This is a genomic window from Pedobacter sp. ASV1-7 (genome assembly GCF_040203335.1).
Taxonomy (GTDB): Bacteria; Bacteroidota; Bacteroidia; order Sphingobacteriales; family Sphingobacteriaceae; genus Pedobacter.
Map to the genome: position 1 here is coordinate 461,372 of NZ_JBEHBV010000002.1, position 115,343 is coordinate 576,714.

At 36.6% G+C, this 115,343-nt stretch carries 79 protein-coding genes (1 of these 79 cut by a window edge); 27 read left to right on the top strand and 52 right to left on the bottom strand.

Translation table 11 applies throughout. The features are described 5' to 3' along the window. Positions 1 to 11: 11 nt before the first annotated feature. From ABDJ41_RS06950 to ABDJ41_RS06975, 6 genes are all read right to left on the bottom strand, one after another. Positions 12 to 1,274 carry an O-antigen ligase family protein gene (locus tag ABDJ41_RS06950; protein ID WP_349785146.1) on the bottom strand — a complete coding sequence of 421 codons (1,263 nt, stop codon included), beginning with the start codon at positions 1,272 to 1,274 and terminating at the stop codon, positions 12 to 14. Between the two features lie 27 nt (positions 1,275 to 1,301). Continuing rightward, a complete protein-coding gene (locus ABDJ41_RS06955; RefSeq protein ID WP_349785147.1) occupies positions 1,302 to 3,476 on the bottom strand; it encodes an exopolysaccharide transport family protein in 2,175 nt (724 codons plus the stop codon). 24 nt (positions 3,477 to 3,500) lie between these two features. Beyond that, positions 3,501 to 4,181: a TolC family protein gene (locus ABDJ41_RS06960; protein WP_349785148.1), complete on the bottom strand. Its 681-nt coding sequence runs from the start codon at positions 4,179 to 4,181 to the stop codon at positions 3,501 to 3,503. Positions 4,182 to 4,257: 76 nt separating this feature from the next. After that, positions 4,258 to 5,343: a sugar transferase gene (locus ABDJ41_RS06965; RefSeq protein ID WP_349785149.1), complete on the bottom strand. Its 1,086-nt coding sequence runs from the start codon at positions 5,341 to 5,343 to the stop codon at positions 4,258 to 4,260. Beyond that, positions 5,340 to 5,723, bottom strand: a complete 384-nt coding sequence (locus tag ABDJ41_RS06970) for a response regulator (RefSeq protein WP_349785150.1) — start codon at positions 5,721 to 5,723, stop codon at positions 5,340 to 5,342. Before ABDJ41_RS06970 ends, ABDJ41_RS06965 begins: the two co-directional genes overlap by 4 nt. A gap of 224 nt (positions 5,724 to 5,947) precedes the next feature. After that, complete coding sequence (locus tag ABDJ41_RS06975; RefSeq protein WP_349785151.1) at positions 5,948 to 6,316, bottom strand: hypothetical protein; 369 nt, start codon at positions 6,314 to 6,316, stop codon at positions 5,948 to 5,950. A 401-nt stretch (positions 6,317 to 6,717) separates the two neighbouring features. On the opposite strand from ABDJ41_RS06975, the gene ABDJ41_RS06980 reads away from it, so the two are divergent. Further along, positions 6,718 to 10,254 (top strand): response regulator, encoded by a 3,537-nt coding sequence (locus ABDJ41_RS06980; RefSeq protein WP_349785152.1) that lies wholly within the window; start codon positions 6,718 to 6,720, stop codon positions 10,252 to 10,254. A 7-nt stretch (positions 10,255 to 10,261) separates the two neighbouring features. Here the strand turns inward: ABDJ41_RS06980 and ABDJ41_RS06985 are convergent, their stop codons facing one another. Further along, positions 10,262 to 10,732 carry a YMGG-like glycine zipper-containing protein gene (locus ABDJ41_RS06985; protein ID WP_349785154.1) on the bottom strand — a complete coding sequence of 157 codons (471 nt, stop codon included), beginning with the start codon at positions 10,730 to 10,732 and terminating at the stop codon, positions 10,262 to 10,264. A 225-nt stretch (positions 10,733 to 10,957) separates the two neighbouring features. On the opposite strand from ABDJ41_RS06985, the gene ABDJ41_RS06990 reads away from it, so the two are divergent. The 3 genes from ABDJ41_RS06990 (at position 10,958) to ABDJ41_RS07000 (ending at position 14,792) form a co-directional block, all read left to right on the top strand. Further along, positions 10,958 to 11,797: an SDR family oxidoreductase gene (locus tag ABDJ41_RS06990; protein WP_349785155.1), complete on the top strand. Its 840-nt coding sequence runs from the start codon at positions 10,958 to 10,960 to the stop codon at positions 11,795 to 11,797. Positions 11,798 to 11,858: 61 nt separating this feature from the next. Then, positions 11,859 to 13,244, top strand: a complete 1,386-nt coding sequence (locus ABDJ41_RS06995; RefSeq protein ID WP_349785156.1) for an MBL fold metallo-hydrolase — start codon at positions 11,859 to 11,861, stop codon at positions 13,242 to 13,244. Positions 13,245 to 13,469: 225 nt separating this feature from the next. Further along, positions 13,470 to 14,792 carry an OmpA family protein gene (locus tag ABDJ41_RS07000; RefSeq protein WP_349785157.1) on the top strand — a complete coding sequence of 441 codons (1,323 nt, stop codon included), beginning with the start codon at positions 13,470 to 13,472 and terminating at the stop codon, positions 14,790 to 14,792. 130 nt (positions 14,793 to 14,922) lie between these two features. On the opposite strand, the gene ABDJ41_RS07005 is transcribed toward ABDJ41_RS07000, so the two are convergent. From ABDJ41_RS07005 to ABDJ41_RS07030, 6 genes are all read right to left on the bottom strand, one after another. Then, the gene (locus tag ABDJ41_RS07005) at positions 14,923 to 15,822 is read right to left on the bottom strand and encodes a PorP/SprF family type IX secretion system membrane protein (protein WP_349785158.1); all 900 of its coding nucleotides are present in this window, start codon (positions 15,820 to 15,822) and stop codon (positions 14,923 to 14,925) included. Positions 15,823 to 15,865: 43 nt separating this feature from the next. Then, positions 15,866 to 16,624, bottom strand: coding sequence for a T9SS type B sorting domain-containing protein (locus ABDJ41_RS07010; protein WP_349785160.1), 759 nt, complete (start codon positions 16,622 to 16,624; stop codon positions 15,866 to 15,868). A gap of 44 nt (positions 16,625 to 16,668) precedes the next feature. Then, a complete protein-coding gene (locus ABDJ41_RS07015) occupies positions 16,669 to 18,090 on the bottom strand; it encodes a TlpA family protein disulfide reductase (RefSeq protein WP_349785161.1) in 1,422 nt (473 codons plus the stop codon). Positions 18,091 to 18,175: 85 nt separating this feature from the next. Further along, positions 18,176 to 30,274: a hypothetical protein gene (locus tag ABDJ41_RS07020; protein ID WP_349785162.1), complete on the bottom strand. Its 12,099-nt coding sequence runs from the start codon at positions 30,272 to 30,274 to the stop codon at positions 18,176 to 18,178. Between the two features lie 7 nt (positions 30,275 to 30,281). Further along, positions 30,282 to 33,560 (bottom strand): tail fiber domain-containing protein, encoded by a 3,279-nt coding sequence (locus ABDJ41_RS07025; protein ID WP_349785163.1) that lies wholly within the window; start codon positions 33,558 to 33,560, stop codon positions 30,282 to 30,284. Between the two features lie 6 nt (positions 33,561 to 33,566). Next, complete coding sequence (locus ABDJ41_RS07030) at positions 33,567 to 37,991, bottom strand: beta strand repeat-containing protein (RefSeq protein WP_349785165.1); 4,425 nt, start codon at positions 37,989 to 37,991, stop codon at positions 33,567 to 33,569. A 531-nt stretch (positions 37,992 to 38,522) separates the two neighbouring features. On the opposite strand from ABDJ41_RS07030, the gene punC reads away from it, so the two are divergent. The 8 genes from punC to ABDJ41_RS07070 all read left to right on the top strand — a co-directional run bounded on the left by punC (position 38,523) and on the right by ABDJ41_RS07070 (position 45,695). Beyond that, positions 38,523 to 39,707: a purine nucleoside transporter PunC gene (gene punC / locus ABDJ41_RS07035; RefSeq protein WP_349785166.1), complete on the top strand. Its 1,185-nt coding sequence runs from the start codon at positions 38,523 to 38,525 to the stop codon at positions 39,705 to 39,707. A 91-nt stretch (positions 39,708 to 39,798) separates the two neighbouring features. Next, positions 39,799 to 41,199, top strand: coding sequence for a PAS domain-containing protein (locus tag ABDJ41_RS07040; RefSeq protein ID WP_349785167.1), 1,401 nt, complete (start codon positions 39,799 to 39,801; stop codon positions 41,197 to 41,199). Positions 41,200 to 41,238: 39 nt separating this feature from the next. Next, complete coding sequence (locus ABDJ41_RS07045; protein ID WP_349785168.1) at positions 41,239 to 41,883, top strand: Crp/Fnr family transcriptional regulator; 645 nt, start codon at positions 41,239 to 41,241, stop codon at positions 41,881 to 41,883. 70 nt (positions 41,884 to 41,953) lie between these two features. Further along, positions 41,954 to 42,748 (top strand): sulfite exporter TauE/SafE family protein, encoded by a 795-nt coding sequence (locus ABDJ41_RS07050; RefSeq protein ID WP_349785169.1) that lies wholly within the window; start codon positions 41,954 to 41,956, stop codon positions 42,746 to 42,748. A gap of 91 nt (positions 42,749 to 42,839) precedes the next feature. Continuing rightward, positions 42,840 to 44,261, top strand: a complete 1,422-nt coding sequence (locus ABDJ41_RS07055; protein WP_349785171.1) for an MBL fold metallo-hydrolase — start codon at positions 42,840 to 42,842, stop codon at positions 44,259 to 44,261. A 7-nt stretch (positions 44,262 to 44,268) separates the two neighbouring features. Then, a complete protein-coding gene (locus ABDJ41_RS07060) occupies positions 44,269 to 44,826 on the top strand; it encodes a YeeE/YedE family protein (protein ID WP_349785173.1) in 558 nt (185 codons plus the stop codon). Positions 44,827 to 44,828: 2 nt separating this feature from the next. Beyond that, positions 44,829 to 45,242 (top strand): DUF6691 family protein, encoded by a 414-nt coding sequence (locus tag ABDJ41_RS07065; RefSeq protein ID WP_349785174.1) that lies wholly within the window; start codon positions 44,829 to 44,831, stop codon positions 45,240 to 45,242. A 39-nt stretch (positions 45,243 to 45,281) separates the two neighbouring features. Continuing rightward, positions 45,282 to 45,695 carry a rhodanese-like domain-containing protein gene (locus ABDJ41_RS07070; protein ID WP_349785175.1) on the top strand — a complete coding sequence of 138 codons (414 nt, stop codon included), beginning with the start codon at positions 45,282 to 45,284 and terminating at the stop codon, positions 45,693 to 45,695. 16 nt (positions 45,696 to 45,711) lie between these two features. On the opposite strand, the gene ABDJ41_RS07075 is transcribed toward ABDJ41_RS07070, so the two are convergent. From ABDJ41_RS07075 to ABDJ41_RS07100, 6 genes are all read right to left on the bottom strand, one after another. Continuing rightward, positions 45,712 to 46,176, bottom strand: a complete 465-nt coding sequence (locus ABDJ41_RS07075; RefSeq protein WP_349785176.1) for a hypothetical protein — start codon at positions 46,174 to 46,176, stop codon at positions 45,712 to 45,714. A gap of 100 nt (positions 46,177 to 46,276) precedes the next feature. Further along, complete coding sequence (locus ABDJ41_RS07080) at positions 46,277 to 47,461, bottom strand: glycoside hydrolase family 88 protein (protein ID WP_349785178.1); 1,185 nt, start codon at positions 47,459 to 47,461, stop codon at positions 46,277 to 46,279. Between the two features lie 21 nt (positions 47,462 to 47,482). Then, positions 47,483 to 49,501: a polysaccharide lyase family 8 super-sandwich domain-containing protein gene (locus ABDJ41_RS07085; protein WP_349785179.1), complete on the bottom strand. Its 2,019-nt coding sequence runs from the start codon at positions 49,499 to 49,501 to the stop codon at positions 47,483 to 47,485. Further along, positions 49,501 to 50,424: a DUF5017 domain-containing protein gene (locus ABDJ41_RS07090; protein WP_349785180.1), complete on the bottom strand. Its 924-nt coding sequence runs from the start codon at positions 50,422 to 50,424 to the stop codon at positions 49,501 to 49,503. The genes ABDJ41_RS07085 and ABDJ41_RS07090 overlap by 1 nt, the downstream gene beginning before the upstream one ends. Positions 50,425 to 50,446: 22 nt before the next feature. Beyond that, positions 50,447 to 52,339: a RagB/SusD family nutrient uptake outer membrane protein gene (locus ABDJ41_RS07095; RefSeq protein ID WP_349785181.1), complete on the bottom strand. Its 1,893-nt coding sequence runs from the start codon at positions 52,337 to 52,339 to the stop codon at positions 50,447 to 50,449. Positions 52,340 to 52,360: 21 nt separating this feature from the next. Then, positions 52,361 to 55,573, bottom strand: coding sequence for a SusC/RagA family TonB-linked outer membrane protein (locus ABDJ41_RS07100; RefSeq protein ID WP_349785182.1), 3,213 nt, complete (start codon positions 55,571 to 55,573; stop codon positions 52,361 to 52,363). 176 nt (positions 55,574 to 55,749) lie between these two features. Here ABDJ41_RS07100 and ABDJ41_RS07105 point away from each other — a divergent pair, with 176 nt between their 5' ends. Continuing rightward, entirely contained in the window at positions 55,750 to 59,808 is a 4,059-nt protein-coding gene (locus tag ABDJ41_RS07105; protein ID WP_349785184.1) for a hybrid sensor histidine kinase/response regulator transcription factor, read from the top strand. Between the two features lie 356 nt (positions 59,809 to 60,164). Further along, entirely contained in the window at positions 60,165 to 60,713 is a 549-nt protein-coding gene (locus ABDJ41_RS07110; RefSeq protein WP_349785185.1) for a hypothetical protein, read from the top strand. A gap of 174 nt (positions 60,714 to 60,887) precedes the next feature. Here the strand turns inward: ABDJ41_RS07110 and ABDJ41_RS07115 are convergent, their stop codons facing one another. The 16 genes from ABDJ41_RS07115 to ABDJ41_RS07190 all read right to left on the bottom strand — a co-directional run bounded on the left by ABDJ41_RS07115 (position 60,888) and on the right by ABDJ41_RS07190 (position 86,229). Further along, positions 60,888 to 61,802 carry a phosphodiester glycosidase family protein gene (locus ABDJ41_RS07115; protein ID WP_349785186.1) on the bottom strand — a complete coding sequence of 305 codons (915 nt, stop codon included), beginning with the start codon at positions 61,800 to 61,802 and terminating at the stop codon, positions 60,888 to 60,890. 6 nt (positions 61,803 to 61,808) lie between these two features. Beyond that, positions 61,809 to 62,894: an SGNH/GDSL hydrolase family protein gene (locus tag ABDJ41_RS07120; RefSeq protein WP_349785188.1), complete on the bottom strand. Its 1,086-nt coding sequence runs from the start codon at positions 62,892 to 62,894 to the stop codon at positions 61,809 to 61,811. Between the two features lie 92 nt (positions 62,895 to 62,986). Next, positions 62,987 to 64,669, bottom strand: coding sequence for a BACON domain-containing protein (locus tag ABDJ41_RS07125; RefSeq protein WP_349785189.1), 1,683 nt, complete (start codon positions 64,667 to 64,669; stop codon positions 62,987 to 62,989). Between the two features lie 13 nt (positions 64,670 to 64,682). Continuing rightward, complete coding sequence (locus ABDJ41_RS07130; RefSeq protein ID WP_349785190.1) at positions 64,683 to 65,621, bottom strand: phosphodiester glycosidase family protein; 939 nt, start codon at positions 65,619 to 65,621, stop codon at positions 64,683 to 64,685. Between the two features lie 9 nt (positions 65,622 to 65,630). Continuing rightward, positions 65,631 to 66,905 (bottom strand): RagB/SusD family nutrient uptake outer membrane protein, encoded by a 1,275-nt coding sequence (locus tag ABDJ41_RS07135; RefSeq protein WP_349785191.1) that lies wholly within the window; start codon positions 66,903 to 66,905, stop codon positions 65,631 to 65,633. 29 nt (positions 66,906 to 66,934) lie between these two features. After that, positions 66,935 to 70,243 (bottom strand): SusC/RagA family TonB-linked outer membrane protein, encoded by a 3,309-nt coding sequence (locus ABDJ41_RS07140; protein ID WP_349785192.1) that lies wholly within the window; start codon positions 70,241 to 70,243, stop codon positions 66,935 to 66,937. Positions 70,244 to 70,507: 264 nt separating this feature from the next. Continuing rightward, complete coding sequence (locus tag ABDJ41_RS07145) at positions 70,508 to 71,668, bottom strand: FecR family protein (RefSeq protein WP_349785193.1); 1,161 nt, start codon at positions 71,666 to 71,668, stop codon at positions 70,508 to 70,510. Between the two features lie 136 nt (positions 71,669 to 71,804). Then, on the bottom strand, positions 71,805 to 72,395 hold the full coding sequence (locus ABDJ41_RS07150; RefSeq protein ID WP_349785194.1) for an RNA polymerase sigma factor: 591 nt from the start codon (positions 72,393 to 72,395) through the stop codon (positions 71,805 to 71,807). 130 nt (positions 72,396 to 72,525) lie between these two features. Then, complete coding sequence (locus ABDJ41_RS07155; protein WP_349785195.1) at positions 72,526 to 73,515, bottom strand: inorganic phosphate transporter; 990 nt, start codon at positions 73,513 to 73,515, stop codon at positions 72,526 to 72,528. Between the two features lie 74 nt (positions 73,516 to 73,589). Then, entirely contained in the window at positions 73,590 to 74,351 is a 762-nt protein-coding gene (locus tag ABDJ41_RS07160) for an SGNH/GDSL hydrolase family protein (protein ID WP_349785196.1), read from the bottom strand. Between the two features lie 17 nt (positions 74,352 to 74,368). Further along, a complete protein-coding gene (locus tag ABDJ41_RS07165; RefSeq protein ID WP_349785197.1) occupies positions 74,369 to 75,688 on the bottom strand; it encodes an acetylxylan esterase in 1,320 nt (439 codons plus the stop codon). 28 nt (positions 75,689 to 75,716) lie between these two features. Next, positions 75,717 to 77,714 (bottom strand): hypothetical protein, encoded by a 1,998-nt coding sequence (locus ABDJ41_RS07170; protein ID WP_349785198.1) that lies wholly within the window; start codon positions 77,712 to 77,714, stop codon positions 75,717 to 75,719. Continuing rightward, positions 77,701 to 79,683 (bottom strand): NHL repeat-containing protein, encoded by a 1,983-nt coding sequence (locus tag ABDJ41_RS07175; RefSeq protein ID WP_349785199.1) that lies wholly within the window; start codon positions 79,681 to 79,683, stop codon positions 77,701 to 77,703. The genes ABDJ41_RS07170 and ABDJ41_RS07175 overlap by 14 nt, the downstream gene beginning before the upstream one ends. 18 nt (positions 79,684 to 79,701) lie before the next feature. Beyond that, a complete protein-coding gene (locus tag ABDJ41_RS07180) occupies positions 79,702 to 81,534 on the bottom strand; it encodes a RagB/SusD family nutrient uptake outer membrane protein (protein WP_349785200.1) in 1,833 nt (610 codons plus the stop codon). A 10-nt stretch (positions 81,535 to 81,544) separates the two neighbouring features. Then, on the bottom strand, positions 81,545 to 84,928 hold the full coding sequence (locus ABDJ41_RS07185) for a SusC/RagA family TonB-linked outer membrane protein (RefSeq protein WP_349785201.1): 3,384 nt from the start codon (positions 84,926 to 84,928) through the stop codon (positions 81,545 to 81,547). 185 nt (positions 84,929 to 85,113) lie between these two features. Continuing rightward, positions 85,114 to 86,229, bottom strand: a complete 1,116-nt coding sequence (locus ABDJ41_RS07190) for a FecR family protein (protein WP_349785202.1) — start codon at positions 86,227 to 86,229, stop codon at positions 85,114 to 85,116. Between the two features lie 133 nt (positions 86,230 to 86,362). Between ABDJ41_RS07190 and ABDJ41_RS07195 the strand changes: the two genes are divergently transcribed. Further along, on the top strand, positions 86,363 to 86,932 hold the full coding sequence (locus ABDJ41_RS07195; RefSeq protein WP_349785203.1) for a sigma-70 family RNA polymerase sigma factor: 570 nt from the start codon (positions 86,363 to 86,365) through the stop codon (positions 86,930 to 86,932). Positions 86,933 to 87,115: 183 nt separating this feature from the next. Further along, positions 87,116 to 87,565 carry an SRPBCC family protein gene (locus ABDJ41_RS07200; protein WP_349785204.1) on the top strand — a complete coding sequence of 150 codons (450 nt, stop codon included), beginning with the start codon at positions 87,116 to 87,118 and terminating at the stop codon, positions 87,563 to 87,565. Positions 87,566 to 87,640: 75 nt separating this feature from the next. Here ABDJ41_RS07200 and ABDJ41_RS07205 read toward each other — a convergent pair whose 3' ends face one another. Further along, positions 87,641 to 88,606: a transporter gene (locus ABDJ41_RS07205; RefSeq protein WP_349785205.1), complete on the bottom strand. Its 966-nt coding sequence runs from the start codon at positions 88,604 to 88,606 to the stop codon at positions 87,641 to 87,643. Between the two features lie 6 nt (positions 88,607 to 88,612). Then, the gene (locus tag ABDJ41_RS07210; RefSeq protein ID WP_349785206.1) at positions 88,613 to 90,352 is read right to left on the bottom strand and encodes an amidohydrolase; all 1,740 of its coding nucleotides are present in this window, start codon (positions 90,350 to 90,352) and stop codon (positions 88,613 to 88,615) included. A 194-nt stretch (positions 90,353 to 90,546) separates the two neighbouring features. Between ABDJ41_RS07210 and ABDJ41_RS07215 the strand changes: the two genes are divergently transcribed. After that, positions 90,547 to 91,116 (top strand): PAS domain-containing protein, encoded by a 570-nt coding sequence (locus tag ABDJ41_RS07215; RefSeq protein WP_349785207.1) that lies wholly within the window; start codon positions 90,547 to 90,549, stop codon positions 91,114 to 91,116. On the opposite strand, the gene ABDJ41_RS07220 is transcribed toward ABDJ41_RS07215, so the two are convergent. Further along, the gene (locus ABDJ41_RS07220) at positions 91,117 to 92,271 is read right to left on the bottom strand and encodes a hypothetical protein (protein ID WP_349785208.1); all 1,155 of its coding nucleotides are present in this window, start codon (positions 92,269 to 92,271) and stop codon (positions 91,117 to 91,119) included. It lies immediately after the preceding gene. A gap of 139 nt (positions 92,272 to 92,410) precedes the next feature. Here ABDJ41_RS07220 and ABDJ41_RS07225 point away from each other — a divergent pair, with 139 nt between their 5' ends. Then, positions 92,411 to 94,810 carry a TonB-dependent receptor gene (locus ABDJ41_RS07225; protein ID WP_349785209.1) on the top strand — a complete coding sequence of 800 codons (2,400 nt, stop codon included), beginning with the start codon at positions 92,411 to 92,413 and terminating at the stop codon, positions 94,808 to 94,810. Positions 94,811 to 94,878: 68 nt separating this feature from the next. On the opposite strand, the gene ABDJ41_RS07230 is transcribed toward ABDJ41_RS07225, so the two are convergent. From ABDJ41_RS07230 to ABDJ41_RS07250, 5 genes are all read right to left on the bottom strand, one after another. Further along, positions 94,879 to 96,513: an ABC-F family ATP-binding cassette domain-containing protein gene (locus tag ABDJ41_RS07230; protein ID WP_349785210.1), complete on the bottom strand. Its 1,635-nt coding sequence runs from the start codon at positions 96,511 to 96,513 to the stop codon at positions 94,879 to 94,881. 123 nt (positions 96,514 to 96,636) lie between these two features. Next, positions 96,637 to 98,856, bottom strand: a complete 2,220-nt coding sequence (locus ABDJ41_RS07235; protein ID WP_349785211.1) for a PVC-type heme-binding CxxCH protein — start codon at positions 98,854 to 98,856, stop codon at positions 96,637 to 96,639. Positions 98,857 to 98,887: 31 nt separating this feature from the next. After that, positions 98,888 to 99,427: a discoidin domain-containing protein gene (locus ABDJ41_RS07240; protein ID WP_349785212.1), complete on the bottom strand. Its 540-nt coding sequence runs from the start codon at positions 99,425 to 99,427 to the stop codon at positions 98,888 to 98,890. Positions 99,428 to 99,667: 240 nt separating this feature from the next. After that, a complete protein-coding gene (locus tag ABDJ41_RS07245; RefSeq protein WP_349785213.1) occupies positions 99,668 to 100,183 on the bottom strand; it encodes a hypothetical protein in 516 nt (171 codons plus the stop codon). A gap of 158 nt (positions 100,184 to 100,341) precedes the next feature. After that, positions 100,342 to 101,379: a DNA topoisomerase IB gene (locus ABDJ41_RS07250; RefSeq protein ID WP_349785214.1), complete on the bottom strand. Its 1,038-nt coding sequence runs from the start codon at positions 101,377 to 101,379 to the stop codon at positions 100,342 to 100,344. A gap of 175 nt (positions 101,380 to 101,554) precedes the next feature. Between ABDJ41_RS07250 and ABDJ41_RS07255 the strand changes: the two genes are divergently transcribed. The 8 genes from ABDJ41_RS07255 (at position 101,555) to ABDJ41_RS07290 (ending at position 107,700) form a co-directional block, all read left to right on the top strand. Beyond that, positions 101,555 to 101,707 carry a lmo0937 family membrane protein gene (locus ABDJ41_RS07255; protein WP_349785215.1) on the top strand — a complete coding sequence of 51 codons (153 nt, stop codon included), beginning with the start codon at positions 101,555 to 101,557 and terminating at the stop codon, positions 101,705 to 101,707. A 222-nt stretch (positions 101,708 to 101,929) separates the two neighbouring features. After that, entirely contained in the window at positions 101,930 to 102,406 is a 477-nt protein-coding gene (locus tag ABDJ41_RS07260; protein WP_349785216.1) for a cupin domain-containing protein, read from the top strand. Positions 102,407 to 102,439: 33 nt separating this feature from the next. Further along, positions 102,440 to 103,441 (top strand): sensor histidine kinase, encoded by a 1,002-nt coding sequence (locus ABDJ41_RS07265; RefSeq protein ID WP_349785217.1) that lies wholly within the window; start codon positions 102,440 to 102,442, stop codon positions 103,439 to 103,441. Between the two features lie 5 nt (positions 103,442 to 103,446). Beyond that, a complete protein-coding gene (locus tag ABDJ41_RS07270; RefSeq protein ID WP_349785218.1) occupies positions 103,447 to 104,199 on the top strand; it encodes a LytR/AlgR family response regulator transcription factor in 753 nt (250 codons plus the stop codon). Positions 104,200 to 104,318: 119 nt separating this feature from the next. Next, positions 104,319 to 105,404 carry an alpha/beta hydrolase gene (locus ABDJ41_RS07275; RefSeq protein WP_349785219.1) on the top strand — a complete coding sequence of 362 codons (1,086 nt, stop codon included), beginning with the start codon at positions 104,319 to 104,321 and terminating at the stop codon, positions 105,402 to 105,404. Positions 105,405 to 105,427: 23 nt separating this feature from the next. Further along, entirely contained in the window at positions 105,428 to 106,138 is a 711-nt protein-coding gene (locus ABDJ41_RS07280; protein WP_349785220.1) for a carboxymuconolactone decarboxylase family protein, read from the top strand. A gap of 2 nt (positions 106,139 to 106,140) precedes the next feature. Beyond that, positions 106,141 to 107,202, top strand: coding sequence for an alpha/beta hydrolase (locus ABDJ41_RS07285; RefSeq protein WP_349785221.1), 1,062 nt, complete (start codon positions 106,141 to 106,143; stop codon positions 107,200 to 107,202). A 9-nt stretch (positions 107,203 to 107,211) separates the two neighbouring features. After that, complete coding sequence (locus ABDJ41_RS07290; protein ID WP_349785222.1) at positions 107,212 to 107,700, top strand: cupin domain-containing protein; 489 nt, start codon at positions 107,212 to 107,214, stop codon at positions 107,698 to 107,700. A gap of 2 nt (positions 107,701 to 107,702) precedes the next feature. Here the strand turns inward: ABDJ41_RS07290 and ABDJ41_RS07295 are convergent, their stop codons facing one another. The 8 genes from ABDJ41_RS07295 to ABDJ41_RS07330 all read right to left on the bottom strand — a co-directional run bounded on the left by ABDJ41_RS07295 (position 107,703) and on the right by ABDJ41_RS07330 (position 113,566). After that, positions 107,703 to 108,485 (bottom strand): TspO-related membrane protein, encoded by a 783-nt coding sequence (locus tag ABDJ41_RS07295; protein WP_349785223.1) that lies wholly within the window; start codon positions 108,483 to 108,485, stop codon positions 107,703 to 107,705. A 1-nt stretch (position 108,486) separates the two neighbouring features. Further along, positions 108,487 to 108,954 carry an SRPBCC family protein gene (locus ABDJ41_RS07300; RefSeq protein WP_349785224.1) on the bottom strand — a complete coding sequence of 156 codons (468 nt, stop codon included), beginning with the start codon at positions 108,952 to 108,954 and terminating at the stop codon, positions 108,487 to 108,489. Further along, on the bottom strand, positions 108,944 to 109,642 hold the full coding sequence (locus ABDJ41_RS07305; protein WP_349785225.1) for a lycopene cyclase domain-containing protein: 699 nt from the start codon (positions 109,640 to 109,642) through the stop codon (positions 108,944 to 108,946). The genes ABDJ41_RS07300 and ABDJ41_RS07305 overlap by 11 nt, the downstream gene beginning before the upstream one ends. Continuing rightward, the gene (locus ABDJ41_RS07310) at positions 109,642 to 110,097 is read right to left on the bottom strand and encodes a sterol desaturase family protein (RefSeq protein ID WP_349785226.1); all 456 of its coding nucleotides are present in this window, start codon (positions 110,095 to 110,097) and stop codon (positions 109,642 to 109,644) included. The genes ABDJ41_RS07305 and ABDJ41_RS07310 overlap by 1 nt, the downstream gene beginning before the upstream one ends. An 8-nt stretch (positions 110,098 to 110,105) precedes the next feature. After that, positions 110,106 to 110,495, bottom strand: coding sequence for a hypothetical protein (locus ABDJ41_RS07315; RefSeq protein ID WP_349785227.1), 390 nt, complete (start codon positions 110,493 to 110,495; stop codon positions 110,106 to 110,108). Between the two features lie 62 nt (positions 110,496 to 110,557). Then, positions 110,558 to 111,394: a phytoene/squalene synthase family protein gene (locus ABDJ41_RS07320; RefSeq protein WP_349785228.1), complete on the bottom strand. Its 837-nt coding sequence runs from the start codon at positions 111,392 to 111,394 to the stop codon at positions 110,558 to 110,560. A 7-nt stretch (positions 111,395 to 111,401) separates the two neighbouring features. Further along, a complete protein-coding gene (gene crtID, locus ABDJ41_RS07325; RefSeq protein ID WP_349785229.1) occupies positions 111,402 to 112,886 on the bottom strand; it encodes a bifunctional phytoene desaturase/3,4-desaturase in 1,485 nt (494 codons plus the stop codon). Positions 112,887 to 112,900: 14 nt separating this feature from the next. Next, on the bottom strand, positions 112,901 to 113,566 hold the full coding sequence (locus ABDJ41_RS07330) for a MarR family winged helix-turn-helix transcriptional regulator (protein ID WP_349785230.1): 666 nt from the start codon (positions 113,564 to 113,566) through the stop codon (positions 112,901 to 112,903). A 136-nt stretch (positions 113,567 to 113,702) separates the two neighbouring features. On the opposite strand from ABDJ41_RS07330, the gene ABDJ41_RS07335 reads away from it, so the two are divergent. Then, the gene (locus ABDJ41_RS07335) at positions 113,703 to 114,824 is read left to right on the top strand and encodes a hypothetical protein (RefSeq protein ID WP_349785231.1); all 1,122 of its coding nucleotides are present in this window, start codon (positions 113,703 to 113,705) and stop codon (positions 114,822 to 114,824) included. A gap of 2 nt (positions 114,825 to 114,826) precedes the next feature. On the opposite strand, the gene ABDJ41_RS07340 is transcribed toward ABDJ41_RS07335, so the two are convergent. Then, on the bottom strand, positions 114,827 to 115,343 hold the 3' portion of the coding sequence (locus tag ABDJ41_RS07340) for a DUF4198 domain-containing protein (RefSeq protein WP_349785232.1). It continues 197 nt past the right edge of the window; the window shows 517 of its 714 coding nt (coding positions 198-714); its start codon lies off the right edge, out of view; the stop codon is at positions 114,827 to 114,829.

The following is a 115,343-nucleotide window of genomic DNA, read 5'->3' on the forward strand; positions in this document are numbered from 1 at the left end:
GGCATAATCTACTAACTTAATAATGTACTTTTTTCCATTTTCTCGAGTTTAGGACTTATCATAATAAATACCCATGATAAGTATATCACAATTGATGTAGGCATATTATTGATTACTTCATTTCCATAACTGCAAATCAAAACACCTGCAAAACCAGAAGTTAAAGCAATCATTTTAGTTTTCAAACCAGGGTCTTCAATCCGCCATACAATACCACAACACTTTCCAAGAAAAAACATCATGATGCAAATCCATATAGTTAGTCCAACCACTCCATACATTGCCCACAACTTAACAAAATAGCTATCCGGTTGTACCGTCGACAAATACTTATCTTCGTTATATAGCGTACCATTATAACCGATAACACCTAAACCTCCTCCAAAAGGGCGTGAAGACATATACTCTTTCAGTTTCTGTTGTGTAACAAACCTTACGTTTAAAGAAGGATCTTCCGGATTTAATGCAGTTCTTAACCTGTAAATCTGATAATTACCATCACCCAAATGAGTAAATTTAAGCACCATCAGACAACATGTAGCAATAAAACCTCCAATAATTACAACCTTAAAGTTTTTACTTAGAAATATAGCAAGAAAAACTCCGGGAATTAATGCAAATAGCGCCCCTCTCGTGCCAGAAATAAGCATGCCATAAAAATTGAGCGCTGCACATACAAATAATAATACTTTTTTCCATTTTTTCATGGGTCCTAAAGCCAATACTAATGCAATTAAGGCAATATGCGCTTGAGAAGCACCAAATTGTCCCGCTCCTGTATAAAAAGAAAAGACCCTTAGTCGCCCCCATAACAAATGAGTACTGGCATTTGCTGTAACAAACTCTTGCTCGCCAGGAGTTAAACCAATAAATAGCTGTTTTATACCATTTAATGATGCTAATGTAGAAAGGGCAATCACTAATATTAGAAATACATCCAGGGATCTATTAGTTTTAAAAATCAGAAAGCCTAAAGCAAGGATCATAAAAGGGTAAAAGGCAGTAGTCCTAATCTCAGCTACCCATGCTAAAGTATTTGATCCTGGATTCAATACTTCTAAAATACTAACTAAAAGCCATAATAATAATAAATAGAAAAAGCTGTTATTTAAAGCTTTCCATTCCTCCTTATCAGTTTTAAATATTGCCGCAATCATGGTGATAAATATTACACCTTCAATCACCACCCCGAATGGAAAGCCACCTATCTCTCTTCCAAGAATAATAAACGTAAAACAATAGAATATAAGAAAGTAAAGAAGGAAAGATCGCATTCTAAAATCGAAATAAAATTTATTTATCTAACTTAATCCTTTATCTAAAGTACTAAACCCCGTCTGTTTAATTTGCATTTTATTTAAAACCCATCCCAAAAATCCTGGTAAATTTTTAATATAATCCGTTAACTCCTTATCTCCCTCATTAACAGTCGTTCCATATTCAAATATTGCGATGTTTTTTTCTGTAAACAATAACCATTCTTTAGCAAGATTAATATCATGTAAACTGTTCACATCTACAATAATCAAATCAAACTCTTCCCTGAGCATCTCAAAACCAGCCTTTAGACTCTTCACACTCTGGATCTCCAGCAATGAAGTTCTAGCGGTATTTTTATTCATAATAGTAATAAGATCTTCAGTATGGAATTCCTTCTTGATTAAGAAAGTTTGAAAATTCTGTTTTGTTGTTAATGCTTTTTCACTATCAGTCTTTACGTATGGTGCTTCATCTGCAATAAGTAAAATCTTCTTGCCTGTCATAGCAAAAGCATAAGCCAAGCTATGTGCAACAAATGTTTTTCCTTCATTAGCATTAAGACTAGTTATTCCGAGAATTTTGCTATTATCAGCATCCATTTTCGAACTGATTTCAAACCTGATTGCGCGTAACATTTCACGATACATCTCATAATTCGGATTACCAGATTTATCATTCCAAATCTCCCTAACACTTCTCTCGTTACTGACAATTCTATTTAAGACTCCAATAGTATTCGCATTTGTAGCAAGAGCAAGTTGAGATGTTGTCCTGATGGTCCTATCCAAGATAAATACTACAAAAATATAACCAAGACACAAAAATAAACTTCCAAAACCAGACCCTGCCAGATAAATAATTTTCTTAGACGGCTCAGGATTTCCAGGTAAACCAATTTGTTCAATATTTAAACGAAGTCCCATATTTTTCTCCGTTCTGGTTTGATTATAACGGTCCAATGCTGCCATATAATCTTTAGTTGCTAAATCCGCATCACGTTCATAATTGTGTATGTCGGCATCGTAAGGAACCATACTTGCATACTTTCCCCTTAGCGATTTTAATTCGCCATCCATTGATCTAACAACACTTTTAGCCTGCTGCACACCAACTTCTAAGTTGATCTTCTGTTGAACCAACCCTTGTTTAGAAGCTCTGGGGTCCATCACGTTTTCATCAGCATTTTTAGTACTTCTAGCCTGGATTATCTGCGATAATGAATCAATTTTCTTTTGATCAGAAGCCTTAAATCCTCCATCAATCCATGCAGCATTTGCCGCTTCCAATTTTCTTTTAAGACTTACAATCTCCAGGTTATCAGATCTGCTGCTACCACTTATATAAGCATCGCTACCTCCTAACTTACTTTCAATTGCCGAAATGGCGGCTATGTTTGATTGAATAGTTTTTAGCGCATCAGCTCTTTGAGCTTCATATTGTGTTATTTGTGCATAAACAGTGGCAGACTGTTCATTAAGATTTAAAACGCCTTTATTTCGCTTAAATGAGGAAAGAGCTGAATTCTTATCATTCATTAATGCTTCCTTATTTTTAAGCAAAGAATCTAACAGAACTATATTATTGTTCTGATTTATATTTACATCATAACTATAAATATTTATAAACTCAGTTGCCAAGGTATTTACTATAAAAGCTGAAAGATCAGGATCTTCTGAAACGAATTCAATATTAATAAAGTCGCTATTATCCTGATGTGTGATATCAAGTTTTTCTCTCAATCCTTCTTCATCATATCCCATTGAGCCAACAATGTCATATAATTTATATTTACCTTTATTATCACTAAGCGCAAGAATGGATTTATTTGCTAGCTTTTGTTTAAAGCTATTAATTACTTCCGCTTTGTCTTCTTTAGAAAGTGAATCAATTTTTTCACTATATTTTCTAAAACTTTTATTTGGATTTTCTAAGTCATGTAAAATCAGATTATAAGATAAAAGATTTATCACCTTTTTCATTTTTATCTTCTCCATGATGCCATTAAACTGTTGACTTATGCTGAAGAAATCTACATTTTGCTCAGAAATCACCTTTTTTGAAGGATCCAGTAATCCCGTTGAAATTTGCACATCAGAAGCATATTCTTTTGGCAAATTTTGAACTAAAAAATAAGTGATGCTAACTACAACAATTGGGGTGATAATCAGTAGCCATTTATATCTAAGTAATGTATTCAGGAATGATTTTATGTCCATTTATTAATATCAATTGCGCTGTAATTACTTAATTTCAGCAAGTTTTTCACCTATAATTTCCTCAAGTGCATCTTTCGCTTTAAGATATTCAATTTCCACTTGAATTTTAGCCGCACTTGAAGCAGATACAGCAATACGGGATTGATTATAAGCATCTATAGTTATTTCACCTCTTTCAAATCTTGATCTTAAATTTTCGGCAACCCCCTTATTATCCTGAGCAGTTTGAGTATTGATTTTTAATTTACTTATCTGTAGAATATAATCATAATATCTTGTTTTAACTTCCCTTTCCAACTCCAGCTCATACTCATCTGCCTGGAACTGGGCTACTTTATATTCAGCTTTAGCTTTCTTTACTTGAAATGGCTTTTGAAGATAATTCCCCAGGTTAAAATTAATGCTAAACTGGAAACCATTTACATTGTATGGATTGATTGGATCAAGTACAGCTCTATCTTCCGGTCTATAAAAATAATTTGCATTGAACATGTCGAGGTAAGATACCTGTGCCATTGGAATTCCTGCTTTTGAAGCCTCTTTTTGAGCTTCCCACATTTTTTTTCTAGGAAAATTCTTCTTAGCCAAATTGACGTATTTTTGAAGATCCGCATAGTTTATTTCAGAAATAATAGATTCCTGAGCTACTGCATCTAAGCTTAAAAACATCAGTGATGCAAGAACCATATTTAATAACTTTTTCATGTCTTATTTGTTTTTGTAGGTTAATTTTTCAATTCGATGTATATTTCAATAACATTTTTTATTCTGGGTAAGGCAACTAAACGCTTTCTTTTTGTATGAGTGCCGGGATTGTTTTTAAAATAATTTTCATATCTAATAAAATAGAGTAATTAGCTGCATAATAATTGTCAAGCTCTTTTCTTTCTGTTTCAGACATATCTGCTTTTCCTCTTTTACTAATTTGCCATAAACCAGTCAAACCTGCTGGCCCCAGAAACCTGGTTGACCATTCATTAGTAGTCAACTGTTCTGCTTCATACAAAGGCAAAGGTCTGTTACCAACTAAAGACATATCTCCTATAAAGACATTAATCAGTTGTGGCAATTCATCAATACTTGTCCTCCTTAAAAAAGCTCCGAGCTTGGTTATTCTAGGATCATTTTTAAATTTAACAAATGCTGCTTTACCATTCTTACTATTTGATTCATTAGAATACTGATTAAGGTCGGCAATAGATCCAATCATCTGATCAGCTCCACTCTTCATCGATCTGAACTTAAAGAAATCAAAAATCTTATAGCCGGCACCAACCCTTTTACTCTTATAGATAACTGCCCCTTTAGATTCTAATCTGATTAAAATAGCTACTATAATAAATAGTGGCATTAAACAAAGTAATGCACAACCAGACGCCACTACATCAAATACCCTCTTTGTTAAGGGAGTCTGATACTCCACATCCATCTGTTTTGCAAGCTCGAGTAACTTTGGTTTAATCAATTTAAACTTTATTAGAAAATTAAGGCGTTCATAAAAGTCTTCAATAGGAAAAGGATATGTATAATAATCATTGACTTTTAGTTTAAGAGCCCTACTCCTCCATTCTCTATCTTCCTTAATACCTAATAAAACAATAATTAACCCATGAAGTAAGGGATTATTTTTAATATAACTGATCTGCTCAAAACAGTCTTTATTGTCATCTACTTCTATTAGAATAATATCAGGCAGGCTTAACAACGACCGGCTATCCAAATAATTCTTAAATTCATCCGGATTATCCAAATGTTCTATATTAAAACTATTGCCATAATCTTCAAAAACTGCACTTTTCAACAATTTGCCGAAATACACAATTTTTGCATTTACATCGGGGCGATTAATAGTAGTTGTAATCATCATGCAAGAAGTTCTGTAATATGAGATTTCAAAGTATTAGGATTAAATGGCTTCTCAATAAAACGATCTATTTTAAAAGGCATCTCTTTTACTTTCTCTTCAAGGTCCTCTGCACCAGATAGCATAATAACAGGCGTATTTCGATAAAAACCACTTATTTTAAGATTCCTGATCATAGAGCTACCGTCAAAATAAGGCATCATCAAATCAGAAATAATCAAATCAGGATCATTTCCCTCTTCCAGCCAGGCAATAGCTTCAATACCGCTCGTCTTAATAATCAATGTATATTCAGCGGATAAAATAAAATTCAATAACTTAAGTATACTCGGCTCATCGTCAACAATTAATATTTCTTTTTTCCTACCTTCCTTACTCTCCATGGTATTAAGCGTTTAAATATTGTTTTAAGATAGATTTAATTCAAACTTAAACAAATAATTTCTCAACTACTTCTTTATTAAAAGAATTTTTCTTTATCTGATTACTAATCAAAGTTTATTTCCCATTCTTTCCGAACAAATTTCAAATAGTTTATCAGTATTTTTCACATAACATTCCCATTACAACTGCATAAATGCCGTTGTCTAAAAATATATTTTAAAAATCATTTAGTTTTAATCCTGAAAGATCCTTCCCTTACTTCCCCCTGTAAACAAGAGTTCAACTCATTAGACACTACCCGCCCATACGAATCAATAATCATTAGTCTGATTCCCTGATTTTCCAGCGACTTAAGTTGCGTTTTCAGGTTAAAATCTGTCACATAGAAAAAAGGGATATCTTTACTTCCATCTTTTACAGATACATTAAAATCTTTGTTTTGAACGGAATAACTGATTTGACAATCGTTGCATTCGACACGTAAAACTCCTTTATTGTTAAGGACAACATTCGATAAATCGTTTGTTAATGATTCCTTTTTGCAACTGCAAAAAGACAAAATGAGAAGAATCAATAGGGTTGAGATTTTCATTTTTATTACTTTTTCATCAAACTAATTGAAAAAATCAGGCCATTACCGCATTTTATACTTATCAATATTGAACATTCTCATTAAATCACTGTAAAAGAAGTCAGTTACGGCCTAAAATACTAACTATTAATGCTAGTTTAACAATCAAAATCCCCAAAAAAAACTTCCACACTTCTTTAAAAATTCCCCGTATCGGGGATTTTTATCAACAGTTACTCATTTAAACTCTTGCATAAATAGCCAAATTAGGCCGCCGAATCTAGTAATAAAACTTTAAAATACTTGCTTAACGCTACGTTAGAGCCATTATTGATTTTTTATAGCTTTTACTTAGGCTCATAATGTATAAATAACTATTTTTACCTTGTCGTTAAGTAGATACACTTGACTACCATTTTCTTATGAAATATACGCCGCTTCCCGAAAATGAAAAAGAACGATTAAAAGTGTTAAACAATTCAAAGACATTTGACGCCATATTCGAAGCCCAACTCGAACGTATTACAGAACTAGCTTCATCAACCTGTGATACGAACATTGCTTTTGTTACTTTAATTGATCAGGATAAAAAGTGGTATCGATCAAACAAACTTTTCACTCCAGAGGAAATAGCAATAGAGAATGATCTTTATAGACAAACAATAAAAGGTTCACACTTATTAGAAATATTGAACCTATCTATTAATGAACAATCTAAACCAAACCCTGTCCAGCAATATCTTAAAATTAAATATTACGCAGGTATACGCTTAACAGATGCAGATGGAGTTGTTATTGGAACATTGTCTGTTTTTGACACTAATCCCAGAAAAGAGCTCACATCAAAACAAAAAAGAATTATAGAGCTTTTAGCATCCGAAATCATTTCATTGGTAGAACAGGCTAAAAGTAAAAAAGAATTAAGTCACTTTTTAAGACTATACAAGCTATCCAGTGACCTCATTTGTGAAATGGATATAAATGGAGTATTACATAGAGTAAATCCTGCATTTACCAGCATATTAGGTTGGGCTGAAGATGATTTGCTAAATAAATCATTTTTTAGCTTCCTTCATCCCTACGATTTACAACCTACAAATGATGAATTCAAAAAATTAAATACAGGTAAAAGCACTATAAATTTCAGCAATCGTTTTAAAACCAAAAAAGGAGAATATAAAACATTGCAATGGAATGCTACTACAGAGCCCCAAACACTTAAGGTACTCGCAATAAGCAGGGATATAACTAAAGAAAGAAATGTTCAGCATAAGATTTTAAACAATGAAAATAAATTAAAATCACAACTGGAAAATAGTCCGGGGTTTATGTTTACACATGATCTGTCTGGCAATTTCATTTTCCTTAACAACAATTGTCCCCAGCGATTAGGTTATACTAAAAATGAAATGCTAGGCATGAAGTTATTTGACTTTGTACCTAAAGAGCATCGTCCTGCTGTTGACAATTACCTAAACGAATTAAAAACCACTGGTAAATCAAATGGTTTAATGATCATTAACCACTTAAAAGGTGAACATGTTATTTTGGCATTTGACAGTGTAATTGAAGTTGCTCATACAAATAAGCCATATGTACTAGTTAATTCAATAGATATAACAGAAAGGTATAAGCTTACTAAAGAGCTGAAAAAGCAAAACAAAAAGCTTGAACTAGCCAACACCATTGCAAGACTTGGAAACTGGGATTTAGATTTATCTGCACAGAAGCTCGTATGGTCTGCTGTTGCAAGAGAAATATTTGAAGTCGATACAGATTTTGAGCCCAATCCGGAAAACGAACTGTTGTTTTATAAATCGGGAAAAAGTAGGGATAGTCGTTTTAATGCTTTAAACAACGCTGTACTAAATGGAACCAATTGGGACCTTGAGTTACAACTTACAACTGGAAAGGGTAATAACATATGGATTAGGTCAATAGGTATTCCTTATTTTGCTGATGGCAGATGTATTAATATCAGAGGAACAGTTCAGGATATTACCAAAATAAAAAATATGGAAGCCAATCTAATTGCTGCGAAAGAAGATGCAGAGTTGGCTAACAAAGCAAAATCGGAGTTTCTGGCAAATATGAGCCACGAAATACGTACTCCTCTTAATGGTATTATTGGATTTACAGATTTGTTATTAAAAACTCATTTAAACGAGACGCAACAGCAATACCTCTCCATAGTTACTCAATCTGGAAATGCTTTATTAAATACCATTAATGATATTTTAGATTTTTCTAAAATTGAAGCCGGAAAACTAGAAATGAGTCGGTCAAAATTTAACCTTTATGAACTGGCAGAAGAATCTGCAGATGTAATTAAATATCAAGTACAAAGTAAAGGTTTGGAAATGTTGCTCAATATCTCATCTGATTTACCAAAATACATTTGGGCTGATGAACTGCGCCTCAAACAAATTCTTATTAACTTATTAGGTAACGCTGTAAAGTTTACTGAAAAAGGAGAGATAGAGCTAAAGGTAGAAGCATTAACAGATCCACAATTAAGTGAAATAAAATATAGGATTTCTGTTAGAGATACAGGAATTGGCATTAATCCAGATAAAAAACTAAAAATATTTGATGCTTTTTCACAGGAAGATGCATCAACTACTAAAAAATACGGCGGTACAGGCCTAGGACTTACTATTTCCAATAAACTGCTAGGCTTAATGAACAGCAGGTTACAGGTAGAAAGTACACTGGGAAAAGGGAGTACCTTTTATTTCGAAATTGTCCTTCAATCAGAAGTTGGGGAATCTATTGAAGTACAGAATTTAGATTCAATTAAAAGAGTTCTCGTTGTTGATGATAACACAAACAACAGACTTATTATTAATAAAATGCTTTCTTTGAAAGATATTCAATCATGTGAAGCTAATAATGGACAAGACGCGATCAAATTGATCTCAAATGGAGAAAAATACGATGTTATTTTGATGGATTATCACATGCCAAACCTTGATGGACTCGAAACCATAAAGCGCATAAGAGAAATTCAAAAAGACACTAACAATGAGCAACCTATTGTTTTATTACATAGTTCTTCCGACGAATCAATCATAAAAGCATGTGAAGCACTCAATGTTAAGAACAGATTGTTAAAGCCAATAAAATTAAAGGACATGTACAACTCTTTGTTCAAGGTTATTTCAAAAAAACCTGAGACAAGTAGTTCGATACTTCAGGAACCTGAACGTATGGATGATCATATCCAGGTTTTAATTGCAGAAGATAACGCTGTCAACATGTTACTGGCAAAAACAATTGTTAGAAGAATTGCACCCAATGCCACTATATTTGAAGCTAAAAATGGACTTGAAGCCTTTGAACTTTATAAGACCACTAAAATTGACATCATTTTAATGGATATCCAAATGCCAGAAATGAATGGCTATGAAGCTACTAAAAAAATTAGAGCTGTTAAACAGAATATGCATATTCCTATTATAGCACTAACTGCGGGAAATGTTAAAGGTGAAAAAGAAAAATGCTTTGCTGCTGGAATGGATGATTTCATTTCAAAACCAGTGGTTGCACATACAATTGCATTGTCATTGAAACGATGGCTGAAAGATCAAAAAGAAGATCTTCCAGGTGATTTATCAAATTCATATGAAGACCCAACTTACCATTTTAATATTGAGTTGCTTAAAGAGTACGTTGGAGATGATGCAAGTGTATTGACAAAAGTACTTTCTTTACTCAGAACAGAATTAATGAACTTTTCCAAAGAGTTTAAAGAGTATGCCACAAATAAAGATTTGAGCAAAATTCAGGAATTGGGTCATAAAATGTATGACACTTCAATAGTTTCCGGCCTACCTGCATTAGCAAAGATAGCAAAGAAAACAGGTTCAATTTTAAGCTATAATGAACATGAAATTAACAGCCTGTTATCTTTAACAAGACAAGAAATAAAAACGATAATAAGTCTGATTGTAAAATAACTCCGACCTAATTTTTGGGCTGTACCCTACCCGATTTTCGGTCTTGATCTCTTCCGATTAAGTAACCGGCACCAGCACCTATAACGCCACCAATTGCTGCACCTCTCCCATCTTTTTTATCAACTATAACTCCACCTAAAGCACCTGCGCCAGCACCAATAACAGCACCCTTTGCAGCCTGGCTCCATCCTTTTTTCTTAGCGGGAGCAGGAGCTTCATTATTACTTGCAGATCTGGCTGCAGCTTCATTTTTTTCTGATAATAAAAGTATACGTTGCTCTTCCTTAACTTGAGCTAAACGCTTCTCCTCTTTCTCTTTTTCTTTAGCCACTACTTCAGCTTTTTTAAAACTATCTAGTTTTAAACTATCTTTTATTGCAGCTATAGCTTGTTGTTTTATAAGCGCCTCTTGCTTAGCATTATTTGAACAAGCTGATAATATTATCCCAGATATTACAACAAAAAAAAACTTTTTCATAATCTTATATTTTTAAACTAACCATAGAACATAACGGTTATGTTACAGAAATAGTGCCAAAGGTTTATAATTGATATTCTACCTATGATGATCTTTACCTAAAACTAGCGATATCCTTAACATTCTGTTTTGTAGTTTTGATTTTAAGGTCCATTTGGCTATTTTCATCAAAAAATCGTCTCTGCAAATTAAATAAAGTACAGTAGAGACCAATAAATCCATTAAATGAGTAATCCTATACCAATCAATAAAAAGACAATAAGTATTCTGGGGTGTGGATGGTTTGGGTTAGCATTGGCAAAAAACCTTGTACAAAAAGGATATAATGTAAAAGGTTCAAGCACAACTTTAGAAAAGCTTAATCTTCTTTCCAGTCATAAAATTCAACCATTCTTAGTCGACTTTAAAAAAGACAATGCTCACTATGATGCTAATTTTTTTAAAACTGACTTCCTATTTATTTGTATCCCGCCAAAAAGAAGTACATCGGAGCAATCTGATTTTTATTTTAAAATAGAACAGATTGTAAATGCTGCAATTAAGAACCAGATTAAGCAAGTCCTGTTCATCAGCTCAACGGCTGTTTATGGAGATACAAATGAGGTGGTAACAGAGTTAAGTATTCCAAAACCCGAAACCGCATCAGGAAAAGTGATGCTTCAAACAGAAAAATTACTCAATGCTCAAAAAGCCTTTACCAGTACCATCATCCGCTTCGCTGGTCTGGTTGGTCCTCAACGTCACCCGGGTAGATTCTTCGCTGGAAAAACGAATATCCCTAATGGTAAAGCACCTATTAATCTCATTCATTTAGATGACTGTATTGGTTTGAGCATTGCTATTCTTGAAAACGAAAACTATGGACATACTTTCAATGCCTGTGCTCCTGACCATCCAGATAAACAAGAATTTTATACTCTGGCAAGTATAAAAGCAGAGCTCAGTCCACCATTATTTATAGATGAATTGTTAAACTGGAAAAAAGTATCTACTATCCATACCGATCTGTTAAATTACAATTACCTTGTTAACAACTGGATAAATTGGCTCAATGAAGATAAATAAAATGAACAGCATACATACCTGTTAAAAAATGATAAATTGCCCTACTCAAGGATAGTAAAAAATGAAATTGACAATTTTAGGTGCGGCGGAACAAGTAACCGGAAGCATGCATCTGTTACAGATAAACGACTATAACATCTTAATTGATTGCGGTCTTGATTATGAAAAGGGTACTTTTCAAAATGAAAACTTACATTTCATATTTGATCCTGCCAGTATTGATGTAGTCATATTAACCCACGCTCATATAGATCACTCTGGTAATTTACCCACTTTAGTAAGAATGGGCTTTCATGGACAGATACTTTGTACACCCCCCACTGCAGAACTTACTGAAGTACTACTTTTAGATTCTGTAAATGTATTTTTAAGCAAACAGAATAAACGCTCCCGCTCCAGAAGATTTAAATCAGGACCAGCCCCTCTATATCTATATAAGCATGTAACTGAAACGGTTGATCGCTTTGTGACCATTAACTTTAATAAGGAATTCCCAATAAATGAAAATATATCTTTAAACTTTATCCCTGTCGGACATTTATTAGGTGCAGCAGCTGTAGTTTTAACCGTAAAGGAAAAGGAAGAGATAAAAAAGATAGCTTTCACAGGAGATATCGGTAGAAAAAACTATCCATTACTCATAGATCCTCAACCATTACCTCAGGTAGATTATCTGGTATCAGAATCAACATATGGAGGCAGATTACACAGCACAGGAGCTACATTAGAACAAAAACTGATTGAAACAATCACCGAAACCTGTATCAAATATCCCGGCCGCTTAATCATTCCGGCCTTTAGCATTGGAAGAACACAGTCTCTTGCTTATACTTTAAACAAAATATTCAATGAAAAGAAGTTACCTTTTGTAAAGGTTTTTATTGATAGTCCGTTAGCAGGTGCAGCTACAGAAATCTATCAGAAGTATGAAGACTACCTTAATCCTGAAGCTCAGGAATTTTATAAAAATCAAAAACTTCATTATGATTTTAAAGAGCTTTCCTATGTTAATGATAAACGGGAAAGTATGTCTGTAAGTAATTATCATGAGCCTTGCATCATCATATCTTCTGCAGGAATGCTTGAAGGAGGTCGTATACAAGATCATCTTTATTACAACATACAAAATTATTATTGTACCATATTGTTTATTGGTTATTGTGCTAAAGGCACATTGGGAGACAGACTTTTAAGAGGCGATCCTATTATCAAATTAAGAAACCGAGACCTTATGGTTTATGCTACCATTAAGCAAACGGACCTACTAAGTGGTCATGGTGATCATAACGATCTTGTAAATACAGTTAAACAACAAGATCCAAATACTTTAAAAAAAGTATTCCTGGTTCATGGGGAAATAGATAGTATGAATAATTTATCAGAAGCGTTAAGACGAGAAAGCTATCAGGTAATTTTACCGAAAAGGAATGAAAGTTATGAACTCTAAGTCTCATCCTTTATTATTTTGTAGTAAATACTATACACATTTTTTGATTCGTTAACTATGCTTATCATTTTATAAAGCAATACAACAATCAAACTAATAAACTGAACATCAATTATTTAAAAATTAATAACTAAGAAAAATAGCTTTGGCAAGGTTATTACAAGTAGAGTAGATAATTGTTCGTTAAAAAATTAAAAAGAACAGAAACATTTAATAATTATAAATATGACGTCTAAAATTACAAAAACAGCTCTAGTGCTATCCCTGGTGGGGTTATCATCTTCAGTCTTCGCTCAAAGTCAGTCAGCAGGTAGATTCTCAGAACAACCATTCCGTACCTGGTCTGTTGGTATTCACGGTGGGATATTAAGTCAGAACACAATATTCAATGGAAAAGAACGTGATTTCCAATCGGCTAACGAAGGTAAATCTATTGGTTACGGTGCTTACATTAAAAAACAACTTTTACCATCTTTAGGTTTACAAGTTGATTTCCTTAGAGGTAAAATGGAAGGTCTTAGAGCTAATGATGGCGCAGGCTCATACATTGGTGGTTCTAGCTACGAAACTAAAATTGAATGGTCTGGATCATTAACAGCTGTTTACAACATTGCAAACATCAGCATCAATCAGGAAAATGCTGTGTTAATCCCTTACGCTAAAGCGGGTGTTGGTTATGGTGTTGCTGGTGCAACTACTACTAATGTTCCAGCTGCTGCTAATGAAGGTTACAAAGAGAGAGTATTTATTCCTGTTGGAGTAGGTTTCAAGTTAGGCTTGTCTAAAGGTATTAACTTAGACTTCGGTTATGATGTAAACTTTGTAAAATCTGATAAGTTTGATGGATTTGTATCAGGTTCAAAAAATGACAGATTCTCTTACGGTCACGTAGGTTTAGAATTTGCATTGGGAAGCAAAGAGAAACCTCAATTACAAAACTACAGCGCTTTAGCTAATCTGCGTAAGCAATCTAAAGAAGAGTCTGATGAGTTAAGAAGAGCATTATCTACTGCTGAGCAAAATGCTGAAAGAGACAGAGCTCAATATGCGAAAGATATGGGTGATGACGATAATGATGGTGTTGCTAACAAATTCGACAAATGTCCAGGTACTCCAACTGGTACAGTTGTAGATGGTTCAGGTTGCCCAATCAAAGTTCAACGTGAAATCATTAAAGAAACTAAAGTTGTTGTAACTGAAGCTGACCGTAAAGTTGTTGATGAAGCCATCAAAAACTTAGAGTTTGATTTAGGTAAATCGACAATCCGTTCTACTTCTTATGCTACATTAAACAAAGTTGCTGAACTATTGATCGCTAAAAACTTTAGCTTGAAATTAGCTGGTCATACAGACAACACTGGTTCAATGGCTTTAAACTTACGTTTATCGAAAGAAAGAGCTGAAGCAATCAAAGCTTATCTAGTATCTCAAGGAGCAAACGCTTCACGTATCGAAGCAACTGGTTACGGACCAAACCAACCTATAGCATCTAACAAAACTGCTGAAGGTCGTCAGAAAAACCGTAGAGTTGAGTTTACATTGTTTTAATCTATAAAACACAAGAATGAAAAAAGAGTGACTATTGGTCACTCTTTTTTCATTTATTAGATTTTCTTTCCTACTTACTCCTATTCTTTGCTTCAAAATCCCCGCTTGACAATCAATGTTTACAAAACTGTTATTCCTTTTTAAAAAGGTTAATCTTTAAGTTGATCTCAAAGTCCCCACCAGTCCTCATTCGATCACCAGCCAACTGATTGGTATAAAAACACTGGATAAAGTACTTATCATAATTTACACCAACCCCGAAAACCGAACTTTTATCACTGCGAAACATTCCCATGAAAGATAGGACATTGTTTTCCAGCTTCAGGTTTGTTCCCAGATCCCAAATACCTTCAATGTCTTTTGCCCCTCTAAAACTAATTTTAGGCTCAATAGATACAACATCCAAACTAGTGCCTATCTTATAAGACATTGCTGCAAAATAAGTTGCCCCATCAACCATATTCAATTCATCCTTTTGCAAAAACTTGGACAAATTTGGTAAAGCACCCTGAATTGTAAATCTTTCATTGGTATAAGCAATACCAAAATCACCATCAATAAAAGCACCACGCTGGTTAAAACGCTGCGCTAAAATATCATCTGGAGCTGCAATAATCTTTTCATTATTCAGACTCTCTTTCATCATCCCTAATGAAAGACCAAAGTGTAAATGCTTATTTTCACCATTCAAAGGCAAATGATAGGCATAACTTCCCATTACTCGCGTACGACCAATTATACCGGCCTTATCATTGTATACGGTAAGTCCTACCCCAACCTTTTCAAAGCGATAATCTCCACTAAAAGCCATAGTAACCGGAGCCCCCTCAACGGTCCTCCATTGGTTGCGATAAGCTAGATTAATATTTAAACCATTATTCATTCCCGCAAAAGCCGGATTACTGATGTACTGATTTTCGTAATACTGTGTTCCTAACGGTCTTATTTGTCCAGAAACGGAAAGTGCAACAGTTAAATTCAGTAACAATCCTGCAGCAACAAACAACCTCCTATTTCTTATATTCTTCATAATCAAAATTTCCTTCATTCTATTCAACAAATCCTTCTTTCTATTATTCCCTTACAATAGAAATAAATCCAGTCTTTTTACCTTTGCCAGAATCTAAAAACAACACATAGTAATAAGTATCTTCAGGTAGTGGATTACCATTAAACAAGCCACCCCAGGTATTATTGTAGCCAAAAGTTTCATAAACCAATCTACCTTCCCTATCGTAGATCTTCAATTCATTATTTGGATATAAGTGAATGTTTTTAACAATCCAGGTGTCGTTCACACCGTCACCATTAGGTGTAATCATATTATTTGCAATCAGATCTGTATATGGAGCAATTCCAGGGATATCTGAACTAACTGCGGTTAAATCAGACAGCATAATGTTATTTGTAAAAAGCTGTCCAATTGACCGCTCTTCGTCATTCACTACGCTTTCCTTAACCAGTAAAAAGTCTTTAAAGTTATTGCTCGTCGTTTTGGAATAAGCTAATAATAGATTTTTCGCCTCATTACCGTTCAATTCAAGATTCTCATAGTTAATTGCCAATTCACCTTGAAAAGTAGCAGGCCTACTGAATCTGTACATACGTTGAATGCTGTTATACTTCGGCCAGATCACCGTATTATTATGTTTAGTAAGACTAAAGTTATTCATTCTCCAATCGCTGTATGGCACCATGGTTAAACCCTCGGTATGAAATACCGTACCTTCCAGAACAAAAACACCTTCTGATCCTACCTTTAACTGAGCCTGAACATCAGCATTCACAGAAAGTAAAAAGCCAATAAATACAGATGTAATTTGTTTTTTCATTTTCTAATATTTTAATTTCTTAATCTCCGTTAATCTATTGCCCATTATTTGATTGCAGCTTCCAGCTGTTCAACCGTATCTGGTAATGCTACAATCTTGTTGGTACTTGTTTCTACCAACACCATCATTGGAGTAGACAACACAAAATAAGCCACAGCTTCAGGACTTCTGATCCCCTCAGCTGCACGTTTATGTTTAAAAGCAGTGAGTGTAATTTTTGCTTTTTCCCAGGCAGGGATTTCCGTTTCTGTTTCATCAAGGCTAATGGCAAAAACATCCATCGTTTCCCTTATGGAGGCAGACTGATACCATGGGTGCAACTTGTCAACCAATTCCTTACAATGCTGACAGTCGGCCGACCAAAACAGCACCAGTTTGTATTTCGCTTCAGTTTTAAACTGCTGAAATTTTACTGTAGCACCTGAAGCTAGTTTCCAGTCAAAATCAGGTGCGATTGAGCCAATGACTAAGCTTTCCAAGCCTTTTAACCTTACCTCAATCGCTTTCCTCCGGCTTGTTAAACAGCGTGGGTCATTCAGATAAGGTTCTAGCATTTTAATCCCTGCAGCCATGTTAAAGCTTTCAAAACCGGTATAGAAATAATCAACCATCCAACCATAGACTAATGGATCTCCCAAACGAGCTTTCTCAATCGCCCTTTTGCCTGCAAGCGTAAATAATGAATCACGTAGTTCAATGGTGGTCGACATAGCTCCATAAATATTTACATACTTATTCATCCAGTCTTTCATTTCAGTAGTTTTAATGATTATCGGATTTTTAAAATCCATACCATCAAAGTAATTTTCAATAACACTATTCATCCTGTCTTTTTCCGTGCCTTTCCAAATATTTGGACCTATGTGCTGAAAAACAAAAGTGCTACCCACAAAAGTCTTTTTATGTAGTATAGTTTGAGTATTAATCCATTTGTTATACGCCAAACGTCTACGTTCATATTCTTCCGTTCCAGCTAAAAAAAACTTCGATTCCGGCTGGTCGTATCCCATTAAAAAATTCTGCAACAACCCAAGCTGTTCTCGTCTTTTTAGGTTGTCGCCAACAAAAGCTGCACTCACATTATTCTCAATTTCCCCTTTTTGAAAATAGGTGCTATCTGGATGATATAAAGCTTTAGGCCGTGCCCAAAGTTCCAGGTTCTGCATATTGACAATGATGCGTTTTTCGGCAGGATAAGGATTACTGCTTTCCTTTTCCTGATAATCAAAACGCAATACAAACTCACCAGGCAATTGTTCTTTTGGAATATTCAACACAGCTGCCTCCCCATTATTAACAGATGGATTTTCGGCAATTGTTTTTATCGAAGCTCCTGTTAAAGAAAGTAATGTAATCTTGCTCTTAGCTACACCAGACAAATGTATTTTTAAGCTGATGTCTTTACTCTGCCCATTCGCATTTAACCCCAACAAACCAACAAAAGCAGCTGACAGTATCGTTTGCATTAATCTTTTTCCTATCATCTTTATATTTATTATTCTATTCAATTCTCAATATTTTAAAATCACCCCAGGTTCCTAACACTCCTTTTTAATCTTTAATACATCTAACAGGCATTGCAATTGCTCTATTGGAAGTAGTTGCAGCAGTTCCATTAAAAGAGTGCGCATTACCGCCATTGGCGATGTAAAGGTTAGCCCAGAAAGTCAGTGCCGTACCTCTTTCTTTAGGCATACCATCTTCTTTTGCCAGGTATCCTGCAGCATGTAATTTCAATTCCGATCTAAAAGGATCTCCAAAATTTCTCCAGAATTGAGGTGGTGCAGCAGCAGCAGCCCATTCTGTTTGCGATGGGATTCTCCATCCCCCACCCAACAACTGAGTACAAGGATCTAAAGCAGCAGCCCAACCTGCATTTCCACTTAGTGATGTCACCCAGGTAATGGCCGGGCTACGACTTAATCCATCATGTTTATATCCTTGCAAACGATTAAACTGCCAGTACCAACCCGCAGAAGCCTCAGTAGCATCATCCGCAGTACTAGCTATCCTATCCGAACCCAGGTTTTGGGTAATCCAGCATTTAGCCGCACCACTTACATTACTGCTTATGGTTTGATAAGTAACCGTTTTATCAACCGCAGCGCCATTTACACCAGCAACATGCGTTACTGTAAATGGGTTACATATTTTAAAGCTGCTAACCACCGGGCTATACGCTGTGCCCACACTGTTAGTTGCAAAAGCACGGACGTAATAAGTAGGCCCCTCAGTAAGTCCAGCAATTACAGCAGATATATCGCCAGTTCCTGTAGCATCATTAAGTACGTTATTAGCAGTTGTTGGAATACCCGAAGTACCCCAAACAAAACCTCTTGCTGTAACCGGTGCCCCACCATCATTCGTTACAGTAGCAAAACCTTTGGCAGAGTTACTGGTCATATGAGCTGTACGCATATCAGCATTCGTAACTGAAGGAATACTTTTGGTAACCGCATCACGTAAGCATCTAATAGACATGGCAATTGCTCTGTCAGCAGTATATGAAGCCATACCATTAAAGGCATGTGCAGTAATGCCATTGGCTATGTAAAGATTGCTCCAGAAATTACTCACAGTACCTCTGCCATTTAATGAACCATCGGCCTTAGCCAGGTTACCAGCAGCATGCAGTTTAAGTTCCGATTTAAAACCATCCACAATGCTCTTCCAATTTTGCGGTGGCGCAGCCGCCGCAGACCATTCTGTTGGCGTTGGAATACGCCATCCGCCTCCAAGCAACTGAATACAAGGATCTAATGCCGCATCCCAGCCGCCATTACCACTTAGCGAGGTTACCCAAGGAGTGTAAGCCACATTAGGTGTACGATCGGTACCATCATGCTGATAAGCCTGTAGCCGGTTAAACTGCCAGTACCAACCTGCCGCAGCATCGCTGGTATCATCAGCAGCATCAGCTCCCCTATCGGCTCCCAGATTCTGAGTAATCCAACATCTTGCAGCACCGCTCACATTACTGCTCACCGTTTGATAGGTAACAGTTTTATCAACCGCGGCACCATTCATACCAGCTCTGTGAATTACCGTAACCGGATTACAAATTTTAAAGCTACTTACCGTCGGACTATAAGCCGTTCCTAAACTGTTTGTAGCAAAAGCGCGAACATAGTAAGTTGGTCCTTCAATCAAACTTACAACTAATCCTGAAATATCACCAGTGCCATTACCATCCGCAATTAGATTGTCTGCAATAGTAGGTGTCCCAGTAGTATTCCACACAAAACCTCTGGTCGTTACTTTAGCACCACCATCATTCGTTACAGTAGCAAAACCTTTGGCAGAATGATGAGTCATTTCTGCAACAGGCACATTCACATCAGTTACTGATGGAATGCGTTGTGTAACGTTATCTCGCAAACATCTGATCGGCATAGCAATTGCCCTATCCATTAGACTAATTGTAAAGCCATTATTTAATGAAGTAGAATTGCCGGTATTAGCTGTGTAATCACTACCCCAATAATTAAATGCAGTTCCACGTCCGTTTAATGAACCATTAGCTTTAGTCAGGTTACCAGCAGCATGTAATTTAAGTTCAGAATTAAAAGCATCAGCAATGCTCTTCCAGTTCTGTGGCGGATCAACTACAGCTCTCCATTCGGTAGACGTTGGTATTCTCCATCCTCCGCCTAATAACTGCACGCAGGGATCAACAGCTGCAGCCCATGGCGAGTTCTCAGTAATCGAAGTCACCCATGGGATATAAGCAATATCAGGTGTACGGTTAGTACCATCATGCTGATAGGCCTGTAATCGATTAAATTGCCAATACCAGCCCGCAGCAGTTTCGCTCACATCATCCATAGCATTGGCTCCTCTGTCAGCACCCAGATTTTGGGTAATCCAACATTTAGCGGTACCACTCACATTACTACTTACTGTTTGGTAAACTACTGTTTTGTCGACAGCAGCTCCATTCATACCAGCCTTGTGAATAATTGTTACTGGGTTACAAATTTTAAAGCTACTCACAATCGGACTATAAGCTGTCCCTTGACTGTTAGTAGCAAAAGCGCGTACGTAATAAGTAGGGCCTTCAATCAGATTTGCAATTACCCCAGATATATTGCCAGTACCAATACCATCAGCAACCACATTGTCAGCAACGGTAGGCAGACCAGTAGTATTCCAAACAAAACCTCTTGCCGTTACTTTAGCGCCGCCATCATTCGTTACAGTAGCAAAAGTCTTAGCTGAGTCCTTCGTCATTTCTGAAACTGGAATAGTAGCTGTGGTTACAGATGGAATACTTTGCGTAACTGCATCACGTAAACATCTGATCGGCATAGCAATCGCCCTATCCATCGTACTAACGGTAAATCCATTGTTCAATGAAGTCGAATTGCCAGTATTAGCTGTATAATCACTACTCCAATAATTAAATATTGTCCCTCTTCCATTTAAGGAACCATTAGCTTTAGTCAGATGACCTGCCGCATGTAATTTAAGTTCAGAATCATAAGCGTCTGCCATACTCTTCCAGTTTTGAGGAGGAGCAACAACAGCACGCCATTCCGTAGATGTTGGAATCCTCCAGCCACCACCCAATAACTGTACACATGGGTCAACTGCCGCTGCCCAAGGTGAGTTCTCGGTAATGGATGTAATCCACGGGATGTAAGCAATATCCGGTGTACGAACTGTACCATCATGTTTATAACCTTGTAAGCGGTTAAACTGCCAATACCAGCCAGCATTGGCTTCAGAATTATCGTTCAATGCATCAGCTGTTGCAGATGCACCCAGGTTTTGTGTAATCCAGCATTTAGCCGTACCACTAACACTACTGCTTACCGTTTGGTAAGTCACAGTTTTATCGACAGCAGCACCATTCATTCCTGCTTTATGAATAATTGTTACCGGGTTACAAATTTTAAAGCTGGTAGTCACCAAACTATAGGCAGTACCTATACTATTTGTTGCATAAGCTCTAACATAATAAGTTGGTCCTTCTTCCAGATTGGCCATCATTCCTTCCATGATACCGGTACCTGTCCCTAGTTTAATCACATGATGAGCAGTAGTTGGTGCACCAGTCGTATTCCAAACAAAACCACGTTCCGTTACTTTAGCACCACCATTATTAGTTACTGTTGCCGTACCAGTAGCAGAATCTTCAGTCATACCCGACACAGGGAAAAGAACTTCACTAACAGAAGGAATGCTCTTCGTCACTGCGTCACGGATACACCTGATCGGCATCGCAATTGCCCTGTCCATAGTACTTACTGTAAAGCCATTATTAAGTGAGGCGGACACTCCCGTGTTAGGTGTATAATCGCTACCCCAATAGTTAAAGGCTGTTCCACGATCTGTTAAATCACCTTTCAGTTTACTCAAGGTACCAGCTGCATGCAGGTTAAGTTCAGAAGCAAAAGCATCGTTCACATTCTTCCAGTTTTGAGGTGGAGCAACTACCGCACGCCATTCCGTAGAAGTTGGTATTCTCCAACCTCCACCTAGTAACTGCACACAAGGATCAACTGCCGCTGCCCAAGGTGAGTTCTCACCAATAGATGTAATCCATGGCACATAGTCCAGGTTTGGTGTGCGCTCAACGCCATCATGTTTGTAACCTTGCAAGCGGTTGAATTGCCAATACCAACCAGCAGACTCTTCCGTGTTATCATTTACTGCATCTGGCATATGGCCTGCACCTAAATTCTGAGCCAGCCAGCAAGCTGCTGCACCAGTAACACTACTACTAATGGTTTTATACGTAACCGTTTTATCAACAGCAGCCCCTTTTAAACCACCTTTATGAATTACTGTAACCGGGTTACAAATTTTAAAGCTGGTGGTAAGCGGACTATAAGCAGTACCTTCGCTATTGGTAGCGAAAGCACGAACAAAGTAAGTATCTCCCTCTTCCAGATCAGCTAACAAACCTTGCATGATACCAGTTCCTGTTCCCAGAGGAATAACATTATGAGCAGTAGTAGGCGTACCTGTTGTATTCCATACAAAGCCTCGGACAGTTACTTTTGCACCACCATCTTTGGTTACTGTAGCCGACCCGGTAGCCGTTTCTTCTGTCATTTCCGAAACAGGGAAGCTCACATTACTTACAGAAGGGATACTTTTCAATACACCATCACGAATACAACGAATTGGCATTGCAATCGCCCTATCAGTAGTACTTACCAGATGGCCATTGCTAAAGAAATTCGATATACCAGTATTCGCACGGTAATCGCTACTCCAATAATTATGATCAACACCTCTACCAACTAAATTGCCATCAACTTTAGCGAGGTTACCCGCTGCATGAAGTTTCAATACAGAGGCATAACCATCAGCAGCACTGGTCCAGTTTTGCGGAGTAGCAGCAGCAGCCGTCCATTCTACAGCTGTAGGCACATGCCATCCGCCACCTAATAACTGTACACAAGGGTCTGTTGCAGCCGACCAACCAGAGTTTTCGCCAATAGAGGTAATCCAAGGTACATAATCCAGATTTGGTGTACGAGTTGTCCCATCATGTTTATAACCTTGCAGCCTATTAAACTGCCAATACCAACCCGATGCATATTCACTGGCATCATTTAATGAAGTTGCTTCCTGACTAGCTCCAAGGTTGCTGGTAATCCAGCATTTAGGTGCACCAGCCATTGATAAGCTGACCGCCTGATAAGTAACTGTTTTATCAACCGGAGCACCAGCCAAACCAGCAGTATGAATTACACTAACAGGGTTACAAATTTTAAAGCTTTGCATTTCCTTACTATAAGCTGTACCTGCACTATTGGTCGCATAAGCACGCATATAATAAGTTGGCCCATCTTCCAGATCAGCAGCAAGGCCCGTAAAATCACCTATTCCGGCACCACTTGCTATGGTACTATCGGCTAAGGTAGGGTTCGTTTTAAAGCTCCATACAAAACCTCTTGAAGTGACTTCAGCTCCACCGTCATCCGTGACTTCTGCCAAAGCTGTAACACTATTTAGTGTCATATCACCTAGCTTCGTAAATACCACAGTAGGCAACACAGCCATAGAGGTAAAAGTTTCCTGCTGACCATAAGCTGTACCTGCTGTATTGGTAGCATATGCACGAACATAATATTTAGTGGCCACAGACAAAGGAGATAAATTGCTAGAAAATATTCCTTTACCCGAACCGTTAGCTGTTTTAGAAGTTAAATCAATAGTTGGCTCTTCTGCTGTATCCCACACCACTCCTCTTGCAGTTACCCCCCCCCCACCATCGCTGGTAATTTCACCACCTCCAATAGCCGAGGTACTTAAAATATTGGCTACAGGAGAAGTAGTCAATACAGGAATATCAATAGTTCTTAAGCTATCAATAAGACCATAACCAGTACCCATAGCATTGGTAGCATAAGCTCTGAAATAATAAGTTGTTCCTTTAACAAGATCAGTAATTGCACTGGTAAAACCACCGTTTCCAGTGCCATTTACTGTCTTCGCAGAAGTGTCAATACCTAAGTCTTTAGTCGTACTCCAGATTACCCCTCTTGCAGTCACCACCACACCTCCATTATTGGTTACATTACCTCCTGCATTGGCTCCGGTAGCAGTGATTCCACTGGCTTTAGTGGTAATTACAGTTGGAACATCAGGAGTAGTTAAACTCACTGATTTCAGACTATAACCTGAACCAATAGCATTGGATGCATATGCCCAAACAAAATATTTAGTAGCAGGAAGGAGATCTGGAATAGTCCCTAAAATATCAGTTCCGGTGTTACCTGTAGATAAATGCTGATCAGGTGCCAAAGGAATAAAATCTAAAGTATTCCAGGCAAAACCAAAATCCGTAATAGCAGAACCACCATCAAACACTACATTCGCTTTTGCATCTACAGTTTTCAAAGTAGCATTACTTAGTAAAACGTTACTCAGGCCTGGCACCACGGCCGAAGTCACAAAACTTACCTCATTTCCATAAGCTGTACCTACACTATTGGTTGCAAAAGCACGAACATAATAAGTTGTTCCAGGGATTAATCCTGCAAACACATTTTCAAATATGCCATTACCTGCTGTTCCATTCACAATCTTGGTAGGTAAATCTATTGTTGGATTAGAGTTAAGGCTCCACACCACACCTCTTGTTACTACCGGCATCCCTCCATCATCTGTCACATCACCACCTGCTTTTGCAGAATAGCCTTCTATATCGGTAACAGGAGAAGTGGTTAAAGTAGGTAACATCACCACATTTGATTTAAAGAAGGTTTCACTACCGTAATTTGTTCCGACACTATTCGTTGCATAAGCACGAACGTAATAAGTAGTATTAGGCGTCAGTTTGTTCATACTAGCTGTAAAACTACCAATGCCTTGCGTTACGTAATCAGTCGTTTTAGTACTCAAAGCAATAGTCGGATTACTGTAAGTACTCCAAACAATACCACGGTTAGTAATTGGTGTACGACCGTCATCAGTAATTTCACCACCACTTGTAGCGGTGGTAGCCCTGATATTAATTACAGGATCTGTGGCTGTCAAAGTAGGCAAAGCCAGGGTAATGAAAGACTCTTCCAAACCATAGGCCACACCAATACCATTAATGGCATAAGCCCGTACATAATATTGGGTATTAGGCAGCAACCCTGTCATGCGACTCACAAATTTACCTTCTCCTAAATCCAGGTCACTTGTTTTAGTGCTCAGGTTAATTGTAGGATTCTGATCGGTACTCCAGCAAATACCACGTTTGGTAACCAGTGCGCCTCCATCATTGGTAATTTCGCCACCGCTTGTAGCAGTAGTCCCTGCAATATCCGTCACCTTATTGGTAATCAATATCGGCGAAGTAGCAAAAATGGCTATCGTTAATTGGTTACCATAAGCTGTACCTGCACTGTTTACTGCATAAGCACGATAATAATAAGTTCTGCTTTTCTCTAAGCCATACAGTTCTGAAATAAAAGTTCCCATTCCCTGTCCATCTGAAGTCCTGAAAACAGCGTCCTTAGCGGGATCAAAGTTTGCTTTCGGACTAAACACGATACCACGTTCTGTAATTGCAGCGCCACCATCTTTCGTAATCGTACCGCCTGCACTTGCTGTAGTATTCGAGGTAATGACCGCATCACTACTGGTTAAAGTAGGTACAATTGGCGTTGTGGTAAAGCTAATCTCATTACCATAAGCTGTACCAATCGCATTTGTTGCATAAGCACGTACATAATATGTGGTTATGGGTAACAAGCCTGATAGCTTACTTGTAAATATTCCGGAACCAATATCACTGGTTTTGGTAGCCAATCCAATAGTAGGATTTGGACTGGTGCTCCATACAACTCCCTGTGTCGTTACCGGAGCATCTCCATCACTGCTGATTACCCCACCACTCATTGCAGTGGTTCCATTGTTAGCCGTAATATTAATGGTAGTTAAGATTGGCAAAGACTGTGTGGTAAAGCTCAACTCATTTCCATAAGCTGTACCAACACGGTTACTGGCATAAGCACGTACATAATAAGTTGTACCCTCAGTCAATCCTGTCAGCTGACTAGGAAAAGTTCCTTTACCCTCACCTGTCTGGGTAGTTTTTTGAATACCCGGATCAGTAATCTTAAAATGAGGTACTGTACTCCAGTAAACACCTCTGGTTTCGGCAGTAACCCCACCCTCATCAGAAATGGCACCACCACTATAGGCTCTCACACCTGTAATTCTGTTTGGAACAACTGTGGTTAGTACTGGTAAAGTTGGTGGATAAGTGGTAATACCTATCTGCTGACCATAAGATGTACCTGCAATGGTTATTGCATAAGCTCTTATATAATATTTTGTATCAGGGATCAGATCTTCCAATAAACTGTTATAACTACCTATTCCACTTCCGTTATTTGTTCTTTTCAATGATGTAGAAGTAGGATCAAAATTCTCAACTGTACTCCATATTACCCCTCTACGGGTTACCGGAGATCCACCGGAATCAGTTACCGTACCACCAATTGCAACAGTGGTATTGGTAACCAGGTTTGGTGAATTGGTTACTACCACTGCCATATTTGGCGTAGTAAAGCTCAATTCTTCACCATATGAAGTACCAGCGATGCTCACTGCATAAGCACGTACATAGTAAGTCGTACCTGGGGTTAAGCCTTTCATCTGACTATAAAAAATACCTTTTTCATAGCCCGTTTCAGCAGTTCTTTCATTGGTCACCGTTGCCGGGTCAAAGCCTTGATTGGTACTCCATACCAATCCTCTGGTACTGACTAATGCCCCACCATTACTGGTAATATTCCCACCACTATTTGCCGTAGTACCAGTCACATCTGTTATTTTAAGGGTAATGACAGTAGAGGGTACAGGCGGAGGAGTTGTAAAATGCTCTTGCTGACCATATGCTGTGCCTGCAAAATTGGTAGCAAAAGCACGTATATAATAAGTTGTAGAACCAAATAAATCAGTTGCATTTGCAGTAAAATTACCTGAGCCAGAACCTGCAACCATATGTTTATCTGCTGTTGTTGGATTTTCAGCTGTACTCCAGCAAATACCATTACTGCGGATATAAGAACCTCCGTTACTGATGATGGTACCACCACTAGTTGCAGAAACACTTGTGATAGAACCAGGAATAGGTTTAAGCGTAGTTAGTACCGCCAGACTTGCTGTTTTAAAAACTACTTCTTGTCCAAATACCAAACCTACAGCATTCTCTGCATAAGCACGCACATAATAGACCGTACCAGGTGTTAGTCCAGTAATGTTACTTGAAAAATTACCTTGTCCACTTTGTGTTGTTTTATTTGGAGAAGAAAGGTCTGGAGTAAAGCCAGAAACCCTGCTCCATACTACTCCGATTTTCGACAATAAAGCTCCACCATTACTTAACAATACTCCACCACTAAGTGCAGTACTTCCGGTAATATCTGTAGCATCAACAGTTTTCAAACTAGGTGCTATAGGTGGGCCAGTAATAAAACTCACTTCATTCCCATAGGCAGTCCCTGCCCTGTTGGTTGCATATGCACGCACATAATAAGTGGTGCTTCCTAATAGTCCACCAATGTTATGTATAAACGATCCAATCCCTGTTCCGCCCTGCGTTTTAGTATTTAAGGCAATAGTTGGATTTTTTGAGGTGCTCCAAACAATGCCACTACTGGTTACTTTATCACCACCATCACTAAATATATCACCACCACTTACAGCTCCGGTACTGTTCACCTGACTAGCAGCAGTTGTGATTAACGAAGCTATGGTATAGGTTTTAAAAACAACCTCTTCACCAAATTCAACACCAACGCTATTTATAGCATACGCCCTAACATAATAGGTTTTGTTGGGTGACAAACCAGTAATCGGACTAGTAAAATTCCCTGTTCCACCTGCTACCTGCGACTTATTCTGGCTGTTTAAATCAGGTGTAAAACCTGGCGTTAAACTCCATACTACCCCTCTTGCAGTTACCTCTGCACCGCCATGACTGGTCACTTCACCACCACCAGTAGTACTAGTACCTGCTGTTCCATTAACTGCGGCAGTAATTACGCTCGGTTTTACAGGTGCCGCTGTGGTTACTTCTACAACATTTCCATAATTTGTCCCTACATAATTGGTTGCATATGCACGTATGTAATACGTAGTACTACCCATCAGATTTTTCAATATCGCCTCAAAGCTGGTCCCATTAACCGAAACATTAACATGCGGATCAGTTATATCCGGATTGTTTGTCGTATTCCAGCATATACCCTGAGTATTTATAGGCATTCGTCCATTGTCAACAATATCTCCACCACTGGTAATGTTTGTACTACTCACATCTTTTCCCGGTTTGGTAATCAGATCTGGCAGCTGTGGTGTTGTAAAAACCATTTCATCACCATATGCAGTACCAAAACTGTTAATGGCATAGGCGCGAACATAATAAGTTGTACCCGGCGTTAAGGAAGTCAGGTAACTGTGAAAAGTTCCCGTTCCGCTTCCTGTAACTTTTATTTCTGTCTTAGTGCTTAAACTTACATCCGGATTCGGAGAAGTGCTCCAGCAAATCCCTTTTTTGGTAATCAATGATACCCCATTACTGGTAATGTCTCCTCCACTTAAAGCAAGCGTCCCATTATAACCAGCAAACCAGCCATCACGATGACTCGCTGCATCATAGTTATAAGGCTTTATTGTGGTTAATGTAGGTAAAGATGTCGTAATGAAACTAGATTCACTGCTATAACTCGTTCCAATAATGTTTTTTGCATAAGCCTTTACATAATAAAGTGTACCGGGTTTTAAACCAGTAATATTGCATACAAAAGTTCCAATATCGGTGGGGTTAACTTGTGTCGACGGACCATGTATTACATTTATCCGATCTGTACTCCAACTCATTCCTCGTTCCAGAACGGGCTCACCACCGTTATTGATAATGGTTACTTCGCTGACCGCTGATACATCGGTAATGTCTACAATCTTAATGTTAGGCGAACTCATTACCGGTGCGGTTGCACTTGGGGTAGTAAATATGATCAGATTTCCATAAGCCTTCCCCATTACGTTTACCGCATAAGCACGAACATAATAGGTTGTATTTCTCAAAAGATCTGTCAACCTGCTCGGGAAAGTTCCAACTCCAGAACCGTCTGAAGTAATTACAGCGTTAGGATCTAACTCCGGGTCGCCAACGGTGCTCCAGGTTATCCCCCTTGCGGTAATTGGGGCACCGCCATCACTGCTGATAAAACCACCACTATTGGCACTTACAGGAGTGAAATCACTGATATCAAGAGTAATGATGGTTGGTGCGGAGGCTAAGGCACTGGTAAAGGTATACTCATCACCATAGACAATACCAGAATCATTTATGGCATAAGCACGAACATAATAAACTGTATTGGCTTTTAAGCCAGAGATAATACTTGGAAAAATACCTGTGTCCGGTCCAACAACCGGATATTCAGTCTTTGTACTTAAACTAATGTCTGGGTTTGATGACGTGCCCCAGCATATCCCCTGAGTAGTTACAGTCGAACCACCATTATCCTTAACGTCAGCCCCACTATGTGCTGCAGTATTGGTTATTTTATGAGGAGGAATAGTTGCTATGATAGGTAAGCAAGTAATATCCTGCCATCCGATTCCATCGTAATATCGTATAGATTTACTAACAGCATTGATGTATATAGCGCCAGCAGATAAGCCCAGCGGAATTGGATTATCACTTAATACAGGCAGCCTCGAGATCCGCAGACCATTATTGGTCGAGAAATCACTGTGGATAGTAAAGCTACCTTTACCATATAATTTAGCAACTGATGTCCAATCGTTCCCATTATACACCATCATGGTGTTATCAGTTTTCGAGTAATAAATACCTCCTGAAGGAACATTCCCTGTAGGTTGATCGGTTAAGGAAGATAGATAAGGTATACCTGTTTTTACTTCCAGATAATTTTTAACAGTTGATGAATTGACGTTACTACTACATAATGTTTCCCAACCTGCCCCACCATAAATCATTGGCTGCCTATCTGTATTGCTATAGATGAGCATTCCTTGAATTGGTGATAAAATAGCTGTTGGGTCTATCGACGGAAGATGAGGAATACCGCCAATGACCCTAAAATAATCTTGTGCCGTAGCTGTAAACCCGGTAAAGATTAAAAGAAATATGAATTTATAAAAGTGTAAACGTCCCTTCAAAATATTATTATTTCATTTTTTTAAGGATGCTGTTGATTTGTTCCTGCTGTTGATCTAAGCGGTTTTTCAAGGCATCAATTTCTTTTTGCTGTTCTTTTACAGCTTGTATCAATATTCCGGTTAACTGTGTATAATCTACTTTCAAATAACCATCCGCACCTTTGGTTACCATTGCAGGGTATACTTCTTTCAGTTCTTGTGCAATTACCCCTATTTTAATACCTGTGGCATATTTGCGCTGATCTTTGTAAACAAAGCTTACTCCCCTGATCTGGTTGATTTTTTGCAATACACTTGTTAATGTTTCGATCTGTGTTTTTAAGTTTCTGTCTGATGGCGTATTGAAGTTTCCATTTACAGTAACATCTTGTCCAAAACTGGCATTACCCTGTGTATCAAAACTTAAACCTTCTCCATCTCCACCTTTGTTACTTACAGAAAATACGGATAGCTTCAGGTTTTCTGTTGCCATGTGATTACCTAGATTATCTTTTCCAACAGGTAATGAAGATGTTGCAGCTGTAATGCTGGCATCTACATATTTCTTAGTTGCGGCATCCTGATCTGCGGTAGGTTCATTCAAATTGATTAATTTAAAGTTCCCCATAGCCACATCAGCCTGTGCAGAACCAAATCCACTTAAGGGAACATTATTTTTAGCTGTCGAAACTGCTATGCCTTCCGGGCTACCCACATACAAGTGTCCATCTGAAAGCTTATTGTCAACCGGTACCCATTCCTTACCATTAAATACGTATAAACGGTTATCATTCGTATTGTAAAAAGTATCACCGGGTTTTGCGGTTGAACTATCTGGGGGTGTCGGCCCAGTTGGTGTTTTTGATGATTTTGAATCTACATATTTCTTGGTTGCAGCATCCTGATCTGCTACCGGGTCTGTCAGATTGCTGATTTTAAAATTAGCCGTTCCGTCGCCCATTTGCACATCCGCATTTGCAGCAGCAAAATCACTGAATGGTATAGCATTTTTTGCGATAGCTTTAGCTTTATTAGCGACATCACCAACCAGAATATGGTCAGTTGGTAAATCCAAAGAACCAGGAGTCGATGTTTTTGAATCCACATAGTTTTTTGTAGCTGCATCCTGCTCAAATACCGGGTCGGCAAGTTCTGAAATATTAAAACGCTGTGCTGCATCACCCATATAAATATTGTCCATTGCTTTAGCAAAACCGCTGATGGCGATGTTCTTTTTTGGTGTTGCAATTGCTTTCCCATTTGTATCTCCTAAAAACATATTGTCTTTCGCTAATGAGAGTAAATCAGATGGTGTTTTAAACAAGTCATCTACATACTTTTTAGTTGAGGCATCAGTATCGGCAATAGGATTTCCGAGGTCATTTAGTAAAAAACCACCCATAGAAATATTTGCTACCGCAGCAGCAAATCCACTCATCGGAATCGTGTTTTTTTGTACATCCGCAGCTTTACCATTAGCATCACCTATAAATAAATTTCCAGTGGTCAGACTAAGGTTTGCCGGACTAATGATCTTTTCATCTACGTATTTCTTGTTGGCAGCATCATGATCTGCTGTTGGTGCAGCAAGATGGTTTAGCTTAAATGTCCCCATCGATACATCTGCCACTGCGGCCCCAAATCCACTTAATGGAATCATATTTTTAGCCGTTACAACTGCAGTATTCAGATCTCCACCTACAAACATACTTCCTTTAGTCAAGCTTAATGTGGTTGGACTAATCACTCTGGTATCTACATAATTCTTTGTAGCGGCATCCTGAGCTTGTGTAGGATCTGCCATATGGGTGATTTTAAAATTGCCTCCTGCAGCTCCAGTACCCATAGCAACATGTGCCATCGCTTTGCTGAATCCACTAATAGGAATCATATTCTTATTGACTGCTACAGCTTTGTTTGAGGCGTTCCCCACAAACATATGCTCATTTGATAGTGCCAATAAGGATGGATTCGTTAATAATGCATCTACATAGCCTTTAGTTGCTGCATCAGAACTTATTGACGGACTACCCAGATTTACTATTTTAAAATTTGTTGTTCCATCTCCCATCGAAATATTGTCCATAGGATTTCCAAATCCGCTTAAAGGGATGTTGGATTTGTCTAATTTTTCATCGGTAATTGCAAGATCTTTTATCGTTAGTTTACCTGTAGCGGAGATCGTAGCATCACCAGATAGTGGTACAGATACCGCAATGTTGGAAGTATTTCCGACAAAGATATGTCCATTTTTAAGCGTATTTTCTACAGGAACCCAATTTGTTCCATTGAAAACAAAAAGCCTGTGCTCTGAGGTATTGTAAAATAGGCTACCTTCTCTTATTGTAATGGCCATCGGATCAGGGTTTACCGGCCCTTTTGGTACCGATCCATTGATAGACACTTCTATCCACTGTCCAGAATTATCATATACGTACAATACATTCTCAACTGTATTGAAAAACATATCTCCTGGTTTTGCCTGACCAGGTAATTCAACTCCTGGACCACCAGGTATAGATGCACTGCTGATTTGCGTCCATTTCCCATCATCGCTCATCATGTACAATTTCTTTTCCCCTGTAACGAAAAAAACATCACCAAACTTTGCAGAAGTTGGCAATGCTGATATAGTAGTTGGGCTGATCCAAGTACTACCATTATATATGTATACCTGGTTGTCCCAATAAGAAACGATTAAGTCGCCCTTATTCCCCGCTGGCGCAGAGGTGACGGGCGAAGAATAATCAACCGGAATAGATCCTTTGGGAATCGAGACCCAACCACTTGCTGTTAATCGGTACAATGTTAAGTCACTGGAGTTATATACTACATCGCCAACTGTACCTGAGGATGAAGGTAGTGTTGTACCTGCAGCATAGCTAGGTATAGCGTTATCTATAGATATAGTTCCTGTGTTTAAAGAGTTGGTTAATACCGTTGCAGGCGTGTTGGTTGTGATTAGAGGAAAACCACTTATTGTCGGTCTGTATACCATACCTGCCCCTATTACAGGTGGATTAGCGTCAAAAGACCTGGTATTTGTGATTACCTGAGCTCCAGCAAATGAAACTGTCAAAATTTCAAATGTATTACCAGCAGCATCAATAATCCTGTCGCCCACCTTTACCTGGTTCGCCGAAAAATTGGCATCCACAAAATCACCAGTGATATCAAATTTTCCTGAACCTGCAGAGTTTATATAGGTAATGGTAAACTGGCCGTTAAGCTGTTTAATAGTTTGTGCGTTTAGCCCTGAAGATAAACACATTAGTAAAATCAGGATAAGACAGTATCTGAATTTCATCTTAAATTATGGTCTAACTGTAATGTACCATGTCCCCATGTGGTCGGACATACTGTTTGTTTGCAAGCTTAGCTTTCCATTTGTAAAGCCTACAATATTTAACTGGAACAAGGCATGTCCTGCAGGTGTTATTTTATGAATCGGAGCAGCTGGCACAACCATATCTATTATATTTACAATCGGCACGATTACATCATCAACACTATTATTGGCAACCTTTCCTTTATCATCAAGGTGTATATTTAACCAGTTCTGACTTTGAATATCGGCATATGAAGAGCTAATCTTCAAGTAATCAAGTCTAACACCAGTCGGTATAGTAACGGTAAAGTCGTGCTGACCATCAAAGGCTACGGTCACACCTGCACCTGTTGCTCTTACATAATATTTTTTGTTGCCACCCGGATGATACCCCATTAATGTTCCAGCACCGCCACCACCTGCTGTAGGGGTTACCCATGATGCTGCATCACCTGTGTCATTTACTGTTAAAACCTTTTTAGCATCTACAGTGGTGATATTTGGAATTTTATCTAATTTCTTTTTATCATCAGCCAGTTGTAAACTTGGCGAGATGGTAGAGCCTACAGGGATATCAGCACTCGTACCAGTTGATGAAGTTATACTGGCAGTAGTTGCATTACTGTTAAAACCAAGGTTTGTTACACCACCTGGACCGCCTCCAGATCCAGGAGTTGCACTGGTCACTCTTCCATATTCATCAACTGTAATATTCGCAGAATTATATGTTCCCGCAGTAACACCAGATGTTGCTAATCCCACAGTCGGGTTTCCATTAACACCATTCCCATTTGTCAAACTAATTCCGTTATTTCCAACAATTGTTCTAACCGCTGCAGCACCATCGGCAGTTCTTGTAATCAGACCTGTTCCACTTAAAACAGCAATAGCTGAGAGGTCTGTATCAGTATCTTGTTTACCTGGATCAGTTGTTGCATTTATAGTAATGTCTTTCGTTCCATCAAAATCTACTCCGTTTATTTTTCTGGCTGTGCTCAATTTATCAGCAGATGTCGCATTGAAATTTCCTGTAGCATCTCTTTTTACAATTGTATTATTAGATTTAGCAGAAGTTGCTGCATTGGCAAGATCTACTCCTTTTTTAATATCTGCAGCTGTTACTCCTGCTACATGAGATACCCTTGGGTCGGCAGCTGAACTTGATGCCCCTGCCAAATCTCCACCCAAACGAATAATACCTTTTACCGTAGATGTTGCATCAACCCCTCCCGCAGACACTTTTGCGTCTACATAGGTTTTCACAGCCTTTGCACTTGGAAATTTGATATCCGAACCTCCATCTGTAGTAATATTTAAAGTTTTATTGGCTGATTCTTCTTTACCATCTATACCTAGTTCGGTTTTCATCTGAGCAATTGTAACTTGTCCAATGGTAGCCTCTCCAGTTGCTTTTAGGTAGCTTCCCGGAGTCAATTTATTTAATCCTGTCCCGCCATTCGCTACGTCAACTGTACCTGTTACTGATGTAGCTGAATTGGCATTTCCAGTAATATCACCTGGTATCTTTCCTGATGCATCTCTTTTTACAATAGTACCTGGTGTATTACTTGTTGTTGCATCGTTGGCAGCCTTAGCACCTGTTGCAACTTGTGCAGCTGTCAAATTATCTACAAAAGTTACTCTTGGTAAGGCTGCTGTTCCTCCTAAGTCGCCAGCTAACCTTACAACTCCCTTATTTGATGTAGTTGCATCTGGTGCGCCACTAGCTACCAAGCCATCTACGTATGTTTTTACTGCTTTTACACTTGGGTATTTATGATCTGATGTAGGGTCTGAATTGATATCTGATGTTTTGTTTATCAGATTTTCTTTTTCATCTAATTTATCTTGAGTAGGTTTACTTACTGGTTTATTGATGTCCTTTGTATTGTCTACATTTTCTAAAGAAAAGTCTGCACTTGTCAATACGATATGACCTGTTTTACTATTCACTGAGTTTACACCTCCACCTGGAGTTAAAATTTCTTTCCAATTGTTGATATCAGAGCTTGGAGCTTGAGCCAGTACATAACTTTTGGATTGCGTCGTATTAATAGCAGTACTTCCAATTTGCGTTACACCAAGTGCAAGCATTTCGGCCTCAGTGCTTACTACATCTACAGATGAAAAAGAGATGTTGGGTATTTGGCTAGATGGAATTCTACCATCTGGGCCCAAAGTTGCAACACCATCTGCTTTTGCTTTTTCCGACTTGGAAATTTTATCCTCTAATGCTGCCTTAGTAGCATCACTTATCCCTTTATCTTTATCGGCTGTATTATTCACTTTGTCCAGCCCCATGTCTTGCTTTAACTGCGACTTACCAATCTGTGTAAGTTTACCAGCTGATTCCGCTACCAGAATACCATCTTTTACATAAGTATCCATTCCAGTACCACCTTTTCCAACTGATAATACATCAAACTTGTCTTCTTTTAATAACAATCCCGGTACTGTTGGTGCATCCGCAATACCTGATAAATCGCCAGCTAATTTGATCTTACCCAATATTATTGTAGTTGCATCTGGTACCGCTCCTGCTCCTATTACTGCTGCATTTACTTTAGCATCAACATAAGTACGCGTTGCTTTTTCCGATGGGTATTTCAAGTCTGAGTTGGTAGCTAGTGTACCATCTGTAGTTTTATTGGCAATATCTTCTTTTAAATCTATTCCTAGATCAGTTTTGACCTGATCTGGTGTTCTTTGCTGCATAGTGGTTGCATCCAAAGCATTGATATAGTTACCCGGAGTATAAGATGTAATACCAGTTCCACCGTTTGGTACCATTACCACACCTGTTACTGAAGTAGCAGAATTTGCAGTATTGGCATTTCCATTCAGATCTCCTATAATTGTTCCAACCACAATGTTTCCTGCGGCATCTCTTTTCACTATCGTTTCAGCAATATTTTTATCTGTTGCTGCATTGGCCAGGTCTACACCCTTCTTAATGTCTGCCGCTGTTGCACCTCCTACTTTTAATACAGATGGTGCATCTGCTGTGCCGCCTAGATCGTTAGATAACATCACTCTACCTTTAACAGTAGTAGTCGCATCTTCAATACTACCTTTCGCATCTATATAATTTATAACTGCATTTACTGTAGGATATTTAACATTCGAAGCCGCATCTAAAACCATATCAGTGCTTTTATTTGCTTTGTCTTCTTTATTATTCAATGCCAGTTGTGTATCTGTACTAACTGGTTTATCCAGGTCTCTTGTATTATCTACATTACCTAATCCTAAGTTTGTTCTTGCGTCTGTTGCATTATTTGCTCCGGTTCCTCCATTTACAATAGCTACAATTCCCGTTACATTACTTGCTGTTCCTGATATGCTACCTTGAACTGTTCCTGTAAGTGTTGGATTATTTAAAGTGGCTCCGTCAGACAATACAATATCTCCCGTACCTGTAGTAGTCGCAGCTTTTAATGCTCCAGCCTCTCCTTTTAATATACCTGTTGTTGTTGTTCCTAAAGTTAATTCTGGTGTAGTAGTCTCATTGGCTACTGTTCCCGTAAACCCATTTTTTGCAGCAATAGAAACTTTTGTTACGCTACCAGTACTGCCGTCACCACCGGTTCCATTTGCAGCTTGCGTAATCCTTCCATGTTCATCTATAGTAAGGTTAGCCGATGTATATTTTCCAGGTGTTACGCCAGTTATGGAAAGTCCCAACGGGTTAGAAAGTATACCATTTCCAGTTAAAGTACCATCATGATACACGATGCCGTTGCCTCCAGTACCTCCACCACCACTACTGAATAAACCTGCCAGATCTACATGACTATTTCTTGGACCTGATATAGATAAAACAGTTCCAGCCAAACTTAAGCTTTGGTTCAGGTCGTTCAAACTCACTGCGTTTCCTCCTTTAAGCGCCAGGTTATAATTGGCATCAAAGCTCAGGGCTAAATCTTGTGGATTAACAGAATCGCCTTTTTCTCCTTTCGGACCAACTAATATTATTCCGCCTGAAGGCCAATTCCCCGCTGTTTTCGGTCCAAATAAAGTCGTAGTAGTCAAGTTTAGATAAAAGTCTCCGTCTTTACCTACTCCAGCAGTCGGCGCAGAACTACCACTTAATATGGTGTTTCCACTAGCACCATTTCCACCATTACCAAGCTCACTATTGTTAGCCAGTTTTTGCCATTGTCCGTTACTATAAAAATAAAAGCCTGGTGAATCATTAGTTTGATATATCAACAAGCCATTCGCCGGGTTATTGATATCATTACGTTGTACAAGCGATAGTCTGGGGATTAGCAATCCTTTAGATGTAGAGAGTATTTCTAGCTGTGCACTCTCATCCGGAGTACTAGTGCCGATACCAACTTGTGCTTTTGCACCAAAGGCAAAAAGCAATCCTAAAAACACGGCGTAATGCTTAACTAGTTTATTCATGAGATTTATTTCTATTTAGATGGTGTTGTTATTGTAGTATTTTTAATAAAAAGGGAAAAAGAAGCCAAATAGGGTCCTTCTGGTAATTGATTAAACTACCGGTTTATACAGTCTATGTTCGGAGATGAATTAAATCAAACAGCCTTAGATCTTTAAGGATTATCGAAAAGATTACAGCCCTTTTGCAGCATTAAATAATGAGCAGAGCGCATTTTATGAATGCCGATGTCGATTTTTCTTTCTTGGAAATGCATAATAAAACAATATTAGGGTAGAGTATTCATTATATAAGACCCATAGGCAAGTCTGATTTAAACAAATAATCAATGATTTAAATGCAAATTTAACATTCATTAATGGATTATAGAAAATTGCAGGTGTAATAATTGAGATATAAAGCAATAAAACCACACAATCAGTTAACTAACAATAGCTTAAATCCATATAAATTTATTCAGATTATTAGGTCTGAGACATCTTCCATTTATAATGGTTCTTTTATCTTAGCTTTGCATTTTCATATGGAGAGAGATGATGTCAAAAAATAAAAAGAATAGTTTTCTATTTTTTGTCTACCTAACGGGACTAAGCATAATTGGTTTTTTAGCGACAGATATGTATTTACCAGCATTTGATAAAATGCGGATAGATTTAAATGCAAGTAAAAGTAGTATTAGTGCTACAATGAGTTTGTTTTTAGCAGGCTATGCAATTGCACAGTTGTTATGGGGTCCCATTTCTGATAAAGCAGGAAAACCGAAGACTGTATTGATGGGGCTAAGTATCTTTACTATCGCTTCATTAGGAATATATTTCACCGAGAATGTAAGTATTCTTTTAACGCTAAGATTAATTCAAGCTATAGGTGTTTGCGCTGCTGCTGTTTGCTGGCAGGCATTAGTTATTGAAAAGTATCCGAAAGAAGATACTAATAAAATATTTGCTACCATTATGCCTTTGGTAGCCTTATCTCCAGCACTGGCACCACTAATAGGTGCCTTCTTACTCAATTATTTTGGTTGGAGGTCTATATTCATTGCACTTGCAATAATTGCTGTACTACTCATCCTTTATACCTTAGTTATAAAAGAAGATAAAACGGATGACAACAATTCTGCCGAATCTTCTAAAACCTCTGAGGACAAGTCGTATTTCTTGCTTTTGAAATCTCATAAATACTTGGGTAATATATTAATTTACGCCCTCTGTTCTGCTACTTTCTTTGCTTGGCTTACAGGTTCCCCGTTCTTTTTAAAGGAACTTGGATACAATGAGAGTGAAATAGGTTTTAGCTTTTTACCGCAAACAGTAGCATTTTTAATTGGCGGTTATGGATATAGAAGTATATCGACTAAAATTGAGGGGAAAAAGTTAATTCCAGGATTACTGATACTAAATGGCTCCTGCTGCATTGCTCTGTATCTAATCACCATTTCAATGACACCCACTTTAACTATCTTACTAATTCCATTTTGCTTAATGGCCTTCTCCAATGGTGCTTGTTACCCAATTGTTGTGGCAGAAGCATTAAAATCTTTTCCAGGTAATTTAGGTAAGGCTGCTGCATTGCAAAACACAATTCAGTTGGGAATTTGTTTTTTAGCTAGTGCTGTTGTATCTCTGTTTTCGAAAAATGCGTTATTAAGTACCACTATTGTAATGTGCTGTACTATTCCATTTACTTTTGTTGCCTATAAATTGAGTTTAAGGAGGTAATTAGAGAGCTTTAGATTTTTATTTCCCGCCAAATTATCGTATTATTATAGTTTAAATCAAGATTAAACAAACCTGTTTAAAATAAGTCACTATGCCTACAATTGATGATATAGCATATATTTACAATGCTCTGCCTACTGCAAGTATCATATTAAAGGCTAATGCCCCTCATTTTTCTATTGTTACCGCTAATACCGCTTTTTTAAAAGCGACTCATGCTGATCTTGCTTTAGTTAAGGGCAAAGACTTTTTTGATAAATTTCCAGAAACCATCAACAACAATACTCTGGACAGCATGATAATGGCCTTTGAACAAGTATTACTACTTAAACAGGCTTATAAGATTAAAAACTACAAATACATTCATAACCTCTCTGAACAGAAACAATCTACCGCGGTATTCTGGAAAATCGAGGTATATCCCCTATTAGACTTAAAAGGAGAAATTGAATACATCGTACAAAGCTGGGAAGATGTTACAGAAAGTAAATTAGCACAAGACGCGTTAAAGTCTAGCAATGAACTATACGAATATGTGAACAAAGCAACTAATGATGCTATTTACGACTGGGACATTACAAACGATCATTTAGAATGGGGTGACGCATTTTCCAGAGTTTTTGGTTACCAGCATAATAGTAAATTCACAATTGACAAATGGTCGGAAATGTTGCATCCGAAAGATCTGGAATATACCAATAAAAGCTTATCTAAGCTGTTAAAAGATAAAACCAGAATTAATTGGGCCATTGAATACCGTCTTAGAAAAGCCAATGGAGAATATGCTTTTGTACAGGAAAATGGTTACGTTTTAAGAGATAATGACGGTAATGCCATTAGAATGATTGGGGTTTTGCAGGATATTACCGAAAGAATGAAGCACGAGCTAAAAATTCAGGAACATTTGGAGCGATATAATGCCGTTTCCAAAGCTACCAGTGATACCATCTGGGATTATAACTTGCTGACCAACGAAATTGTGTGGAACAATGACGGAAAAGATATTTTTGGTCACAGACGGGCTAATGACACCTATGATTGGTGGAAAGAGCATGTTCACCCAGATGATTTACCGCAGATTCTAGCTCTTTTCGATACTTGTATATCGCAGCAAAGGCCCAGGTGGATTGGTGAATATAGATTCAGATGCCCTGACGGATCTTACAAGGCTGTACTAGACAGAGGTTTCTTAATTTTTGATGCCGATGGCAACGTCATTAGAATGATCGGTGCTATGCAGGACATTACAGAAAGAGTAAATTATATCCATACTATTGAGCAACGAAATTTAAAGCTTAGCGATATTGCCTGGGCACAGGCTCACCTAGTCAGAGCGCCATTAGCACGTATTATTGGCATCGTACAACTACTAAAAGGTGATGATGAAAAGGGTGCGGATAATGACGAGCGAAAGCTATTGTCTTACCTGGATATTTCGGCAAAGGAATTAGACGAAATTGTAACTGGCATCATTGACAAAAGCATTATTTAATTAATACTGGATTGCTATCAAATCTGACCATCACTAAAAATGAATACTGACAATAATTTACAAAATTATATTGATAAACTCTTTCCTCAGTTTGAACCAGCTTTAAAACAGGTTTTAATCGAAAGTGGTTCGATTAAATCTTTCGAAGATGGAGAAATGCTCATGCAAACAGGGCAAAATATGCGCTCTACAATGTTAATTATTGAAGGTGTGGTAAAATTATATCGTGAGGGCGAAGATGGAAATGAATTTTTCATGTATTACCTTCAACCGGGTGATGCCTGTGCCTTGTCTATGATTTGCGCTACCAAACAGGAAACTAGCCAGGTAATGGCAAAAGCTGTAGATTCTGCCAAAGGCTTATTAATTCCTATTTCCTTAATGGATACTTTGATGAAGGAATATAAAAGCTGGTATTATTTTGTATTAGAAACTTATAGAAGCCGCTTTGAAGAATTGCTATCAGTTATTGACAACATCGCTTTTAAGAGCATGGATGAACGTCTGGACTTTTATCTTAAAAAGCTTTATCGGGATCTGAATAATAGAATGCTGACAATTACGCACAGTCAGATTGCCAATGACCTTAATTCATCACGTGAAGTAATTTCAAGACTACTAAAAAAAATGGAACAAAGGGGGGAAGTTGCTTTATACAGAAACTACATTGAATATCTAAAATAAGTACTGTGGGTGACTTGAGTCACCTTTATTGTTTGCCTGATCTTCCAACTTTGCATAAAGCATTTTGGAAATGGAAATTATAGGGTATTTAGCAGCTGCATTTATTGGTATTTCTCTTGGTCTAATCGGTGGTGGTGGCTCTATCATGACCATGCCAGTGTTGGTTTACATGTTTGGAATTAGTCCTATATTAGCGACCTCCTACTCACTTTTTATTGTTGGATCAACTAGCCTGTTAGGTGCAGTTAACAGCTATAGAAAAGGCCAATCTAACTTAAAAGCTGCACTATATTTTGGAATTCCTTCTGTGACAACCGTTTTCATTACTAGAAAATACATTGTTCCACTAATTCCGGAAAACTTATTTTCTATAGGAGATTATATCATTGGTAGTAATTTGATTACAATGGTCATTTTCGGCATCCTCATGTTGATGGCTTCAATAAGTATGATCTGGCCTAAGCAAAACAACGTTCCAGGGGATGAATGTAAAGATTGTCTTAAATTTTCTAAGCTTTTAGCTTACGGTATTGCAATTGGTCTGGTTACAGGTATGTTGGGCGCAGGTGGTGGCTTTTTATTAATACCTGCATTGATCTTTCTATTAAAACTTCCTATGAAAAAGGCTATTGGAACTTCTCTATTAATTATAGCTCTAAACTCACTGATCGGCTTTACTGGAGATCTTGGACACTTTAACATCAATTGGAGATTTCTACTTATGGTTACGTCAATCGCAATAATCGGTTTGTTCATAGGTAGTTGGATGAGCAAAATGATATCCGGAGAGAAACTTAAAAATGGATTTGGATGGTTTGTACTGGTTATGGGAATCTACATCATTCTAAAAGAAATAATATCATAAATCAGTTCAGTGATATTAGTCACCAACTATGGCTGACTTTATATCGAACTTTGCAGAAGTAAAAGATTAATTAACAGAAAATTAAAATAATATGGTAATCGAACAAATTTATACCGGATGTTTGGCACAAGGAGCTTATTACATCCAATCAGGTAATGAAGCTGCCATTATTGATCCTTTAAGAGAAATTGCTCCATATATTAAAAAAGCAGGATCTAATCATGCTGTTATCAAATACATATTTGAAACTCATTTTCATGCTGATTTTGTTTCCGGACATATTGATTTGTCGAAACAAACTGGAGCACCAATTATATATGGTCCGAATGCAAATCCCACTTTTGAAGCACATATTGCAAAAGACAATGAGATTTTTAAACTAGGCAAGATTAGCATCAAGGTTTTACATACACCAGGACATACCATGGAATCAACTTCTTATTTACTAATTGATGAAAACGGTATTGAAAGGGCATTGTTCTCTGGTGACACCTTGTTTATTGGCGATGTTGGAAGGCCTGACCTTGCACAAAAAACTGCACATATGACTCAAGAAGACCTTGCTGGAATGCTATATGACTCACTCCGTAATAAGATAATGCCTTTAGATGATAACATCATTGTTTATCCTGCACACGGTGCCGGTTCTGCGTGTGGTAAAAACATGAGTAAAGAAACCACTGATACATTAGGTAATCAGAAGCTAACGAATTATGCATTGAGGGAAAATATGTCCCGGGATGAGTTTATAAATGAAGTAACAGATGGATTAACCCCTCCTCCTGCTTATTTTCCGATGAATGTCAAAATGAATAAAGAAGGATATGATAGCTTTTCAGAGGTATTGGAAAAAGGAATGCATCCATTATCAGTCGAAGAATTTGAACAGTTATCAAATGAAACCGGAGCATTAATTCTTGACACACGAGACCCGCAAGTATTTGCAAAGGCTTTTATTCCCAATTCAATTAACATTGGGATTGATGGAAATTTCGCTCCATGGGTTGGCTCACTAATTCCAGATATTAAACAACAAATTCTGCTTGTTACAGAACCAGGTCGCGAAGAAGAGGTCGTAACAAGATTATCAAGAGTTGGGTATGACCATGCTATTGGATATCTAAATGGAGGAATTGAAGCCTGGAAGAACAGCAACAAAGAAATCGATCATATTTTATCGATCTCTGCAACTGAAATGGCCGAAAGAATGAAAGTTGAGCCAATTGAAATTCTTGATGTACGTAAAGCTTCTGAGTATTTTTCAGAACACCTACTAAGTGCAGAAAACACGCCATTGGACGATATCAACAGCAGTATGACAAAAATAGACAAACATAAAAGCTATTTTGTGCACTGTGCCGGAGGTTACCGGTCTATGATCTTCAATTCTATACTTCGTGCTCGTGGATTTGACAACCTTATTGATATCCAGGGAGGCTTTAAGGCTATCCAGGAATCAGGAATACTAGAAACATCCAGTTATATTTGTCCATCTAAAATGACTAAAAATTAGAAATCACATGTTAGAATTGCTCAAACAACCATGGCCATGGTATACTTCAGGATTTGCTATTGCCTTAATTATGATCTTACTACTTGTCTTTGGAAAATCATTTGGTTTCTCTTCAAATCTGAGAACATTATGTACAATTGCCGGGGCAGGAAAGAAATATAGTTTTTTTGATTTTGACTGGAAAACGCAAAAATGGAATCTTCTATTTCTGGTTGGTGCTATTATTGGCGGAGTGGTATCAGCAACCTTGTTGAAAAGCGATACCCCATTGGCATTATCACAAGCTACTATTAACGACCTTGCAAAGATCAATATAAAGTTTGACGGTCAACTTAACCCTTCACAGCTTTTTGGACCAGATTTCATTAGCTCTCCGAAAGGTATTATTGTCCTTTTATTCGGCGGTCTATTAGTTGGTTTTGGCTCTCGCTATGCTGGTGGATGTACCTCAGGGCATGCCATTAGCGGACTTTCGAATTTACAATTACCATCACTAATTGCTGTTATCGGTTTCTTCATCGGCGGTTTATTAATGACTCATCTTTTTTTACCTATTATTTTTTAATTATGAAAGGACTTAAATTTATACTTGCAGGAATACTTTTTGGTGTTATTATGGCAAAATCGGAAGCCATTTCATGGTATAGGATTCAAGAAATGTTCCGCTTCCAATCGTTCCATATGTATGGTATTATTGGTATAGCTGTAGTACTGGGTACGCTTTCCGTTTTCCTGATCAAGAAGTTTATGATAAAGGATATTGAAGGGAATCCGATCACTTTTATTGATAAAGATAAAAGCTGGAAAAAATACATTATTGGCGGATCAATTTTTGGGCTGGGCTGGGCACTCACAGGCGCTTGTCCTGGACCTATGTTTGTAAATATTGGTTACGGATACTGGTCTATGATTATTGTTGTATTAGGTGCTTTAGCCGGAACATATCTATACGGTGTAATTAAACATAAACTTCCACACTAAAAGTTTGTCACTACCTTTTAAATTACTTTCATTTGCATTATGAAATATCTTTTAATTTTAATTACTTATATCAGTTTCAACTTTTTAAGTGCGGCCACTGGCCATATGCCAAATCAAGCTAAAGCACAAAGTGCAACTAGTTTTAAAGCTAAAATGGATAGTGTAAAAAACAAAACTATTCTTGATGTACGTATGCCAAGGGAATATAGTGTTGGTCATATTAAGGGTGCAATAAACTATAATGTATATGAGAAGGACTTTAAAGAGAAAGTTTCGACATTAGACAAAAAACGCCCTGTTTTTGTGTATTGCAAAGCCGGAGGCAGAAGTACTATGGCTGTAAAACAGCTTAAGGAACTAGGCTTTACTGATATTCATGAATTACAGGGTGGAATGCTGGCCTGGGAAGCGGAAAAACTAGAAGTTGTTAGGGAAAAACCACTTAAAGAATAAATATATCCAATTAGGATTAAAATCCTCTGAAATTTGGCCTGCTCGTCAATGGCGAAAAAGACCATGGAATAGATGTCAATATCATCAGAAGTGCAATGGTAAACCACATTGCCATAATTCTATACTTCTGATGATCATTTTGAGCCTTATCTATCTTATCTGCCCCTATTGTAATTATCCCAACAGCTAAAACCATCATAGTGATGTGTTCCAGACCGAAAAATCTAATCTCTCTGAGATGAATTGCTGTACTGAAATTATTTAAAAAATACTTTGCAATTGGACTCAGTAAATACAAAGCAATACCAATACAGAATTGAACCTGTACAATTTTTACAGTCAGGATTTTGATGGTATTGTCAAACGCAGAAAAAGCATACTTTCTAATTCTACCTCGATAGGCCCTAAAAACTGCAACAAACAAAGCTATCAAAACGAGCCATCGGAAAAGAGAGTGCAGAGGAAGTAATATTGGGTACATTTTTGATAAATTGTGATAAGCAAAAATAGTGATAAACCAAGAAACAACCTCACTAAATAAGGATATTATGGGGGAGTACAATCTCCCCCATTTTTATTTATTAGAGATACCATTTTTTATATCTTCCCAAAGCTTCCAAATAATAATAATCAGCATATATAAGAGGTACATCAATCTCGCTATTCAAAGGATAAGCTCCAGTACTATGCATCAATAAAAAACCACCATTCTGACCAGCTTTAGCTCTGTAAGTATCACTTGATAATGACTTTATTATAGTTTCAGCTACATTTACATACTCCTTTTTCTTATCATCACCACTGTATTGGGCCAATTCCAACAAAGCCGAAGCAATAATTGCACCTGCTGAAGCATCCCGTTTTGCATAAGGAATTCCCTGGGCATCGAAATCCCAAAACGGAATCTTATCAGCTGGTAAATTTGGGTGTGTTAATATGAACTTTGCGATCCCCTGAGCTTGTTTTAAATAGGCTTTATCTTTTGTAAAGCGGTACATCATCGCATACCCATAAAGTGCCCATGCCTGTCCGCGTGACCATGAAGAGCAGTCAGCTGCCCCCTGCCAGGTTGCTTTCCTTAAAACATTTCCATTCTCAGGATTATAATCAACAACATGATAAGAACTAAAATCCGGTCTAAAATGATTTTTTAAAGTAGTGTTGGCATGTATAATCGAAATATCTGCATATTTTTTATCGGCTCCATTTCTACTTGACCAATACAATAATTCTAAATTCATCATATTATCAATAATTACAGGAAATTTCCAGTATTTATTTGCGTTCCAGGATTGGATAGATTGAACCTTAGGATTGTAACGCGTTGTAAGAGATGCTGCTGAACGAAAGATAATATCCTTATAAGCTTCATTTCCTGTAATTCTATAAGCATTCCCGAAACTACAGTACATCATAAAACCCAAATCATGATTACCAGTATAAGTCTGATTTGGTGCTATAGTTTTCAATGCCTCTTCAGCTTCCTTTTTTATAGTTTCATCTTTTGTTTGTTCGTAGATATACCAAAGGCTACCTGAATAAAAACCACTACACCACCATTTAATATCCTTGTTAATGGATTGACCATTAGCATAACTTTGAGGCGTTTGTCCTTCCGGTATGTTTTTACTTAAAACTTTATATTGATCTGCAGCAAATTTAAACTCATCGTCAATAAGTTTGACCATTGAACTGCGATCCCTAGTCTGTGCAAAACAGATTGAGCACAAAAGCATCGAAACTAAAATAAAGTTAATTTTCTTCATGTTATTTTAAGGTTATTATTTTTATTTAATTGTAAAACTTGCTGTTGAACCGGCATAAGCTCCACTTGGCATTGTACAAGTTATTTTCTTTTCTCCAGAAAACATAAGTTCGATCTGTATATCAACATGTTGCTGACCAGGATCAGATACATAGAGAGTTGGTTTTTCGGAACCTAATTGTTTAATATAAATAGCACAGGCTTTATCGACTTTAATGGTCATATCATTGTTCTTTAGCATTCCAGGCTTATAAAACACCGCCATCAACATGTTTAACCCTGTATGCTCAACAGCTTGTAGGGATTCCGTATTTTCCAAAATCTTTATTGTATTCCGATTATATTTTGAAATTCCATTTTTTCCAATACCTGGGAGGACAACATATTCATAACTTCCATTTTCAGGCTTGGCCCCATGATCTATCCATAATTTGAAAACTCTTTCTTGTAATTCCTGTTTACTTCCAAAATGATTGATCCTATACCAGTTCCCTTTTTGTACGTCGTTACTGATTTTAAGATTTCCTCCTTTAGGTAAAACATATCCAATGCTATCTTGTATTAACCATATTTCATTGCTACTTGCCGATTTCTCAACTCTTTCTCCCTTAAAGGAGGAAGTAAGAGTACCTTTAGACCAAGATTGATTGAGGCTTGTGGTAATATGCTCATTTGCCTTACTTTTTATTCCTGCCCCCAGACATACTATCTCCTGATCAAAAAAAAACCATGATTTTTTAGCCTCAACACTATCATAATTTAAGCTGTAAGTCGAGAGACCATAATGCCCATCACTAACGCCACCAACAAAGCCTGTGGTACCTGGAATACCCCACTCCTTTTCAATAGTTGATCCACCGTCATCAAGATAATCCCTACTAGTGGTCCCCGGAATTTTATCCCATTCCCAAATAGGCATTATGTTGAAGTACTCTGACCCATTACGCTGAATATTAGTAGCTCCATCTGCTAAAAACTTGCCCAAAATATTCTCATTATTCCCTCTTTCAGTCCTCAATGTTCTCTTTGAAGCAGTCTGTACGCTAAAAGTATATGCTGGGCGAATATGTAAAGTATACCCACTTTTCCAATAGTGACGATGAAAGGGCTCAGATCCACAATTTATATCTTCATGATCAATAAGCTTCATTTTCATCATCATCCCGGAAAAATCTCCCTTCAGTGAATCTTTACGACTTAAACCTCTTCCTCTTACATTAAAATCATAAAATCCATCTCTCATTGTCCTGCTAAATGTATTTTTAATAAAACCTACAAGAACTTTCATTTTTTCTTGAGACAATGCATAAGAGGTGTTGTGCAAATAATAAGCAGCATTGACAGAATTTTCAGCGAATACACGTCCATAGCTAGCTATCGATTGCTGCTTCCCATGCTGATAGTAACTTCCATCTACCTGAACCCCACCTTTATCATCCATTATTGCAATTGGTTCAAACAGAAAATTAGCTGCAGAATCCAGGGTTATTTTATTTTCATTTAAACAAGCCCGATACAAATAATGTAATGCCACATCAGAAGTATTAGCACCATCTCCCGGCTTTAGCTTTCTTTTCATCCTCATTATCAATGCATTTTTAAGATCAGCAGACAAAGGCCTCTTAGCAGATTGCATTAAAATAAGCGTCTGGCCAATAACCTGTGGATAATAAATATCATTGTACCACCAGTTTTTATTTACAGGGTTTCTATCTAACCAATTTTGCAATGATTTAGTTATTGAGGCATAAATTTTAGGATCGTTATATAATTGATTTGAAGGACGAATGAATGCCATTGCCATTTCTTTAATTCTTCTTAAAGGATCATACTGAACATCTGTATAATTAATGTCACCCCAACTCCCGTCAGATTTAAAATTCAACAAGCTTTTGTTAACTCTATCCGTCAAAACTTTATCATTAATATCATTTTGAAGATCTAAATAAATACGATTCATTATCATCCCATATGGCTCATTTTGTGCGAATAAATCATCTATTGAAGCAATGAATATAAATAGAAATAGAATGACCTTCATTAAGGGATTATTTTAATCTTAAATTCTTTAATACTAGATTCAGCTCCATCAGGTGTTGTGTTATAAGAAATAAACGTAGCTTTATATTCTCCTGTAGCGGCATATTTATAACTGTATGCAGTTGTCGCCGCAGCTGAAATATTCTTAACAGTAGCAGTAGGAACATCAGGAGCAACCCTTCCCGCGTATATTGGTTTACTTACAACCCAACTCGTATTACTCGCCTGTGTTGCTGGTCCTCCAATTATTGTTAATCCAGTAGTCGTTGCAACCCACCTAGCACTAGCAGGTGTCCAAACGTTACCATAACGCGTCCAAAAAAGGTTATCATTAGCAAGAGAGGCTAAATTATAAGTATAATCGGCCAATACATTGTTAACCAAATAATTGCTAACAACCCATGTTCTCTGAGTTGAGCCAGTTACCCCTGTATACTTAAAAGCAATAAAAAGAGAATCTCTTTCATTACTAATGATATCACTTAAATCTACAATTCCTGAATTTACAGCAGTGGCACTAGTCGCCAATGCAGCGCGATTTGTGATGTTTGTCCAGTTTGTATTCACTACTGATACAGAATCCATCCCCTTTAACTTATTGGTCGCAAGTACCTGTAGCGTACCTGTCTGTGTCCCAAACGATGAAGTTGTTGTAAAAGACAATGTGGTCTTTCCCAATTTCAGAGATCTATTTCTAAGTTCATACTTATTTCCTACACTTCCCCCCCAGAAAATAATGTTATCTGCATAGCCACTCAAAGCAAATTTACAGGTATCTCCGAGTTTAAAAACAAATGTATCATCTATACTTGATCTGGCATTTTTTAAATCAATTGAAACCGTAGGAGAATTGACTTTAAGCTCCTTCTTACAAGCTACAAAAAACATGCAGGCTGTTAAGATTATATTAAATAGATATTTCATGTCCTTTTTTTTTAATCGTTAATTAATAGCCAGGGTTTTGAATCAAGGCTTTATTCAAATTCAACTCATAGGTTGGTTTAGGAAGAAAAACATGTTTTTGGTCAATACCGGCTAAGCCCTGATATCCATTTAAGTTTCCAGATGCTGATACATTAATTCCATTTGCAGCTGCATAATTAGTAAAGGCCTGCATATCGGCTACAAAATTACCCCACCTTATTAAATCTGCTTTACGAGAACTTTCAAAACACATTTCTCTCATCCTTTCATCTTTGATAGCCTGATGAAAATCCATTTTATTCAAGCCAGGTGTTAATCTGTATTCGGTTCCTGTAGTGATTGTTGCCGTAGCTGTAGCTGTAATACCTGTTGTAGGCGCTGCTATCGTAATTGTCGGTGCAGAACTAAAGTATGGTCCTCCTGTGGTTAAGTTCCCCCTTGAGGTCAGTTTTATACCCGTTACAGCTGTACCAGTAACCACTGCTTCAGCTGTAGCACCAGTCCCCCCGCCACCACTAATTGTTACTATAGGTGGTGATGCAGCTGAATATCCTGTCCCACCATTTATCATGCTGATGGTTTTGATAATATTACCATATTTAGTACCATAGCCACGTTCACGCACCTCATTAATTGCGTCGTATGCAGCCTGAGTTGGTCCATTATTTACCTGATTTTCCGCCTCTGCTTTCATAAGCAGAACATCTGAATAACGAATAACCGGCCAATTGATATTATAAGTTCCGTTTAAACGTGATGCTTCGGGACAGTATTCTCTGCGAAATTTACCGCAGCTCATTTGCCATACATTCGGACGATTGGCTTTTACTCTTACTGTTGAGGTACTGGAGTAATAGAAATCTGGACAATTCCAATCTCTTCTGGTATCCAAAGATGCTTTATTAACCAATGTACTACCGGGATCAACTTCATAACTATCAAACAACTTTTTAGTAATAGAAATCCATGAAGCTGCTGTATAAGATGTCTTATCAAAAACGACATAAGAAGAAGAAAGGCCTACAAAATTACCGATATCATTACCAGTTTTATTAGTTTCACCTGCTGCAGCTCCAGCAGAGCCCCATTCTAAAATATTCTCTTTAACATCGTACTTATCCTGGCATAAATTGATAAATACCTGTTTATAATCTGGATTCAACATATGCAGACCTGACTTAATTACCTTATCCGCATAAGTAATTACATCAGCATATTTGCTTACGTCATTTACAGGATATCCAGCCCAGTATAAATACACTTTGGCCAACATAGCTTGTACAGCAGTTATCGTTACCTGGTCATTGTAACCCAGGCTAGCAACAGTACGTCCCTCCAAAAGCGTTTCTGCTTCTTTTAAGTCGCTTACAATATGTGCATAAATGTCGGCTTGTGGTGTTGCAGGAATATTTACATCTGAAATTGCAGGAGAATGCAATATTAAGGGTACATCTCCGAAATTGGTCGTGAGTAAAAAATAATTATATGCTCTTAAAAACAAAGCCTGTCCTTTGATATATCCACGTTGTTTCTCGTCCATTGTTGGCTTGTTAATGTTATCAATAAGCACATTTGCGTTATTGATGCCTAAATATGGCCACCTCCAAAGGTCTGCTATATAAGCATGTCCGGCATTGTACGAAGAATAATAGAGGCCTCTTGCCTCTCCACTTGGTGGACGGTTGGGAATCATTTCATCAGTTGTGCTGCTAAAATTAAAGTTCAGAACCTGTCCGTACATACGTTCATACATCATATTGCTGTACACACCGTTTAATGCTACCTGGAGCTGGTCTGCGGTTTCGTAGTAATTCTTTTGACTATAGAAATCAGTTGGCACTGTATCTAAAAATTTATTACAGGATGAAAATACAGTCATCACAAATAACAAAAACATTATATATATATGTCTCATTTTCTTAATTTTTTATAGTAATTAAAATGCTGCATTTAAACCAAAAGTAACGGTAAAGGACTGAGGGTACGTACCGTAATCAAATCCAGGTGTTAAGTTACCGGGTCTTGATGAGGCTTCAGGGTCTAGTCCTGAGTACCCTGTGAACGTTAATAAATTCTGGGCAGAAACATTCAGCCGCAATTTAGACATGCCAGTACTTTTCAAAAGTTTGCCAACAAAATTATAACCTAGCTGTACTGTTTTCAATCTCAAATAGGATCCATCCTCTACAACTCTTGACGAATAATTTGCTGCAGTCATACCCCCTGCTCTAAATAAATCGTTGGTTTGATTTGTTGGTGTCCAGCGATTTTCGAAACTTGCAAATTGATTTAAGTTTGGATTGGTTACAATTCCTCCTTCAAAAACATAACGGTTGGCATTAATGATGTTATTTCCATAAGACCATTGCAGAAATACCCCCAGATCCCAGGCTTTATAACTAAAATTATTACTGAAACCACCAGTATGTATTGGCAAACCACGACCAATTATAGTATAGTCATTACTATTAACTACTAAATCGCCATTCAAATCTTTATACTTAATGTCTCCAGGCTGTATAGATGCCCTGGTAGCTCCATTCGTAGTAATATCATTTTTAAGCAAAAAAGAACCATTTGGCATTTTATCAAAATCACTGTATTGATAAACTCCATCGAAAATCAAACCATACATCTCTCCAACTGAGCGGCCTTTAACAGAAATATATGGAGACAAACTGGTATAAGTTGTATTGAAGAAAGTACCTGAACCCCGAATCAGTGAGTTTTGTCCTTCATTTAAATCCAGAATTTTATTCTTGTTAAAACTAATATTGAAATTGCTGGTCCAATTGAAGTTTTTAGTTTTAACATTGGTGCTATTCAGTGTAATTTCCAACCCCCTATTCTCCAGTCTTCCAATATTTTTAAATCCGGTAGAACTTTGTATACCGTGGGAGTACGGCAATTCCGCGTTTAATAATAAATCTGTGGTTACTCTTTTATACAGGTCAACTGTTAAGCCAAAACGGTTTTTCAGAAAACTCATGTCTAAACCAATATTAGTCTGTGTATTGGTTTCCCATCTTAAATCCCGATTTCCAGCAGCGGTTATAACGCCACCAATAGCAACTGGATTACCATTAAAAGAATACCAATAATTGATGTTTCCTAGATTTATCTGATCCAGATATGCGAAATCACTAACTCTGTTATTTCCCGAAGCACCATAACCTACACGTAATTTAGCATCTGATATCCAGCTTACTTGTTTTAAGAAATCTTCCTGACTAAATCTCCAACCTGCAGATACAGAAGGGAAATATCCCCAACGATTTCCTGGAGCAAATTTAGATGAACCATCGGCTCTGAATGAAGCAGTCAATAGATATCTACCCTTGTAATCATAGTTTAAACGGCCTAGAAATGAGACTAATGTCCATCTTGAACTTCCAGAAGTGATTGAGGTATTTGCTGGTGGACTTAAATCTAATGCATCTATCCCTAAGCTTTCATTGGTAATTTGTGTAGCATATATGGAACGAAAAGAATTCTTATTCCTCTGAGATGAAAAACCAGCTAATACTGTCAGATTGTGATCTTTATTAAATGTATTTCGATATGTTAGTGTATTATCATTTAACCAGTTAAAAACAGGTTCTGTTACAAATCTTCCATTCGGACCAGGGCTATTAGGATACCTACTGGCTGACTGTGTAAATGAGTTGTTAAAGATATTAGTTTCTCTATTACTGTTTGTAAACCCTCCTGCAACTCTCAGCTTTAGTTTTGGTGTAAAAGCATATTCTGCATATCCATTAGCGACCATACTTGTTGATTTATATAGTGTTTTCTGGTTTTGCAAGCTTATCAATGGATTTACCCTATAATCCTGATTATTTCCGATATCATTCGTAGGATCGTAAAAAGAGTCTATAAGGTCTGTGCCTTGATCCCGTCCTGATAAGGATGCGGCAGGCCTGTAACCCCAGACAGAATATAATAATCCGGCAGATGCATAAAAATTTGTTGCCGATATAGGTGTCCCAAAAGTTTCGCTATAAGCATAATTAATGTTTATGCCAGTTTTGAGTTTATTATTTATTTTATGATCCAATACAACACGCCCTTGAAATCTTTCAAAACCACTTTTAATAACAATTCCTTTTTGATTATTATAGTTACCAGAGATGGAATAGGTAGTCTGCTCATTACCACCTCGCATAGCAATATCATGATTTTGATTTTGGCCAGTCTGGAAAACATGATCCTGCATATCAATACCTTGAACATTTCTATAATCTTCAATGGTAATACCATCTTTTAAATAGACCGAATCAGCAAAAGTTGAATTAAGTTCCTTTACATATTTAACAAACTCATAAGGTTTAAGTAATGGTATTTTACTAGGTGACTTCTGTAAACCATAATAAGCATTATATGTAATCTGAGTTTTTCCAGCTTTCCCTCTTTTAGTAGTGATGAGCACTACTCCGTTTGAGCCCCTGGCACCATAAATTGCGGTAGCAGAAGCATCTTTTAAAACATCAATGGATTCTATGTCTGAAGGATTGATTGAGTTTGCATCTGAATTTTCAGAAGGGAATCCATCTATCACATATAACGGTGAGTTGTCTTGTGATATTGAGCCTGCACCACGAATCACAATATTTGCAACTGCACCTGGTTGACCATCATTTGTTGAAACTTGTACTCCAGCAACACGACCAGCCAATGCCTGATCAAAAGATTTTACCGGGGCCTGTTCCATATCTTTCATATTTACAGACCCAACTGCTCCGGTTAAATCAGCTCGCTTTACCGTTCCATAGCCAACAACCACAACATCATTTAAACCTATTACTGCTGATTTTAAAATAACATTTATAGTAGTTTTATTACCTACTATAATAGTTTGTGAACTAAAGCCTATATAATTAAATACAAGCTCATCAGTAGCAGCAGCCTGAATTTTAAATCTGCCATCTCCATCTGTTAAAGTGACTATTTTAGAGCCTTTAATAGAAACAGAAACACCTGGTATCGCTTGCTTCTGTTCATCGGTTACTACACCAATTATATTCTTACTTTGAGCAAAAACCTGCATACTGGTTAATAGACCCAGCATTAATAGTGTTAAGAATTTTTGATACTTGTGGGCATATAACAATAAAGCTTTAGTGCCCCAGTGATTGTAGAATTTAATCATAGTCTGAGATTATATTTGGTTGTTATTCAGCTCTCTACCTTTCTGATATCGAGACCTAAACAAACGTATGATTTTATGTTTTTTTTGAGGTGGTAATTTTCAAAGTAATTAGGGGTATTTTTCTAAATTATTGAGGAAAACAGGCTAAAAATCATATTTTTAACTTATCAAACCAAATGAGTTACTTACAACCAATACCTAAAAAATCGTCTAAATATCTATACTTAATAATTATAGCTATTGGATTCTGCATGTCTGTAAAAGCCCAACGACCTATATTATTTGATCACATAGGCATTGAAGAAGGACTGTCGCAAAATTCTGTTATTTCCATCACTCAAGATAAAAATGGTTTTATGTGGTTTGGGACTCGTTATGGCTTAAACAGATATGATGGTTTCAATATTAAGACTTATCAATTTCCAGCTGGCGACTCTACACTATCGGCTAACAATTACATTAAAAGTTTATACTCTGATTCTAAAGGAAAGTTATGGGTAGGAACTCCAAATGGATTAAATCTATATGATCCGTTAACTGATAGTTTCAGTAAATTAAAACACGATAGAAAAAATCCAAATAGCTTAAGCAATAGTTTCCCTGTCTGCATTTATGAGGATAAAAATACTAACATCTGGATAGGTACTCCAAATGGATTGAATAAACTCGAAAAAGGTAATCCAAATAGCATCAAAAGATATTTGACAAATGAAGGTTTAAAAAACCCTCATCATGACATCAGAACCCTATATGAGGATCACTCCGGTCATCTGTGGGTAGGAACATCTAATGGATTACTCAAAATGGAACTAAAAGAGGGGAAATATCATACCACAATATTTACTCATAACAATCAGAAAGGTAGCATTAGCGATGATTACATTTCAGGAATTGTTGAAGACCGAAAAAAGAGACTTTGGATTAGTACCCAAAATGGGGGGATAAATCTTTTCGACCCTATTCATCAAAAATTCACGGCTTTTAAACATGTGGAGACTGATTCTAAATCTCTAATTAACAACACTATTCGATGCTTAACTATAGATGACGCTGGTAAAATCTGGATTGGTACACTGGACGGTCTAAGTATAATGGATGTGGAAACTTTTACTTATACAAATATCAAATATGATCCGAATGAGAACAGAGGCTTAAATCAGAACTCAATACATGCGATGTACAAAGATCAGAGTGGCTCTATTTGGGTGGGTACTTATTTCGGAGGTGTTAATGTCAATTATCCTTATGCAACTACATTTAAAGTCTACAACAGAAGCAATTCTAATTTAAACAATAATGTCATCAGTAGCTTTGCTCAGGATCAGTCTGGCAACCTATGGGTAAGCACAGAAGGTGGTGGCTTAAACTATCTAAATCAAGGCAATACTACATTTAGATCATTTAAAAACATACCTGAAAATCAAAATTCTTTAAGTTCAAATCTAGTTAAGAAAATACTTTTAGATAAAACACAAAAATTATGGGCTGCAACACATGGTGGAGGTTTAAATGTATTAGATATAGATAAGAAAGCTTTTAAACATTACAATTTCGGTTCAAAAACAATAGAACAGGTGGATGAAATCCGTGCTATAATAGAAGATACTGACTCCCGGTTATGGGTAGCAACACATTTAAACGGGATCAGTGTTTCAAATCCGGAAAAGACAAAATTTAATTTCCTGAAGAGATTAAGTCAACAATTAGAAGGCCGGAATGTAATTAGCTTAATACAAGCTAAAAATCAGCAAATATATTTTGGAACTTCAAACGGCCTGTATATTTACAACCCAAAAAGGGCTGAGTTTTATACATTAAAAAATCAAAGAACAAACCAGCCCATTACTTTGTATATTAACTGTATTGCAGAGACCAAACAGAACAACATTTACTTCGGCACCAATTATAATGGCTTGTATTACTATGATCAACATAAAAACAAACTCCTTAACTATACTATAAAGAATGGGTTGCCGAATAATAACATTATGGCCATTCTGGAGGATGACAATGGCTATTTATGGATTAGTACTGCTAATGGCCTATCTATGTTTAACCCAGTATCAAAAACCTTTAAAAACTACACCATAGCTGATGGTCTTGCTGGTAATGAATTTAACTTGAATGCTGCATTTAAAAACCAGAATGGTGAAATGTTTTTTGGAGGATACAAAGGTTTTATCAGCTTTTACCCTGATCAAATTCAAACCAATTCAAAGCCTTCTCAAATTGTTGCAACAGATTTACAGCGCTTTGATCAATCTGTTCAGATTAATCAAAAGGATGGCTTGCTAAAGAAGAACATCTACTTTACAAACGAAATAGTTTTCGATAATAGTGAAAACACTTTTAGCTTAAGTTTTGCGCTCCTCAATTTCATAAAACCTAATAAAAATCATTATCTGTATAAACTTGAAGGTTTTGAAAAAAACTGGAACCATGTAAGTATACCAAAAGCGACATATACCAATTTGCCAGAGGGCAATTATACTTTTTTAGCTAAAGGCATTAATAACGATGGTGTACAAAGTGACAATACACTAAAAATCAAGATTGTGATAAACCCTCCGTTTTATCGAACCTGGTGGGCCTATCTATTTTATACTTGTGTAATTAGTGCTATCGTTGTATTGATTATACGATACCTCCTGATTAGAGCCGTTCTGAAAAAGGAGAAAGAGATCAATGCTCATAAGTTGGCCTTTTTTACCAATATTTCACATGAAATACGTACTCCACTTACTTTAATCGTTGGACCATTAGAAAAGCTGATTGAAGACACCCAGGATGAACAGCAAACGAATAAAGCTTTACAATCCATGAAGAACAATGCAGATCGGCTGATGAAGCTGGTTACAGAGTTGTTAGACTTTAGAAAGGTACAGAGTGGAAAAATGAAATTACAGGTAAATAATGTTAATATAGTGAAATTTTGTAAAGAAATTTTCCTGGCCTTTCAGCAAATGGCTACCATCAAAAACATTCATTACACTTTCAATTCGGATAAGGAAGAAATCTTTCTCTACTTTGACCTGATACAATTAGAAAAAGTGATGTTTAACCTTATATCTAATGCGCTGAAATTTAGTAAAGAGGGAGCAAACGTATTGATAAACGTACAAGAGGAAAGTAATTGTGTTAAAATTAATGTATCCAATGAAGGAGAAGGTATAGCTCCTGATAGTCAGGCTAATTTATTTAATGATTTTTATCAAGCTAAGCCAAGTGTAAATATCGGCACTGGTTTAGGACTTTCTTTTTCTAAGCGTATCGTTGAACTTCATAGCGGCACAATTGGTTTCGAGAGTAATCCTATGTTAAATGGAAAGCCATACCTTACCACCTTTACTGTCGGATTAAAAAAAGGAAAGGAACATTTTAAATCTGAAGACTTTGTTATAGAAGCCCCTATTTACTACAAAGAGACTTCGACCGATTTGGATTTGGAATCAACTAAAGCTGATCTGGCAGAGGCAACTGAGGGTAATAAACGATATACCGTATTATTAGTGGAAGATAATGATGAAATCAGGTCATTTATCAAAAGGTCTCTGTTGAAAACATATCAAATTATTGAATCCAAAGATGGACAGAATGGTTGGGAAACTGCAATTAATCAAATCCCAGATTTGATCATTAGTGATATTATGATGCCCGTTATGGATGGCTTAGAATTATGCAGGAAATTAAAAAGTGATGAAAGAACAAGCCATATCCCAGTTATTCTATTAACGGCAAGGTCTTCTTATATTCATCAAATAAACGGGTTGGAAACCGGAGCGGATGCTTATGTCATTAAGCCATTTAATATAAAAATGCTTCAACTTAATGTACATAATTTACTTGTTGCACGAGAAAACATACGAAATAGGTTTGCACAAGTTGTTAGATTAGAACCTAAGAAACTTTTCATCAATACTTCAGAACAAAACTTTTTGGCTAAAATTATGCAGATCATAGAGGATGAAATGGAAAATGTAGATTTTGATGTTCCTACTTTATCCTCTAAAATTGGTATGAGTCAGCCTGTTCTATATAAAAAGATACGTGCGCTTACAAATCTTTCGGTAAATGAGTTTATCAAATCAATGCGTTTAAAAAGAGCTGCCCAGTTATTAGAATCAGGGAATGAAAGTATAGCTGAAATTGCCTTCAAAGTAGGCTTTAGTGACAGGAAATATTTTAGTATGGAGTTTAAAAAACAATTCGGAAAAACTCCAAGTGAATTTCGATAGATTTCGTTTCCTCTGCTCCTCTTCCGCTTGTTTAACCTCATCTTTTTCAGATAGGGGCTCATCTGTTTTTAGTTTCTCTTTTCTTTGTGGAGATAACTTCCCTCCTTTATTTGAACTTTGACCGGATACTTTTTGCTTTTTCATCATTAGTATAATTTAACTAAATAAAACCTTAAGTATTTAAAGAACATCAATTATGGGAAATTGATTCGAATTCATAAAAAAATGACAAACATGCTTAACAAAAGAATGAATTCTCTGATTTTTTTTAAATTCAATTTTATATAAAGAAATAAGTTACTTTATTATCTTTGAATATGAAATTAACTGCACTTATACTCTCAACTTGCTTTTGCATGGCTATCACAAAAGCCACTCTTGCTCAAAATGATTATATAATAACCCTTAAAAATGATACATTAAGAGGCGAAATAACCAAATCCTTTTTTGGTAATCATAGATTTAAACAATCAGATCAATCAAAACGCATAACAATTACAGAAAAGAATACTAAGCGTTATTATATCTCTTCTGATAATAAAGAACCGCAAACCTTTGAAGCTAGAGTTCTACCAAAAAAATCAAAGCCTGTCTTTTTAGAATTGCACGAACAAGGTGAGATTCAGTTATATGAACTGATAACTAATGCTCCTACTCAGAATGGTGGTTCTATAACCACTACTTCCTGGTATGCCAGCAAAGGTAATGGTCCTTTGTTCAGCATAAAAACAAGTGGCCTTTCATTTTCCCGTGCCGACAAGGAGAATAGCGTTGAACAGTTACTCAGCGACAATCCAGCATTATGGGCAAACTTTAAAGCAGAAAAAAGTTTCAGCTTTAAAGTGCTTAGAAAATATATCAACCTGTACAATCAGGAAAAATTAAAGACTACTACTTCTAAATAAACTGCCTTACTTATATGAACACAAAGTATTATATTTTATAATAGCAGCACTTTTTAGTGCAATAATTATGCTTAATGGATGTGAAAAGCCAGAATGCCCTGATGGTATGCACAGGGTAACTGTTGGAGACAAAAGCATATGTGTTCCTGATGATTTAGGCAGAGAATGGTACTGTTATTTTATTAAAATAACAGTCTCAACTTTACGCTGTCCATAATGATCATACTTTTTGTTGTCAGTCGGGTAATTAACAATACCGTTAAATGGCTGCCCATTAACCCACATCATTGTCGATCCACCACCATCAATATTCATCGCAGATTTTGGATTGAAATAACGAGTTAAAAAGGAAGTAAGTTCTTTAGCAGACATTCCCAAGGCATTCTTATTTCTTCCATCAACTGTAATCAATAACAAAGTGCCTTCTTTTGTAACAGCAATAGCCGTTCTTGGATGTCGCACTCCCTGGTGTTTCAAATAATGTTCATAATGTAACTTTTTAATATTGATACCAGTGGTATCTGCAAAAGTTAAACCAACAGGTTTAAAATTGTCTACAAGCATTGGCGCTCCTGTCATAATATTTTCAGACTTTATGCCAGCAAAGTTTTCAGGAGAAAACCGGATATCAAACTCCCTCCCTTGATCATCGAAAGTAAACATTCCCTGATGTTTCCACCAATAAATACTGCTCTTAGGAACTTTGACCTGCTGAATATCTCTCCCTTTTAAGCGTAAGTGCATATAGTCTGCAGAGTCCTTTTTCTCAATAAAATAGGTTGCATTTATACCTGCTATCGCTCCTTTAACCCTATTTGCAAATACAGACAAGGAATCCTTTTCTTTTTTATATTCAAAAACCATCTCACCTAATCCTGCTTTCGGATTAAAGCTAATCACATTAACATTCTGATTGGCGAATTGCTTATCAGTCTTACTATTGTATTTATACCAAACTACATCTTTCCTTAAAGTATCTATAGTCCATCCGGTTGTTTCCAACAATACTTTTTGAGGTATTGATTTCTGTATGCTACACCCTAAAAACAGTACACAAGTTGATGTTATTATTAATGATTTCAGTTTCAAAGTATGTTATTTTATAAATTTAATATTCATTATTTCTGCAAGTTGCTTACCTATTGTTTCAGATATCCTCATATATCCTAAATCAGTCAGATGTGTCCCATCAACAGTAGCATCATGGTCATCTCCCATCAAATCTTCCGATTTGATATAGTAAATATTCTTATTCCCTTCAGCAAGTAGTTTATTATATGTCTTTTTGAACTCTCCATTTTGCTGCTCTATTCTATCTTTCATTACCGAATTCCAATTGCTAATCTCCCTTCTTACACTTTCTACCATCACTATCGGTACTTCTGGTTTCAACTTTCTTAAACGGGAAACTAATGGATAGGATCTTTCTTTCACTTCATGAGGAAGTGCATTTGGTACACAATCTAAAACATAAACTTCTGCAGGTATTTTAGCAAGAATATCCGCAATCTCAATTTCCATCTTCCCACTACCACTAAAACCTAAGTTGAGAAAATCAATTTTCATCTTTCTGGATAATATGGAAGGATAAGCCATTCCAGGCCTGGAAGCAGCTATTCCTTGCGTTATACTCGAACCATAAATCGCTACCTTTCTTGTAGGTAAATTTGCAGCATCCCCAGAAAAAATCTGTGCATCTTTAAAAACACCAACCTCTATATCCTTTACTTCCGAGTATATTGGTAGAAAAATACGATAATTCCTTAACTGACCATCCAGGTTCTCAACAAGTAATACACTATTATCTGTACCTGTTGGCCTTGCAGATGAAACATATTGCCAATTTTTCCCATTCCAACAATATAAATCTAATCCATTTACACCTACTGAAGACATATTCCACATCGTATTCAGCTTATCCAATTTCCAATTCAACTTAATACTTTTTGAATTTGTTTTGAATGCGATATTCATCCCTGCTGAATACTTTGAAAATCTTCGCACCAGATCTGGTAAAAGCTTAACATCCACTGAATCTATACGATGATAATTTGTTTTGTCAGCTGATGTCCTTCCTAAAACTGTAAGTTCATGCCCTTTTATAAAGGTAAAATTATCCTGTGCAAGGATGGGAAATGGATTAAATAGAAAAGCTAATACGATGTATTTATAAAGTTTCATTATGTTTATTTTCTCTTGAAATTAAAAGAAGTAATATTCGACAAAATAGAAATTATTAAGCAAATATTACTTCTAATAATTAAAAATGATTATTACTCTATTGCAGCTCCCATAGCACTTTTACTAACTCTGCTTTTATTATTCTGGTCTATTAAATAATATGATTTATTTAAGTTCAGATTATTGAATAGAATCTCTAACTGCAGGTTAGTCATACCATTAATATGCGCAGCCGAATTGTTAGTTAGCAGTGGTGCAGATGCCCCTAAAGCCCCATAATTTGCAAATGGTTTAATCAGATTTGTAGGATCTACGCTTGTACTAAGCTTGTTCCCATTATAATCGAATACATCTGAACCAAGTATTGAAGACTGGTACTTGATATCAGCGCCCGAACTCTGGTTATCACCATTGTTAATCACTACCGAATTGTAAACATTAATTGGTCTTGAAGCAGTACTGGTTAAACCATTACCACTAGTTCCTGTTCCTCCAATATTATTTGCCACAGTTGAATTGATTAAGTTAATTTCACTGCTAGCTTCATTAGTTCTTAAACCAGCAGCAGTTCCATTACTGGTGTTACCATATATCGTACTATTTACAATATAGAAAATAGAGTTTTTACGCGCATATACAGCAGTAGAATTGGTATTGGTATGGTTTTGAGCAATTGTTGAATTATAAATATAATTGTAAGTAGGTTTTGTACCACTGTGTATCGCATATACACCTCCTGCAACTCCTGTAGCTGTATTATTACTTATTTCTGAATTGAATAAATAAAGCGTTGAACCATCATTCCAAATACCACCTCCATTACCTGTAACCGTATTAGTTACAACTTTAGAACTATTTAAGGTAAGTATTGCATCATCTTTCATATAAATTCCACCACAATTTGCATTGGAATTGTTTTCTGAAACGATACAGTTATTTAGCTCCACTGTAGACTTGCCAATGATGATACCACCAGCATAATTACGGGCAAAAGTGATTCCGTTTATTGTTAAAGAACTTGCAGTTGCTGATGCATTTCCTTTTGTAACGGTTACCCCATTAATACTAACCTTTAGATCTGGTATTTTAGCAGCACATATCAGCATGACATGGTAAGCCATACTATTTCCAGACAATATAGTTTTATTTGTTTCTGGTGTAGCTACGCTACCACTGGTTGCATTGGCTGGATAACCACCTATTATTTTTACGTTTTTGCTAATCTCAAAAGATATATCAGCCGCAGCACCACCAGTTACAGGAGTACTCGGTACATAGACTCCTGCTGCAACATGTATAATATCTCCCTCATCAGATATGGAAAGTGCTTTATGCAAGGTGGTTGCGTTATTCCAGGAAAGTCCGTCGTTAGTCTCTGAGCCCGTTGTTTTCACATAAAACTCGTTAACAACAACAGGAACAGGCAGTCCTGCATCTTGTGTTATGGTGATTATTTGCTTTGTTGAATCGTCAATGTATAAAGTTAATGTGCCTGTTCTATTTTCAAGCAGGGCATTCTTTGCAATGGTAACCTTAGCCTTACCGCTCTTTAACCCACTCCCCTCTACAATCGTAATCCAACTTGTATTAGAAATCATACGCCAGGGCAAATTCGACTCAACGTTAATTTCAATTGTACTACTTCCGTTAGCTACCGTCATCATTTCACTGTCAGTTGATAATTTAGGTGTTTCCGGGACAAAGCTTTCCCTATCTATTTTTCTACACGACAATAAACTAATCATTGCCAGTAGAACATATATATATTTAATCATGTCAATACTTTTATTAATGTGTTTTTGATATTATAAGCAAGCCATTGGAAACAGCTCTTTCTTCACCTCCATTATCCCATGGCCAATTCAACATTTTAAACCTTCCTTGATCGAATGCAGGAGTGTTTCTTACAAAGAATGTACTAGAACCGCCTCCGTCTAAATTCATAGCATTGTGTGCTCCAATAGCCTTAAAGCACTTCCCTAATTCCTGGTAGTCCATACCATTTGAATAATGATACCTACGACCATCCACAACAAGCATATAAACGGTATTCCCATCTTCAGAAACACCAATAGCTGTTCTTGGCTCCACCCCAGCCGCAGTAGATGGGATAACACCCGACGAAAGTACGATCACTCTACCACCTAATGCTTCTTTTAAACTACTTTTAACTGTAGTATAAAGTGCCTCGTTGCCAATAATAGCTTTCCCATTATTCTGAATTCCAAAGAAATTATTAGCGGAACTGGCAAATGTGGATTTTAAAACCAGCCCTTCTTTGTGTAATACACCTTGAGGTACGCCTGTATCCCCATCAAAAAAATCTCCATTTGTTCCTGCCCAAACCTTATGCCCTGTATAATCTCTTAACGGAGCTTGGGCAGTCATTCTCTGACGACCATAAGTTGCTGAATTATTAGCTGTAGAAATTTCTATATTAAGATCTTGATTTGTTAAATCAACCTGAAATATAAAAACCCTCATTGGATATCCTTTAGTTCCTAAATAAGAAAACTCTGTAGCAGTTAATCCGGGAACAATCTGATATGCTGTATCTTTGAATACTTTAGCTACTAAATCGGTACCATTGACCATTTTTTGTCCTATTGTTGTAGTTGCTATAGGCTCAAATTTCTCATAAGGCTCTATATACGAATCACTTTTACTACAAGATGCAAATAACATCAAGGTGGCGATATATAGATATTTGAATATTTTAGTTTTCATGTCTTCGTTTTAATAACCTGGATTAGGTGTTAGATTAGTATTATTTTGTAACTCACGCCCTGGGATAGGTAAAACGGTTTGATAGTTTAATATATTTAAAGTTGAAATCGCTTTACCTGTCCTTACGAGGTCATAATAGCGAAGGTTTTCTCCCAGAAACTCTAGTCTTCTTTCAGATAAAATAGCCATAAGGTAGTCTTCATCTGATGAAACAGAAACGGCTGATAGTCCTCTGGTCTGACGCAATTCATTTAATCGTCCGATGCCATTTATCCTGCCTTGAGCTTCAGCACTAATCAGATACATTTCAGCTATACGTGAAATAATTACCGGATCTCTTCCTGTTTGTCCGCTTGGGTATTTGTTTATACAATCTGTTCCTGAAATGTTAACTATAGAAATGGCCTTACGTTTATCTGGAGTACCAAAAGCAGATACCATAGTTGGAAATACTCTGTAATTACCCTGACCTTTATTTACATGTGCATAGGTATAAAACTGATCAGAAATATTATTTGTAGATTCTTCAGATAAATTTTCAAAGGCAAAAATCACTTCGGTATTTGATAACTTTCTAAATATTTTTTCAAACGTATCCAGTTTATATTTACCGCTCGTAATTAAAGACTCTGCCATAGATGCTGCGTCTTCTTTTTTTCCTTGACTTAACATTACACGAGCTTTTAAAGCTGTTACTGCATCTTTCGAAACATAGTAGTAATTTGTTGATCCGGCAAGAAGATCATTAGCTTTATTCAAATTATCTTCAATAAAGGCCCACACTTCAGTTTTAGGTTTTCTGCTTACTTTTTCTAAGGTATTCTCAGGTAAAACCGGAACGTCACCCCACCTGGCAATCAGGCAATAATATAAATAAGCTCTAAAGTAATATGCTTCGCCTAAGGCCAGATTTCTTATAGATGAATTCTCAAATTTTTGGCATATAGAAATCACATTGTTTACTTGAAACAAAGCTTTATAATACCCATTCCAATTATTAGCAACAATTGAATTGAGTGGACTTAAGGTAGAATTGATCAGATCTATTGGGTTACCAGATGCAGTGTGCAAATCACCTCCCAACATGTCAAAAAGAATATAAGAATGTACACCTGGTTCATTTTGCATATCATTATACATTCCTAAACGAAGTGCTGGTAAATCTTTTTCTGTGATCGCTTCCGGAGACACTCCAGTACTTGGATACAAATCCAACTTACCAGAACAGGAACTTAAAACACAGATAAAAGTTGATATAATTATATAAAAATTAAGCTTTTTCATTGAAATTATGCTTGTAATGGTTTCATAAATTAAAAATTGATGTTTGTGCCAATACTAAACGTTCTTGGCTGGGGGTTATTCAATAAGTCGATACCTGAATAACGAGGATCTAAATTGGTATTCACCTCAGGATCCCATCCTGAATATCTGGTCCATAAAAACAAATTGTCTACCTGTCCATATACCCTTACATTTTTAATCTGGAATCCGTTAATGTTAAAAGCAGGAATTGAATAGCCCAACGTTACTGCTCTTAGCCTAATAAATGAACCGTCTTCTAAAAAGCGGGTAGAGTTTCTATTGTTATGAGATAAGGACAGGATACTTCTAGGATATACATTTGTAGATCCAGGTCCGGTCCATCTATTATCAATATACTCTTCTAGCTGGGCGAAAGTATGTCCAATTCTACCCAAACCTGTGGGTTTCCAAGCGGCATATACATTCTGTCCATACATGTATGTTGTAAGGATATCCAACTGGAAATTTTTGAACTTAAATGTATTATTCCATCCTCCGGTAAATTTCGGAGTAGATGAACCTGTAACGACTCTATCATTGTCGTTTATAATCCCGTTTTCATCAACATCGGCCCATCTGATATCTCCTGCTCTAACGCCTAAATCAAACTGTTCTTTAGGAACTTCACCATCATACTGATAAATTCCTTGTGCCTGGAATAAGTAATATGAACCAATATCTCTTCCTACCTGTAAAGCTCTATTATCACCAATGGAAATCGGTGCATCTCCATCAACTAAAGACAAGATCTTGTTCTTATTATGGGCAATATTGAAGCTAGAAGACCATGATAAATCTCCAATTTTCTGATTGTAAGAAATTCCCAATTCTACGCCTCTATTTTCCATAGACCCAATATTGCTCAATAAAGCAGTCATACCTGTAGTAGCATGAACAGGCATACTATACAATAGATCCGTAGTCTTTTTATAATAGGTATCAAAAGTAATATCAATTTTTCTGTTAAACAGTGACAAATCAAAGCCGAAATCATACTGATCTGCCTTTTCCCAGGTTAAATTCTGATTACCGAAGCTTGAAACTGAAATTCCACTTACGTTACCATAATTTTTACCACCAGAAATAAGGGGTAAATGAGAATAGTTACCTATACCTTCCTGATTTCCTGTTTTACCCCAGCTTGTACGTAATTTCAAATCAACATTTAATGATTGCATGAACTGCTCTTTGGACACATTCCATCCTACCGACAAGGATGGAAATACACCCCACCTGTTATCCTTGTTAAATTTAGATGATCCATCAGTCCTTACAGTTCCAGTAAAAATATATTTATCATCGTAAGCAAGAGTAGCCCTACCAAAATACGATTCCATAGCAAACTCACTTACTGAGCCATTGGCACTAAATATCTCAGAAGCAACAGAAATCACATTGAAAGAAGGAGAAGGAAATCCTCTGCCGTCAACTGCAATTGTTCTATAACTTTGCTGTTGAAAAGAGTGGCCTAAAACACCATTCAAAGAGAATTTATTGAACTTACCGTTATAATCAAGAACATTTTCGAACAGGTTGTTTGAAATAAACCTGGTATAGTCAACTAACCTGCCTACTCCAGTCCCATATGGATGCTTTTCATTATAATAAGTATAATCATAAGTATACCCCATATCTGTACTAAATGACGACCTAAAGCTGATGTTTTTTGAAAACTTCAACTTTCCATAAAAAGTTCCCAGATAACGGTAGTTGTCAACGTAAACATCTTGCTCATTCAATATTTGAATAGGATTGTGTCTAACTAATTCATCTGTTCCCCCCACATAATATTCTCCATTAGGTTTATATGGACGATCAAATGGGCGTTGCTCTATTGCTCTGGCAATGATTGTAGAGCCAAGTGTTGCTCCTGGCACCTGGTTATTACGTATAAAGTTCCCTTTATTATCAGCACCTATTTCTAGCCAATCAGTAAACTTATGGTTGATTTTTGTATTTAAGTTGACTTTCTTTAAGCTATTATTTTTTACAACTCCTTCCTGATCGGTAAGTCCTATTCCCACGAAATAATTTGTTTTCGCTGAGCCACCTAAAAATGATGCATTCGCGTTTTTAAAATAACCTTTTTGCAAAATCAAGCCTAACCAATCAGTGTCTGGCATATCATAAAAAGGATTCATTATTGGAGTCCTATATCCAGAATCACCAATTTTAAGGCCATACTGTTTGTTATAGTTTTCAGCACCTTCATTATATTGAAGTAAATACAGATCAGAACTGGCCAGCTTTAGTTTATTTTTATTAGCGAATTCGCTAAAACCAGTGCTTAGATCAAATCTTATCTGAGATTTACCTTCCTTACCTGATTTCGTGGTAATCAAAATCACTCCATTACTAGCTCTTGAACCATAAATTGCCCCAGATGCAGCATCTTTAAGCACTTCTATGGATTCTACATCAGCGTGATTAAGTACCGCCAATGGGCTATAGTTCTCTCCAAAATCAGTTAAAGAAAGATTTGAAGTATTGATAGGAACACCATCAACTACATACAATGGGTTATTTCCCGCAGTAATAGAAGAATAACCACGAATTGAAACACGCTCTGCTGAAGCCAGGTTACCGGAGCCCACAGATAAATTCACACCTGCAATGCGCCCCTCTAATAATCTTGTAACCGATGCTACTTGTCTAACATCTTCATCCTTTATCTTCAAACTTCCAATTGCACTGGTAACAAGTTCCTTTTTTTGACTTCCATACCCCACAACTACAATCTCATTTAAATCAGACTGAGCTGCCTTAAGTGTTATGTGTAAATCCTGATTGGCCTTTACCTCTATCTCTTTTGTTTCAAAACCGGTATAGCTAATGAGCAACACAGTACCCTCAGTTAAATTTTTCATTGAGAACCTACCTTGATTGTCAGTTACCGTTCCTATGTTTCCTGTTTTGGTTTTTACGGAAGCACCAGGTAAAGGTTCAGCTTTTTCATCTACCACCACTCCTTTAACATCGATAAGTATTTGCCGAAAAGAGCTTTCGTTTGTTTTTACAGTCCCCCTTTTGTTAACAATAATGGTATTTTCCTTTAGGAAATATTCGAATGGCTGATCTCGGAAAATCTCAGATAATGCATGTTTTAAATCTGCATTCTTCAACTTGAGGTTATCTATAGTTTTAGCATCCTTAATTTCATTGTACTTATAAAAGAGATAATATCCTGTCTGCTTTTCTATAGCTTTCAGCACTTTCTCTATAGGTACATTCTTGCCAGAATAACTGACTTTTTGGGAATAACTATGTGCACTTACTTGCAGTATGCCAATAGTTATCAAAAAAGCGATTAATTTCATTACCAAAAAAAATTTCGACGCGTGAGTTTTACTGTTTACTTCTATTGCTGGTGGAGAGTCTTCCACCGCTTTAAAAGCTTTTATATTTTTTCCTTTGTTTAGTGCATTGCACAGCATACTTTTGTAATGTTTAAGTTAAAGATTATTGATTCGCAATTGATAATTTCCAAGATTTGAACGGCCTTTTTAAGGCTTAAACGGGAGTGTTAGTCGCACTTCCGTTTATTGTTCCTGATAAGTTAAATTATATCCATAGGCTTTTTTTTATCCAACAATTAATTTTCTACCCACTAATTTGAATTTCACATTTCCATATTTTAATATTTCCAATACTTTTTTGATATCTTCATTTCTTTTGATTTTTCCAACCAATTCATCCTTTGGAATATCACCTCGGTATTCAATTTCAACATCATACCATCTGGAAATCTGACGCATTAAAGTTTGTATATCCACTCTTTCAAACTGAAAAAAGCCATCTTTCCAGGCTGTCTCCATTTTAACATCGGCATTTACTATGCGACCTTTTGCTCCATTAAAAAGAAACTGTTCTCCTGGTTTTAAAACCATTTTTTCATTCAGTTTCACAGATCCTTCAATCAATGTTGCTTTAAACTCAGAATCATCATCATAAGCATTAACATTAAACTCTGTGCCCAATACAGCTATTTCCTGTCCCTTACTTCTAACAATGAAAGGACGTACCTTATCTTTAGCTACTTTAAAGTAAGCTTCGCCTTTTAATGTAACTATACGCCTTCCATCTTTTATCAGATTCGGGGTATAAGTTAAACTGGAAGCAGCATTCAAAACCACTGAAGAACCATCTGGTAAATGAATCTGGTAAGTTTCTCCATTTGCAGTTGATAAGGTATTTAGCTTATTGTTTGCCTTATCCTGATGTACAATCTCATAAATTAATTGCCCTTCAGCTGTTTTGCTGACAGATACCCCTGCTTCTTTTGCCAATTCCCCATTTGTAACATCAGACAACCTGATTTTTTTTCCATTAGCCAAAGTAAGAGTTGCCCCTTGTTTACCTGGGACAATTTTATCGGTATTGGTAACAAAATCATTTTGGTCTTGATTACGAGCAGCAGAATAATAGAACATGCCAATGCCAACGATAATTGTTGCAATTGCGGCTGCAATTCCGATACGTCGCCATAAGTTAACAACGGTTCTTGTAGTTCTCTTATCGTCATATTGAAATATATGGTCAAGAATATTGTTTTGCTTCTTTTCAGATAGTCCATCCTGAGCTATAACGATATTACTCATAGCATCAGGAATCTGAGTATTAATCTGCTCTTTATACAATGGATCTAGAACATACTCCCATAACTCGTCTTTGTCAGTGTCAGAGATATCCTGATTAAAGTAATATTCAAGAAGCTCATCAAGCCTTGCTCTTGATTTTTTCATTAGGTATATATTTGATTTAGTTATAAAGCATAAATCTGCCTCATTTAATTGTATTGACACAAAACTCAATTCACCGGGGTAGGTGCTTTTTTACTTTTCATCAAAATAAAACATAACAAACTGTATATCAATAACATTATTTAAAAAGAACCGCAATAAAAAATGGATATGCGCCAGCGTGTTTTATAAAATGTTCACGTATTTTTCTTAATGCAAGTTTCATGTGCGAATGAACAGTTTGTGGAGATATATCCATTTTTTCCGCAGCGTCTTCATACCGATATCCCTTTTCATGACACAAGTTATAAACCATACGTTGTTGAGGAGAAAGCTGTTTTAGTGCTTCATTTAAAAGCTTAGTTGCATCATTATGATTAATTTTTTCAACTGTAGAATTATCAGTCTCAGCAGAATTTATCTTTAGTTTTTCAGTTGATTTTGCCCTTTGTGCTAATTGTCGCAATACATTAAAAGAATGGTTTCGTACAACCCTGTTTAAGTAAGCGCCAAAACTCTCAATAACAATTAGCTGCTCACGATCAAGCCATATTTTAAGGAATATATCCTGTACTATTTCCGTGGCTAATTCTTCAGAGTGTGTTAGTTTTCTTCCAGAAAAATATACAAAGCGCTGATAATGTTTAAACAATATTGTAAACGCATACTGATCACCTCCGGCTATACTTGCCAGTAACTCTTTTTCATTATCAATGGCCTTATCAAACATATCAATAAGCACTATGAAGCATAATTAACAATTAGTTTGGTGCAATGATACTTTTTTTTTCCTAAAGGGCTATATTAAGTAATTAATATCTATGAGTTAAAATAAAACGAAGACGGTTCTTCTAATAATATTATGAAACTATGCAAGTCAAAATATAATGTATCAGAGCAGCTAATAAACCTGTAGCTGGAATGGTCAATATCCATGCATACATTATAGGGATAGTCACACCCCAGCGCACAGCCGAAATTCTCCTGATTGCCCCTACACCTATGATGGCACCAGTAATGGTATGAGTTGTACTTACAGGAATCCCAAGCATACTTGTAGAAAAAAGAGTAATAGCTCCCGAAGTTTCTGCGCTAAATCCTTCAAATGGTTTTAAATGAGTTATTTTCGATCCCATTGTTTTAACGATACGCCAACCTCCAAGTAATGTACCTATCGCCATTGCGGTGTGACAAGATATAACTACCCAAAATGGTATCGGCGCACTTTGATCTAATTCTCCTGAAGCAATTAAGGCCACAGCGATTATACCCATTATTTTCTGTGCATCATTTGCGCCATGTCCAATGCTAAAAGCCGCCGCAGAAAGCAATTGAAGTTTTTTAAAATGTTTGCTTACAGTTCCCCGGTTAGAGTTTCTGCAAATCCACATCACCACAATAGATATTATAGTAGCTACCAACATCCCAATTATAGGAGCTAAGAAAATAAACATGATAATCTTTAAAACAGCACTATAAATTACCGCATTAAAACCAGCTCCAGCTATTGCAGCTCCAACAAAACCGCCAATTAAAGTATGGGAAGAACTGGAGGGGAGTCCAAAAAACCAAGTGGCCAAATTCCATAAAATAGCTGCAAGTAGTCCTGCTATCAAAACATTCATCGTTACAACATCAGGATGAACAATCCCCTTAGCAATTGTATTTGCTACATGAAGTTTGAAAATCAAATATGAAATAAAATTAAAAAAGGCTGCCCATAAGACAGCCAACCGAGGTGATAAGACCCTGGTTCCGACAATTGTTGCTATAGAATTAGCTGCATCGTGAAAACCATTGATGATATCAAAGAGTAAGGCTAATCCAATAACTATAATAAGTATGGTCATACCGCATCCTCCTCTCCACAAAAAACACTGTGCACAAGACACTTAAAGTTACGAATAATAAAAATATTTCTTCTCTAAGATTTAATTGCCGATAGCCAAGCCTCTGCCATTAATTGTGAACCTGCAATTGTTGGATGGACGCCATCTCTTGTCCAATAAACACCAGGCGCAGATTGCTGTGCTTTGTCAAAAACCTTTTGATAAGGAATAAATACAGCATCAAACGAACGGCCAAGCTCAGCCACCACCTTTTGATAATCTTTAAATTCAGTATCCCAAAATTCATGCTTTCCTTTTATACCTGTAACACCAAAAGGCTCGCCTATTATAAGCTTTGTATCAGGAAGGTTTTGCCTCGTCTTATCTAATAAAATCTGGTAATTTTCTCTGAACGATTTTAAAGTACCTTGCACACCATTGTTCTTTACCCAGAAATCATTAACACCAACCAGAATACTTAAAACACTAGGTTTTAAATCAATAATATCACGTTCCCAACGCTCTATTAGATGAAAAGTCTTATGTCCACTAATACCTCTGTTATAAATCTTCAGCCCTTTCCCCGGGTGATGATAAAGTAATTGAGAAGTAGACAAAAAAGCATATCCTGTTCCCATTGCTGGTCCATCATTAAACCTCAACTCTTCTCTTTTCCTGTAAGAATCTGTAATTGAATCTCCCTGAAACAGGATAATATCACCTTCCTTTAAGGATATTTTTTTATCAACATTTCCTATTGCAGCTTTTACAATTTCCGGGATACTTAACGAAAATGTACCTGCAAGAGCTGCATATTTAATAAAGCCCCGGCGATTTGTATTTAGATTATTTTCCATACGTATAAAAACCTATATTATTTCTTTAACAACTTAGATTCCAGCCAGGAGAACCATATTTTGGATTGATCAGGACTAACAACATGTGCAATCTCCGGGAAAATGAACAGTTCTTTTGGCGCCTTAATATTATTGTAAGCAGCATAAATAGAAGTTGGTGGCGTTACCTCATCATTATACCCCCAGGAATAAATACCCGGCACCTGAACAAGCTTGGCAAAATTCGCTACATCATAATATCCTGAAGTAGTAATTTTATCCTTAGTAGCAGCTAAATTTTTAGTCGAATTGGCAAACATATTTGGCCAGCCAGCAGCCCTTCCATTTAAATATCCAGTTAAATCACACATAGCCGGACAAAAAGCAAGTAAATATTTTACCCTCTTATCTAATGCTGTAGTTACAATTGAAAGTGCACCACCCTGACTAGATCCTGCAACAGCCAGATTCTGTCCATCAAATTGAGGCAGACTGTAAATAAAATCCAGAGACTTTACACATCCCATAAAAACTCTTCTAAAATAATAACTATTCCTGCTGTCCAAATTAAAATATGGATATCCTCCTAAAGCCCCCTTATATAGATTGTCATAAACATCACCTTTCATATTTACAGGAATGCCATGGATTCCTATTTCTAGAGTAATCAATCCTTTTGAAGCAAATGCAGGATTACCATTATGTGCTCTGACGCCTGCACCAGGAAAACGGACCACTGCTGGATATTTACCTTCCTTTTTAGGTACGCATAAAATACCATAAATTCTGGAACCCAGTTGATGGTTCTGGAAACTAATATGATACACATTAACAACATCATTACTCCTATCAGCTAAAAGCTCCATCTTAGCATCAAGTGGTATTTTAGCAGCCATAGCCTTCTCATTATTCCAAAAGTGTATAAAATCTGTTGGTGTTATACTCGTCGTTACTATTTTATCCGGGTCAAAACCCACTGTAGAAATCCCCCTATATAACTTACCTTCATATTCACAGGTTACCACACACCGTAAAAACCCAGGTTGTTCCATTGTACCACCACTAATTTTCAGGCTGCCATCTTTAAGATCATCTGTTCCTTTAAGTACTGGCAACATTTTTTCCGGTCCCACCTCATAGTTTACCTTGACGTTTCTTAACACTGTACCATTTTGACTAACTGTTACAGTAAATACCACAGGCTCTTTTACTTTATAAAGCTGATCTTTATGATCAGCACTCACATTAATTACTACACCTGCTGGTACCGCCTGTCCATAACAAACAAATGATATACAAGCGAACAGACATACTGCAATTACAATTTTTTTAAGGATCGATTTTAAATATTTCTTCATATTATGTTAAATTATTAATTGTCAATTTTTAGGGAGTATAACTCCACAAATCTTTACCATCTCTAAAATAAAGGATACCCTGTTTATCCATAGAGACAAAAAATGCTGGTTTTTCTGAGACTATTACAACTTTTTTGCTTTGAGGATCAATTTGAAACAATCTCCCATTACCGGTTCCAAAGACTTTTCCTGAAGGATGTATAACCAGATTAACATCTCGCCAAACAGCACTATTTTTCTGTTGAACTGTTAACTCAAATAATTTATAACTGGCAATAACTTTACGAAGCGGAGCATTCAGTACAAACAAAACACCATCTGCTACGCCCCACAAATTACCATCCGGACCTTTAATCAGACAAGTAATTGCTTTTGCACCTGGTACCGGAACAAGCTCAAATGTTTTAACTTTTCTCTGCGGATCCCAGCCAAATAATTTCGCTTCATTTACTTCAGGTTTAATTCCTAAACCACCCCAGACTGACGTTCCTGCAATAATCTCTTTCTCGTGATAGATCATACTAACTAAAGATAGCTTTGGAACAAGCCCTTCATAGGCAATCAGTTTATCAGTTTTAGGATCATATTCAATTAAAGCCCCTCCAAGTCTTCCATAATCGGGTACAGTACCAAAAAACATTTGATCAGACTCTGGTATACCGGTACCACAAAATGGACGATCCTGACCTTCAATATGTCCTAATAATTTAGGATTCCCTTCTTTAAGGTCCCATGGCTTACGAGTATCATATTTGTAAAATTTACCTTTTGGATAAATGCCAAAATACATATCGCTTCCATTCAAAGTAATACTTTCTGACTGATGCAAACCAAAATAACGTTGTGTTTTACCTGTCTTAGGGTCATACGTAGCATTACTGCCGACCAAATACCCTCCCGTCCAGATTCTACCGTCAGGACCTGTTTTCGTGATATTTATTCCAATAGGTTGTGGAGGAAGCATCAAATCTTTTGTAACGGTTTTTCCAGATATTGGGTCGTATTGAATCACATCACCATCTGAATTCAATAGATACAATTTTTTATCCTTCCCCCATTTCATATTCATTGCTCTACTGGTTTTCACTAATAATTGTGGGCTAACGGTAGGCTTTAAAACATCATGGGCAATCAAACTACTGCTATCGGTATAGTATACCTTTTGATCGTAAGGAGACTTAACAACACCTTTAACCATAATTATCTTAGGAATTTCGGCATCAAAAGTCTTTTTGTCCAGATTATATACCAATGTTTTGTGCTGATCGGGTAAATTGGCAAAGAGCCTATCGCCACCATTTAATCCTTTCACAATTCCCATATCATATACAAAACCAGGCAATCCTCTGTATTTCCCGGGTAATATCTCCCTTTTTTGCCCTGTTGCCACATCTATTTCAACCAGGTAACTATGTGAGCCTATACCTGCAAAAAGCTTACTTGTTTTTTCATGATAGGCAATACCGTGTACATAATTTTCGGATGGGACAATGGGTCCATTGCAAACATCCTTAAACCCATCGCTTGGATGATAACGAAATATCCTGCAACCAGGATAAGTTGCTCCGAATATCTCTCCATTTTTTCCAGGTGTAACAGCAAACAAATAGGTTTCAGAGGAAAGTGGTTTCCCAAGATCTTCTATTTTCTGGCTTCCGGGACGGTGTTTAGCCAGTCGCCCACCTGCAGATCCTGCAATATAAAGCCAACCATCAGAAGATACTGTAATGTCCCAGGCACCATCCATCCGCTCTAGAGGTAAATTAACCATTAAAGAAGATTTAGTTAAGTTATACCCCAGCAAATACCCCGGTTTACCTCTTAGTACCGTATACACCCATTCATTACCATCGTCATCTTCTGTAAACACACTTCCTTCCAGCCATTTCTCAGCAACCTGAACACCTAAATTTTTAAACTTACCTGTATACTTCAATGTATCTTCAGATAATGAAGTTGCTTTTCCAAATACTGGCTTTATCAATAGAAAAAGCAATAAAAGGATATAATATTTATAAAATTTCATATTGCCATAAGTTAATGCCATTCCTAAAATAGAACCTCCCTTGCTGATCCATACATAATGAATGTGCAGCAATTCCTAACGGAATCATCGTTACTTCTTTACTAGACGGATCTATTTTAAAAAACTTTCCTCCAGCAGTTCCATACACATTTCCAGATGGATGTAAAACAAGGAATGCATCACGCCATACAGGCTTCTTTTTTACTTCTTCAGGAACTTCAAATACTTTTTTAGAAGTTCTGACTGTGTTACTTACCGGATCAAAAATAAAACATACTCCATCGGCCATACCCCATACCATACCATCAGGTCCATTTATTAACCCAGTAATAGCCTTTGCTTCTGGTACAGGAACTAGTTCAAATGTCTTTATCTTTCTAACAGGATCCCAACCGAACAAACTGGCTTCTTTAGCTATTGGCACAGCGCCTAAACCACCCCATACAGAGGTTCCTCCCAATACTGAACCATTTGCATAAACCAGACTTACTATCGATGAATTAGGCATAACATTAAAATAGGGAGTCATTTTACCCTCCTTAATATCATACGCAGCTAAAGCCCCGCCTAATAATCCATATCCCGGAACTGTACCAAAATAGAGCTGACGATGTTCTGCAACATTTACACCTCCAAATGGACGATCTTGCCCTTTAATCTGGCCGATCTTCTTAGGATTTCCCTTTTCTAAAGACCAGGGTAAGGTGGTATTATATACATAAAATTCTGCACGCGTATAAGTCCCAAAATAGATATTTTCGTCTTGTATAGTAATACCTTCAGGTTGATGTAAACCAGGGTAACTGGTTATAGTTTTAGATTCAGGATTATAAGCAGCGTTGTTTCCTGTCAGGTATCCTCCTGTCCATATTTGCCCATCTGGTCCCGCTGCAACGGCTATCAAACCAATAGGTTGTGCAGGAACATCAATAGGAATGGATTTACTTTCACCTGTTTTTATATTGCACCTTAATAACTCGGCTTCAGCATTAAGTATCAACAATTCCGAATGATTCAACCATTTTGTAGCAAGTGCTTTTTTAGCGACACCTACTTTTTGGGGTTTGGACACTGGCTTAGTTAAATCTAAAGCATAAAGATCGGTCCATCCAGCGCTATAATAGACCTTTTCATCAGTTAAAGATTTTAAAGCCGATTTTACCATTACAGACCGTTGTATATCTTCTTCAAAAGTTTCTGTTTTTAGATTGTAAACTACAGTTTTCCCTAAATCTGGCAAGTTTGCAAGTAGCAGGTCAGCACCGTCTACATCATTTATAATTTTCATATCATAAACAAAACCCGAACCACCTCGATATTGATCAGGCAGAATTTCCTTCCGTTCTCCTGTTCTCGGATTGACCTCCACTAAATAACTTCTGGAGCCAATTCCTGCATATAACTTATCTGTTTTTTCATGATAAGCCAGTCCATGAACATATTGCTCACCTGCTTTAATGGCTCCCGCGCCGATATCTTTAAAACCATCCTTCGGATGATATCGAAATATCCGGCAACCTGGATAAGTAGCCCCAAATATTTCACCATTCTTACCCGATGCTAGTGCAAAAAGATAAGTTTCAGAAATTAATGGCTTTCCTAAATCTTCTATTTGCTGGCTACCAGGCCAATGCCTGGCCAGTCGACCTCCAGCAGAACCAGCAATATATAACCAGCCATCTGAAGACATACCTATATCCCAGGCACCATCCATTTTAATCAATGGCAATTTCACCTTAAGCTCGTAGTTAACTAAATCGTAGCCTAACAAATATCCTGGCGAGCCACGTACCACAGTGTAGAGCCAATCCTTACCTTTCTCGTCTTTCAAAAAAAGGCTGCCCTCAAGGTATTTTTCCTTAACCTGTGGTCCAAGGTTTACAAGCTTGCCAGGTAAATTTTGCGAGACAGCCAGGAAGGGCATGATCAATAATAATAGTATAAAACGGCTCCTTAACATCATTTTCATCTTTAAATTTCTAATAAATTATAACCAATCTGGATTTTGAACCAATGACTTATTAATTCCAATCTCATTTGCAGGTATAGGAAATAGCAGGTTCTTTTCTGCTACATTCTTAAAAGCCAGACTCATAAAACCTGTAGGACTATCTACAAGCATATCAGCCAATACACTTTTCATAGTCGTAATAAATATCCCCCATCGGATAAGGTCTTGTTTACGAAGTGCTTCAAAACATAGTTCTCTAGCCCTCTCATCCTGAATACTCTCCATAAATTTTTGCTGAGAGACATAATCTGCAGGTGCTAAATCAGCCGTAGTAATATCGGTTAAAGTTGCAGTTGCAACCGCTCCTGTGCCTGCACCCGAAAAAGTAATAATTGGCGGAGTGCTGAACCTATTACCACCATTTGTAATATTAACCGCAGTAATTTTCCCTCCAGAAACTACTGCCGTTGCTGTAGCAGTGCCATTTCCACCAACAATATTTACTGTTGTTGCAGCGGTGTAACCTGTTCCCTGGCTGGTCACATTAATTGAACTGATACTTTCTGAAACAGCGCCAATTCCATTCAGATATTTACCATATCCTCTTCTCCTTACCTTGTTTACAGCTTCAATTGCTTCTGGTGTAGGTACGCCTTTTGCCTGAGATTCTGCTTCAGCAAACATCAGTAATACATCTGCATATCTTAACAAAGGATGATTTATAGGTGTATTATTATTGTCCTTAGGCAATAAAGTTTCATACTCCCTTCTGTATTTTCCAGAAAATCGATCATACTTCTGCAAGTTTGTTGGCGTCACTGTAAATAAACTTTTTGTTCCATCTGCTCTATACAAAAAGGGCGCTAAACTCCAGTCTCTTCTCAAATCACCACTCTTATATTTTTCAAATAGTCTTCTTGTCCCTTTCATAATTCCCTGGGAATATCCAATAGTGGTGTTGACGCAATTGATACCATGCCAGGAACCTAAAAAGCCTCCTTCCCGGTATACATTTGTAGCATTTCCCCAAAATTCAACCTCCCAGATACTTTCCTTGATATCATATTGGTCTGAAGCATATTTTATAAAAACATCATTAAAATCGGTGTTTAAAGCATGAGCAGCTTCTACATCATCCATCACTTTTTTTGCCCAAAAGCTAGCCTTTTCATATTTAGAAACATCTTTTAATGGCTCACCCGCCATGTATAGACAAACACGGGCCAGTATACCTCTTACAGCCGATTTACTTACCCGACCTCCATATCCTAACTGTTGAATTGGGGCAACAAGAGTTTCAGCAACCTCCATATCTTTAATTACCTGATCATATACCTCTCTCGCAGTTGACTTAGCAATATGAACATCATTGGCATTTTCAGTTGCCTTAATCATCAGAGGCACACCACCAAAATTCTGTACCAGTAAAAAGTAATAATACCCTCTCAAAAACAGAGCTTCTCCTTTTATCTGTAAACGAAAAGCTTCACTGATGCCTTTGTTGTTGTCAACATTAGCGAGTAAAAAATTAGCCCTCCCTATCCCCTTATATAAGTTTGTCCAGAAACTGAGTACTTCTGTATTATTAGCCGTAATGTTGTATACCTGTGGCCCGACTACAAGATTGGCTCTAAAATAATAACCTTCTTCTGCTTCCATACCTAATTTGGAATGATAATTCGCTCCATAGATTGGATTAGAGCCCAAAATATCATAAACCCCTGTAAGTGAACGTATCAAATGCTCTTCGGTCTGAAAGTAGTTGGAAGACGAAAGAAAGTCTTGCGGCTTGGTATCTAGAAACTTTTTACAAGAAAAAAGAATACTTGAAATGATTACTAAACACAATATGTTGAATATCTTTTTCATAATTTACAGATTAAAATGAAGCATTGATTCCTAGTACTAATGTTCTGGCATGAGGATATGAAGAATAATCAAAGCCGGGTGTTAAAATTGAATTTCTGGCTGATGCTTCTGGATCCATTCCAGAATAATTGGTAAATGTTAACAGATTCTGGCCTGATAGAACAAATCTCAAGCTTCTCATTTTTAATTTATTTATGATTTGATTTGGTAAACTGTAACCAAGCGACAAAGTTTTAAGCCTTAAATAAGAACCGTCTTCTATTGTTCTGGTTGAATACATTCCAGGAGGTCCTTGTCCATTAGTTCTATAATACTCATTGTTGTTATTTTCTGGTGTCCAGCGATTTGCATAAGACGCATACTGATTTAAATACACTATGGCATTGGTATTCCCTTCTAAAACAACTCTGTTAGCATTAAAAATTTTATTGCCATATGACCATTGAAAAAATACATTAAGATCAAAATTCTTATAATTAAAGCTATTCGTCAATCCACCAAAGTGGATAGGCATTCCGGATCCCATGTGCACCATATCTAAGGAATTAACCTTTAGATCCCCGTTAATGTCTTTATATTTGATATCACCAGGTTGAATATTAGCTCTGGCCGCACCATTATCTGGAATATCATCCTTCAATACATATATTCCTGGAGAAGGATTATTAAAATCTGCAAACTGATAATTCCCTTCCCACACATATCCATAAAACATTGCTGCAGGTGAACCAATTTCTGCAACATATAAGGCATTTTTAAAATTAGTTTCAAAGGGTAATGTTGTAAACATCTGTTTTTGTCCATCAGCCAATTCTATTACTTTATTCTTATTAAAGCTGATGTTAAAACTGGTCTGCCACTCAAAATTCTTATTCTTGACATTTAGCGTATTTAAGCTTAATTCTACACCATCATTTCTAATCTTTCCAATATTTTTAAAAACTTTGGTATAACCGGTAATCGCTGGTAAATCAGCATCCAATAATAAATCATTCGTCTGTTTCCTGTACAAATCAACTGTAAGGGAAACACGGTCCTTAAATAAGCCAAGATCATAACCAATGTCGGTTTGATGTGTACTTTCCCATCTTAAATCAGAGTTACCCAATCCTCCCGGAACCAGACCATCAATGGGTGCTCCATTTTTGTAGGAATAAGCTGCAAACTGAGAAATCTGCAAACTCGGTAAATAATCAAATTCTGATACTCTGTTGTTACCAGTTATACCATAACTAACACGTAGTTTGGAGTTAGAGACTATCGAAGAGTTCTTCAAAAAAGACTCATTTTTCATATTCCAGGCTAAAGCAGCTGATGGGAAATAACCCCATCTGTTTTTATATGGAAATTTGGAAGATCCATCTGCCCTCCAGGTACCTGTAAAAAGGTATTTTGATTTATAATTATAATTAAGTCTACCAAAAAATGAGGCTAAAGTAAAGTTAGTGCGGGATGCAATGCTGGTATAAGGTGTTCCCTTTTCAATACCAGACATACCTAGTTCTTCATCAGGTATATTCATATATGATACACCATGGATTTTACGTTTGCTGGAGTATAAAGAAAATCCTGCCAGAGCCGAAATCGAGTGAACCTTTTTAATACGCTTACTATAAGTTAAGGTATTGTCATTTGACCAGGTAGAAACATCAGTATAAGTTATTCCAGCCTGAGTTTTCATCGTATTCAATGGATTATCCGGATTTCCTTTGACAGTTTTAGAGTTGTAAAACTCATCCAGATCATCACTATAAGTTATGATATTTCCCCTTGCCCTTAAGATTAGATCTTTGGTTATATTATAATTCAGATAACCATTAGCAGAAAAATCAGTTGTACTCCTTTGCCTGTAAGTATTCTTTGCATTTTTTACAGGATTAACCCTAATGTCTGAACTCGGATTACTTGGATCAAAAATATCATCTACATTTTCATCTAAAAAATCAACTTCATTGTTTCCCGAAACAGGTCTGTATCCCCATGCAGAGTAAAACAGGAAATTTCTATAACCTGCATTATCAACGGATGACTGGATCCCCCCAATTTTGGTATTTGTTAATGCTGTAATCACACCTCCTGTAAGTTTTTTATTGAAAGTATGATCAATGGATATTCTACCATTATACCTTGCTGCATCTGTATTTACGATGATACCCTTCTGATCAAAACCAGCACCGGATATAGAAAACCTGGTATCCTTGCTTCCCCCCCTAATACTCATCTCCGCTTTACGAAATTTGCCCGTTCCTATAAGTTGCCTTTGCCAGTCAGCCCCTTTAATTGTCCTATAATAATCTAAATCTCTACCATTTTGAAAATAGTTATTGGTAGCATTTAAAGGATACAATTCAGCCTGATATTTAACAAACTCATAAGGATTCATTACTTCTATGAACTTTCTCACTTCCTGCGTTCCTGCAGAAACATTAAAATTCACTTCAGGTTTCCCCTCTCTTCCCTTTTTCGTTTCGATCACAATTACACCATTTGATGCCCTGGCACCGTATATAGCAGTTGCAGAAGCATCCTTTAAAACAGTTAAAGACATGATATCATCGGCATTAATAGAACCTGCATCAAAACTTTCAACCGGACTTCCATCTACAACATATAAAGGAGCAGAACTTTGTGTTAATGAACCCGCCCCTCTAATGGTAATTATGGGCAAACTACCGGGTTGACCTTCATTAGAAGATACCTGTACACCAGCAATTCTTCCTGCTAAAGCTTCTGTAAAAGCTCCAACAGGTGCTTTTTTTACATCTTCTAGTTTTAATTGTCCAACAGCCCCAGTTAAATCAGCTTTATTTACCGTTCCATATCCAATTACTACAGCTTCTCCCAACGATTGGATTTGTTCTTTCAACCTTACATTCAACTGTTTTCGGTTACCAACTTTAAACTCCTGCGTTACGAAACCAAGAAAACTGTAAACGATAATCGCATCTTGATTGGGGATGGTGATTTTATAGTTACCATGTACATCTGTCACCGTCCCGATTTTTGTGTTTTTAACAATTACACTTACACCTGTTAATGCAAGTCCCTTTTCATCTGTTACTTTACCTGACACCTCAATACTTATAGGTTTAACGAGTTGCTTCTCATTTACAATGATCATTTTCCCTTTGATTACATAGTCAAAGGGTTGTCCGGAAAAATAGCGTTCAAGGCTTTCCTTTATTGGTACTTTATTTAGATTAACATCTGTTGGAATTGCCTTTTTTAGCAATTCAGAACTAATTATAAAGCTAAAGCCTGTCTGTTTTTGAATATCATTAAAGACTTCCTTCATGGCAGCATTTTTCTTTTTCAGACTAACCACCTGTGCAAAGCCTGATGCAGAAACCTGCATTATAGAAGTAATTAATAAAACACAAATGAGCTTCATCATAAGCAAAATTTTAGGTACTGAACAGGGTTTCACCCTGCAAAGAATTACAGTATAATTTTTATACATTTGATCATTGGTTTTTTGATGGTTTAGAAGGATCATTTTAAGTCACCAATTATTGCTTTCGGTGTTACGAGCACCGGAAGCTTCATTACAGTAACTTTAAGAATTGGATTTAAGTTAAATTAAGGCATTACTGTCACCCTCCTTCCCTCTATCTTGAAATGAACCAATCCTGTTATTTCTATATTTTTCAACAGTTCTTCGAGTTGATATGAACGTGAAATCTTACCATAAAACAATTTATTTCCGGCATCACCAACATAGTTAACATCTACATTGTACCATCTCGAAATTTTCTCCATAATTTGCTTTACACTTTCATCATGAAATACAAAGAATCCCTCTTTCCATGCAATGGCAGCTTCGATATCTGCTTCGAAAACTTTAAAACTACCATTGCTTTGACTGAGTCCCGATTGCCCCGGTTTAAGTAAAGCCTCTTTTCGGTTTGCCTTTAACTTTACTGATCCACTCAGTAATGTTGTATTTACATTTGAACTATAGGCATTAACATTAAAATGGGTCCCCAATACTTCTATTTCAGTACCATTAGCGATCACCCGAAAAGGTTTGTCAGGATCTTTTATAACTTCAAAATAAGCTTCACCTGAAATTTCAACTCTACGTTCAGTCCCATTAAAAACTACAGGAAACCTAATAGAAGATACCGCATTTAACCATACCTTGCTACCATCAGGTAATACTAGCCGATACTCACTTCCAAATGGAATACTGATTGAATTGTATTTTACTGAAAAATTACTCTCATTTTTTTTTGCAACATCATAAACCAATTCAGAACCCTTTTCTTTTCTTACTGTTGCTCCACCCTGATTAGCCAAAACACCATTATCAATATGATCAAGCATAATCTGAGAACCGTCATCCAGTGTTAGAATAGCTTTACTATTGTCAATAGACAAAGACTTTCCTACAACCAATTCTTGTTTCTTTACTGGAACAGGCATTGGGCTCAGATAAAAATAAACCGCAGTGGTTATTACAATTGCTGCTGCTGCAACCCAACTAAACCGGTAAAAATATAATCGTTTAGTCTTTTGTCGCCTCATACTTATCTCCAACATCTTAATGATCTGATCTTTTATATGTGGCTCTAGTTCCCCATCGATATCTAAAGAAAAATCATCCTGATAGGACTCAAACAGTTGTTTTTCTTCACTATTGCAGTTCCCAGCGATATATTTTTCATATAGTAATACATACTCTTTCTTAGTCATAATTCACGGTGTCTATATATATAGTTCGTGATTCTATCATGAACACACATACTTTTATAAAATATTTATTAATAACCTTGATTAAATAATTTTAAACTATAACTTAGCTATAAACCAAATATTTATTGCAAATATGATTACCGACTTCGTGCTTTGGGCTTCGATCAAAAGGGGTGATGAAACAGCATTCTCAGAACTTTTTCACCGTTATTCGCCTAGAATTTATAATAAAGCATTTTTTAAAATTAAGGACACTGAAGTTTGTACTCAAATAGTACATGATATTTTCTTAACGCTATGGAATAACCGAAAAACACTGGAAGTAAATTCTTTTATAGGTTATTTTACTTCGGCCACCAGATATCAGGTATACAGATACACCTTACGCCAAAAATCAACACTGATAGATTATAAAGAAGATCTCAGTTCACTTTCAAATAACTTTACTGAGAATAAGGGATATAGTAGCGTTGCCTATCAGGATCTGGAATTAGAATTAGAATCTTATCTACAAAACCTACCTAAAAGATGTAGGGAGATATTCTTAATGAGCCGTCAGAAATCGCTTAGTAATGATGAAATTGCAGGTGCATTAGGCATCTCCAGACGTTCTGTAGAAAACCAGATTACCTATGCACTCAAGCAACTTAGAGTATCATTAAAAGACATATCCGTGCTTCTTATTATTTTATACGGATTATAAGAATTGGTCGCAAATCCCCCTGTATATTGTCTTATTTAGACGCTATCAAAATCAAATTTTCCTAACACTTTTGTATTGTTGATTGTTAATAGATGAAACTAGTAACATCAAATGGAGCAGCGACCAATTAAAAACGGGCGAAACCGAAAAGCCAAATGAGTAGGAAACGAAAAATAAGATTTTATGTCAACTAATAATGTTTCATTACACAGAGTCCTTAAAGCATCTCCAGAAAAGGTATATCGCGCATTTACCGAAGCCTTAGCAATTGCTTCATGGCTTCCCCCATATGGCTTTCTTTGTACCGTACATGAAATGAACGTAGAGACAGGTGGCTCTTTCAAAATGTCGTTTCAAAATTTCACTACCGGCAATGGTCATTCATTTGGCGGAAAATACCTTGAGATAAAACCTAATGAATTTCTAAAATACACGGATACCTTTGATGACCCTAACCTTCCAGGAGAAATGATCACTTCTGTTTGGCTTCGTAAAACTATAGTGGGTACCGAAATAAAAATTACACAAGAAGGAATTCCAGCTATGATACCAGCAGAAATGTGCTACTTAGGATGGCAGGAATCGTTGGAGAAGTTAGCTAAACTTGTAGAACCTGAGATACCAGATGCTTAATCATTCTTTTTTATAACATGAATGTTCATTTTAACTTGAACATTCATGTTTTAGAAGTCTCATCACACAATAATCCTAATGCGCTGAATTTTTATTAGGAATCAAAATATTAACCCCTCCCTGGAAAGCTATACCACCAAACCTATTCTCCATGGCAAAGTTTTGAGTAATTCTTGCCATAGCACCTATCTTTTTAGGTACAATCCAATAAGAAACAAATCCCCCTATACCTGCAATTTGATCTGACAAGAAACTTCCTACCGTTCCTTTATCGTCTGAGACCTGTTGTGAATAATGACCAAAAAGACCAACTTCATCACCCCTTGCATTGAGGAGATAAGAACCTCCTGCATCAAAGGTAAGATGACTACCTTCTTTAAAATCTGTTTTCTTTTGCCAATGATTGATTTCCAAAGTAGGTGCGAAACTTAAATTGACTTTAACACTTGGTTTATACTTAATCGCCCCCCTAATGTTATGCGACCAATAACCATGACCACCATTATCCAGACTGCCATGTTCATATTTTCCTGTCGGTGCCCAAACACCATAATTCAATGCATATTGAAAATCACCTTTTTTCCAGGATAACCAGACTGGTTGGATGTACATATCCCCAAAACCAAGGCTCTTATTGGTAAACACATATTTACCAGGCCCCGTTTGTTGAGAATAATAATCCAAAGCAATATTAGCTGTTGGACTATTTAACGTCGGTATAATCATCATCCCCCAATTGGCATTGAGTATTTTACCCTTTCCTCCATAAATAGCCATTAAAATAAACGAATGTGTTTTAACATTTTGTTCGATATTCAAAGTAGTAGGATTCCCAGGTGTCGGGTTAATCAGCTGATCTGATTTTTTGCCCTGTGCATTGTAATAATTCATATCGGCATAGCCATACCAGACAGGAATAATAAAACCTTCATGGGGTGCAAAATAATCGTTCGGATTGAAGGAGGAGCCGTTGTAATGCCCTTGTGCAAAACCACTATTTACAAAAAGTAGAAATGCCATTAAACTAATAAGTTGTTTCATAAAGTTCTATTTTTCTTTCTGTTTAAATACTGTCTTACCCTCTTTTATGGTTTCCAATACTTTAATCGACCTTAATTGTATAGGATCGATAGCCAGCGGGTCTTTATCTAGAATTACCAAATCGGCCAGTTTACCTACTTTTAAAGAGCCTTTGCTATCTTCTTCATGGTATTGATAAGCAGCATTGATGGTTATTGCTTTTAATGCATCTATAACTGGAATACGTTGGTCTGGACCTAAAACCATTCCAGAACGCGTCGTTCTGTTTACAGCCGCATAAACCCCGGTTAATAAATCTGGTGGGGTAACTGGAGCATCATGATGCATGGTAAAAGTAATCCCAGCATCTTTAGCAGCCTTAGCCGGACTGATAAAAGAAGCTCGTTTAGGACCGAAAACACTTTGATAATGCCAATCGCCCCATAAATACACATGTGCCGAAAAATACGAAGGTAGAACACCTATCTCTTTAATTTTAGGAATATGATCAGGTCTGCTGTTTTGCACATGGATTAAGGTTGCCCTTAGCTCTTGCTTATAGACCCCTTCTGCTTTAAGTTTGCCTATAACGCGAAGTGCCTGATCTATAGCGGCATCCCCATTTACATGCAATTGAGCAGTAACGCCTTTAGAAAAAATCTTTTTCAAATCATCATATAAAGTCTCATCCGAAAAAATAGGAAATCCTTTATAGTTCTTATCTTTTCCTTCCGGTGGAACAATATATGGTTCTGTAAGCCAAGCTGTTTTCCCTTGTGGTGAACCATCATCAGAAAATTTAAACCCACCAAATTTCAGTCGGCTTTCATAACGCATATAATGTGGTAAAAAAGATTCCCAATCCTTTTTATTTGCTTCAAAATCAGGAAAATAAACCAGATCAGCTTTTAAAAGCTTTTTATCTGCGACTTCTTTCAAAAGAGCAAGCCCTACTCCCATTGTTCTGCCATCACAAATGGTTGTTTGTCCATAACTTAACCATTCGTCTTGTGCCTTGATAAAGTCCTTTAGCTCTTGCGAAATACCATCAGTTTCTTTTGGTTTTGGTAAAAGCGCCATTAATTTCATCAGTGCAGAAAAACTGGCATTCTCTTCCAATTTACCATTTAAGCGATTGGTTTTAACATCTCTTCCATAATGACCACCTTCCGGATCTTTTACATCTTCAGGAATTTGAAGTAGTTTGAGCATAGCACTGTTTACAACGCTTGCATGTCCAGAAGTATGAATAACGATAAGAGGATGTGTAAGGCTAACCGCATCTAATTCACCTCGTGTGGGATGGCGATGTTCAACCATAATGGCATCATCATATCCATTTCCTATCAAAGGCATATTTACAGCTAACTGATGCTTATCTATATACTTTTTTAAAGTAGTTTGAAGCTCTGGTATGCTATTAACTGTTCCATATGGTGTGGGAGATAAATCAACCGCTTGCGACATTCCTGAACGCGAGGTAATGTGTCCATGCGCATCAATAAATCCAGGTAATAAAGTCTTGTTTTCTAAATTGACCTGTACAGTTTGTTTTCCAATAAAATCTTTGATTTTTTCTTTTGAACCTGCAAAAACAATTTTACCATCTTTAACAGCCAAAGCTTCTACCTGAGGAACGTCATCCTCCATTGTTAAAATAGTTCCTCCGGAATAAAGAACATCAGCAGCTGCCTTTTGATTTTGACAAGAGCTAGTTATTGAAAGTAACAGAGGTAACAATATAAGTAAATATGTATTGTTCCGCATAAGCCTTTTTTATAAATATACAGTCATATTAAATATACAATATATTTAGCATAATCCAATTTCCAACGATACTTAGTAAATTTGCAATTGATTACTGTGTTAACATGGTCAAAAAAGTAGTCTCTTGGGTTCAGCCCAAATTTAAGTCTGCATCAAGTATTAATAACATAAAAGATCTCCATTAAAAATTGTAAATGGTTCATTCTGAATTTTATTCCAGTTTACTGGATCAGTTAAGTATTGTCGCTATCACCGATCGCTCAGGTAAAATTGTTTATGCTAATGATAAATTCTGTTCCATCTCAGGATATGAAAGAGAAGAGTTAATTGGTGTTGATCATCGGATTATCAATTCCTCTTATCACCCTAAGTCTTTCTTTATAAACCTATGGAAAACCATTTCATCAGGTCAAACCTGGCGCGGTGAAATTAAAAACAAAGCAAAAGATGGTACTTTCTATTGGGTTGATACATTTATCGTTCCCAGAATAGATGAAAACCAAAAAATATCAAGATACTATTCCATTCGACTAGACATTACAGAAAGGAAATTGAAAGAAAGCGAGCTCAATGACATAAGGGTATTACAATCTCATCAGGTTAGAAAACCAGTAGCAAATATGCTTGGATTAATGGAACTCATTGAAACGGAAGAGATGAATGAATCCTCCAGGTTATTGTACGAAATGCTAAAGAAAAGTATAATGGAGTTAGAAGACTCCATTATGAGTATTGTTAAACTTCAAAAGTCAAGCAGTAACTAACTATTTTACCAGGATAAATGAGTTTTGAGTATCCCCTACCCATTTGTATTTATAGATTGTACTTTCCTGTTGTCCGTCCTTGCTTTTCTTATTGTGAGAGATATAAAATAAACCATCACCTAAAGTGCATAAACCTGTAGCTCCCCATTTAAAATTCCATCCTCTAATTCCAGTTTTGGAATCTTTGGGTCCTGCTTCCAATAAAGAAAGGGTTTTAACATTTATTTTTTGATTGTCTGATGATATTTGTGCTTTACCTGGCTTTTTATGCCCATCAATTACAAACAAATCATAATTTGGAAACCCTTTTTTCCCTCCGCGATATACAGCTGCGAATAAATTTCCGGTATAAGAATCATATTCCAGATTTTGAATACCATATCTTGTGCTTCCAGTTTTTACAAAGTATTTCTCTATAGGCTTTGCAGGTCCGGATTGGTGCAGTTTATCCTGAGATAAGGCTTGTGCATATTTATTCCAATTGGCAATATCATACTTTAATAAAACCTGATGATCATTGTCGTCTCTGTCTGTATCTCCGTAAACACCATAGGCCACATACAAATATTTTTTATTAGGGTTTGCACCACCTATTGCGGGAGCAAAAGCAACACCATCTATTCCAGAGCAAGCAAACCTATGTGATTTTGTTTTATCTCCTACCTTTACCTGAGCTTCATAGTCTTTCACTACTTCCTGTAAATAAACAGTACGTAATAAATTTTCCTTTTCAGCATTCATATTCGGGCGTACTATATGAGAGCCATCAAATATGGCAATATAGAAACCACTTTTATTGCTATTATTCGCTCCCAATTCTTTTCTGATCCCCTTACCAATCGCATCATTTTTATATTCCAAAGACCCATATATCTTACCATCCTCTTTATTAAAATCCAAATCACCAAGATGCCCTAAAAAACCAGTTACACTTCCTATCAATTTACCGTTAAGGTCCATTTTAATGAGCTTATCTGTAAAAGAAAAATATACATATCCATTTGCTTTATCGACAGCAACACCCTGAACATGCAATCCACCTTGTTTTCCAGAATAAATCGAATCCGGCAAATTTGCCAGCATATTTACATTTTGAGATTGAGCGTTTAGTGTTAATGCTATAAAAAAAAGAGGGAATAAAATTAGTTTCTTCATGCTTTTAAAATTCAGTCAACTAATCTACTTTAATTATTAATCATTTTATTATTTTTTGTTACAAAAAGTTTAAATATATTATTTTTCTGAACGTAGGGGTAAAACTAAAACTGGTTGTCATATTGGAAAACCAAATCTTATGAATATAAAAACTTTACCAGTTCTTATCTTGCTGTTTTTACAACAAACCATGTACGTTCAGGCTCAAGATAAAGAGACTACAAACTTAAACAATCAAGCATTAACAGGAATCATAAAAGGGACAGTAATAGATAAAGGAACCAGGTTACCATTATCGGGTGTAACCATCAGACTCAGTTCAAACTCAGCAGTTAAGCCATCAATGACTGATCAAAATGGCACCTTTCGTTTAACTGGAGTCAACTTGGGGCGTCAAGTATTACATGCCACTATTACGGGATATAAATCTGTTATCTTTTCAGAGGGGTTGATTACCAGTGGAAAGGAAAATGTAATTAACCTGGAAATGGAGGCACAAGCCAATAACCTGAATGAAGTGGTTGTAAATACCAATTCAGGGAAGAAACCTTTAAATCAAATGGCACTAACCAGTGGCCGCTCCTTCTCTCCGGAAGAAACCAATCGTTATGCAGGTGCTTTTTTTGACCCGGCAAGGATGGCGCAGAGTTTTCCAGGTGTTGTTGCTGGTGGTGATGACAATGAAATTATTGTAAGGGGAAATTCGCCTAAGAGTTTACAGTGGCGATTGGAAGGTATAGAAATTGTTAACCCTAATCATTTTGGAAGTGAAGGGGCCTCGGGTGGGGGTATCAGTATGATCAATACCACTATATTAAGCACATCAGACTTTTATACAGGTGGTCTTGCTGCTGAATATGGAAATGCAATTTCTGGAGTATTCGATTTAAAGTTCAGAAAAGGGAATACTGATAAACGCGAGTATGCCTTTAACATTGGTGTACTAGGTGCTGGAGCTACTTTAGAAGGCCCTTTTAAAAAAGGAGGAAGTGCATCATATCTGGTTAGTTATCGTTACTCTTCACTTAGTTTATTGGAAAAAGTCGGGGTTGAAGTATCTGATGCAGGTACACCTAAATATCAGGACTTATCATTCAATTTTGTGTTTCCCACAAAAAAAGCTGGTACTTTTTCTTTGTTTGGCATAGGGGGACTGGGTAAAATTGATAAGGTTGCTGAACGCGATTATCAAAAGTGGGAAGAAAGGTTTGATGGTTTCGATATGAAATTAGGTTTTAACGCTGGAAGTGCTGGACTTAAGCACCTCTATATAGCCAGTAATAAATTATATTTTAATAACATCATTTCTGTATCCTCCAGTCAGAGTTCAAACACTACAGATACACTTACCAAAAGCTATGTACCGAGTCTTGACCATGAGGATAAGTATACTAATACAGCAATCCGATACGCAGGAACATTAAATTACAAGATCAATGCTTCAAATACAATTAGAGCAGGTGTAAATGCAAGCTTATTGAAATACAACCTCTACGCCTTAAGTTTTGATACTGAATTGCAGCGATTAAAAGAATTGATCAATCAAAAAGGAAGCACCAGCAGTTATGATGCTTTTATTCAACATAAAGCAGAATTAACGGATAAGCTAACTTTGAATACCGGCTTACATGCCAATTACTTTATGATGAGCAAAAGCTGGAGCATAGAGCCGCGAGTAGGCTTAAACTGGCAAACCTCAGCTGATCAATCAATATCTTTCGGAGCAGGTTTGTATAATCGGCTTGAACCACTCTCTTACTATTTTGCAAAAAGTGCTGAAGATATTGGAGCAGGTCAATCGAATGAAACATTATCACCAACAAAATCTGCACAAGCAGTATTGGGATATGAAAAGCTCTTTGGTGGTAATTTTAAGTTTAAAACAGAAGTTTATTATCAGCACTTATATAATGTTCCGGTATCTGCTGATCCTAATATCAACTTCTCTTTACTCAACGTTTCCGATAATTCAGCAATAAGCTCTTCTACTTATCCTCAATTGATTAACAAGGGAACCGGTAGAAATTATGGGGTTGAATTTTCACTTGAAAGATCATTAAGTAAAGGCTATTATTTTATTGCAACCTCCTCCCTATTTGATTCCAGGTTTAAGGCTTTAAATGGAAAAGAGTTTAACACAACTTTTAATACCCGCTATGTAGGCAATTTACTAGCTGGGAAAGAATGGAGTACTGGCAAAAAAAAGAATAACATATTCGGATTGAATGCAAAGCTGATTTATGCAGGAGGCCGCAAATACTCCCCTATCCTGGTAGAAGAATCTTTCCGGTTGGATGAGGAAGTTATTGATCAGAATAAAATCAACACTTTAACAGCAGATCCTTATATAAGAGTTGATTTTTCGTCCAGTTATCGCATCAATGGTAAAAAAGTGAGTCATTTAATTATTCTGGATATTCAGAACCTTTTAAATAGAGAAAATACTGTCGGAATGCACTATAATTTCAGTAAACGGATTATTGAACCAGAGAAATGGAGTGGTATTGTTCCAACGATAAATTATAGGATAGAATTTTAGGATCTATTTAATTTACTGAAAATAAAAAGAGAGAATCAGATGTCTAAAATTCTCTCTTTTCTATTATTTTAGTTTTGCTCGATTTCCTTTAAGCTATCCATTTTCTTATAAGCCAGGAATCCTTTAATATCTTCAAAATGTTCCCGAACGCGCTTATTACCAAACTCGAATACTTTTTTTGCCAGTCCATCCAGGAAATCCCGATCATGGGACACCAGGATCAAAGTGCCATCAAAATCCTTAAGTGCATCCTTGATAATGTCTTTGGTCTTCATGTCCAGATGATTGGTAGGCTCATCCAGGATCAATACATTTACAGGTTCTAAAAGTAGCTTGATCATGGCTAGACGTGTTTTCTCTCCTCCAGAAAGTACCTTTACTTTTTTCGTAGTATCATCACCACTGAACATGAAGGCACCTAAAAGGTCTTTAATTTTTATAGCACCATTGCTCAATGGAATCTGGTCAATGGTTTCGAATACCGTTAAGTTCTCGTCAAGTAATGCTGCCTGGTTTTGAGCAAAGTAACCAATCTTGGCATTATGCCCAACTTTTAAATCTCCTTCAAAATCAATCTCGCTCATAATGGCTTTGATCATGGTCGATTTACCTTCACCATTTTTACCCACAAAAGCCACCTTTTCTCCACGCTCAATTACCATAGATGCCTTTTCGAATACCACATGATCGCCATAAGCTTTAGTTAGTTCTTCTACAATTACCGGATACTGACCAGAACGTGGCGATGGAGGAAATTTTAATCGTAATGCCGAAGTATCTATTTCATCTATTTCAATAACTTCCAGCTTTTCAAGCATTTTCACACGCGATTGTACCTGCAGAGTTTTAGAATAAGTCCCCCTGAACCTATCTATAAACTCCTGGTTATCTGCAATAAAACGTTGTTGTTCCTCATATGCTTTTAGTTGGTGCACACGGCGATCAGCACGCAACTGCAGATAATGACTGTATTTTGCTTTGTAATCATATATCCTACCCATTGTAACCTCGATGGTACGATTGGTAATGTTATCAACAAAAGCACGATCGTGTGAGATCACCATAACTGCCTTTGCCGAATTGATCAGGAAATCCTCCAACCATTGTATACTCTCAATATCCATGTGGTTAGTAGGCTCATCCAATAAGATAAGATCTGGTTTCTTTAACAGGATTTTAGCCAGCTCAATACGCATACGCCATCCCCCGGAAAACTCAGAAGTCTGACGACCAAAATCTTTGCGTTCAAAACCTAAGCCTTTCAACACCTTCTCCACCTCTGCGTCATAATTAACCTCTTCAATCGAATAGAATTTCTCGCTCAATTCCGACACGCGTTCAATCAACTTCATGTAATCGTCACTTTCGTAGTCGGTACGAATAGTAAGTTGTTCATTCAACTCATCAAGCTCTTTTTGCATCTGGTTTACCTCCGCAAAGGCTTTCATCGTTTCTTCAAAAACGGTAACCTTATCATCGGTAAGCAAATGCTGTGGCAAATATGCTATTACTGCATCCTTTGGACCTGTTACGTTACCAGAAGTAGGTTTAGCCACATCGGCAATGATCTTTAAAATAGTCGATTTACCTGCACCATTTTTACCCATCAGGGCAATTTTATCATTCTCGTTTATCGAAAAGGTTACGTCGCTAAATAGTGTGGTTCCGCCAAATGAAACGGAGATGTTGTTTACATTAATCACAGTATAGAAATATTGAATTTCGGCAAAGATAAGAGAAAGACCTCAGATTATTTTTTCAAATCTAAGAAGCCGTTAAGTAAACTAAATCACTTAACGGCTTCAAAAGCCAGCCTTTTAAATTTTCTATTTCAATAAATTAAGCTCAGCCCAGGTCCATGGACTTGTTCTATTGACTGTTTGCTCTCTTACTTTCTTCACTTCGGTTGGTTTAATTGCCGCAGCCTTATTTCCCATACCATTTCTGATATAGCTTAAAATAGAAGCTATATACTCATCATCATTCGCTCCTAGTGCAGGCATCTCATCTGCATAAACTTTACCGTCAATTGGCCCTTTTAAACCTTGCAGAAGAATACGAATAAGTTTAACAGGATCGCCGTTAACATTCTTGTTAGAGGCTAATGGTGGTGCAGGCAAATCTTTAGCACCTAGCACGCCTTTACCTTCCGGTCCATGACAGGTTGTACATAGCTGGTTATAAATCGTAGCTCCCTTAAGCACTAATTTTCTATCTTCCTCAGCCAATTGTTTAGATGCCATCTCATGCAATTTCTGTTCTCTTTGATGAACAAAATACTTCCTGTACGATTCAATTAAGACACGCTGTTTAGGATACTTCTTTACCAATTCATTGATAATGCTTTTAGCTTTTTCAGACTCACTAAATCTTAGCGATAAAGCAAGTTGGAATCTCACATCTGCACTTTCGTCATTAATAAATGGTTCTAAAAAATTTATCAGATCTTCATCTCCTTTTGTAATGGCCTCTTCAGCTACCCAAACCGCATTTTTTCTTACCGTGGCATCTTTATCCTTTAATGCGGCTTTCAAAGTTGCTTTATCCAAAGCTTTTAGCCCGTCTAAAGTCCAGATTGCATGGATACGAGCTAATGGATCAGTAGAGTTTAACACAAGGTTTTTCAATGCCGGGGCTACCGACTGATCTCCTTTTATAACCATTAATTTTTGTGCATTGTCTCTCCACCACCCATTCGGATGAGATAAATATTGTACCAACTGACTTGAGGGCATGCTCAATGTTTTTGGTTTAGCCTGATCAGGTTTAATTCCATCATATACCAATCTGTAAATCCGTCCTTTACCAATATTTTTATCAAACTTTTTACTTAAGATCTGTCCTCCCAGATAAGTTCCGCTTTTTGTCCAATTGCTTTCCTGAATGATCCCATGATGCATATCTACAATATACAAACAGCCATCGGGCCCTGTTAAACTATTAACGGGTCTGAAATTCATATCTGTAGACGCAAGAAACTCTTCTTCTTTATAAGCATTCTGAAGCGTAATAAAGCCATCAGTATTTGTCACTTTTGCTCTTCTGATCAATCGTCCTACAGGCTCAGGTATTAAGAGATCTCCAACCATATCAGCAGGTAAAGAGTTTCCTCTAAAAACAGATTGCCCAGAACATGCAGTAAAATTATTTAGTGTACTGTCTTTTCTTAGTCGATTAAGTCCACCTTGAACATCCGGAGTAGAAATAATGGGCCAAACTGCTCTAAAGTCTTGCTCATACTGTCCTCCAATATCCAGACGACCGAAATATGGGTTTTGCTGAAAATCCAATGCTGGTGTTTCCCCTCCTGCTGAAGAATAAAATAAACGGCCATAGTTATCGTTCGCCAACCCCCACTGACCACCTGATCCATTAATCAGCTTTTCGGCTTCTAATTCCCCATTATTATAGCGATACCGAATGTTATCATAAGTAACATATAGCCTGTTATCCAAGTTCCAGATTAAGCCACTTTTTTGGTGTTCTAAGTTGTTAGTACTGACTGCATCATTACGATACACTAGTTTTTTCTCATCAGCTTTTCCATCACCATCTGTATCTCTGTAACTATAAATATTGTTAGAGTTTGTCTCTGCCACCAACAATCTGTCATCTAAAGTTTGTATCAGACGAGGAAGTATAAGCTTATCAATAAAAACAACAGCTTTGTCCATTACTCCATCCCCATTAGTATCTTCCAGTCTCTTAATTGTACAGACAGGCTCCATTTGTCCAGTACCCTTAATGTCTTTCATGTAAGTATTCATTTCTGCAACGAACATCCTACCATTTCCATCAAAAGAAATAGCAACTGGCTCACTAATCATTGGCTCACTTGCCACCAGTTCCATTCTATATCCCTTTGGAAGATGAAATGACTGGAGACTCTCTTTCGGACTTAGGTATTTAGAGGTCGGATTGGTTTTAACAATAATCTTTCCTGAAGCATCTCTCTTCACAACATCTTTTAATACATTACATGTATAAAATAGGACTGGTAAGCTTAAAATAAAAGCACAATAAAAAATCTTATTATTTAATTTCATTTTTTGTATTGTATTATCGTTGTGAGACTTTTTACTTTTTAGCCGCCTGACCAAAAACTCTAAATTCATGAATAGACCAGTAATTACCATGGGAACCCGTTTGAATAACTTTGATGTATCTACCAGCTGTCTTTTTACTTAAAGTAATAACAGTTTCATTTTGTGTTCCTGCCCCGGTCGCCAACACAGTTCCCCAATTAGTTCCGTCATTAGACATATACACTTCGTATCCTTTAGGAGAGTCATTTTTACTTGCAGCAACATCTAACACGATTTTACTAACAGTATTAACAGCATTCATATCTAAAATAAAAAACTGACCACTAGCCTGAGAAACTCTGGTTTCCCATCTCGTTGCAGGATTATTATCAATAGCTTTTTTTGCTCCTTCAGGATTAAGCGAAGCGGTAGCTAACCATTGCCATCTATCTTCCGTTATTTCTTTATCTCCCTCCTGAAACTTACTAAAAGTTTTTTTCAAATGGTCCATTACATTTAAACTCGCATTGTTAGCATTCACACCTAACATGCCTACTGATAGTAATACCGATAAAATAATTGTTTTTTTCATAATTTTTATATTTGATTTAGTTTGATCCAGATATCCCAATTGGTTTTTAAGTATATCTGTTCCTCTAAAATCAACTTCCCGATTAACAAAAACATAATAAATGATTAATAATGAAATAATGGGTTAAAAAACCTAAAAACCGAAGAAAAAACACCAATAAAAGATCAGGCCCAAACTCGCTTTGATTAATTGAGTTTGGGCCTGATCGCCTGTCTTGTATGTTTATAAAGCTTAGTTTATTTAATGCTTACCATTTCCTTTGTTATTTTTATGTTCCTTCCAATTCCCTTTACCTGATGTCTTTCCATTTGAATATTGTTTCTTAGCTTGTCCAGGAGCCATCCCATGAGGATGTCCTTTAACTACATAATAACGTGGATCATCACTATAACGAATTATCTTTTGACCTGATCTCTTTTTATATTTTGCATATACTACCCTATCCCGATCAAAATTGTGATATGCATTTCTTGAATTTATAACGACTTTATACCCATTATACAAATCATAACTCCTATATCTTGTGGGTAATAAGGTCGAAAAAATCCATCTCCCATTGTCCTGATAGATAAACTGCTTTTTAGGTACATAGTAGTAACTTTCTATGTCAGGGAGATAATAATAATCTACATGATCATAACCAACTGGTCCCCACAAAGGCTGCGAGCCAATATTCACGTTTATACTCACTTGTGCAGATGCCCGGAATGAAATCAGGAACACTACTGCAAAAAGAGTTATCATTATCTTCTTCATAATTTTGTTTTTTAAATGAATATTTTCACTACTCAAAGTTGCAATGCGATCATGAAATCAACATGAAATTTCAAATTTATTATTACAATACTATTTGGAGGCTTTATTGTGTAGAATCCAGCTCATACAACATAGCTAACATAAAAAACTAAGAGACATTAACTATTATGTTTAAGAAAAGAAAGCAAGACTCTCTCATTGTTTTCCATCGCTTTCTCTGTAGGAAAATCGGACGTATCTATTTTTTTCAACCACTTATTCAGCATATCATTTCGATAAACTTCCAATAACGTTGGATATACATAGGAGCTTTTACAAATAGCTCGGGTATTCCCTAATTTTTTGGCCACGCAATCAAGTACCTCAACTTCTATTTTAGCTTTAGATTGCTCATCTTTATTATTACAGCAAATTGCAAACTGTCTTAATGCTTCTAAAGTCCCACCCCATGTTCGGAAATCCTTTGCAGTAAAATCATTTTCAGTAATTTCTTTGATATAATTATTAATCTGACCAGAATCTATACTTGTACGCTTACCGCCTCCATTATAATATTGAAAAAGCTCCTGACCTGCAATATCCCTGCATTTTTTCACAAGCCTCGCCAACCTTCTATCAGTCAAGTTAACATCATGCTGAACCCCCTTTTTACCAATAAAGGTTAGTCGTAACGAGCTTCCATTAATTTTCACATGCTTATCTTTCAATGTACTCAAACCTGTACTCCCGTACTGTTTCATATAAGCTTTGCCACCTACTCTCAGTAAAGTTTTTTGTAGGAGATCAAGACAAATTGCCAGCACCTTTAGTTCATCAAGTTCCTTACGTCGTAGATCTTTTTCAATTCTTTTCCTTGCTTTTGGCAATGCTTTACCAAACTCCAATAATCTAAAATACTTATTTTCAGACCTCCTTTTAATCCATTTATCATGATACTTATACTGCTTTCTATTAGCATTATCAAATCCTGTTGCCTGTAAATATCCATTTGGCTTAGGACTAATCCAAACTGATGTCCAAGCTGGTGGCAAGACAAGCGATGCTATTCTTTCAAGTGTATTTTTATCTTTAACCTTTTGACCACTTACATCTTCATAAAAAAAATGTCCTGGCTTACCTTTTCTGTAAATTCCAGGCATAAGATCCGTAATATATAACAATCCATTCTCTTTAATCAGGTCTTTAGTCTCGATCATACAAAATTAAGCTAAGATGTTGTATCCGTCATTGAACAATGCTGCGAAATAAATGTTTGTTATAAAAAATTGTTTTTGTAATTAAAAGGCATCTTTAAGCAAATTAGTCCTTTAATAAAACAAAAGCATTATCTAGATGGTTGTAGACACATACATTAACCTTAAAAATAATAATATGGGAAATCTACTTTATACGATCGCAGTCATTTTGGTCATCATATGGGCCATTAGTTTCTTTGGTGGTTTTTATACTGGCGGAATCATTCATACCTTAATTGTCATTGCTATTATAGCAGTCATTCTAGGTGTAATCAGAAGAGCTGCCTAATTACAAAAACCAGGCCCCTGCATATAACGCAGAGGCCTGGTTTCTATTTAAAATGGCCCAGACGTAGTTTATGGATAAATAGCTTTATCTACATATTTAGCTCCAAATTTTCAACTCAGTTCTTTCGTCTTGAAGATCAACATTTTCGCTTTGGCTATCACCTCGATGAAAGCAATATTTATTCTTTTGATGTTTGTACCATAATCATTAAAAGAATAAATTATGAAATTCAATTTAGTTAATACAACAAAAGCATTATTTTTCATTGCACTATCATTTGTTTTTATAAGTTTCAATAATAAAACCATTTCTTCTTTAAACTTTGATAAGGAAAAAAAACAAATCTCTAAGCAAAATATAATAGGAGAAGGAACTCAACAAATATTAGTCGATCAAAAGGCTTTAAACAAAGCCCATGTATCCGAAATCACATTAGCTCCGAATAGTTATACCCACTGGCATTCTCATCCAGGTGGACAAATCATGCTTGTAACTGATGGAGAAGGAGTTTATCAATCCAAAGGTAAAAGTAAAGTTAAGATAAAAAAAGGAGATGTAATTGAAACAATGGGCGGATTATATCACTGGAGCGGATCTGCGCCCAACTCTTCTTTATCCTACATATCGATAAAAATAGTTAAGGAAAATGGACTCGTCAATTGGCATGAGCCGATGACTAAAGGACGTTATTTAGAATAAGAATCCGAAGTCTAAAAAAGCTTAATTTTGAATATGAAAAAATACAATTCATACCAGTTATTTTTAATAAGCCTGATAGCTGCACTATTCGTTATATATCCAGATATAACCTGGTTGCCCTTCGATTTAGGAAAGCTCAATGAATCGGAAAAAACAAACTATATTGCTTTCTTTATATTACGATATATATTCCTCGGTGCATTGGTTTTTTTATTAATAAAAATTAACCTGAAGAAAATAAGAACCGTTGATTTCAAAAAGCGTTTTGCTTGTAATACAGTTATTTCAGTAGTAGTCTATGCTATATATGGAGGAATCTCTTTTCTTATCTATTCAAAGGTTAAGCATTATGGTAGCCTGGTTTTATTTCAATTTCTTGTTGTTTCCATTTTAAGTACGCTGATTGGACATATAGTAACCCTATACAATGAACAAAGAAAAAGAGAACAGGAAATTGAAGAATTAAGAATACAAAATCTGCAGAGTCGTTACGATGCATTGACAAACCAAATCAATCCGCATTTCTTTTTTAATTCTCTAAATGGCTTGACATCCCTAATCCGAAAAAAGAATAATGAAGAAACGTTGACCTATGTAAATAAGTTGTCGGATGTATTCCGGTACATTCTTCAGAGCGATAAAAAAGGATTGGTAACCTTGGATGAAGAACTCACTTTTGTTGATGCCTTTCGTTACATGATGGAAACCCGCTTTGCAAACAAATTGGAATACCGAATTAATATTGATGAGAAAGTATTGTCACATAAAATACCGGTATTGTCTATACTTCCTCTACTTGATAATATTGTTGTTCATAATATGATTGACTCTGAGCATAAAATGATTATCGATATATTCATCAATGAGAACAATGAACTGGTTGTTTCTAATCCTGTTTACCCTAAACTAAGTCCATCTGAGACCAATGGAACAGGGCTAAAAAACCTGGAAAGCCGTTATTTGTTATTGATGAACAGGCAGATCAGGATTGAAAATAAAGGAAGTATATTTAATGTCTATTTACCATTAGATTAATCAATATGAAGATACTAATTGTTGAAGATGAAACCGCTGCCTACGAGAGTCTATTGGAGATTCTAAAAGAAATTAACCCTAATATTGAAGTAATAGGTAATACAGAAAGTGTTAGCCAAACCATTAACTGGCTCAACAAAAGCCCTCTACCCGATCTGATATTAATGGACATTCATTTATCTGACGGTTCTGCATTTTTAATTTTTGAACACATTGAGATCGAAATCCCAATTATTTTCACAACAGCATATGACGATTATGCCATTGAAGCTTTTAAAGTAAACAGTATTGATTATTTGCTTAAGCCAATAAAACCGACCGAATTAGAACGAGCAATAAACAAATTCGAGAAATTGTCCCATACCAACATCATCGACTATTTATCAAAAGTAAATCAGTTGTCACCAACGCAACGTTATAAAAACAAACTCTTAGTTCCTATTAAGGACAAACTTTTACCGATAGATCTTAAAGAGGTTTCATTTTTCTATACTACTGATAAAAATACCTCCATTGGTCTGAAAGATGGAAATACCTTCTCTTATCCCAAAACCTTAGAGCATATTTTTTCCACTTTAAATCCAACCAATTTCTATCGAGCCAATAAACAATTTATCATTGCCCGTGATGCTGTAAAAAATATAACTATATGGTTTGATAGCCGCTTACTCATTACGCTTGACAGAGAAGTTCCTGAACGCATCTATATCAGTAAAAACAAAGCTGCAGATTTCAAAGAATGGCTTGTAAACGAATAAGAAAATAGTTGTTCATCTTTTCCTTTCGTCTTAAGGCTTCTAATTTTCGCTTTGGCTCTTCTATTCAAAGAAGCATGAATTAAATTCCTGAACTTTACTAGTAATATAAATTGCAGTATATGAACAGGAAATTAACAAGCCACCTTTTTACATTGACTATATTATTGCTCACCTCAATATCGCTTAATGCGCAAAACAACCAGAAGCCTTTAGTTATTGGCCAACAAGGAAGCTTTGCTGTAGGAGGGACAAAAGCCACGGAAGCGGGTAGCTTTGATCTGAATAATGCATTGAAGCCTCAGGGGCAGACTTTTCATGGGGATCATGCATATGCATTTTATCAAATTCCGGTAAAAGCCCGTAAATATCCATTGGTATTCCTGCATGGAGCCGGACAGTCTAAAAAAACATGGGAAACGACCCCTGACGGACGAGAGGGATTTCAGAATATCTTTCTTCGCAGAAAATTCCCTGTTTACCTGCTCGACCAGCCGAGACGCGGTGATGCAGGTAAAAGTTCCGTTTCAGCAACGATAAGCCCTACTGCTGATGAGCAATTTTGGTTTACCCAGTTTCGAATCGGCAATTATCCTGATTATTTTCCAGGTGTTCAGTTTCCTAAAGACGTGGTTTCATTAGAACAGTTTTATAGACAGATGACTCCGAATACCGGTGCTTTTGATAGCAATGTGATCTCAGATGCCATCTCTCAGCTTTTTAATAAGATTGGTGAAGGTGTTTTGGTTACCCATTCACAGGGAGGTGGCCCTGGTTGGTTTACAGCCATTAAAAATGATAAAGTTAAAGCAGTAGTAGCTTACGAACCTTATAGCGGCTTTCTATTTCCTGAAGGTGAACTTCCTCAGCCTATAAAATCATCTGGTCTTTTTGGTGAGTTGAAAGGAACAGAAATTCCATTGTCTGATTTCAATAAACTGTCTAAAATACCTATTGTTATTTATTACGGAGATAACATTGCAAAAGAACCTACTAAAATATGGAACAAAGATCATTGGCGTTCCGGACTTGAAATGGCAAAGATCTGGGCAGCTACCGTCAACAAACATGGAGGTGATGTAACTGTAATACACCTGCCAGAAATCGGTATCAAAGGCAATACGCACTTCCCCTTTTCTGATCTGAACAATATTGAAGTAGCTAACCAGCTCTCGAAATGGTTAATGGAAAAAGGCCTGGATAAATAACTTCTAATTAATATTCTACCAAAATGAAAAAAGCAATCTATTCTGCAATTATAATACTGGCTGCCATTACCAATTCAAAGGCACAAACTACAAATACAGATTTAAGTGCAAAACAACGATCCATTGTACGCATTTCTGCACTTACTGGAAAAGGTGACCTGTTAAACCTAAAATCTGAAATAAATGCTGGCCTGAATTCGGGTTTAACGATCAACCAGATCAGAGAGGCTATTGTACATCTTTATGCCTATGCTGGTTTTCCAAGAAGTATTCAGGGGTTACAAACGCTGATTTCCGTACTGGATGAACGTAAAGTTAAAGGCATTAAAGATGAAAAAGGCAAAGAAGCCTCACCTATTAACAATCAACGCAGCAAATATGAAAGAGGTAAGGCAATATTGGAAGAATTAACTGGTGTACCGGAAACAGGGTCAAAAACAGGATATGCGGCATTTGCGCCTGAAATAGAAGTGTTTCTTAAAGAACATCTTTTCGCCGATATTTTTGAGCGGGATGTATTAACGTATGCTGAAAGAGAGCTGGTAACAGTATCTGTACTCAGCAGCATTGGAGGTGTAGAACCTATGTTGCGCTCACATTTAAACATCTGTCTGAATGTTGGTCTATCCCCAGATCAATTACAACAATTTGTAGGACTTATCAAATCAAGCATAGGCAATAAAGAAGCAAAATCCACACAGTCCATATTGGACGAAGTATTAAAAAATAAATAAATATGAAAAAATTAACATCAATAATTGTATTAACTATGTCAGTAGTAGCTACAGATGTGGTATATGCGCAATCTACTCAAAAAACAAAACAACAAAATCCATATACTCTCGTGTATAATGGAGCAATTACCAAAAATGAAAAAGGAAAGGTAAACATTCATCCTGTAAAATATAAACTGAATGGGATTGAAATTGCTGCTAATATCTATACGCCGGCAAATTACGATGCCACAAAGAAATACCCTACAGTAGCAGTTGCCCATCCTAACGGTGGGATAAAAGAACAAACAGCCGGACTGTATGCTCAACGTCTGGCAGAGGCTGGCTACATCACCATCGTTGCCGATGCAGCATATCAGGGAGCAAGTGGCGGAGAGCCACGTCATACGGATAAACCTGCAAGCCGTATCGAAGATATCCGTGGCATGGCAGACTTTATTACGCAATACGCAGGCGTTGATGCAAACCGTTTAGGGGTTTTAGGTATTTGTGGTGGCGGTGGTTATACTTTAAAAGCAGCCCAATCTGACAAACGTTTTAAAGCCGTGGCAACCTTGAGTATGTTTAATTCAGGTGAGGTAAGACGCAATGGCTTTCAGAATTCTCAATTAAACACCATCCAGGAACGCTTAAAACAAGCTTCAGATGCTCGCGCACAGCAAGTAGCAGGAGGTAAAATAATTTATGCAGGTCTAGCTAGCGTTACAGATGAAGAAATCGCTAAAACCACAACCGATTTATATCGTGAGGGATTTGAGTACTACTATAGATCGCACGCACATCCAAATTCAACCTTTTTGTATACCATGAGTAGTCTGCTTGATTTAATGACCTGGGATGCCAGCACAAATATGGATTTAGTCAATCAACCGCTATTAATGATAACGGGAAGCAAAGCCGACACAAAATATATGACTGATGAAGCATTTCCAAAAGCGACAAATGCGAAAAGTAAAGAACTTTTTCTTATTGATGGAGCTACCCATATAGAGACCTATTGGAAATCGGAATATGTATCGCAAGCTGTAAATAAATTACTTAATTTTTATCAAAAAAACCTTTAAAAACTAGAAATGATGAACATAAAAAATATAGCCTTACTGTCTCTTATTACCTTAACTTCATTTTCTTGTACGCAGCAAAATAAGTCGGCACAATCTTCTCAATCAGAAACACAAGAACCATCAGTCTTTGCAAGAGGAAAACAAATAACCAATGATAATTTTACAGGAAATGTATGGCTGGAAAATTTAATCCAAGCAGACAGCTTAAACCAAAATTCTGTGGGGAGTGTTACTTTTGAACCGGGTGCAAGAAGTAAATGGCATACACATCCGGCAGGTCAAATATTGTTGGCTATTGATGGAGTTGGTTATTACCAGGAAAAAGGACAACTAAAAAAAATACTTCATAAAGGCGATGCCATAAAGTGCCCTGCGAATATACCCCACTGGCATGGTGCAAGTTCAGATTCCAAATTTGTTCAGGTAGCGGTAACCGGAAGGGAAAAAGGCGAAACGATATGGTTAGAGGCTGTAACAGATGAAGAATACAATTTTTAATTTCACATTTTTTCAAGAGAGCGAGTACGGTTTTTCAAAGCATTAATAATAATGGCAACAAATAGAATAGCTATAACCACATAGCATGAATATATGATATATATATTGCCATTATTATTTCCATTTGAAACAGCAATTGCCAGCAGTGCCCAAATACCTACCATTCCGTATTCGCGAAGGTTTCGCAACCAAATCATCAATATGTTAATCAAACCTGCTGTAAAAATCATAAATATTGTCCATGTAACTTCAGAAATCCCCCATCCAGTCCAATTTATTTTTGTTAGGAAAGCGGCTACGTTAGCAATAAAAGCAACAGAAATCCATCCAAAATATAACGCGAATGGCCAAAATATAAAAAGATAATTCCTAAAAGGGTGACCATCCAATTCCATACGTGTATTGATTATAATTTTCAGCAAAGAAATAAAAATCACAGCCATTAAGAGAACCGAAACACCCGTATGATCATATAACCATGCAATAACCCATAAAGAATTTGCAAAGCAAGAAATCACAAACCACCAACCAATTTTTAATAATATCGGGTTAACTTCATCTCTTTTAAAAAGACTACGACCTGTATAAAACACAAAACCAAGTAATCCAAGATAAATAAGTCCCCAAATTGAAAATGCATAGCCTGCTGGAGTAAAATAATTGAAATATTTATCTGATACAATTTTCATAGTATTACCATTCAATATTCCTGTATTAGAAAGATAATTGATCACAATTGTAGCTATTAAAGCTATACCATTACATATAGGAAGTATCTTTTTCATCTTATTGCTTTATAAATAATTGTTCCAAAACTTTCATTCTATAACTGAATATATCTTCAATTCGTTTTTTTATAAATAAAGAATGTACGAACTGACCTATAACTCCAAAAGGTAATTTATAATAAATGCAATCTTTTACTAAAACTCCATCTTCAAGCTCAACAAACCGATGAACATGTTTCCAACTTTTAAAAGGCCCGACAAGCTGAATATCAGTAAATTCTATCATTTCCTGAACATCCAGGATTTCGGTTCTCCAATGCAATGGTATATGAAATAAAGGTTTCACCGTGTAATCAATAATCATATGATTATAAATGTGATTATCCAGTTTTGTTAGCACTTTAAAATCCATTTCTTTAGGAGTCAACAATGCCAAATTATTAGGAGAAGAAAAGAACTCCCATGCTTTGCTAAGCTGAACAGGAAGAATTTGCTCTGTTTTGTAGATAAACTCTTTACTTTTCATGATTTGCAGATCTTTGGAATATTTTAAACATGTAGATATTTAACAAAAACTGTGTATAACCATAAACAGCATCTTCAATGGGGATTGTAAGTATACGCACATTTAAAAAATGTGCTGAATTGTAATTCACTATCGGTGATTCCAATCCACTACCAGTCAACACGCCATTTACCGGAATGAAACCGAGCATTAACACAAAAAACACCAAAGAGGCTTTTCCAATCCACCTTACACTTGCAAAGAAATGTAGAAAAACCAATGTTAAAGTTGTCACTACCGCGGTAACAAAAGTGTAGGTTTTATCGTAATTGAGCAGAGCGACCAGCACACAAACAATCACACTAACAAATACGATAATAGTATTAAAAGATTCTGCCCAATCAAGATTGAAAAATTTATCCAGGCAGAAATAAGTAAACACACATGAAAATGGAATACAAATGAAAAACAACCATTCTTCTATTGGTAATCCCAACAGGACTACCCCTGTTGTATAATCAGTATTAAACCACCATACCCCATATGCAGTAAACCATACATCCCAGGCAATAAAAGGAATAGCAACTAAAATACTTGCTTTTAAAAAGGCTGGAAAATGTTTATTAAACTTAATTCTTTTATCAAATGAAAAAATGAAACAAATTATGATCGTCAAAAAATTAATTAACAAATATGTGTAAGGTTTCATTACTTAGATTTTTTATAATACATTCTGAAATATTTCAAAGGCACATACAAAAAACCAAAACACTCCCCATTTTCCTTGTTTATATGTTTATGGTGTTGTTTATGTGCCCTACGAATAGCTAACAAATAAGGATTTTGAGTATTGTCTAACCATTTGATGCGTTGATGGATGAAAATATCATGTACTAAGAAATAAGCCATTCCATAAAGAGTAATCCCTAACCCCACATAAAAGAAATAATTATAATGATTTATTGAGCCGTAATACATTAAGGCAATAGCCGGCAAAGCAAAAATCACAAAGAAAAAATCATTGTTTTCAAATGGCCCTTTGGTGCTGTGATCGTGATGGTCGCGATGCAATCCCCATAACAAACCGTGCATTACATACTTGTGAATGAGCCAGGTGGCACCTTCCATCAATATAAATGTTATCAATAATATAATGAAATTCATATTTTTCTTTAGATAAGTGCCACCATCATTTTTTTCAAAATAGCAGACTTGATATTTTGAATCCCCTCTTGAACCTTTTTTTTATCTTCATCTATTTTACCAGAATACCCTAAAAAAGAAGGACAGTTTACCTGCACGGATAGTCTAACAAATCTAATTTCCACATTGTCAGGTTTGGATTTAACAGCCTCCTCTATATTTCTTTTACCTTTTTTGAAAGTACTTAGTTTTGAAATAGGATTAACAACATGCTTTGCCCAAATCGTTTGAAATGCTCCTAGGTAAGCAATCTTTATAGCGTCTTCTGTACCTGTACTCAATTTTTCTATCATTGCCTGACAAATTTTCTTGTCTGAAACAGCCTTTTCATAATTGATCCTTATTTTTTCCAAGTCCATCCCTCTTGAATTGAAAAATGTACAAATGGAAATAAAAAACAGAATCAACACATTCATGAACCTCATAATATCGCCATTTTATACTGTATATAACTACTCATTGCCAGTGAAAATTTTTGTCCATTGTGGATACGTATCCTTTGAATCATAATTTTTTCTGCTGATGTATTCTTTATTTTTTTAAATAAGGACAAATAATATTTATAGGCTAGATACACGCCAAACCTGGAGGAGGATGGCAATTTTTTAATCCCAATCAATGCATCTTTAAAATCTTCCTCAATCTCATTTTCAACTTGAGCCTTAATCTTATTATTGAAAACGCTCATATCGATATTAGGGAAGTATGTTCGACCTAAAACATGAAAATCATCTTTCAAATCACGCAAAAAATTCACCTTTTGAAAAGCTGAGCCTAATTTCATCGCATAAGGTTTTAGCAGTTCAAATGCTTCTTTCTTATTTTCTGTAAATACTTGAAGGCACATCAGTCCAACAACTTCAGCAGAACCTAAAATGTATTCTTTGTACAAATCGGAATTGTAATCAATTTGCTGTAAATCCATTTCCATACTGTGTAGGAATTGTTCAATCAGAGCCTTGTCAATATTAAAGTTGTTGACTGTTTCCTGGAATGATTGTAAAATAGGATTAAGAGAAATGTTCTCATCAATTGCACTCCAGGTTTCTGTTTTTAAACGTTGCAGTAACCGTTCTTTGTCATAATCATGAAAACTATCTACAATTTCATCAGCCAAACGCACATAACCATAAATAGCATAAATAGCAGGACGGATAGATGGTTTTAATGCCAGAATTCCTAATGAGAAACTAGTGCTATATTTTTCTGTAACCGCTTTGCTTACTTTGTAAGCTAATTCATCAAATAACTTTTTCATTCCTGTTCTATTTGAGGTTATTTACTTCTTTTGCAACAATTTTACCGGAGATAATTGAAGGGGGAACACCAGGACCAGGTACAGTCAATTGTCCGGTATAAAAAAGATTAGACAAATGCTTATTCTTGATAGAAGGTTTCAAAACTGCGGTTTGTGAAAGCGTATTCGCTAATCCATAAGCATTCCCACCATAGGCATTATAATCGCTAATAAAATCATCAATACAATAGCTTCTTTTGTAATCCAATTTTGACACTAAATCCTTCAATCCAGTATGTTTTTCTAAACGTTTAATCATATCAAGGAAATAGAGTTCCCGAGTATCTTCATCATCAGAAAGACCTGTTGCCAGTGGCATCAGGAGAAAAACATTTTCATGTCCTTTGGGTGCTACCTCAGGATCGGTTTTAGAGGGACAACATGCATAGAACAATGGTCTTTCAGGCCATTTTTTGTCTTCATAAATACTGTAAATATGCTCGTCAAAATCATTTTCAAAAAACAAAGTATGGTGTTTAAGATTTGGAAGCTTCTCTTTAAATCCTAAATAATAAATCAGACAGGAAGGAGCAAATGTGCGGTTTTCCCAATACTTATTTTCATAGTTTCGTAAATCACTATCTAATAAACTCTCTGTATGATGATAGTCCGAAGACGCAATTATAGCATCAAACTCCTTAAATTCCCCATTTACGAAAATTCCAGTAGCAACGCCATCTTCAGTAACGATTTTTTCAACATCGTTATTAAAATGAAAAGTAGCACCTTGTTGTTCTGCTACTTTTTTCATTCCCAATACCAATTGATAAAACCCACCCATGGGATACCATGTACCCAAAGCATATCCACCATAATTCATCAAGCTATAAAGTGCAGGGATATCTTTAGGAGATGCTCCTAAAAAAATAACCGGAAACTCCATTAATGCTTTCAACTTGGGATGTGAGAAATATTTGCTGACATAAGTTCTAAAATCAGACAGTAAGTCTAACTTCAAAGCACTTATTGCTATTTTTGGTGAGGCAAATTCCCACCAACTATAACAAGGTTTATTTACAAAATCTTTCATCCCCACTTCATACTTGTACTTTGCAGATTTCATAAAGGCATCCAGCTTTTCACCTGCCCCCCTTTCTAAAGTTTCAAATAATTCTTTCAATTCTTCATATGATTCTGGAACTGCAAGAATGCCATCTCTAAAAATCATTTCGAATTGCGGGTTGAGACAAACCAGATCATAAAAATCCGCTGTTTTACAATCAAAATCCTGAAAAAAATTATCGATGATATCTGGCATCCAATACCAACTAGGGCCCATATCAAACACATAACCGCTTTCTGTTTTAAACTGTCTTGCTCTTCCTCCAGGCTGAGTATGCTTCTCATAAACATGCACAACATTACCTGCCTTCGCTGCATAGGCCGCAGCAGAGAGACCGGAAAACCCCGCTCCAATTATTGCAATAGTTTTTTTAGAATTTGGTTTCTGCATACACATCAGATAAGTTAGTTAGACAATTGGCTATATGCGATATCTACAAGCTGGGAGATATCCAGATTTTTATAATATATAGGTTCATGGAAGTGTTCCAGTTTTTGCAACAGCTTTATCAATTCTAATTTTTCATTTTGACTAAGATTTCCAGTAACAATATGAGTTGCCTGCCTGATTTTAGCCATACTTTTTTCTAAAGCTTCTATTCCTTTAGGAGTAATTAAAATAATCTTGCTTCTTTTATCTTCTAATGAATCGCTCTGTTGTATCCAACCTTGATTAATAAGACGATTGATGATTTGCATCCCAGCAGGTTTTTCCTGAATGTTCTTTCTGATCAACTCCATTTTTGTCATCGCCCCAAAAGCTTTTAAATTGATCAGATATATAAAATCTTCCTGAGTAGAAAAGTCCGAATTGTAAATAGCCGATCTGGAATAAGTTTTTGCATATCTATTCATATGCACAATTAAAGTATTTATAACACTCTCCGAACTTCTACCATTTTCTTTCCCTTCCCAGTTCGGTTCTTCATCTATACTTTCTATACTTTTTTCATTATCGTAAATCCAACGTTTAAAACCTGTTAAATCTTTCGAATAGGATTTAGAATCAACATTTGTATCAAACTTTTCAATAAGCTGAAACACTTCTGCTATAAACTGATAATTCATCATGAAATAAATAAACTCAAAATTTAGTACACAAACATACTAAATATAAACAAAATAAGAATATTATTATACGAAACAATAATGATATAAATAAAATTCTTATTTGAAAAAAGATTAACTTCATTAAAACATTCTGCAGATGAAATCTATTCTTAGTATTTTGTTGTTCACAGCGCTTCTCTCCTCTTGTGTTTCTACTCAAAAACTGTTCGATAAAGGCGAGTATGATAAAGCTTTTTATGCAGCTGTGAACGATTTGAAAAAGAACTCTTCTAACGCAGATGCCTTGCGTATTTTACCTGATGCTTACAAAGAAGCAGCTGGTAAATATGAACAGGATATCACTACCGTCAAAACCGCTAAGGGCAGAAGAACAGTACAGCTTGGCCAGGTGTATAATGCTTACCTGTCTTTGCAAAAAATGTATGAGGCCTATCAGGATGCAAGATTAAATATGAACAGCTTTAGTCCGAAGAATTACAGCATGGAACTAGATGCTGCCGCAGAGAATGCCGCAGAGGCCGAATACAACAGAGGGCTAATTCTGCTACAGCAAAATACCAGGACAAGTGCCAGAAAAGCATATGATCATTTAAAAATGGCCGACAGCTATGTACCCGGCTATAAAGATGTGATTGCTAAAAAACAACAGGCTTACGATGCAGCGATCACCAATGTGGTTGTGAACCGTTTAGATCAGCGTTTCGGCTCTTATTCTATTAATGGAAGTTTTTTTGAAGAGGATATTTTGTGGAACCTCAATTCCATTGGGAACAATTCTTATTTTCAGTTTTATAGCATCAATGACAGGCGTTCCAGAGATATAAGGGTAGATGAATTTATTGACCTGAGCATGCGCGACATCTGGTTTAGTAACCTGGCAACCAATTCCTATTCCTATACTGTCACTAAAAAAATTCCGATTAAAAACGATAAAATGGCCAATAGCGAGAGTACCACTACTGTGTCTGCTACAATAAGAGTAACCCGCAGGGTGATCAATTCAAGAGCTGTAATGGATTACCGCATTACAGATGCCGTATCCAGAAAAATAATTGCCTCTGACCGCATTCCTGCACAATATACCTGGGAAAGTCTTACCGGTAAATATACCGGGGATTCCAGGGCCTTGAGCGAACGCGATCGGGCAATTATAAATGGAAATTATACAAGGGGACCTTCTTACGATGAACTATACAGAGAACTTACCAGACAGATCCTTTCCCAATTCAACTTTAAGATGAGGGAAATTTATCGTTAAAACTAGTTAATCTCAAAGCTGTAGGTCGCGCCTTTCCAGGTTGCCTTAAAATCTTTACCGTAATGCTGTCCAGGAGTTCTGTCCATCTCACTTACTTCCACTACATATCTACCTGCCCATAATGGGGTAAACTCGATCAAGCCGTTTTCGTCAGTTGTCAGTTCTTTTGCCCAACCATTCGGAGAAAAAACAGACACTGTCTTTCCTTTTGAAACAGCGTCTTTTGCAAATACTTTCAACTGAAGTATTTTATTGATTTTTGCAGTTGAAAGGCCTTCTGTATGCAGTTTCAATACATTGGGGTTTTGTTCTACTGTAGGTAAGACTTTTCCAACAGTCACATTTGCGCTTGAAAGAAAATGATACTTTGTAGTGCCTCCCAGCTCTTTTGCCTCATGACTAACTACAATTGTGTAAGCGCCATTCTGATCAGGGGTAAAATTTCCTTCAAAATGATTGGTATGGGGAATTAGTTTTAACTGCATTTTCTTTTGGTCCGGACCGATCAACCAGATTGAA

Bases quoted from the DNA above. Each gene is read 5' to 3' on its own strand.
- ABDJ41_RS06950 (WP_349785146.1), bottom strand. From the start codon at position 1,274: ATGCGATCTTTCCTTCTTTACTTTCTTATATTCTATTGTTTTACGTTT.
- ABDJ41_RS06955 (WP_349785147.1), bottom strand. From the start codon at position 3,476: ATGGACATAAAATCATTCCTGAATACATTACTTAGATATAAATGGCTA.
- ABDJ41_RS06960 (WP_349785148.1), bottom strand. From the start codon at position 4,181: ATGAAAAAGTTATTAAATATGGTTCTTGCATCACTGATGTTTTTAAGC.
- ABDJ41_RS06965 (WP_349785149.1), bottom strand. From the start codon at position 5,343: ATGATGATTACAACTACTATTAATCGCCCCGATGTAAATGCAAAAATT.
- ABDJ41_RS06970 (WP_349785150.1), bottom strand. From the start codon at position 5,723: ATGGAGAGTAAGGAAGGTAGGAAAAAAGAAATATTAATTGTTGACGAT.
- ABDJ41_RS06975 (WP_349785151.1), bottom strand. From the start codon at position 6,316: ATGAAAATCTCAACCCTATTGATTCTTCTCATTTTGTCTTTTTGCAGT.
- ABDJ41_RS06980 (WP_349785152.1), top strand. From the start codon at position 6,718: ATGAAATATACGCCGCTTCCCGAAAATGAAAAAGAACGATTAAAAGTG.
- ABDJ41_RS06985 (WP_349785154.1), bottom strand. From the start codon at position 10,732: ATGAAAAAGTTTTTTTTTGTTGTAATATCTGGGATAATATTATCAGCT.
- ABDJ41_RS06990 (WP_349785155.1), top strand. From the start codon at position 10,958: ATGAGTAATCCTATACCAATCAATAAAAAGACAATAAGTATTCTGGGG.
- ABDJ41_RS06995 (WP_349785156.1), top strand. From the start codon at position 11,859: ATGAAATTGACAATTTTAGGTGCGGCGGAACAAGTAACCGGAAGCATG.
- ABDJ41_RS07000 (WP_349785157.1), top strand. From the start codon at position 13,470: ATGACGTCTAAAATTACAAAAACAGCTCTAGTGCTATCCCTGGTGGGG.
- ABDJ41_RS07005 (WP_349785158.1), bottom strand. From the start codon at position 15,822: ATGAAGAATATAAGAAATAGGAGGTTGTTTGTTGCTGCAGGATTGTTA.
- ABDJ41_RS07010 (WP_349785160.1), bottom strand. From the start codon at position 16,624: ATGAAAAAACAAATTACATCTGTATTTATTGGCTTTTTACTTTCTGTG.
- ABDJ41_RS07015 (WP_349785161.1), bottom strand. From the start codon at position 18,090: ATGCAAACGATACTGTCAGCTGCTTTTGTTGGTTTGTTGGGGTTAAAT.
- ABDJ41_RS07025 (WP_349785163.1), bottom strand. From the start codon at position 33,560: ATGAAATTCAGATACTGTCTTATCCTGATTTTACTAATGTGTTTATCT.
- ABDJ41_RS07030 (WP_349785165.1), bottom strand. From the start codon at position 37,991: ATGAATAAACTAGTTAAGCATTACGCCGTGTTTTTAGGATTGCTTTTT.
- punC (WP_349785166.1), top strand. From the start codon at position 38,523: ATGATGTCAAAAAATAAAAAGAATAGTTTTCTATTTTTTGTCTACCTA.
- ABDJ41_RS07040 (WP_349785167.1), top strand. From the start codon at position 39,799: ATGCCTACAATTGATGATATAGCATATATTTACAATGCTCTGCCTACT.
- ABDJ41_RS07045 (WP_349785168.1), top strand. From the start codon at position 41,239: ATGAATACTGACAATAATTTACAAAATTATATTGATAAACTCTTTCCT.
- ABDJ41_RS07050 (WP_349785169.1), top strand. From the start codon at position 41,954: ATGGAAATTATAGGGTATTTAGCAGCTGCATTTATTGGTATTTCTCTT.
- ABDJ41_RS07055 (WP_349785171.1), top strand. From the start codon at position 42,840: ATGGTAATCGAACAAATTTATACCGGATGTTTGGCACAAGGAGCTTAT.
- ABDJ41_RS07060 (WP_349785173.1), top strand. From the start codon at position 44,269: ATGTTAGAATTGCTCAAACAACCATGGCCATGGTATACTTCAGGATTT.
- ABDJ41_RS07065 (WP_349785174.1), top strand. From the start codon at position 44,829: ATGAAAGGACTTAAATTTATACTTGCAGGAATACTTTTTGGTGTTATT.
- ABDJ41_RS07070 (WP_349785175.1), top strand. From the start codon at position 45,282: ATGAAATATCTTTTAATTTTAATTACTTATATCAGTTTCAACTTTTTA.
- ABDJ41_RS07075 (WP_349785176.1), bottom strand. From the start codon at position 46,176: ATGTACCCAATATTACTTCCTCTGCACTCTCTTTTCCGATGGCTCGTT.
- ABDJ41_RS07080 (WP_349785178.1), bottom strand. From the start codon at position 47,461: ATGAAGAAAATTAACTTTATTTTAGTTTCGATGCTTTTGTGCTCAATC.
- ABDJ41_RS07085 (WP_349785179.1), bottom strand. From the start codon at position 49,501: ATGAAGGTCATTCTATTTCTATTTATATTCATTGCTTCAATAGATGAT.
- ABDJ41_RS07090 (WP_349785180.1), bottom strand. From the start codon at position 50,424: ATGAAATATCTATTTAATATAATCTTAACAGCCTGCATGTTTTTTGTA.
- ABDJ41_RS07095 (WP_349785181.1), bottom strand. From the start codon at position 52,339: ATGAGACATATATATATAATGTTTTTGTTATTTGTGATGACTGTATTT.
- ABDJ41_RS07100 (WP_349785182.1), bottom strand. From the start codon at position 55,573: ATGATTAAATTCTACAATCACTGGGGCACTAAAGCTTTATTGTTATAT.
- ABDJ41_RS07105 (WP_349785184.1), top strand. From the start codon at position 55,750: ATGAGTTACTTACAACCAATACCTAAAAAATCGTCTAAATATCTATAC.
- ABDJ41_RS07110 (WP_349785185.1), top strand. From the start codon at position 60,165: ATGGCTATCACAAAAGCCACTCTTGCTCAAAATGATTATATAATAACC.
- ABDJ41_RS07120 (WP_349785188.1), bottom strand. From the start codon at position 62,894: ATGAAACTTTATAAATACATCGTATTAGCTTTTCTATTTAATCCATTT.
- ABDJ41_RS07125 (WP_349785189.1), bottom strand. From the start codon at position 64,669: ATGATTAAATATATATATGTTCTACTGGCAATGATTAGTTTATTGTCG.
- ABDJ41_RS07130 (WP_349785190.1), bottom strand. From the start codon at position 65,621: ATGAAAACTAAAATATTCAAATATCTATATATCGCCACCTTGATGTTA.
- ABDJ41_RS07135 (WP_349785191.1), bottom strand. From the start codon at position 66,905: ATGAAAAAGCTTAATTTTTATATAATTATATCAACTTTTATCTGTGTT.
- ABDJ41_RS07140 (WP_349785192.1), bottom strand. From the start codon at position 70,243: ATGAAATTAATCGCTTTTTTGATAACTATTGGCATACTGCAAGTAAGT.
- ABDJ41_RS07145 (WP_349785193.1), bottom strand. From the start codon at position 71,668: ATGAAAAAATCAAGAGCAAGGCTTGATGAGCTTCTTGAATATTACTTT.
- ABDJ41_RS07150 (WP_349785194.1), bottom strand. From the start codon at position 72,395: ATGTTTGATAAGGCCATTGATAATGAAAAAGAGTTACTGGCAAGTATA.
- ABDJ41_RS07155 (WP_349785195.1), bottom strand. From the start codon at position 73,515: ATGACCATACTTATTATAGTTATTGGATTAGCCTTACTCTTTGATATC.
- ABDJ41_RS07160 (WP_349785196.1), bottom strand. From the start codon at position 74,351: ATGGAAAATAATCTAAATACAAATCGCCGGGGCTTTATTAAATATGCA.
- ABDJ41_RS07165 (WP_349785197.1), bottom strand. From the start codon at position 75,688: ATGAAGAAATATTTAAAATCGATCCTTAAAAAAATTGTAATTGCAGTA.
- ABDJ41_RS07170 (WP_349785198.1), bottom strand. From the start codon at position 77,714: ATGAAATTTTATAAATATTATATCCTTTTATTGCTTTTTCTATTGATA.
- ABDJ41_RS07175 (WP_349785199.1), bottom strand. From the start codon at position 79,683: ATGAAAATGATGTTAAGGAGCCGTTTTATACTATTATTATTGATCATG.
- ABDJ41_RS07180 (WP_349785200.1), bottom strand. From the start codon at position 81,534: ATGAAAAAGATATTCAACATATTGTGTTTAGTAATCATTTCAAGTATT.
- ABDJ41_RS07185 (WP_349785201.1), bottom strand. From the start codon at position 84,928: ATGATGAAGCTCATTTGTGTTTTATTAATTACTTCTATAATGCAGGTT.
- ABDJ41_RS07190 (WP_349785202.1), bottom strand. From the start codon at position 86,229: ATGACTAAGAAAGAGTATGTATTACTATATGAAAAATATATCGCTGGG.
- ABDJ41_RS07195 (WP_349785203.1), top strand. From the start codon at position 86,363: ATGATTACCGACTTCGTGCTTTGGGCTTCGATCAAAAGGGGTGATGAA.
- ABDJ41_RS07200 (WP_349785204.1), top strand. From the start codon at position 87,116: ATGTCAACTAATAATGTTTCATTACACAGAGTCCTTAAAGCATCTCCA.
- ABDJ41_RS07205 (WP_349785205.1), bottom strand. From the start codon at position 88,606: ATGAAACAACTTATTAGTTTAATGGCATTTCTACTTTTTGTAAATAGT.
- ABDJ41_RS07210 (WP_349785206.1), bottom strand. From the start codon at position 90,352: ATGCGGAACAATACATATTTACTTATATTGTTACCTCTGTTACTTTCA.
- ABDJ41_RS07215 (WP_349785207.1), top strand. From the start codon at position 90,547: ATGGTTCATTCTGAATTTTATTCCAGTTTACTGGATCAGTTAAGTATT.
- ABDJ41_RS07220 (WP_349785208.1), bottom strand. From the start codon at position 92,271: ATGAAGAAACTAATTTTATTCCCTCTTTTTTTTATAGCATTAACACTA.
- ABDJ41_RS07225 (WP_349785209.1), top strand. From the start codon at position 92,411: ATGAATATAAAAACTTTACCAGTTCTTATCTTGCTGTTTTTACAACAA.
- ABDJ41_RS07235 (WP_349785211.1), bottom strand. From the start codon at position 98,856: ATGAAATTAAATAATAAGATTTTTTATTGTGCTTTTATTTTAAGCTTA.
- ABDJ41_RS07240 (WP_349785212.1), bottom strand. From the start codon at position 99,427: ATGAAAAAAACAATTATTTTATCGGTATTACTATCAGTAGGCATGTTA.
- ABDJ41_RS07245 (WP_349785213.1), bottom strand. From the start codon at position 100,183: ATGAAGAAGATAATGATAACTCTTTTTGCAGTAGTGTTCCTGATTTCA.
- ABDJ41_RS07250 (WP_349785214.1), bottom strand. From the start codon at position 101,379: ATGATCGAGACTAAAGACCTGATTAAAGAGAATGGATTGTTATATATT.
- ABDJ41_RS07255 (WP_349785215.1), top strand. From the start codon at position 101,555: ATGGGAAATCTACTTTATACGATCGCAGTCATTTTGGTCATCATATGG.
- ABDJ41_RS07260 (WP_349785216.1), top strand. From the start codon at position 101,930: ATGAAATTCAATTTAGTTAATACAACAAAAGCATTATTTTTCATTGCA.
- ABDJ41_RS07265 (WP_349785217.1), top strand. From the start codon at position 102,440: ATGAAAAAATACAATTCATACCAGTTATTTTTAATAAGCCTGATAGCT.
- ABDJ41_RS07270 (WP_349785218.1), top strand. From the start codon at position 103,447: ATGAAGATACTAATTGTTGAAGATGAAACCGCTGCCTACGAGAGTCTA.
- ABDJ41_RS07275 (WP_349785219.1), top strand. From the start codon at position 104,319: ATGAACAGGAAATTAACAAGCCACCTTTTTACATTGACTATATTATTG.
- ABDJ41_RS07280 (WP_349785220.1), top strand. From the start codon at position 105,428: ATGAAAAAAGCAATCTATTCTGCAATTATAATACTGGCTGCCATTACC.
- ABDJ41_RS07285 (WP_349785221.1), top strand. From the start codon at position 106,141: ATGAAAAAATTAACATCAATAATTGTATTAACTATGTCAGTAGTAGCT.
- ABDJ41_RS07290 (WP_349785222.1), top strand. From the start codon at position 107,212: ATGATGAACATAAAAAATATAGCCTTACTGTCTCTTATTACCTTAACT.
- ABDJ41_RS07295 (WP_349785223.1), bottom strand. From the start codon at position 108,485: ATGAAAAAGATACTTCCTATATGTAATGGTATAGCTTTAATAGCTACA.
- ABDJ41_RS07300 (WP_349785224.1), bottom strand. From the start codon at position 108,954: ATGAAAAGTAAAGAGTTTATCTACAAAACAGAGCAAATTCTTCCTGTT.
- ABDJ41_RS07305 (WP_349785225.1), bottom strand. From the start codon at position 109,642: ATGAAACCTTACACATATTTGTTAATTAATTTTTTGACGATCATAATT.
- ABDJ41_RS07310 (WP_349785226.1), bottom strand. From the start codon at position 110,097: ATGAATTTCATTATATTATTGATAACATTTATATTGATGGAAGGTGCC.
- ABDJ41_RS07315 (WP_349785227.1), bottom strand. From the start codon at position 110,495: ATGGACTTGGAAAAAATAAGGATCAATTATGAAAAGGCTGTTTCAGAC.
- ABDJ41_RS07320 (WP_349785228.1), bottom strand. From the start codon at position 111,394: ATGAAAAAGTTATTTGATGAATTAGCTTACAAAGTAAGCAAAGCGGTT.
- crtID (WP_349785229.1), bottom strand. From the start codon at position 112,886: ATGCAGAAACCAAATTCTAAAAAAACTATTGCAATAATTGGAGCGGGG.
- ABDJ41_RS07330 (WP_349785230.1), bottom strand. From the start codon at position 113,566: ATGATGAATTATCAGTTTATAGCAGAAGTGTTTCAGCTTATTGAAAAG.
- ABDJ41_RS07335 (WP_349785231.1), top strand. From the start codon at position 113,703: ATGAAATCTATTCTTAGTATTTTGTTGTTCACAGCGCTTCTCTCCTCT.